Origin of the sequence: Pseudomonas sp. NFR16, assembly GCF_900108875.1 — a bacterium.
Taxonomy (GTDB): Bacteria; Pseudomonadota; Gammaproteobacteria; order Pseudomonadales; family Pseudomonadaceae; genus Aquipseudomonas.
Genome location: NZ_FNYJ01000007.1, coordinates 226,206 through 341,548, shown reverse-complemented (window position 1 = coordinate 341,548; position 115,343 = coordinate 226,206). Strand labels below are relative to the sequence as shown.

General features: G+C 59.6%; 100 protein-coding genes, 1 tRNA gene and 3 pseudogenes (1 of these 104 only partly in view). 66 read left to right on the top strand and 38 right to left on the bottom strand.

Annotation, left to right across the window (positions count from 1 at the left end; all coding sequences use genetic code 11):
- On the bottom strand, positions 1-687 hold the start of the coding sequence (locus tag BMZ10_RS24875; RefSeq protein WP_093468704.1) for a PAS domain-containing sensor histidine kinase. Its footprint begins 1,329 nt before the window's first position; 687 of the gene's 2,016 nt are visible here — the first part of the coding sequence; its start codon is at positions 685-687; its stop codon lies beyond the left edge, outside the window.
- Positions 688-880: 193 nt separating this feature from the next.
- Here BMZ10_RS24875 and BMZ10_RS24870 point away from each other — a divergent pair, with 193 nt between their 5' ends.
- Entirely contained in the window at positions 881-1,861 is a 981-nt protein-coding gene (locus BMZ10_RS24870; protein WP_093468701.1) for an alpha/beta hydrolase family protein, read from the top strand.
- Between the two features lie 14 nt (positions 1,862-1,875).
- Here the strand turns inward: BMZ10_RS24870 and BMZ10_RS24865 are convergent, their stop codons facing one another.
- Genes BMZ10_RS24865 through BMZ10_RS24855 form a run of 3 tightly spaced genes read right to left on the bottom strand, consistent with a single transcriptional unit; the run spans position 1,876 to position 4,404 of the window.
- The gene (locus BMZ10_RS24865) at positions 1,876-2,646 is read right to left on the bottom strand and encodes a DnaJ domain-containing protein (protein WP_093468698.1); all 771 of its coding nucleotides are present in this window, start codon (positions 2,644-2,646) and stop codon (positions 1,876-1,878) included.
- On the bottom strand, positions 2,647-3,330 hold the full coding sequence (murU, locus tag BMZ10_RS24860) for an N-acetylmuramate alpha-1-phosphate uridylyltransferase MurU (protein WP_093468695.1): 684 nt from the start codon (positions 3,328-3,330) through the stop codon (positions 2,647-2,649). It abuts the gene before it with no gap.
- 45 nt (positions 3,331-3,375) lie between these two features.
- Positions 3,376-4,404, bottom strand: a complete 1,029-nt coding sequence (locus tag BMZ10_RS24855; RefSeq protein WP_093468692.1) for an aminoglycoside phosphotransferase family protein — start codon at positions 4,402-4,404, stop codon at positions 3,376-3,378.
- Positions 4,405-4,533: 129 nt separating this feature from the next.
- Here BMZ10_RS24855 and BMZ10_RS24850 point away from each other — a divergent pair, with 129 nt between their 5' ends.
- The 11 genes from BMZ10_RS24850 (at position 4,534) to BMZ10_RS24800 (ending at position 18,649) form a co-directional block, all read left to right on the top strand.
- Positions 4,534-7,341, top strand: a complete 2,808-nt coding sequence (locus BMZ10_RS24850; protein ID WP_093468689.1) for an LPS-assembly protein LptD — start codon at positions 4,534-4,536, stop codon at positions 7,339-7,341.
- Entirely contained in the window at positions 7,322-8,644 is a 1,323-nt protein-coding gene (locus BMZ10_RS24845; RefSeq protein WP_177182218.1) for a peptidylprolyl isomerase, read from the top strand. The genes BMZ10_RS24850 and BMZ10_RS24845 overlap by 20 nt, the downstream gene beginning before the upstream one ends.
- Positions 8,641-9,630: a 4-hydroxythreonine-4-phosphate dehydrogenase PdxA gene (gene pdxA / locus BMZ10_RS24840; protein WP_093468686.1), complete on the top strand. Its 990-nt coding sequence runs from the start codon at positions 8,641-8,643 to the stop codon at positions 9,628-9,630. Before BMZ10_RS24845 ends, pdxA begins: the two co-directional genes overlap by 4 nt.
- The gene (rsmA, locus tag BMZ10_RS24835) at positions 9,627-10,433 is read left to right on the top strand and encodes a 16S rRNA (adenine(1518)-N(6)/adenine(1519)-N(6))-dimethyltransferase RsmA (protein WP_093468683.1); all 807 of its coding nucleotides are present in this window, start codon (positions 9,627-9,629) and stop codon (positions 10,431-10,433) included. Before pdxA ends, rsmA begins: the two co-directional genes overlap by 4 nt.
- Positions 10,434-10,551: 118 nt before the next feature.
- Positions 10,552-10,932, top strand: a complete 381-nt coding sequence (gene apaG / locus BMZ10_RS24830; RefSeq protein ID WP_093468680.1) for a Co2+/Mg2+ efflux protein ApaG — start codon at positions 10,552-10,554, stop codon at positions 10,930-10,932.
- A complete protein-coding gene (locus BMZ10_RS24825; RefSeq protein WP_093468677.1) occupies positions 10,932-11,813 on the top strand; it encodes a symmetrical bis(5'-nucleosyl)-tetraphosphatase in 882 nt (293 codons plus the stop codon). Before apaG ends, BMZ10_RS24825 begins: the two co-directional genes overlap by 1 nt.
- A gap of 56 nt (positions 11,814-11,869) precedes the next feature.
- The gene (gene glpE / locus BMZ10_RS24820) at positions 11,870-12,190 is read left to right on the top strand and encodes a thiosulfate sulfurtransferase GlpE (protein ID WP_093468674.1); all 321 of its coding nucleotides are present in this window, start codon (positions 11,870-11,872) and stop codon (positions 12,188-12,190) included.
- Positions 12,191-12,478: 288 nt separating this feature from the next.
- The gene (locus tag BMZ10_RS24815) at positions 12,479-14,401 is read left to right on the top strand and encodes a PrkA family serine protein kinase (RefSeq protein ID WP_062385212.1); all 1,923 of its coding nucleotides are present in this window, start codon (positions 12,479-12,481) and stop codon (positions 14,399-14,401) included.
- 117 nt (positions 14,402-14,518) lie between these two features.
- Positions 14,519-15,790, top strand: a complete 1,272-nt coding sequence (locus BMZ10_RS24810) for a YeaH/YhbH family protein (protein WP_093468671.1) — start codon at positions 14,519-14,521, stop codon at positions 15,788-15,790.
- A complete protein-coding gene (locus tag BMZ10_RS24805) occupies positions 15,787-17,349 on the top strand; it encodes a SpoVR family protein (RefSeq protein WP_093468669.1) in 1,563 nt (520 codons plus the stop codon). The genes BMZ10_RS24810 and BMZ10_RS24805 overlap by 4 nt, the downstream gene beginning before the upstream one ends.
- 70 nt (positions 17,350-17,419) lie before the next feature.
- On the top strand, positions 17,420-18,649 hold the full coding sequence (locus BMZ10_RS24800) for a multifunctional CCA addition/repair protein (protein ID WP_093468667.1): 1,230 nt from the start codon (positions 17,420-17,422) through the stop codon (positions 18,647-18,649).
- A 90-nt stretch (positions 18,650-18,739) separates the two neighbouring features.
- On the opposite strand, the gene folK is transcribed toward BMZ10_RS24800, so the two are convergent.
- Positions 18,740-19,273 carry a 2-amino-4-hydroxy-6-hydroxymethyldihydropteridine diphosphokinase gene (gene folK / locus BMZ10_RS24795; protein WP_093468664.1) on the bottom strand — a complete coding sequence of 178 codons (534 nt, stop codon included), beginning with the start codon at positions 19,271-19,273 and terminating at the stop codon, positions 18,740-18,742.
- Positions 19,264-19,617, bottom strand: coding sequence for a dihydroneopterin aldolase (gene folB, locus BMZ10_RS24790; RefSeq protein ID WP_093468661.1), 354 nt, complete (start codon positions 19,615-19,617; stop codon positions 19,264-19,266). The genes folK and folB overlap by 10 nt, the downstream gene beginning before the upstream one ends.
- Positions 19,618-19,691: 74 nt before the next feature.
- Between folB and plsY the strand changes: the two genes are divergently transcribed.
- Positions 19,692-20,261, top strand: a complete 570-nt coding sequence (gene plsY, locus BMZ10_RS24785; protein WP_177182217.1) for a glycerol-3-phosphate 1-O-acyltransferase PlsY — start codon at positions 19,692-19,694, stop codon at positions 20,259-20,261.
- A 55-nt stretch (positions 20,262-20,316) separates the two neighbouring features.
- Here the strand turns inward: plsY and tsaD are convergent, their stop codons facing one another.
- Complete coding sequence (tsaD, locus tag BMZ10_RS24780; RefSeq protein WP_093468830.1) at positions 20,317-21,342, bottom strand: tRNA (adenosine(37)-N6)-threonylcarbamoyltransferase complex transferase subunit TsaD; 1,026 nt, start codon at positions 21,340-21,342, stop codon at positions 20,317-20,319.
- Between the two features lie 196 nt (positions 21,343-21,538).
- Between tsaD and rpsU the strand changes: the two genes are divergently transcribed.
- From rpsU to BMZ10_RS24745, 7 genes and pseudogenes are all read left to right on the top strand, one after another.
- Positions 21,539-21,754 carry a 30S ribosomal protein S21 gene (gene rpsU, locus BMZ10_RS24775; RefSeq protein ID WP_002551877.1) on the top strand — a complete coding sequence of 72 codons (216 nt, stop codon included), beginning with the start codon at positions 21,539-21,541 and terminating at the stop codon, positions 21,752-21,754.
- A 246-nt stretch (positions 21,755-22,000) separates the two neighbouring features.
- Positions 22,001-23,974, top strand: a complete 1,974-nt coding sequence (gene dnaG / locus BMZ10_RS24770; protein WP_093468656.1) for a DNA primase — start codon at positions 22,001-22,003, stop codon at positions 23,972-23,974.
- Between the two features lie 67 nt (positions 23,975-24,041).
- A complete protein-coding gene (gene rpoD / locus BMZ10_RS24765; protein WP_093468653.1) occupies positions 24,042-25,889 on the top strand; it encodes an RNA polymerase sigma factor RpoD in 1,848 nt (615 codons plus the stop codon).
- 438 nt (positions 25,890-26,327) lie between these two features.
- Positions 26,328-29,270: pseudogene (locus tag BMZ10_RS24760) on the top strand (EAL domain-containing protein); the annotation flags it as partial.
- A gap of 16 nt (positions 29,271-29,286) precedes the next feature.
- A tRNA-Ile gene (locus tag BMZ10_RS24755) sits at positions 29,287-29,363 on the top strand.
- A gap of 108 nt (positions 29,364-29,471) precedes the next feature.
- Positions 29,472-30,047: a YniB family protein gene (locus tag BMZ10_RS24750; protein WP_177182216.1), complete on the top strand. Its 576-nt coding sequence runs from the start codon at positions 29,472-29,474 to the stop codon at positions 30,045-30,047.
- A gap of 34 nt (positions 30,048-30,081) precedes the next feature.
- Positions 30,082-31,128: an FUSC family protein gene (locus BMZ10_RS24745; RefSeq protein ID WP_093468645.1), complete on the top strand. Its 1,047-nt coding sequence runs from the start codon at positions 30,082-30,084 to the stop codon at positions 31,126-31,128.
- 18 nt (positions 31,129-31,146) lie between these two features.
- Here the strand turns inward: BMZ10_RS24745 and ppk2 are convergent, their stop codons facing one another.
- The gene (ppk2, locus tag BMZ10_RS24740) at positions 31,147-32,058 is read right to left on the bottom strand and encodes a polyphosphate kinase 2 (RefSeq protein WP_093468642.1); all 912 of its coding nucleotides are present in this window, start codon (positions 32,056-32,058) and stop codon (positions 31,147-31,149) included.
- A gap of 150 nt (positions 32,059-32,208) precedes the next feature.
- Positions 32,209-32,829 (bottom strand): helix-turn-helix domain-containing protein, encoded by a 621-nt coding sequence (locus BMZ10_RS24735; RefSeq protein ID WP_093468639.1) that lies wholly within the window; start codon positions 32,827-32,829, stop codon positions 32,209-32,211.
- A 374-nt stretch (positions 32,830-33,203) separates the two neighbouring features.
- Here BMZ10_RS24735 and BMZ10_RS24730 point away from each other — a divergent pair, with 374 nt between their 5' ends.
- From BMZ10_RS24730 to BMZ10_RS24675, 12 genes are all read left to right on the top strand, one after another.
- Positions 33,204-34,247, top strand: coding sequence for an ABC transporter substrate-binding protein (locus tag BMZ10_RS24730; RefSeq protein WP_093468636.1), 1,044 nt, complete (start codon positions 33,204-33,206; stop codon positions 34,245-34,247).
- Between the two features lie 32 nt (positions 34,248-34,279).
- Positions 34,280-35,047 carry a class II aldolase/adducin family protein gene (locus BMZ10_RS24725; RefSeq protein ID WP_093468633.1) on the top strand — a complete coding sequence of 256 codons (768 nt, stop codon included), beginning with the start codon at positions 34,280-34,282 and terminating at the stop codon, positions 35,045-35,047.
- Between the two features lie 47 nt (positions 35,048-35,094).
- The gene (locus tag BMZ10_RS24720; protein ID WP_093468630.1) at positions 35,095-35,556 is read left to right on the top strand and encodes an Lrp/AsnC family transcriptional regulator; all 462 of its coding nucleotides are present in this window, start codon (positions 35,095-35,097) and stop codon (positions 35,554-35,556) included.
- A 138-nt stretch (positions 35,557-35,694) separates the two neighbouring features.
- Positions 35,695-37,389, top strand: coding sequence for a flavin monoamine oxidase family protein (locus tag BMZ10_RS24715; RefSeq protein ID WP_093468628.1), 1,695 nt, complete (start codon positions 35,695-35,697; stop codon positions 37,387-37,389).
- 10 nt (positions 37,390-37,399) lie between these two features.
- On the top strand, positions 37,400-38,200 hold the full coding sequence (locus BMZ10_RS24710; RefSeq protein ID WP_093468625.1) for a carbon-nitrogen hydrolase family protein: 801 nt from the start codon (positions 37,400-37,402) through the stop codon (positions 38,198-38,200).
- A gap of 134 nt (positions 38,201-38,334) precedes the next feature.
- Positions 38,335-40,746 (top strand): pyrroloquinoline quinone biosynthesis protein PqqF, encoded by a 2,412-nt coding sequence (gene pqqF, locus BMZ10_RS24705; protein ID WP_093468622.1) that lies wholly within the window; start codon positions 38,335-38,337, stop codon positions 40,744-40,746.
- A gap of 173 nt (positions 40,747-40,919) precedes the next feature.
- A complete protein-coding gene (pqqA, locus tag BMZ10_RS24700) occupies positions 40,920-40,991 on the top strand; it encodes a pyrroloquinoline quinone precursor peptide PqqA (RefSeq protein WP_008365141.1) in 72 nt (23 codons plus the stop codon).
- Between the two features lie 94 nt (positions 40,992-41,085).
- Positions 41,086-41,997: a pyrroloquinoline quinone biosynthesis protein PqqB gene (gene pqqB, locus BMZ10_RS24695; protein ID WP_093468619.1), complete on the top strand. Its 912-nt coding sequence runs from the start codon at positions 41,086-41,088 to the stop codon at positions 41,995-41,997.
- Between the two features lie 189 nt (positions 41,998-42,186).
- Positions 42,187-42,942, top strand: coding sequence for a pyrroloquinoline-quinone synthase PqqC (gene pqqC / locus BMZ10_RS24690; protein WP_093468616.1), 756 nt, complete (start codon positions 42,187-42,189; stop codon positions 42,940-42,942).
- Positions 42,939-43,214, top strand: coding sequence for a pyrroloquinoline quinone biosynthesis peptide chaperone PqqD (gene pqqD, locus BMZ10_RS24685; RefSeq protein WP_093468613.1), 276 nt, complete (start codon positions 42,939-42,941; stop codon positions 43,212-43,214). The genes pqqC and pqqD overlap by 4 nt, the downstream gene beginning before the upstream one ends.
- Complete coding sequence (gene pqqE, locus BMZ10_RS24680) at positions 43,186-44,373, top strand: pyrroloquinoline quinone biosynthesis protein PqqE (RefSeq protein ID WP_177182215.1); 1,188 nt, start codon at positions 43,186-43,188, stop codon at positions 44,371-44,373. The genes pqqD and pqqE overlap by 29 nt, the downstream gene beginning before the upstream one ends.
- On the top strand, positions 44,339-46,165 hold the full coding sequence (locus BMZ10_RS24675; RefSeq protein ID WP_093468608.1) for a S9 family peptidase: 1,827 nt from the start codon (positions 44,339-44,341) through the stop codon (positions 46,163-46,165). Before pqqE ends, BMZ10_RS24675 begins: the two co-directional genes overlap by 35 nt.
- A 98-nt stretch (positions 46,166-46,263) precedes the next feature.
- Here BMZ10_RS24675 and BMZ10_RS24670 read toward each other — a convergent pair.
- From BMZ10_RS24670 to BMZ10_RS24660, 3 genes and pseudogenes are all read right to left on the bottom strand, one after another.
- Positions 46,264-46,419 (bottom strand): annotated as a pseudogene (locus tag BMZ10_RS24670) (YqaE/Pmp3 family membrane protein); the annotation flags it as partial.
- Between the two features lie 189 nt (positions 46,420-46,608).
- Complete coding sequence (locus BMZ10_RS24665) at positions 46,609-47,310, bottom strand: aminotransferase class III-fold pyridoxal phosphate-dependent enzyme (protein ID WP_177182214.1); 702 nt, start codon at positions 47,308-47,310, stop codon at positions 46,609-46,611.
- Complete coding sequence (locus BMZ10_RS24660; RefSeq protein ID WP_093468600.1) at positions 47,307-48,005, bottom strand: MOSC domain-containing protein; 699 nt, start codon at positions 48,003-48,005, stop codon at positions 47,307-47,309. The genes BMZ10_RS24665 and BMZ10_RS24660 overlap by 4 nt, the downstream gene beginning before the upstream one ends.
- Before the next feature lie 102 nt (positions 48,006-48,107).
- Here BMZ10_RS24660 and BMZ10_RS24655 point away from each other — a divergent pair, with 102 nt between their 5' ends.
- Positions 48,108-49,016, top strand: coding sequence for a LysR family transcriptional regulator (locus BMZ10_RS24655; protein WP_093468597.1), 909 nt, complete (start codon positions 48,108-48,110; stop codon positions 49,014-49,016).
- 252 nt (positions 49,017-49,268) lie between these two features.
- Here the strand turns inward: BMZ10_RS24655 and BMZ10_RS24650 are convergent, their stop codons facing one another.
- The 4 genes from BMZ10_RS24650 to BMZ10_RS24635 all read right to left on the bottom strand — a co-directional run bounded on the left by BMZ10_RS24650 (position 49,269) and on the right by BMZ10_RS24635 (position 55,351).
- On the bottom strand, positions 49,269-51,047 hold the full coding sequence (locus tag BMZ10_RS24650) for an acyl-CoA dehydrogenase C-terminal domain-containing protein (RefSeq protein ID WP_093468594.1): 1,779 nt from the start codon (positions 51,045-51,047) through the stop codon (positions 49,269-49,271).
- A gap of 223 nt (positions 51,048-51,270) precedes the next feature.
- A complete protein-coding gene (locus BMZ10_RS24645; protein WP_093468592.1) occupies positions 51,271-52,566 on the bottom strand; it encodes a GGDEF domain-containing protein in 1,296 nt (431 codons plus the stop codon).
- A 329-nt stretch (positions 52,567-52,895) separates the two neighbouring features.
- On the bottom strand, positions 52,896-54,701 hold the full coding sequence (locus BMZ10_RS24640) for a phenylacyl-CoA dehydrogenase (RefSeq protein ID WP_093468589.1): 1,806 nt from the start codon (positions 54,699-54,701) through the stop codon (positions 52,896-52,898).
- 353 nt (positions 54,702-55,054) lie between these two features.
- Positions 55,055-55,351: a pyrroloquinoline quinone biosynthesis protein PqqE gene (locus BMZ10_RS24635; protein WP_093468587.1), complete on the bottom strand. Its 297-nt coding sequence runs from the start codon at positions 55,349-55,351 to the stop codon at positions 55,055-55,057.
- A 303-nt stretch (positions 55,352-55,654) separates the two neighbouring features.
- Between BMZ10_RS24635 and BMZ10_RS24630 the strand changes: the two genes are divergently transcribed.
- The 6 genes from BMZ10_RS24630 (at position 55,655) to BMZ10_RS24605 (ending at position 62,194) form a co-directional block, all read left to right on the top strand.
- Positions 55,655-56,464 carry a helix-turn-helix transcriptional regulator gene (locus tag BMZ10_RS24630; RefSeq protein ID WP_093468584.1) on the top strand — a complete coding sequence of 270 codons (810 nt, stop codon included), beginning with the start codon at positions 55,655-55,657 and terminating at the stop codon, positions 56,462-56,464.
- 118 nt (positions 56,465-56,582) lie between these two features.
- Positions 56,583-57,719, top strand: coding sequence for an ABC transporter ATP-binding protein (locus tag BMZ10_RS24625; protein ID WP_093468582.1), 1,137 nt, complete (start codon positions 56,583-56,585; stop codon positions 57,717-57,719).
- A 63-nt stretch (positions 57,720-57,782) separates the two neighbouring features.
- Positions 57,783-58,934: an ABC transporter substrate-binding protein gene (locus BMZ10_RS24620; RefSeq protein WP_093468579.1), complete on the top strand. Its 1,152-nt coding sequence runs from the start codon at positions 57,783-57,785 to the stop codon at positions 58,932-58,934.
- 42 nt (positions 58,935-58,976) lie between these two features.
- Positions 58,977-59,906 carry an ABC transporter permease gene (locus BMZ10_RS24615; RefSeq protein WP_256214580.1) on the top strand — a complete coding sequence of 310 codons (930 nt, stop codon included), beginning with the start codon at positions 58,977-58,979 and terminating at the stop codon, positions 59,904-59,906.
- A 1-nt stretch (position 59,907) separates the two neighbouring features.
- Positions 59,908-60,726 (top strand): ABC transporter permease, encoded by an 819-nt coding sequence (locus BMZ10_RS24610; protein WP_093468577.1) that lies wholly within the window; start codon positions 59,908-59,910, stop codon positions 60,724-60,726.
- On the top strand, positions 60,719-62,194 hold the full coding sequence (locus BMZ10_RS24605) for an aldehyde dehydrogenase family protein (protein ID WP_093468574.1): 1,476 nt from the start codon (positions 60,719-60,721) through the stop codon (positions 62,192-62,194). The genes BMZ10_RS24610 and BMZ10_RS24605 overlap by 8 nt, the downstream gene beginning before the upstream one ends.
- Before the next feature lie 297 nt (positions 62,195-62,491).
- Here BMZ10_RS24605 and bioD read toward each other — a convergent pair whose 3' ends face one another.
- The 5 genes from bioD to bioB form a co-directional block, all read right to left on the bottom strand.
- A complete protein-coding gene (gene bioD / locus BMZ10_RS24600) occupies positions 62,492-63,172 on the bottom strand; it encodes a dethiobiotin synthase (RefSeq protein WP_093468824.1) in 681 nt (226 codons plus the stop codon).
- Positions 63,173-63,259: 87 nt separating this feature from the next.
- Entirely contained in the window at positions 63,260-64,108 is an 849-nt protein-coding gene (gene bioC, locus BMZ10_RS24595) for a malonyl-ACP O-methyltransferase BioC (protein ID WP_093468571.1), read from the bottom strand.
- Complete coding sequence (locus tag BMZ10_RS24590; RefSeq protein WP_093468568.1) at positions 64,101-64,832, bottom strand: alpha/beta fold hydrolase; 732 nt, start codon at positions 64,830-64,832, stop codon at positions 64,101-64,103. Before BMZ10_RS24590 ends, bioC begins: the two co-directional genes overlap by 8 nt.
- A complete protein-coding gene (bioF, locus tag BMZ10_RS24585) occupies positions 64,825-66,015 on the bottom strand; it encodes an 8-amino-7-oxononanoate synthase (protein ID WP_093468565.1) in 1,191 nt (396 codons plus the stop codon). The genes BMZ10_RS24590 and bioF overlap by 8 nt, the downstream gene beginning before the upstream one ends.
- Positions 66,016-66,153: 138 nt before the next feature.
- Positions 66,154-67,209: a biotin synthase BioB gene (bioB, locus tag BMZ10_RS24580; protein WP_093468562.1), complete on the bottom strand. Its 1,056-nt coding sequence runs from the start codon at positions 67,207-67,209 to the stop codon at positions 66,154-66,156.
- Positions 67,210-67,318: 109 nt separating this feature from the next.
- Here bioB and BMZ10_RS24575 point away from each other — a divergent pair, with 109 nt between their 5' ends.
- From BMZ10_RS24575 to rarD, 7 genes are all read left to right on the top strand, one after another.
- Positions 67,319-68,053, top strand: a complete 735-nt coding sequence (locus BMZ10_RS24575) for a ComF family protein (RefSeq protein ID WP_093468559.1) — start codon at positions 67,319-67,321, stop codon at positions 68,051-68,053.
- Positions 68,054-68,863: 810 nt separating this feature from the next.
- Entirely contained in the window at positions 68,864-69,358 is a 495-nt protein-coding gene (locus BMZ10_RS24570) for a glycine-rich domain-containing protein (protein ID WP_093468556.1), read from the top strand.
- Complete coding sequence (locus BMZ10_RS24565; protein ID WP_093468554.1) at positions 69,342-70,631, top strand: hypothetical protein; 1,290 nt, start codon at positions 69,342-69,344, stop codon at positions 70,629-70,631. Before BMZ10_RS24570 ends, BMZ10_RS24565 begins: the two co-directional genes overlap by 17 nt.
- 63 nt (positions 70,632-70,694) lie before the next feature.
- Positions 70,695-71,459 carry a TOBE domain-containing protein gene (locus tag BMZ10_RS24560; RefSeq protein WP_093468552.1) on the top strand — a complete coding sequence of 255 codons (765 nt, stop codon included), beginning with the start codon at positions 70,695-70,697 and terminating at the stop codon, positions 71,457-71,459.
- Between the two features lie 105 nt (positions 71,460-71,564).
- A complete protein-coding gene (locus tag BMZ10_RS24555) occupies positions 71,565-73,493 on the top strand; it encodes a PhoX family protein (RefSeq protein ID WP_093468551.1) in 1,929 nt (642 codons plus the stop codon).
- Positions 73,494-73,702: 209 nt separating this feature from the next.
- The gene (locus BMZ10_RS24550; protein ID WP_093468550.1) at positions 73,703-74,677 is read left to right on the top strand and encodes a serine/threonine protein kinase; all 975 of its coding nucleotides are present in this window, start codon (positions 73,703-73,705) and stop codon (positions 74,675-74,677) included.
- Between the two features lie 204 nt (positions 74,678-74,881).
- On the top strand, positions 74,882-75,775 hold the full coding sequence (gene rarD, locus BMZ10_RS24545) for an EamA family transporter RarD (protein WP_093468549.1): 894 nt from the start codon (positions 74,882-74,884) through the stop codon (positions 75,773-75,775).
- A gap of 255 nt (positions 75,776-76,030) precedes the next feature.
- Here rarD and BMZ10_RS24540 read toward each other — a convergent pair whose 3' ends face one another.
- A complete protein-coding gene (locus BMZ10_RS24540) occupies positions 76,031-76,555 on the bottom strand; it encodes a glycine cleavage system transcriptional repressor (protein WP_093468821.1) in 525 nt (174 codons plus the stop codon).
- A 448-nt stretch (positions 76,556-77,003) separates the two neighbouring features.
- Between BMZ10_RS24540 and BMZ10_RS24535 the strand changes: the two genes are divergently transcribed.
- Positions 77,004-79,181: a malate synthase G gene (locus tag BMZ10_RS24535; RefSeq protein WP_093468548.1), complete on the top strand. Its 2,178-nt coding sequence runs from the start codon at positions 77,004-77,006 to the stop codon at positions 79,179-79,181.
- A 243-nt stretch (positions 79,182-79,424) separates the two neighbouring features.
- Here BMZ10_RS24535 and BMZ10_RS24530 read toward each other — a convergent pair whose 3' ends face one another.
- The gene (locus BMZ10_RS24530; RefSeq protein WP_093468547.1) at positions 79,425-79,871 is read right to left on the bottom strand and encodes a response regulator; all 447 of its coding nucleotides are present in this window, start codon (positions 79,869-79,871) and stop codon (positions 79,425-79,427) included.
- 238 nt (positions 79,872-80,109) lie between these two features.
- On the opposite strand from BMZ10_RS24530, the gene BMZ10_RS24525 reads away from it, so the two are divergent.
- From BMZ10_RS24525 to BMZ10_RS24480, 10 genes and pseudogenes are all read left to right on the top strand, one after another.
- On the top strand, positions 80,110-82,044 hold the full coding sequence (locus BMZ10_RS24525; RefSeq protein ID WP_093468545.1) for a putative nucleotidyltransferase substrate binding domain-containing protein: 1,935 nt from the start codon (positions 80,110-80,112) through the stop codon (positions 82,042-82,044).
- 20 nt (positions 82,045-82,064) lie between these two features.
- Positions 82,065-82,784 carry a 3'-5' exonuclease gene (locus BMZ10_RS24520; RefSeq protein ID WP_093468542.1) on the top strand — a complete coding sequence of 240 codons (720 nt, stop codon included), beginning with the start codon at positions 82,065-82,067 and terminating at the stop codon, positions 82,782-82,784.
- A 177-nt stretch (positions 82,785-82,961) separates the two neighbouring features.
- Positions 82,962-83,480, top strand: a complete 519-nt coding sequence (locus tag BMZ10_RS24515; protein WP_093468540.1) for an RNA polymerase sigma factor — start codon at positions 82,962-82,964, stop codon at positions 83,478-83,480.
- Positions 83,477-84,469 (top strand): FecR family protein, encoded by a 993-nt coding sequence (locus tag BMZ10_RS24510; protein WP_093468537.1) that lies wholly within the window; start codon positions 83,477-83,479, stop codon positions 84,467-84,469. Before BMZ10_RS24515 ends, BMZ10_RS24510 begins: the two co-directional genes overlap by 4 nt.
- Positions 84,470-84,686: 217 nt before the next feature.
- Positions 84,687-87,119, top strand: a complete 2,433-nt coding sequence (locus BMZ10_RS24505) for a TonB-dependent siderophore receptor (RefSeq protein WP_093468535.1) — start codon at positions 84,687-84,689, stop codon at positions 87,117-87,119.
- Positions 87,120-87,201: 82 nt separating this feature from the next.
- Positions 87,202-88,338 carry a PepSY-associated TM helix domain-containing protein gene (locus tag BMZ10_RS24500; RefSeq protein WP_093468532.1) on the top strand — a complete coding sequence of 379 codons (1,137 nt, stop codon included), beginning with the start codon at positions 87,202-87,204 and terminating at the stop codon, positions 88,336-88,338.
- Positions 88,335-88,526, top strand: a complete 192-nt coding sequence (locus BMZ10_RS24495; RefSeq protein WP_093468529.1) for a hypothetical protein — start codon at positions 88,335-88,337, stop codon at positions 88,524-88,526. The genes BMZ10_RS24500 and BMZ10_RS24495 overlap by 4 nt, the downstream gene beginning before the upstream one ends.
- 209 nt (positions 88,527-88,735) lie before the next feature.
- Positions 88,736-88,894, top strand: a pseudogene (locus BMZ10_RS24490) (type VI secretion system tube protein Hcp); the annotation flags it as partial.
- 83 nt (positions 88,895-88,977) lie between these two features.
- Positions 88,978-89,220: a hypothetical protein gene (locus tag BMZ10_RS24485; RefSeq protein WP_143070331.1), complete on the top strand. Its 243-nt coding sequence runs from the start codon at positions 88,978-88,980 to the stop codon at positions 89,218-89,220.
- A gap of 82 nt (positions 89,221-89,302) precedes the next feature.
- Positions 89,303-89,932: a glutathione S-transferase family protein gene (locus BMZ10_RS24480; protein ID WP_177182213.1), complete on the top strand. Its 630-nt coding sequence runs from the start codon at positions 89,303-89,305 to the stop codon at positions 89,930-89,932.
- Positions 89,933-89,970: 38 nt separating this feature from the next.
- Here BMZ10_RS24480 and BMZ10_RS24475 read toward each other — a convergent pair whose 3' ends face one another.
- The gene (locus tag BMZ10_RS24475; protein ID WP_093468517.1) at positions 89,971-90,471 is read right to left on the bottom strand and encodes a retropepsin-like aspartic peptidase RloA2; all 501 of its coding nucleotides are present in this window, start codon (positions 90,469-90,471) and stop codon (positions 89,971-89,973) included.
- A gap of 194 nt (positions 90,472-90,665) precedes the next feature.
- On the opposite strand from BMZ10_RS24475, the gene BMZ10_RS24470 reads away from it, so the two are divergent.
- Positions 90,666-91,559, top strand: coding sequence for an acyltransferase (locus tag BMZ10_RS24470; protein ID WP_093468514.1), 894 nt, complete (start codon positions 90,666-90,668; stop codon positions 91,557-91,559).
- 48 nt (positions 91,560-91,607) lie between these two features.
- Here BMZ10_RS24470 and BMZ10_RS24465 read toward each other — a convergent pair whose 3' ends face one another.
- Positions 91,608-92,156 (bottom strand): DUF2780 domain-containing protein, encoded by a 549-nt coding sequence (locus BMZ10_RS24465; RefSeq protein WP_177182212.1) that lies wholly within the window; start codon positions 92,154-92,156, stop codon positions 91,608-91,610.
- A 195-nt stretch (positions 92,157-92,351) separates the two neighbouring features.
- Between BMZ10_RS24465 and BMZ10_RS24460 the strand changes: the two genes are divergently transcribed.
- Positions 92,352-92,990, top strand: coding sequence for a sigma-70 family RNA polymerase sigma factor (locus tag BMZ10_RS24460; protein ID WP_093468510.1), 639 nt, complete (start codon positions 92,352-92,354; stop codon positions 92,988-92,990).
- The gene (locus tag BMZ10_RS24455) at positions 92,987-93,661 is read left to right on the top strand and encodes an anti-sigma factor (RefSeq protein WP_093468508.1); all 675 of its coding nucleotides are present in this window, start codon (positions 92,987-92,989) and stop codon (positions 93,659-93,661) included. Before BMZ10_RS24460 ends, BMZ10_RS24455 begins: the two co-directional genes overlap by 4 nt.
- Positions 93,662-93,667: 6 nt before the next feature.
- On the opposite strand, the gene BMZ10_RS24450 is transcribed toward BMZ10_RS24455, so the two are convergent.
- From BMZ10_RS24450 to glyA, 8 genes are all read right to left on the bottom strand, one after another.
- The gene (locus BMZ10_RS24450) at positions 93,668-94,312 is read right to left on the bottom strand and encodes a DUF1190 domain-containing protein (RefSeq protein WP_093468506.1); all 645 of its coding nucleotides are present in this window, start codon (positions 94,310-94,312) and stop codon (positions 93,668-93,670) included.
- 192 nt (positions 94,313-94,504) lie between these two features.
- Entirely contained in the window at positions 94,505-95,704 is a 1,200-nt protein-coding gene (gene fdhA, locus BMZ10_RS24445) for a formaldehyde dehydrogenase, glutathione-independent (RefSeq protein WP_093468503.1), read from the bottom strand.
- Positions 95,705-95,945: 241 nt separating this feature from the next.
- On the bottom strand, positions 95,946-96,803 hold the full coding sequence (gene purU / locus BMZ10_RS24440) for a formyltetrahydrofolate deformylase (protein ID WP_093468500.1): 858 nt from the start codon (positions 96,801-96,803) through the stop codon (positions 95,946-95,948).
- Positions 96,804-96,933: 130 nt separating this feature from the next.
- The gene (locus BMZ10_RS24435; RefSeq protein ID WP_093468497.1) at positions 96,934-97,566 is read right to left on the bottom strand and encodes a sarcosine oxidase subunit gamma; all 633 of its coding nucleotides are present in this window, start codon (positions 97,564-97,566) and stop codon (positions 96,934-96,936) included.
- A gap of 161 nt (positions 97,567-97,727) precedes the next feature.
- A complete protein-coding gene (locus BMZ10_RS24430) occupies positions 97,728-100,748 on the bottom strand; it encodes a sarcosine oxidase subunit alpha (protein WP_093468495.1) in 3,021 nt (1,006 codons plus the stop codon).
- Positions 100,745-101,068 (bottom strand): sarcosine oxidase subunit delta, encoded by a 324-nt coding sequence (locus tag BMZ10_RS24425; protein ID WP_093468492.1) that lies wholly within the window; start codon positions 101,066-101,068, stop codon positions 100,745-100,747. The genes BMZ10_RS24430 and BMZ10_RS24425 overlap by 4 nt, the downstream gene beginning before the upstream one ends.
- 13 nt (positions 101,069-101,081) lie before the next feature.
- Complete coding sequence (locus BMZ10_RS24420; protein WP_062385335.1) at positions 101,082-102,332, bottom strand: sarcosine oxidase subunit beta family protein; 1,251 nt, start codon at positions 102,330-102,332, stop codon at positions 101,082-101,084.
- A 15-nt stretch (positions 102,333-102,347) separates the two neighbouring features.
- On the bottom strand, positions 102,348-103,601 hold the full coding sequence (glyA, locus tag BMZ10_RS24415; RefSeq protein ID WP_093468489.1) for a serine hydroxymethyltransferase: 1,254 nt from the start codon (positions 103,599-103,601) through the stop codon (positions 102,348-102,350).
- Positions 103,602-103,733: 132 nt separating this feature from the next.
- On the opposite strand from glyA, the gene BMZ10_RS27800 reads away from it, so the two are divergent.
- The 3 genes from BMZ10_RS27800 to BMZ10_RS24400 all read left to right on the top strand — a co-directional run bounded on the left by BMZ10_RS27800 (position 103,734) and on the right by BMZ10_RS24400 (position 105,665).
- Positions 103,734-103,895 (top strand): hypothetical protein, encoded by a 162-nt coding sequence (locus tag BMZ10_RS27800; protein WP_177182211.1) that lies wholly within the window; start codon positions 103,734-103,736, stop codon positions 103,893-103,895.
- A 345-nt stretch (positions 103,896-104,240) separates the two neighbouring features.
- Positions 104,241-104,975: a hypothetical protein gene (locus BMZ10_RS24405; RefSeq protein WP_093468484.1), complete on the top strand. Its 735-nt coding sequence runs from the start codon at positions 104,241-104,243 to the stop codon at positions 104,973-104,975.
- A gap of 276 nt (positions 104,976-105,251) precedes the next feature.
- A complete protein-coding gene (locus BMZ10_RS24400; protein WP_093468481.1) occupies positions 105,252-105,665 on the top strand; it encodes a hypothetical protein in 414 nt (137 codons plus the stop codon).
- Positions 105,666-105,772: 107 nt separating this feature from the next.
- Here the strand turns inward: BMZ10_RS24400 and alaC are convergent, their stop codons facing one another.
- Positions 105,773-106,990 (bottom strand): alanine transaminase, encoded by a 1,218-nt coding sequence (gene alaC, locus BMZ10_RS24395; protein ID WP_093468478.1) that lies wholly within the window; start codon positions 106,988-106,990, stop codon positions 105,773-105,775.
- A gap of 245 nt (positions 106,991-107,235) precedes the next feature.
- Positions 107,236-107,979, bottom strand: a complete 744-nt coding sequence (locus tag BMZ10_RS24390; RefSeq protein ID WP_093468476.1) for a TraX family protein — start codon at positions 107,977-107,979, stop codon at positions 107,236-107,238.
- A gap of 99 nt (positions 107,980-108,078) precedes the next feature.
- Here BMZ10_RS24390 and BMZ10_RS24385 point away from each other — a divergent pair, with 99 nt between their 5' ends.
- A complete protein-coding gene (locus BMZ10_RS24385; protein ID WP_093468473.1) occupies positions 108,079-109,119 on the top strand; it encodes a threonine aldolase family protein in 1,041 nt (346 codons plus the stop codon).
- Between the two features lie 122 nt (positions 109,120-109,241).
- Here the strand turns inward: BMZ10_RS24385 and BMZ10_RS24380 are convergent, their stop codons facing one another.
- Positions 109,242-109,544, bottom strand: coding sequence for a cell division protein ZapA (locus BMZ10_RS24380; protein ID WP_093468470.1), 303 nt, complete (start codon positions 109,542-109,544; stop codon positions 109,242-109,244).
- Complete coding sequence (locus BMZ10_RS24375; RefSeq protein ID WP_093468467.1) at positions 109,541-109,774, bottom strand: hypothetical protein; 234 nt, start codon at positions 109,772-109,774, stop codon at positions 109,541-109,543. Before BMZ10_RS24375 ends, BMZ10_RS24380 begins: the two co-directional genes overlap by 4 nt.
- 321 nt (positions 109,775-110,095) lie before the next feature.
- Here BMZ10_RS24375 and BMZ10_RS24370 point away from each other — a divergent pair, with 321 nt between their 5' ends.
- Complete coding sequence (locus tag BMZ10_RS24370; RefSeq protein WP_093468464.1) at positions 110,096-111,721, top strand: methyl-accepting chemotaxis protein; 1,626 nt, start codon at positions 110,096-110,098, stop codon at positions 111,719-111,721.
- Between the two features lie 121 nt (positions 111,722-111,842).
- Here BMZ10_RS24370 and gbcB read toward each other — a convergent pair whose 3' ends face one another.
- The gene (gbcB, locus tag BMZ10_RS24365; RefSeq protein WP_093468461.1) at positions 111,843-112,943 is read right to left on the bottom strand and encodes a glycine-betaine demethylase subunit GbcB; all 1,101 of its coding nucleotides are present in this window, start codon (positions 112,941-112,943) and stop codon (positions 111,843-111,845) included.
- A 329-nt stretch (positions 112,944-113,272) separates the two neighbouring features.
- On the opposite strand from gbcB, the gene gbcA reads away from it, so the two are divergent.
- Positions 113,273-114,571, top strand: a complete 1,299-nt coding sequence (gbcA, locus tag BMZ10_RS24355) for a glycine-betaine demethylase subunit GbcA (protein WP_093468458.1) — start codon at positions 113,273-113,275, stop codon at positions 114,569-114,571.
- The last annotated feature ends 772 nt before the right edge of the window (positions 114,572-115,343 follow it).

The following is a 115,343-nucleotide window of genomic DNA, read 5'->3' as shown; positions in this document are numbered from 1 at the left end:
CGGCGTGTCGCGCCGGGAGGCCACGCGCAACAGCTGCGGGAACCCGATATCGCCGACCACTGCCAGCCCGGCGAACTCGGTCTCGCGCGACAGTCGACCCAACTGCGCCTCATCGATGACCGCGTAGCGTGCCTGCTGGGTGAGGAGTAATTGCAACGCCTGCCGCTCCAGCGGCACGCCCTGCAGATTGAGATGGCTGTAGTTGGCGCGCAAATAATCGGCGGTCACGCTGGGCATGCGCACGGCAATCCGCACTTGGCTGTCCAGCTTCTCGAGATCCACCACGCCCGAGCCGTCACGCTCACCCACCACCAACTGCGGCACGCGCATGTAGGGATCGGAGTAGAGCCACATGCGCAGCCCCGTCGGGGTCTGCGTCAGCCCGGGCGCGAAGTCGACCTGACCCTCGGCGAAGGCTTTTTCGAGCTCGGCCTGATCGGCGTAATTGCGCCACAACAGATCGACCTGCAGCGTCCTGGCCATCAGGTTGACCAGATCAACGTTCGCGCCGGACAACTGCTGCGCCCGGCGATCGAGCTGGGCATACGGCGCTTGCAACACCAGTCCGACGCGCAATTGCCCGCGCTTGAGCAGCCAGTCCCGCTGGGCAGCTGTCAGCGGATCGACCGGCGTGGCGGCGTCATCGGCTTGAACCCAGGCAGGCGCGGCGATCAGCATCATTGCCATCAAGAGCACCCTGCCACAGCCGATAACCAGGAGGCGCGGGCTGCGGATGCTCAAACTGTTGTCCCCATTTCACTGAATCCCTTGCCGGTCATGCTGTGAGCGTGGCGCTCGAAGACGAGGTCGTATGGCGGCCTGACAAACAGCCGTCAACCCATTAGTCTGCCGGAATTGTTTCCGGCCTTTGGAATATTCGATGTCCTACACCATTCGCGCAATGTTTCCCGCGCTTTGTCTGACGCTGATACTACCTTGCTCGCCTTTAGCGATGGCGGCCGACCCGGCCCCGGAGAAAGACGCCAAACCGGCAGAGACGCCTGTCGAGCGTGCGGCCCTGCCTTCGCGCAGTCAGGAAGACACGCTGGCGCTCGAGCGTCGCGTGCCGCAGGCTGAACAGCAGCAGTTACAGGCAGGTGAAGAGTCGTTTCTGGCACTCTGGAAACCGGCCAACACCGATGACCCCAAAGGTGCGGTGGTGATCGTGCCCGGCGCCGATGAGTCAGCCGACTGGCCGAATGCAGTAGGACCGTTACGCCGCAAGCTGCCAGACACGGGATGGTCAAGCCTCAGCCTGAGCATGCCGGATGCGTTCAACGACGGTGTTTTCGCCCGCAGCCCTGACGCACCGCCTGCCGGTGAGGCCGCCGCCGATAAGGACAAAGCCAAAGACGCAACGAAGGCGCCCGACCCCGCAGCCGCCGCTGAAGCCGACGCAGCGGCCGCAGCCGAACAGGCCGCTGCGCAGGCAGAAGCGGCCAAGGCAAACGCTGAGAAGATATTCGCGCGTATCGACAGCGCAGTGGCGTTCGCCCAGCAAAACAAGTCCCGCTCCATCGTCCTGCTGGGTCACGGCACAGGCGCCTACTGGGCCGCACGCTACATGAGCGAACGTCCTTCGCCGGCCGTGCAGCGCCTGGTCATGGTCACCGCAGTGGACACTGGCAAGGACACACCCGCATTGCTGGACGTGCTGCCGACGCTGAAAGTCGCCACGGCGGACTTCGTCAATAAAGACCGTCCGATCCCGCGCCAACAAGCGCAGGATCGCCTGGATGCCAGCAAGCGCGTGAAGAACGCGCGGTTCGTCCAAGTGACGCTCAATGCAATTCCAGGCAACTCGGCGATGGAGCAGGATCAACTGTTCCGACGGGTCCGCGGCTGGCTTGATGGCCAGTAGGCAGCGTCGGCACCTTAGCGGAACCCGCGCCGGTCTTTGATCACTGCATAGGCATTGTGCAGCTCGCGGGTCCTTTCTGTAGCGTCGCGCACTTGCATCTGGCTGGCGCCGGTACCCGCCACTTTGTCAGGATGGTGCCGGCTTAACAGTCGGCGGTAGGCACGCTTGATCTGCGCCGGTTCAGCGTCGGCCTTGACGCCCAACAGGCGCAACGCTTCCTGATACTCGCCGCCGCTGCTGGCGGGTGCGCGTTCTCTCTGCTCGTCTTCGGTGGACGACAATGCCTGAACCTTCTCGGCCGTCCAACCGAGCCATTTGCCCCACTGCACAATCAATTCACGCTCAGCGCGCGAGGCCTTGCCATCGGCCCAAGCCATACGCCAGCAAGCGCGCAGCAGCCCTTCGGCGGCATGAGGCTGGGTCTTGAGCCGCGTCAGGTGAACGCGCAGGTTGTCACGACCGTCCTTGCCGCGATTGAACGCCTGGATCGCGCGGCGCTTGGCCGGTTCGCTCAGATCCAGCCGACGCATTTCCACGCGGGCCTGTTGAATGTGCCCATCGACGACCCGCCCGTCACTCTTGGCCAGGCGCCCCAGCAGAATGAAGATCAGCTCATCGTCCCGCGGCACGGCGCGGCCGCTGACACGCTCACGCAATTCGGCCCAACTCTGAAAATGCAGGCGTCGATCCAGCGCCTGCCCCAGCAGCGCCCCCAGCATTGCGCCGGGAATGCTTGCAATCGCGTACCCGGCGCCACCGCCGATCACTGTAAATGGCCAGAGCATCTAGGGTTGCACCGCAAGGATCTGTTCGACTTCCGCCAGCCGTTCGTGAGTGCCGACATCCACCCAGCGACCGGTGAAATGCTCGCCGGTCACCTGCCCGTTGGCCATCGCCTCGCGCAGCAGCGGCGCCAGTTTGAAGGCCCCGTGCGCGCAGCCTGCGAACAGCCGAGGATGCAACACCGCGATGCCGCTGTAGGTCAGACGCGGCAGCGTGGCGTCGTCACGCACCTCGCCGCCCACCAGCGCGAAGTCGCCGTCGGGGTGATGCAGCGGGTTGTCCACCAGCACCAGATGCGCCAGCCCTTTGATCGGCGCGCCGTTGAGTGAAGCATTCAACGCCGTGAAATCGCAGTCCGTCCAGATGTCGCCGTTAACCACCAGAAAAGGCTCGTCGTCCAGCCGTGGCAGCGCGCGGAATATACCGCCCCCGGTTTCAAGAGGTTCACCTTCGGGCGAATACTGGATGTTCAGCCCCAGGCGCTGGCCGTCGCCCAGATAATCCTCGATCTGCTGCCCCAGCCAGGCGTGGTTGATGACCACCTCACGAAAGCCGGCCATTTTCAGGGCACGCAGGTGATACTCGATCAGCGGGACGCCGCCGGCTCGCACCAACGGCTTGGGCGTGTGCAACGTCAGCGGGCGCAGGCGTTCGCCCTTGCCTGCCGCCAGAATCATCGCTTTCATGCGTCCCTCTTCCAAACAGTCCTGACCTTTGTCACGGCGCTACCTTCATGATGTGGCGTCTTGTTTTGGCTGACTCAGACTCGTCAGCAAGTTGCTCAATTCGATCAGTTCGGGGCGGCGCGCCAGAACCGCTTCTATATAAGAGAAGAAGCGCGGCACATCGGCGACATAGCGCGGCTTGCCATCGCGATGACAGATGCGCGCGAAAATCCCGATGACCTTGAGGTGGCGCTGCACGCCCATCAGATCACTGGCGCGGCAAAACTCATTGAAATCATCCTGCACCGCAATGCCCAGCGCCGACGCCTTTTCCCAATACTGCTTCAGCCAGCCTGCCACCCGCGCCTCAGGCCAGCTCAGGAAGGCATCCTTGAACAGGCAGGTGATGTCGTAAGTGATCGGCCCGTACACCGCGTCCTGAAAATCCAGCACGCCAGGGTTTGGCTCACTGAGCATCAGGTTGCGCGGCATATAGTCGCGATGCACCAGCACTTTCGGCTGCGCCAGCGCACTCTCGATCAACAGATCGCTGACCCGTTGCCAGCTCGCCTGCTGCGCCTGATCGAACTCGATGCCCAGATGGCGCTTCACGTACCACTCCGGGAACAGCTCCAGCTCGCGACGCAGCAGCGCCACATCATAGCTGGGCAGCGGCGCGTCCATCGGCAATTGCTGATACGCCAGCAACGCCTCGATCGCATCGGCGAAAAGCTGATCGGCATTTTGCTCGTCTATGACGTCGAGATAGGTTTTGCGACCCAGATCGTTCAGCAGAAGAAAGCCTTGATTGAGGTCTTCGGCATAAATTTTCGGAACATTAATTCCCGACTCGCTCAACAAATGGGCGATATCGACGAAGGGTTTGCAGTTTTCCTGAGGGGGCGGCGCATCCATCACGATAAAAGTGCGGCCCTCTCCCTCCCAGCGAAAATAACGGCGAAAACTGGCGTCACTGCTGGCCGCAGTCAACGTGGCCGGGGGTATTGCGCCCCAGCCTTGAGCCGCGAACAACTTCGGCAACTGCTCATCGAGCCAAACTTTCAGGTGTTGCAGGCGTACATCTTGATCTGGCATTGCAAGGGTCTCCGACGGCGCTAGCCGTCAAGCGGGTCATGCTTTATTATCCGACATCTTTTTCAGCCCATCGAGAGGCGTGCGGCCCCCCCGCGGGCAGATGGCGCGCAGGAAGCCCGGACTAATAAGATGGCATTGAAATCCCCCGCGTTTCGTAAAAAATTTCCGTTGCTCGTAACCGGCAGTTTGCTGGCGATGCAACCTCTGGCCACCCAGTACGTGGTTGCAGCTGAACAGTATGACTGTTCGGTGTCGGCAACAGGTTCCTGGGATTGCTCTCCGAAAACCACTGCAGCCCAGTTGCCTCCGCGCCCTGTGCACGACGCCAACAGCGTGTCGTCCAACAGCAGCACGGCGACCGAATCGACAATCACCACCGCAAGCGGTGAAGTCGTGCCCAAAACGATGCTGGTCACCGAGGCCAAGGGCCGTGGCCTGAAATCGCGTAGCGAAGACTACAGCCATCTCGACTGGGTTCCCCGCGAGAAGCTGACCGCCGCTCAACTGGCAGAGACTGGCCCCTACTGCTCCGGTGCCTACATCGAGCCGATTCGCCCGGGCATGGACGACAAGACGCCGAAAAGCGACGCGCCGACCTTCATCGGCGCCAAGGCTTCGCGTTATCAGCAGGATGAACAGATCGCGACCCTGGCCGGTGACGTCGTCATGCGCCAGGGCAGCATGCAGGTTCAGGCCGACGAGGCCAGCCTGCATCAGGCAGAAAACCGTGGTGAGCTGAACGGCGATGTCCGTCTGCGCGACAACGGCGCCCTGATCGTGGGTGACCATGCCGAAGTGCAGCTGGACACAGGCGAGGCGAAAGTCGACAACGCCGAATACGTGCTCCACAAATCCAACGTGCGTGGTAACGCGCTGTACGCCCGCCGTGCAGAAAACGCGATCATCCGCCTCAAGGACGGTACGTACACCACGTGCGAACCGAACAGCAACGCCTGGACGGTGAAGGGCAACAACATCACCCTGAACCCGGCCACCGGCTTCGGTACGGCGACCAACGCCACGCTGCGTGTGAAGGACATCCCGATCCTCTATACGCCGTACATCTATTTCCCGATCGACGACCGTCGTCAGTCCGGCTTCCTGCCACCGACCATCGGTGCCAGCAGCGACACTGGCTTCTCGTTGCTCACGCCTTACTACTTCAACCTGGCGCCGAACTACGACGCCACGTTGTACCCGACGTACATGGCCAAACGGGGTCTGTTGCTCGAAGGTGAGTTCCGCTACCTGACCAAAAGCAGCGAAGGTCAGTTCGGTGCTGCGTACCTGAACGACGATAACGATGATCGCAAGCAGGAGACCGATTACAAGGACACCCGCTGGATGATCAACTGGCAGAACCGAAGCGGTCTGGATGATCGTCTGCTGGCGACCGTCGATTACACCAAGGTCAGCGACCCTTACTACTTCAACGACCTGAAAAGCGGACAGGAAGGCGTCAACACCAACGATTATCTGAACCAGCAGGGCATGCTGACCTATCGTGGCGAGGGCTACACCGGTCGCCTGAACGTCCAGCAGTACCAGCTGACCAGCGTTTCACGCATCACGCCTTACGGCCGACTGCCGCAGCTGAAACTGGACGGCACCCTGCCGTTCCGTCCCGAAGGTCTGAAGTTCGACTACAGCACCGAGCTGGTCCGCTTCGATCGTGATCTGCACGACGGCAACTTCAGCGATGAAGACGGCAACGTCGAGCCACGTCTGGATAACAACGTTGCAGGTCTGGCGCGCGCCAATGGCGACCGTCTGAATCTGGCGCCGTCCATCAGCCTGCCGCTGACGTCCTCGTACGGCTTCCTGACGCCCAAGCTGAAATACGTCTACACCCAGTATGATCTGGACCTGGACAGCCAGGGCAAACAGGACCTGCTGACCAACCGTAACAACGCCTCGGTTCTGGGCGAGAGCTACGACAGCAACGTCAATCGCAGCGTGCCGATCTTCAGCGTCGACAGCGGCCTGTACTTCGACCGCAATACACAGTGGTTCGGCAAAGACTACCGCCAGACCCTCGAACCGCGCCTGTTCTATCTGTATGTGCCTTACAAGGATCAGAAGGACATCCCGGTATTCGACACTGCCGAGACCACCTTCAACTACAGCTCTCTGTTCCGCGACAACCGCTTCAGGGGCTCGGACCGTATCGGCGACGAGAACAAACTCTCGCTGGGTCTGACCAACCGCTGGATCGAAGACAATGGTTTCGAGCGCCAGCGCATCAGCGTGGGCCAGGCCCTGTACTTCAAGGACCGCAAGGTTCAGATGCCGGGCATCGCTTACCAGGATCGCAACGACGCGCAGGCCGATGTGTCGCCGTACGCGCTGGAATACGAATACCGCTTCAACCGCGACTGGCGTGCAACCTCGGATTTCAACTGGGATCCGGACAGCCACAGCACCCGTTCCGGCAGCGCGATGGTTCACTACCAGCCTGAAGACAACCCCGGCAAAATCATCAACGCCGGTTACCGCTACCGCAACGACCTGGTCCGTTACGACCAGAGCACCGGTCGCTGGCAAGTGGGCGGCGGCGATTACGGCACACCGGGTACTCCTGGCTACATCAAGGACTACTACAAGATCGAGCAGCACGACTTCTCGGTCATCTGGCCTGTCGTGCCGCAGTGGAGCGCAATCGGTCGCTGGCAGTATGACTACAACCGCAACCGTACCCTCGAAGCCTTTGGTGGTTTTGAATATGACAACTGCTGCTGGAAGCTGCGTCTGATCAACCGGTACTGGGTCGACTATGACGAGTCCACCCAAGAGATACCGCAGAACGAAAAAGGCGACCGCGGCATTTTCCTACAAATCGTGTTGAAGGGACTTGGCGGCGTAGTTGGCCAAAAAGTTGAAGGCTTCCTCGACAAAGGCATCCAAGGTTATCGTGAACGTGAAGAGCAAGCTTTCTGATTGTCTGCGCCCGCTGATGCTGGGCGCGTTACTCATCGGTTCCGTAGCGCACGCTGAAGTGCGCTCCATCGACAAGGTAGTTGCCATCGTCGACAACGACGTGGTCATGCAAAGCCAGCTCGACCAGCGCACCCGTGAAGTACAGCAAACCATCGCCAAGCGCGGCCAGGGCGTTCCGCCTGCCAGCGCGCTCGAGTCTCAGGTACTGGATCGTCTGATCCTTGAAAACCTGCAGCTTCAGATCGGTGAACGCTCCGGCATTCGCATTACCGATGAAGAGCTCAACCAGGCGGTAGGCACCATTGCCCAGCGCAACAACATGAGCATCGAGCAGTTCAAGGCAGCGCTGGCGCATGACGGTCTGTCGTACAACAGCGCGCGCGAGCAGATTCGCCGGGAAATGATCATCAGCCGGGTGCGTCAGCGCCGGGTTGCCGAGCGCATCCAGGTTTCGGAGCAGGAAGTGAAGAACTTTCTCGCGTCGGACCTTGGCAAGGCGCAGTTTTCCGAAGAATTCCACTTGGCGAACATCCTGATTCCTACACCTGACAGCGCGACTTCGGATCAAATCCAGGCCGCAGCCGTCAAGGCCAAGGACGTGTACGGCAAGCTGCAGCAAGGTGCGAACTTCGAGCAACTCGCCATTTCCACCTCGGCAAGCGAAAGCGCGCTGGACGGCGGTGACATGGGCTGGCGCAAGGCGGCACAGCTGCCGCCACCCTTCGGCGACATGCTGTCGTCGATGCGTCCGGGCGAAGTAACACCTCCTGCGCGCACGCCGGGCGGTTTCATCATCCTCAAGTTGCTGGAGAAACGCGGCGGCGAAAATCAGACCCAGATGCGCGATGAAGTCCACGTGCGTCACATCCTGATCAAGCCAAGCGAAATCCGCAGCGAGGCCGAAACTAAGTTGCTGGCACAGCGCATTTACGATCGCATTCAAAACGGCGAAGACTTCGGCGAACTGGCGAAGAGCTTTTCTGAAGATCCGGGCTCTGCGCTCAACGGTGGCGACATGAACTGGGTCGACCCGCGTTCGCTGGTTCCCGAGTTCCGTGACGTGATGAACGAGACCGCGCAGGGCGTGGTATCCAAGCCGTTCCAGACTCAGTTTGGCTGGCACGTACTGGAAGTCCTGGGCCGTCGTTCCACCGACAGCACCAATCAGGCGCGTGAGCAACAGGCGATGACGGTGTTGCGTAACCGTAAGTACGATGAAGAGCTGCAAACCTGGCTGCGTCAGATTCGCGACGAAGCCTACGTTGAAATCAAGCTGCCTGGCGCCGACCAGGCTGCCAAGTGAAACCCAAGCGTTTCGCCCTGACACCCGGCGAGCCTGCCGGCATCGGTCCTGACCTTTGCCTGCTGCTCGCCGCGCAGTCCCAGCCTTACCCCCTGATTGCCATCACCAGTTGCGACCTGCTCAATGAGCGGGCCGCGCAGCTGGGTGTGGCTGTCAGCCTGATTCCTGTCACGCCGGACGCCTGGCCTGACACCGCCGCGCCTGCGGGCAGCCTCTATGTGTGGGACACCCCGCTGCAGGCTCCCGTCATGACCGGGCAATTGAACAAAGCCAACGGCAGCTTCGTCCTCGAAACACTGACGCGTGCGGGCAATGGCTGCATGGCCGGGCACTTCGCAGGCATGATCACTGCGCCTGTCCACAAAGGCGTGATCAACGAAAGCGGCATCGCGTTTTCGGGCCACACCGAGTTTCTCGCCGAGCTTACCCAGACCGAACAAGTCGTGATGATGCTCGCCACCGGCGATCTGCGCGTGGCACTGGTGACCACTCACCTGCCCTTGCGCGACATCGCAGACGCCATCACCGAGGAACGTCTGGAGCGCGTCACCCGCATTCTGCATGCCGATCTGGTCAACAAGTTCGGCATCGCCCGCCCGCGTATTCTGGTCTGCGGACTCAATCCCCACGCGGGCGAAAGCGGTCATCTTGGCCGCGAAGAAATCGACATCATCGAACCTACTCTGGAGCGTCTGCGCAGCGAAGGCCTTGACTTGCGTGGCCCGCTGCCTGCCGACACTCTTTTCACCCCCAAATATCTGGAGCACTGCGATGCAGTGCTGGCGATGTACCACGACCAGGGTCTGCCCGTGCTGAAGTACAAAGGCTTCGGCGCCGCTGTCAATGTCACACTCGGCCTGCCGATCATCCGCACCTCTGTGGATCACGGCACTGCGCTGGATCTGGCAGGCACCGGCAAGATCGACACCGGCAGCCTCAAGGTCGCACTGGAAACCGCCTATCAGATGGCCGAGACCCGTACATGACTGAGCAATACCAACACAAGGCGCGCAAGCGCTTTGGCCAGAACTTCCTGCACGATGCCGGCGTGATCGACAAAATCCTGCGCTCCATTCGCGCCAAGGCAGAGGACCGCATGCTGGAAATCGGCCCGGGCCAGGGCGCCTTGACCGAAGGCCTGCTGAGCAGCGGTGCACAGCTGGACGTCGTTGAGCTGGACAAAGACCTGGTGCCGATTCTCATGCAGCAGTTCAGTGCCAAGCCGAACTTCAACCTTCATCAGGGCGACGCACTGAAGTTCGACTTCACCAGCCTCAATGCTGCGCCAAACAGTCTGCGGGTGGTGGGCAACCTGCCGTACAACATCTCCACTCCGCTGATTTTTCACCTGCTGCAGAATGCTCACCTGATCCGCGACATGCATTTCATGCTGCAGAAGGAAGTGGTCGAGCGTCTGGCCGCAGGCCCTGGCGGCGGTGACTGGGGTCGCCTGTCGATCATGGTTCAGTACCATTGCCGCGTTGAGCACCTGTTCAACGTCGGGCCCGGGGCGTTCAATCCGCCGCCGAAAGTCGACTCGGCGATCGTGCGCCTGGTGCCCCATGAGTCCCTGCCACACCCGGCCAAGGATCATCGCGTACTTGAACGCCTCGTCCGCGAAGCGTTCAACCAGCGCCGCAAAACCTTGCGCAATACCTTGAAGGCGCTGCTCACCAGTGAAGAAATCGCCGAAGCAGGCGTCGATGGCAGCTTGCGTCCCGAGCAGCTGGATCTGGCGGCGTTCGTGCGTCTGGCCGACAAACTGACCGACAAGCCTGTCGTCGGCTGATCGCGCAGGGCATGTACGGGCAGAGCACCAATTGGTTTTTTACCCGTCACATGTCCTAGACTGATTGTCTACCGGGCTCCTTCCGGCTTTTTCCGCTTTCGCTTTTAAGGCCTCTTGCATGTCTGATCCCCGTTATCAGGTCGACGTCAGCGTCGTCACCCGCTTCCTTGCCGAACAATCGCAGCCTGAGCAAAACCGCTTCGCTTTCGCCTACACCGTTACCGTGCACAATAGCGGCGAGATCGCGGCCAAGTTGCTGTCGCGTCACTGGGTCATCACCGACGGTGACGGCCATGTCGAAGAAGTTCGCGGCGAGGGCGTAGTCGGTCAACAGCCGCTGATTCAGGCCGGACAGAGCCATACCTACAGCAGCGGAACCGTCATGACCACGCAGGTGGGCAACATGCAGGGCAGCTACCAGATGCTGGCAGAAGACGGTAAACGCTTCGACGCCATCATTGCCCCGTTCCGGCTGGCGGTGCCGGGGGCCCTTCACTGATGGCGGTATACGCTGTTGGCGACTTGCAGGGTTGCCTGGATCCTCTGAAGTGCCTGCTTGAGCAAGTAAAGTTTGATCCGGCCAAAGACAAGCTGTGGCTGGTCGGCGATCTGGTCAACCGCGGCCCACAGTCGCTGGAAACCCTGCGTTTTCTCTACGCCATGCGTCAGTCGATCGTCTGCGTGCTCGGCAATCATGACCTGCACTTGCTGGCTGCCGGACGCAACATCGAGCGGCTCAAGAAAGCCGATACCCTGCGGGAGATCCTCGAGGCCCCGGATGCCAATGAACTGCTCGACTGGCTGCGTCAGCAGAAGCTCATGCACTACGACGCCGAACGGGATATCGCCTTGGTCCACGCAGGCATTCCGCCGCAATGGACGTTGAAGAAAGCGCTGCGTTGCGCCGAAGAAGTCGAAGAAGCCCTGCGCGACGACAATCTCTTCGAACCGTTTCTTGACGGCATGTACGGCAACGAGCCGGCCAAGTGGGACAAAGACCTGCACGGCGTGACGCGGTTGCGCGTCATCACCAACTACTTCACGCGAATGCGCTTCTGCACCAGCGACGGCAAGCTCGACCTCAAGAGCAAGGAAGGCCTGGACAGCGCGCCGACGGGTTACGCGCCATGGTTCAGCCACAAAGACCGCAAAACCAAGGGTTTGAATATCATTTTCGGTCACTGGGCGGCGCTTGAGGGACGATGTGACGAGCCGGGCGTTTACGCGTTGGACACCGGATGCGTATGGGGCGGTGCGATGACCCTGCTCAATGTCGATACCCGGACACTGATTCGTTGCGAATGCGACGACAGCGGTCATGTCGAGAAGCCATCGACCAGAGCGCCTTCCAGTGGCGACGAACAGCCGGCTCGGCAGTAGAATTCCCTTTTCGTTCTCAACCGGTTGAGAACCCGACGGCCCAGGAGCCCTATGCCATGACCGACTTCAAACGCATTCCGCCGGAGCAGGCCCAGGCCCTGCGCGAGCAAGGCGCTGTACTGGTCGATGTGCGCGACGCGCAGACATTCGCCAGCAACCACATTCCGGATTCGCACCATCTGGACAACCACTCCATCGCGGATTTCATCCGCGGCGCCGACCTGGACAAACCGTTGGTCGTCGTCTGCTATCACGGCAACTCCAGCCAGAGCGCAGCGGCCTATCTTGTAGGTCAGGGCTTCTCCGAGGTCTACAGCATGGATGGTGGTTTCGAGCTGTGGAAAAACACTTTTCCGACTGAAACCGCGCAAGGCTGATCGAAAAATATTTTTTCGAGGCGCTATCCCGCGTGCTACGCGGGCTCGCGCCCCCATCTGACGAACGGTCCGCCTCTGTTCACACGCATTCCTTCTTTCTGTGTGCGAATCCGAACTATCCTTAGCCTCAGGCCATCCGAATCAGGGGAGAGCCGGTACACCGGCGCGTGGGTCATCGGTAGCTACTTTTATGGTGTTTGGGGGGTAAATGGCCGCTGAGTAATCAGTTGCCAGCCAGCATCGACTGACGATCCGCCGCCGGCTCCACGTATCGAGCGAGGTGACGTCATGAGTATTTTTAGCCACTTCCAACAACGCTTTGAATCGACACGCCAGGAAGAGCTCTCGCTACAGGAGTACTTGGAGCTCTGCAAAACCGATCGCAGTGCATACGCCTCAGCCGCAGAACGTCTTCTGATGGCCATCGGCGAGCCTGAGTTGTTCGACACATCGACCAACTCCAGGCTGTCCAGAATCTTCTCCAACAAGGTCATTCGGCGCTATCCGGCGTTCGAGGATTTCCATGGCATGGAGGACTGCATCGAGCAAATCGTCTCGTACTTCCGCCACGCTGCCCAAGGCCTGGAAGAGAAGAAACAGATCCTTTACCTGCTCGGCCCTGTAGGCGGCGGCAAGTCGTCCCTGGCTGAAAAACTCAAACAGCTTGTTGAAAAAATACCTTTCTACGCCATCAAGGGCTCCCCGGTTTTCGAATCGCCTTTGGGCCTGTTCAAACCCACCGAAGACGGGACGATCCTCGAAGAGGACTACGGCATCCCGCGCAGATACCTCAACACCATCATGTCGCCATGGGCGACTAAACGTCTGGCCGAGTTCGGCGGCGACATCAGCCAGTTCAAGGTAGTGAAACTCTATCCATCGATCCTCAATCAGATCGCCGTTGCCAAGACCGAGCCGGGCGACGAGAACAACCAGGACATCTCTGCACTGGTCGGTAAAGTCGACATTCGCAAACTCGAGGAATACCCACAGAACGACGCCGACGCTTACAGCTACTCTGGCGCGCTGTGCCGGGCCAACCAGGGCCTGATGGAATTCGTGGAGATGTTCAAGGCGCCGATCAAAGTCTTGCACCCTCTGCTCACCGCTACTCAGGAAGGTAACTACAACAGTACCGAAGGCCTGGGCGCGATTCCTTTCACCGGTATTTTGCTGGCCCACTCCAACGAATCGGAATGGCACAGCTTCCGCAACAACAAGAACAACGAAGCCTTCATCGACCGGATCTACATCGTGAAGGTGCCTTACTGCCTGCGGGTCAGCGACGAGATCAAGATTTACGACAAATTGCTGTTCAACAGCTCCCTGGCCAAAGCGCACTGCGCGCCCGACACGTTGAAAATGCTGGCGCAGTTCACCGTGTTGTCACGACTCAAAGAGCCCGAAAACTCGAATATCTATTCGAAGATGAGGGTCTACGACGGCGAAAACCTGAAGGACACCGATCCGAAAGCCAAGTCGATTCAGGAGTACCGCGACAGCGCGGGTGTGGACGAAGGCATGAATGGCCTGTCGACGCGTTTCGCTTTCAAGATTCTGTCGAAGGTCTTCAACTTCGATCCGCATGAAGTCGCCGCGAACCCGGTCCATCTGCTTTATGTGCTGGAGCAGCAGATCGAGCAGGAACAATTCCAGGCTGAAACCCGCGAGCGCTACCTGCGGTTCATCAAGGAATACCTCGCGCCGCGTTACATCGAGTTCATCGGCAAAGAGATCCAAACCGCTTACCTGGAATCGTATAGCGAATACGGTCAGAACATCTTCGATCGCTACGTGCTGTACGCGGACTTCTGGATTCAGGATCAGGAATACCGGGATCCCGAAACGGGCGAAATCCTCAACCGCGTTGCCCTCAACGAGGAGCTGGAGAAGATCGAGAAACCGGCTGGCATCAGCAATCCGAAGGATTTCCGAAACGAGATCGTCAACTTCGTGTTGCGTGCCCGCGCCAATAACAATGGCAAGAATCCGACCTGGCTCAGCTACGAGAAGCTGCGCGTGGTGATCGAGAAGAAAATGTTCTCCAACACCGAGGACCTGCTGCCGGTTATCAGCTTCAACGCCAAAGCAAGTAAAGAGGACCAACAGAAACACAACGACTTTGTTACCCGCATGGTCGAGCGCGGTTACACCGACAAACAGGTACGACTGCTGTCCGAGTGGTATCTGCGTGTCCGGAAGTCCCAGTAACGCAGCGGTAAGCTACAAGCTTCAAGCGGCAAGCTGAACGGGGCAGCCCTCGAGTTCGACCCGTTTAGCTTGCGGCTTGCAGCTGTTTTCTACTTGCAGCTGCCCGGAGGGCTCCAGATGAGCTATGTGATCGACCGACGTCTCAATGGCAAGAACAAGAGCACGGTAAATCGGCAGCGCTTTCTGCGTCGTTACCGTGACCACATCAAAAAAGCAGTAGAAGAAGCAGTCAGCCGCCGCTCGATAACCGATATGGAGCATGGCGAGCAGATCAGTATTCCGGGGCGCGATATCGACGAACCGGTGCTTCACCATGGCCGCGGCGGCAAGCAGACCGTCGTCCATCCCGGCAACAAGGAATTCACCACTGGCGAGCATATTGCCCGGCCGCAGGGCGGTGGCGGTGGCAAAGGGCCTGGCAAGGCGAGCAACTCCGGCGAAGGCATGGATGAGTTCGTGTTTCAGATCACCCAGGAAGAATTCCTCGAGTTCATGTTCGAAGACCTCGAACTTCCCAACCTGGTCAAACGCAACCTGACCGGAACCGACACGTTCAAGACAGTGCGTGCCGGCATCAGCAACGAGGGCAATCCCTCTCGTATCAACATCATTCGTACCTTGCGTTCGGCTCATGCCCGCCGCATCGCGCTGTCAGGCAGCAGCCGCGCCAAGCTCCGGGAAGTGCTGGCCGAACTCGAGCGTCTCAAGCGCGAAGAACCAGACAACTTCGGCGACATTCAGGAATTGGAAGTCGAAGCCCAGCGCTTGCAGGCGCGCATCAAGCGTGTGCCTTATCTGGACACCTTCGACCTCAAATACAACCTGCTGGTCAAGCAGCCCAACCCGAGCTCCAAGGCGGTCATGTTTTGCCTGATGGACGTCTCGGGGTCGATGACTCAAGCCACCAAAGATATCGCCAAGCGTTTCTTCATCCTGCTGTACCTGTTTCTCAAACGGAATTACGACAAGATCGAAGTGGTGTTTATCCGCCATCACACCAGCGCCCGCGAGGTCGACGAGGAAGAGTTTTTCTATTCGCGTGAAACCGGCGGCACCATCGTGTCCAGCGCATTGAAGTTGATGCAGGAGATCATGGCCGAGCGCTACCCGACCAACGAGTGGAACATCTACGCCGCCCAGGCTTCTGACGGAGACAACTGGAACGATGACTCCCCCATCTGCCGCGATATTCTGATCAAGCAGATCATGCCGTTCGTGCAGTACTACACTTACGTCGAAATTACCCCGCGCGAGCATCAGGCGCTGTGGTTCGAATACGAGCGCATCGGCGAAGCGTTTGCCGACACGTTCGCCCAGCAACAGCTGGTCTCTGCCGGTGATATCTATCCGGTATTCCGTGAACTCTTCCAGCGCAGGTTAGTGACATGACCGCTAGAGAGCAGAAGCGCCAACCCCTTTCCACGGGTTCCGAGTGGACATTCGAACTGATCCAGGCGTACGACCGGGAAATCAGCCGCATCGCCGAGCGTTACGCCCTGGATACCTATCCCAACCAGATCGAGGTGATCACCGCCGAGCAGATGATGGACGCCTATGCGTCGGTCGGCATGCCGCTGGGCTATCACCATTGGTCCTACGGCAAACACTTCCTGAGCACGGAGAAATCCTACTCGCGCGGCCAGATGGGTCTGGCGTACGAGATCGTCATTAACTCCGATCCTTGCATCGCATATCTGATGGAAGAAAACACCATCTGCATGCAGGCATTGGTCGTCGCGCACGCATGCTACGGCCATAACAGCTTCTTCAAGGGCAACTATCTGTTCCGGACCTGGACAGATGCCAGCTCCATCATCGATTACCTGGTGTTCGCCAAGCAGTACATCATGCAATGCGAGGAGCGCCACGGTATCGATGCCGTGGAGGATCTGCTCGACTCCTGTCACGCCCTGATGAACTACGGCGTCGATCGCTACAAGCGCCCCTATCCGATTTCGGCTGAAGAGGAACGTCGCCGACAAAAAGACCGCGAAGAGCACCTGCAAAAGCAGATCAATGATCTGTGGCGCACCATTCCCAAGAGCGCCAGCAAGAACGACAAGGAAGACAACGCGCGCTTCCCTGCAGAACCCCAGGAAAACATCCTTTACTTCATCGAAAAACATGCGCCACTGCTGGAGCCATGGCAGCGTGAAGTTGTGCGAATCGTGCGCAAGATCGCCCAGTATTTTTACCCGCAGCGTCAGACTCAAGTGATGAATGAAGGCTGGGCGACGTTCTGGCACTACACCTTGATGAATGATCTGTACGACGAAGGCCTGGTGACTGACGGATTCATGCTCGAGTTTCTGCAATCCCACACCAGCGTCGTGTTTCAGCCAGGCTTCGACAGTCCTTACTACAGCGGCATAAATCCCTACACTCTCGGGTTTGCCATGTATCAGGACATTCGGCGGATGTGCGAGCACCCTACCGAGGAGGACCGTCGCTGGTTCCCGGAACTGGCAGGTACCGACTGGCTGACTGCGGTGAAGTTTGCGATGAGCAGCTTCAAGGATGAGAGCTTCATCCTGCAGTACTTGTCGCCCAAGGTGATCCGGGATTTGAAACTGTTCAGCATTCTGGACGACGATCAGAAGGACGATTTACTTGTCCCGGCCATTCACGACGAGACCGGCTACCGAATCATTCGAGAAACCCTGGCCGCTCAGTACAACTTGGGCAACCGCGAACCCAACGTGCAGATCTACAGCATCGACCGTCGCGGTGATCGCTCACTGACCCTGCGCCATCAGCAACATGACCGTAAACCGCTGGGCGACTCCACCGACGAAGTGCTCAAGCATCTGCATCGCTTGTGGGGCTTTGATATTCATCTGGAAACGCTGCAGGGCGATCAGATCATGAAGACTCATCACGTACCGCCCAGAAGCGAACACGCTGACGGTGAATATCCCAGGCTCGACCTGGCCGTCGTACACCTTTAGGCGATAACGCTTTTTCCACCTCCGCAGGCGCAACTTAAGGTTTATCCTGTCGCGCTTACGGAGGTTTTTTATGCAGATCTATAAAGTCGGCGGCGCGGTTCGTGATCGCCTGCTTGGTAAACCGGTTGCCGACACCGATTGGGTAGTGGTGGGCGCGACCGCAGATGAAATGCTGATCAAGGGTTATCGTCCGATCGGTACAGACTTTCCGGTCTTCCTGCACCCGCTGACCGGCGAGGAATACGCACTGGCCCGTACCGAACGCAAGACCGGGCGCGGCTATGGCGGCTTTGTTTTTCATGCCGATCCCGAGGTCACGCTTGAAGAAGACCTTATCCGCCGCGACCTCACCATCAACGCCATTGCCGAAGACAAAGAGGGTCATCTCACCGACCCCTATCACGGCCAGCGGGACCTTGAAGCGCGGATATTGCGCCACGTATCGCCGGCGTTCGCCGAAGATCCTCTCCGAGTGCTTCGTGTGGCGCGTTTTGCTGCCCGCTATGCTCCCGATGGCTTCACCATAGCGCCGGAAACCCTTGAACTGATGCGACAGCTGAGCGCATCCGGAGAACTTGAGTCTCTGACACCCGAGCGCAGCTGGAAGGAAATTTCCCGGGCGCTGATGGAGCGCGAGCCGCAGGTGTTCATCGAGGTGCTGCGTGAATGCGGAGCATTGAAAGTGCTGATGCCAGAGGTCGATGCACTGTTTGGCGTGCCTCAGCCGGAAGCTCATCACCCCGAAGTCGACACAGGGTTGCATGTGCTCAGCGTGCTGCATCAGGCATCGCTGTATCACCAGCCGCTCAGTGTCCGCTGGGCTTGCCTGCTCCATGACGTGGGCAAAGCGCTGACGCCGGAGGAAGAATGGCCTCGCCACATCGCCCATGAACAGAAAGGCCTGAAGTCGATCAAAGCCGTGAATCTGCGCTTCAAGGTGCCGAAGGAGTGTCAGGAACTGGCATTGCTGGTCGGCCAGTATCACACCCACGGGCACCGCGCGCTGGAGCTCAAACCCTCGACATTGCTGGATCTGTTGCAGAGCTTCGACGTGTATCGCCGGCCTCAGCGCTTTGAAGAGTTTGTTGTCGCCTGCGAGATGGACGCACGCGGTCGCAAAGGGTTTGAGGATCGCAGTTATCCACAGGCCGAATATTTGCGCGGAGCTGCCGAAGCCGCCCGCCAGGTGGCGGTCCAGCCGTTGCTGGATAAAGGATACCAAGGGCAGGAACTGGGCGAGGCGCTCAAGCGCGAGCGGCTGGATACGCTGAAGGTGTACAAGGCGTCGTATCAGGCTTGAAGCGAATGCGATTCCTGTAGGAGCCATCCAGATTTGCAAGGGTCGCGATGCGGTGTGTCAGTTACACCGCAATCGCGAGCACGCTCACTTCTACAGGTCGTCAGTCCGCAAAAGAGAATCCGGCGTCAGCTGCTGACCCCGCCACTCAAAGCCCACCGGCCAGAGCTTCTGATCAATCTGCGCGTCCTGCCAGAGTTGAGAAAACGCGATGCCGACACCCGGGTGCAGACGCTCAGGGGCGATCAGCGAAAGAGGCCATAGCACGAACGCATTCTTCAGAATTTCGGCACGGGGCAAGACCAGGCCATCGAAATTGCCAACGTGTTCGTCATAGAGCAGCACATCGATGTCCAGCGGCAGCCCTTTACGATCCGGGGCATAACGGCCGTTATCGGCTTCGATGAATTTCAGCCGGCGATCCAGCTCGATCACGGGCAGATCGGTCAGCGCCGACACCACAAGATTGAAAAAAGGGCCGCTCTTGATGCCGACCGGATGGCTTTCGAACACTGGCGAGCAGCTCATATCGGTCAGAAATCCCGCAAGCGCGTCAAGCCCTGCGCACAGATGTTGCTCGCGGTCGATATTGCTGCCCAGGCCCAGGAAAATCCGTGTCAGCGACATCCGCGCTCGATCTCCACACCCACGCCTTTGGCCGCTGGCACGGCTCCCGGCTTGGTCAGTTTGAGGTGCAACCAGGGAATATTGAACTCGCCCATCAACACCTCGGCCAGGCGTTCGGCAAACGTTTCGACCAGCTCAAAGCTGGACGCTTCGGCAAAGGCCTGAATGCGTGCGGACACGCTGGCGTAGTCGAGCGCTTTGCTCAGGTCATCATCCGCCGCGGCAGGCCGATTGTCCCAGGCAAAACTCAGGTCCAGACGCAGGACCTGGCGAATGCCACGTTCCCAATCGTAGGCGCCGATCACCGTATCGACCTCCAGACCCTCAATGAAAACTCTGTCCAAGCCTCTCTCTCCGTTGCACGACAAGGGCGCGATGCGCCGTTAGAATCAAGGCATCCCCGCCCGGAATGGTTAGCATGTTTTGGTCATTGGCGATCCTCGCCTACCTGCTCGGCTCACTGTCCTTTGCCATCCTGCTTAGCCGCATGACCGGCAAACCAGACCCGCGTGCCAGCGGCTCGGGCAACGCCGGCGCGACCAACATGCTGCGCCTGGCAGGCAAGAAGCTCGCTATCCTGACCCTGATCGGCGACGTCTGCAAAGGACTGATTCCGGTGCTGATCGCCAACTGGGCAGGGCTCGACCCTCGCCTGCAGGCCTGGATCGGCGTGTGCGCGGTGCTGGGCCACCTGTTCCCGCTCTATTTCCGCTTCCGGGGCGGCAAAGGCGTTGCCACTGCCGCCGGGATGTTGCTCGGCCTGTATCCGCCCGCTGCGTTACTGGCAATCGTTGCATGGCTGCTGACGTTCTACCTGACTCGCACCAGTTCCCTCGCATCGCTCATCGCAACGCCCCTGACCTTGCCGCTTCTGGCCTGGCAGGAACCCCACGCGCTGGTGCCGATGAGCGTTCTGACGCTGTTGATCATCTGGCGCCACCGGGGCAATTTACGCGACCTGTTTGCCGGGCGCGAACGGCATTTCTGAATCCCCAACATAAAAGAGGCTCATGCGAGCCTCTTTGCAGACCAGGATTGCCGTATTACAGCCCCGGCAATTGCTCCATCGGCCACCGCGCCTGCACGCTGATCGCCAGGCCTTCCTTCTGCCCGGCCTGCAAACGCTGGCAACCTGCGAACGCGATCATCGCGCCATTATCGGTACAGAACTCAGGCCGTGCGTAGTAAACATTGCCGCCCAAACCGCTCAACATCTGCTCAAGCGAATGCCGCAGCGCCTTGTTGGCACTCACGCCACCGGCGATCACCAGACGCTTGAGGCCAGTCTGTTTCAGCGCGCGTTTGCACTTGATCGTCAAAGTCTCCACCACCGCCTGTTGGAAGGCCAGCGAGATGTCGCAACGGGTTTGTTCGCCGTCGTCTCCAGCGCTCTGACACTGCTGCCAGGTATTGAGCGCGAAGGTTTTCAGGCCGCTGAAGCTGAAATCCAGGCCTGGACGATCGGTCATCGGGCGTGGAAAGACGAAGCGACCTTCGACGCCGCTTTGCGCCAGCCGGGAAATCTCAGGCCCGCCGGGATAATTGAGCCCCATCATTTTGGCGGTCTTGTCGAACGCCTCGCCGGCAGCATCGTCCAGCGTTTCGCCAAGCAGCTCGTAAAGACCGATTCCGTCGACACGCACCAGCTGCGTATGACCGCCGGAAACCAACAAAGCGACGAACGGAAACTCGGGCGGATGTTCTTCCAGCATCGGCGCCAGCAGATGGCCTTCCATGTGGTGCACGCCCAGCGCCGGAATGTCCCAGGCAAACGCCAGCGCCTGGGCACAGGAAGCCCCGACCAGCAGCGCGCCGACAAGCCCCGGGCCTGCCGTGTAGGCAATGGCATCGATCTCGGTCACGGCGCAGTCGGCCTCCGCCAGCACCTGACGAATCAAGGGCAGCATGCGTTTGACGTGATCGCGAGAAGCAAGCTCCGGCACCACGCCGCCATAGACGCGGTGCAGGTCGATCTGACTGAACAGTGCATCGGCGAGAAGCCCGCGCTCGCTGTCGTACAGCGCCACGCCGGTTTCATCGCAGGAGGTTTCCAATCCCAGTACTAACATGGGGTACGCCTTGTAGAGGCCAAATTCGAAGGCGCGCATAATAGTCGCCGCTCATGCCTGCGACCAGTGGTTTTCGATCAGAGGCTTTGCATTCCGCGCGGCGAGGGGTTAACATCCGCAACCCTTAAAAACCGACGTACTTAGTGCAAGCGTTGCACGAGGCGTTGACCCCGGTAATGAATGAAGGTAGCTCTGGATGCCAGCCGTCAAAGTTAAAGAGAACGAACCCTTCGACGTAGCTCTGCGTCGTTTCAAGCGCTCCTGCGAAAAAGCCGGTGTTCTGGCTGAAGTTCGTAGCCGCGAATTTTACGAGAAGCCGACTTCCGAGCGTAAGCGTAAAGCAGCTGCTGCTGTTAAGCGTCACGCCAAGAAAGTTCAGCGCGAACAGCGCCGCGCCGTTCGTCTGTATTAATACAGACGTCCGTCGCAAGCTTCTGCCTCGCCCGGCCCCAAAGCCGGGCTGCCGGCAGTTGCAGTTTTAGCCTCACGCTGTACAGACAGAGGCTGTCGAAGCCGCAGATGCGACCCAGACAAACCCCGTCGAACTCTTCCAGCCTGAACCAGGCCGCGTTGACCCGTCTACACTGACCACGCAACCGTCGTTACGCTTTGGATTCGCCACGATCTTTCTGGCGGGGCGCCTGATGATGAGAACGCCATGGCCGGACTGATTCCCCAAGGTTTTATTGACGACCTCCTGAACCGCACCGACATTGTCGATGTTGTCAGCTCGCGCGTTCAATTAAAGAAGACCGGCAAGAATTTCAGTGCCTGCTGTCCTTTCCACAAGGAAAAGACACCGTCGTTCAGTGTCAGCCCTGACAAACAGTTCTACTACTGCTTTGGCTGCGGCGCGGGCGGCAATGCCCTCGGCTTCATCATGGACCACGACAACCTGGAATTCCCTCAGGCGGTCGAGGACCTGGCGAAAGCGGCAGGCATGGAAGTGCCTCGCGAACAGGGCGTCAAAGGGCAAAAGCCCAGACAACCTACCGATTCGCCGCTTTACCCATTACTCACAGCCGCGGCCGAGTTTTACCGGGCTGCACTGAAAAGCCACCCGACGCGCAAGTCAGCGGTGGACTACCTGAAAGGCCGCGGCCTGTCAGGCGAGATTGCCCGCGATTTCGGTCTGGGTTTCGCACCGCCGGGCTGGGACAACCTCTACAAGCACCTGAGCAGCGACACCCTTCAGCAAAAGGCGATGATCGATGCCGGGCTGCTGATCGAAAACGCCGAAACCGGCAAACGGTATGACCGCTTCCGCGATCGGGTGATGTTCCCTATTCGCGATAGCCGTGGTCGGGTCATTGCCTTTGGCGGACGCGTGCTCGGCGACGACAAGCCAAAATACCTGAACTCTCCCGAAACACCGGTGTTTCATAAAGGACAGGAACTGTACGGCCTGTTCGAAGCCCGTAAACATAATCGGAATCTGGACGAGATCATCGTCGTCGAAGGCTACATGGATGTCATTGCCCTGGCCCAACAAGGCCTGCGCAATGCCGTGGCAACGCTGGGTACGGCGACCAGTGAAGAACATTTGAAGCGCCTGTTTCGTGTCGTGCCGAGTGTGCTGTTCTGCTTCGACGGCGACCAGGCCGGCCGCAATGCTGCATGGCGCGCGCTGGAAGCAACGTTGTCCAGCCTGCAAGACGGACGCCGGGCCCGATTTCTGTTTCTGCCGGAAGGCGAGGACCCGGACACACTGGTGCGGTCAGAAGGCACCGATGCGTTCAAGGCCAGGATCAACCAGCACGCGCAGCCACTGGCCGATTATTTTTTCGAGCAACTGACCAAGGAAGCCGACCCGCGCTCCCTGGAAGGCAAGGCGCACATGGTGACACTGGCCGCGCCGCTGATCGAAAAAGTGCCGGGCGCCAATCTGCGCGAACTGATGCGCCGTCGCCTGAAAGAAATTACAGGCCTGGACACTGCGGCCGTTAATCAGTTGGTGCAGAACGCACCGGCAGAAGCGCCGCCGGCGTACGACCCGGGTTTCGATTACGACTCGGTTCCCGATTACAGCGATTACCAGCCGCACGATGCGTACGAGCCACAACAGCAGGAATGGACGCCCAAATCACCGGGCGGCCAGCAGAAAAAATGGGACAAGAAGCCGTGGGACAAAGGCAAGAAGTGGGACAAGAACGGCAAGCGTCCCGATTTCGAGCCCCGCACCCCGCGCACGCCCGCAACCGTTGAGCCGCCGACACTGACAGCGCTCCGGACACTGCTTCATCACCCGGAACTGTCGGCCCGGGTGGCGAATGCGAGTAATTTTGCGGACGAAGAGAATGTGTACTCGCAGCTTCTGGTCGCTCTGATCGATGCGACACAGAAAAATCCGAAGCTGCGGTCCATGCAATTGATCGCGCGCTGGCATGGCACCGATCAAGGGCGATTATTACGACAACTGGCGGAAAAGGAATGGTTGATCTCGGCCGATAACCTTGAACAACAGTTTTTCGACACTATAACTAGTTTGTCCGCACGCCAACGCGAGCGACACCTGGACCAATTGATCAGAAAGGAACGGCAGTCAGGGCTCAGTGCTGAAGAAAAAGTTCAGCTGCTCAACCTGTTAAATCGCAATGTTCCTGCACAAACCCCGACCTCAACTGGCGCGTGAGGTCCTAGCTCGGGTATAATCCTCGGCTTGTTTTTTGCCCGCCAAGACCTTCAGTGGATAGGGTGTTATGTCCGGAAAAGCGCAACAGCAGTCTCGCCTCAAAGAGTTGATCAGCCGCGGTCGTGAGCAGGGTTACCTGACTTACGCGGAGGTCAACGACCACCTGCCGGAGGATATTTCAGATCCGGAACAGGTGGAAGACATCATCCGCATGATCAACGACATGGGGATCAACGTATTCGAGAGTGCTCCGGATGCGGACGCCCTTCTGTTGGCCGAAGCCGACACCGACGAAGCGGCCGCTGAAGAAGCAGCCGCAGCGTTGGCGGCAGTCGAAACCGATATCGGTCGCACAACCGACCCGGTGCGCATGTACATGCGTGAAATGGGTACGGTCGAGCTTCTGACGCGTGAAGGCGAAATCGAAATCGCCAAGCGTATCGAGGAAGGCATCCGTGAAGTGATGGGCGCCATCGCGCACTTCCCTGGCACGGTCGAGCATATTCTCTCTGAATACACTCGCGTTACCACCGAAGGTGGCCGCCTGTCTGACGTCCTGAGCGGTTACATCGACCCGGACGACGGCATTGCGCCGCCTGCCGAAGTGCCGCCGCCGCTCGACCAGAAAGCCGACAAGGCCGCCGACGTCGCGGACGACGATGAAGAAGAATCTGATGGTGACGACGAGGAAGAGGCCGAAAGCGGTCCCGATCCAGTCGTTGCAGCGCAGCGCTTCGGTGCCGTGTCGGATCAGATGGCGATCACGCTCAAGGCTCTGAAAAAGCATGGTCGTGGCAGCAAGCAGGCCAATGAAGAACTGTTGGCCCTCGCCGACCTGTTCATGCCGATCAAACTGGTTCCTAAACAGTTTGAAGGTCTGGTCGAGCGTGTCCGCAGCGCCCTGGAGCGTCTGCGTGCACAGGAACGCGCCATCATGCAGCTGTGTGTGCGTGATGCACGCATGCCGCGCGCCGACTTCCTTCGCCAGTTCCCAGGCAATGAAGTCGACCAGAGCTGGACCGACGCACTGGCCAAGGGCAAGAGCAAATATGCCGAAGCCATCGGTCGCCTGCAGGCCGACATTCAGCGTTGCCAGCAGAAGCTGACCGCGCTGGAAGAAGAAACCGGCCTGACCGTCCTCGAAATCAAGGACATCAACCGTCGCATGTCGATCGGCGAGGCCAAGGCCCGTCGTGCGAAGAAAGAGATGGTTGAGGCGAACCTGCGTCTGGTGATCTCGATCGCCAAAAAGTACACCAACCGGGGTCTGCAGTTCCTCGATCTGATTCAGGAAGGCAACATCGGCCTGATGAAGGCGGTGGACAAGTTCGAATACCGTCGTGGTTACAAGTTCTCGACTTATGCCACCTGGTGGATCCGTCAGGCGATCACTCGCTCGATCGCCGACCAGGCCCGCACCATCCGTATTCCGGTGCACATGATCGAGACGATCAACAAGCTCAACCGCATTTCCCGCCAGATGTTGCAGGAAATGGGTCGTGAACCGACGCCGGAAGAGCTGGGCGAGCGCATGGAAATGCCTGAGGACAAGATCCGCAAGGTATTGAAGATCGCGAAAGAGCCGATCTCCATGGAAACCCCGATCGGCGACGACGAAGACTCGCATCTGGGTGACTTCATCGAAGACTCGACCATGCAGTCGCCTATCGATGTCGCCACGGTTGAGAGCCTCAAGGAAGCCACTCGCGAAGTATTGTCGGGCCTCACCGCCCGCGAAGCGAAGGTCCTGCGCATGCGTTTCGGCATCGACATGAATACTGACCACACCCTTGAGGAAGTCGGTAAGCAGTTCGATGTAACCCGTGAGCGTATTCGTCAGATCGAAGCGAAAGCGCTGCGCAAGCTGCGTCACCCGACCCGAAGCGAACACCTGCGTTCGTTCCTGGACGAGTAAGCCTCGCGTCATAACAAGACCCCCGGCACTGCCGGGGGTTTTGCGTTTTAAGGAATAACATTCCGGCAGTGTGCCACCTTCGTTCGGCGCAGCTACACTCGTCCCATTCTCAACGGGATTACTGAGGCTGCCATGTTTTGGATGCCGGCCATTGTTTTCGTGTGTTTGGTGGGGACCACGTCAGCTGATGCCCAAGCTCTTTCCGCAGAGCAGGGTGCCTGGCAAGACACACGGGAAGCGCCAGGAAGGGCGGTAGAAGTCACGTCGCCAGCTTTTGAACATGTCTTGAGTGATGGAGCACTGCAGGAGCCGGCAATCGGTCATCTCTTTGCGGTAGAAGACAGTGCGCGCCTGGACGCCACGGGCTTGCAGCAGACAGACGCAACTGCATTGACGCCACCCTCCCCTTCGGAACCCGCCGAGCTTTGGCGTGAATTCCTCCTATTCGGTCTACCGGGGTTACTGCTGTTATCGACGGTGCTGGCCGTGGTCGTGCGCATCAACCGGCGCCTCAGTTCGGAAATTTCCAGACGCATTGCGCTCGAGCAAGAGCTCCGCAGCAGCGAGTATCACTACCGCGGCATGATCGAAAGTCTTTCAGCTATCGCGTGGGAGGCCAACACCCACGACTATTCCTACAACTACGTTTCGCCACACGCCGAGAATTTGCTGGGCTACCCACTGCATCAGTGGCTCAAGCCCGGTTTCTGGCGCAGCATCGTGCATCCTGATGACATCGACTACGCCCAGGCCTACTGCGAGCGCGCGATCACTCAGGGGAATGATCACAGCATCGATTACCGCGTCATGAGCGCCGAGGGCCGTGTGGTCTGGGTTCGTGACATCGTCAGCATGATCGCTTACGGCCGCGAGCCGGTGATGCGCGGGTTGATGATCGACATCAGCGAAGCCAAACAGACCGAAGAAGCGTTACGCCTGTCTGAAGGAAAATTCGCATCGGTGTTCGCGCAGTGCCCGGACATTCTGGTCATCGCACGTCTGTCCGACGGTTGTTTCCTTGAAGCCAACCGGGCATTCGTCGAGCAAATGGGGCTGTCGCCCGATCAGGTCGTCGGGCGCACACCGTCGGAGCTGGATATCTGGGGCATTCCCGACATCGGTCCGAGCCTGTTGCAGCGCTTGCAGAAAGGCAGCATTCGCAACCTGGAGATGCCCTTTCGTCGTCACGATGGCCGAACCTTCACAGGGCTGTTGTCCGCCGAACCGTTCGATCTGGATTCCACGCCCGCCGTCGTCCTCGTGGTGCGTGACATCACGCCGCTCAAGGAGGCGCAGCAACAGCTGCAGATGTCCGAGGAGAAATTTGCCAAGGCTTTCCATTCCTCGCCGGATGGCTTGCTGATCTCTCGACAAAGCGATGGCCTGCTCGTGGAAATCAACGACGGCTTCAGTCGCATCACCGGGTATCACAGCTCCCTCTCGCTCGACCGCACCACGCTGGACCTCGGCATCTGGGTCGATCTCAACGAGCGTCAGCAACTGCTGGAACAGATCAATCGCGACGGCTTCGTGAAGGATTTCACCAGCCACATCCGGCGCAGGGACGGTCAGATCCGGCTGTGCGAAATATCCTCACGACCGCTGCCCATTGGTGGCGAAGACTGCATGCTGACCATCGCGCGGGACATCACCGAGCGCCATCAGATGCAGGAAAAACTGCAACTGGCGGCCACTGTGTTCGAAAGTACGGCCGAAGGCGTTCTGATCACTGATACGCGCCAGCGCATCAACGCAGTGAACCGGGCTTTCAGCGAAATCACAGGTTACAGCGAGGGTGAAGCCATTGGCGAAACGCCTCGCTTGCTGGCTTCCGGCCTGCATGACAGCGCGTTCTACGCGGCCATGTGGTATCAGCTTACGGCCGAAGGCCACTGGCAGGGCGAGATCAGCAACCGCCGCAAGAACGGTGAAATCTATCCGAGCTGGCTGACCATCAGCGCCGTGCGCAATCGCGACAAATTCATCACGCACTTCGTCGCGGTGTTCGCCGATATCTCCAGCCTCAAACAAGCTCAGGCGCGGCTGGACTATCAGGCGCATCACGACCCTTTGACCGGCCTGCCCAACCGCACGCTGTTCGAAAGCCGCCTGCACGCGGCGCTCACTCACTGCAAGGAAGCCGGCAGCCTTGGCGCCGTGCTGTTTCTCGACCTTGACCGGTTCAAGCACATCAACGACAGCCTCGGACACCCGGTCGGCGACTTGCTCCTCAAAGGGATTGCGCAACGCCTGAAGGAAAACCTGCGCGACATCGACACCGTGGCGCGTCTGGGTGGCGACGAATTCATCATCCTGCTGCCAGGCTTGCAAGCCGCCAGCGACGCCGAGGCCATCGCGACGAAACTGCTGAACAGCTTCTCCGCGCCTTTCCAGGCAGGCGAACATGAGTTTTTCATCAGCACCAGTATCGGCACGGCAATGTTCCCGAGCGACGGCGCCGACGTCCCCACGCTGATCAAAAATGCTGACGCGGCGATGTACCGCTCGAAAGCCAAAGGGCGAAACCGTGTCGAGAGCTATACGCGCGACCTGACGGCACAGGCCAGTGAGCGCATCGCACTGGAGCACGAGCTGCGCCGCGCCATAGAACGCGACGAGTTGACCTTGTCCTACCAGCCAAAGATCAGCCTTCTTACGCAGCGGCTGGTCGGCGCAGAAGCGTTGATCCGCTGGAGCCACCCGACATTCGGAGAAGTCCCACCGGAGCGATTCATTCCTCTGGCAGAGGAAAACGGCATGATCCTGCAGATCGGCGAGTGGGTGCTGGAGAAAGCCTGTCAGCAGATGCATCAGTGGAATCAGCTGTACGACGTGTTCGGTCCGCTGTCGGTGAACCTCGCCGGCGCTCAGTTGCGTCAGCCTAATCTGGTCAACCGCATCGAGCAGTTGCTGACCGAATACAGCCTGCAGCCAGGCTGCCTGCAATTGGAGATCACCGAAAACTTCATCATGACCCAGACCGAGGAGGCGCTGTCGGTGCTGCATCGCCTGAAAAAACTCGGCGTTCAGCTGGCGATCGATGACTTTGGGACAGGCTACTCGTCGCTCAGTTACCTCAAACGGCTGCCGCTGGACATCCTCAAAATCGACCAGTCGTTCGTTCGCGGGCTACCTGACGATCAACACGATGCCGCCATCGTGCGGGCCATCATCGCGCTGGGCCGCAGCATGCAGCTGACGGTCATCGCCGAGGGCGTGGAGAACCTCGAACAGCAGCAATTCCTCGCCGACGAAGGCTGCGAACAGATTCAGGGCTACATCGTCAGCCTGCCGCTGCGTCCAGAGGAATTTTGCGCGACGTTTCTTCGTATGACAGTTTCGGACTTTTCGGATAGCACAGCACGGAAACCGTCGTTATAATCCGCCGCCTGACTGAGGGCCTATAGCTCAGTTGGTTAGAGCAGAGGACTCATAATCCTTTGGTCCACGGTTCGAGTCCGTGTGGGCCCACCACCTTCAAAAGCCGCGCTTTGCGCGGCTTTTTTATTGCCGAGGAAGCCATCGACCCTGATCACTCGCAGGATGCGGAAATACCGAATTTTCAAAAGGAAGAGGGACGACATGACGGTTTTAGAAGCGATAAAGAAAGCATCACGCATGAAGTGGTCGGGGCTGGCCGTGATGCTGGTGGGTGTGATTCAACTGGCGATGTTCCTGGTGCTGTTCATCTACGATTTTGGTGAGCAACTCAAGGCCAGCTTCCTCTCCAGACTTGGCTACGCGCTTCAGGATATCTGCCTGATCGCCTACGAAAACACGCGTTTTCTGCAACTGCTCTGGGACGCGACGCCCCGCGTGAATGTCTATCAGCCGTTCAGCGTGGAAACGCTCATGTTTTTCGGAATCATGGTGATCGTGGCGACTGGCAGCTACATCCGCAGGTGTGGGAAACAGCTGTCGGCAGACATTGCCGCTATCCGGAAAAAAGCCCGGGACGAGCTGTGGTTGCGCTCCATGCTCCCGCAGGATCAGGCCACCACGGTCATCAATGAGCCGGCCAGTGTTACAGTGCTGACGCTGCAAATGCCGCCCGGCGAAGTAAAGAACTGGTGGGAGCGTCCCGCCGGCATGCTCCTGATGGGATTGGCGACGACCTACCTGGCGGCCTATCTGACCAAAGTTTCCGGGCTGACCTGAGGATATATTCGCGAGGCGGAGGGTCTGTAACCCCATGAATAAACCTTCCCTTCCCGCCTGGTTGCGCCGTCTCCTGCGTCCACTCCTGGACCCGTACCGCCGTTATCGGCACGCGCGATACATTCACGCGGGCCGTATCGTGGTGGGTCTGCTGGTGTCGATCTTGCTGACAACGGGGATTCATCTGCCTCACGGCGAGTGGGCGTCGGTGACGATGTTGATCGTGATCGGTGGCCTGCAGCACCACGGCAATATCGGCAAGAAATCGGTCGAGCGGGCTTACGGCACACTGATCGGCGCAGCGCTCGGGCTGGCGGTGGTGGCGCAAGAAAGTTATCTGGGCATGCCGCTGCTCACTTACGTGCTGATGTCGCTGATTTGCGGGTTCTTCGCCTATCACGCCATCGGCAAAGGTGGGTACACGGCGCTGCTCTCGGCGATCACGCTGTTCATCGTTGCAGGCCACGGCGACAACCCGATTACCGACGGGCTGTGGCGCACGGTGGATATCCTGATCGGCATCGCGCTTGCGCTGGCCTTCTCCTTCGCGCTGCCGTTGTACGCGGTGTACTCCTGGCGATACAACTTGGCGAGTGGACTGCGCGGCTGTGCCAAGGCCTATGACCGGATCGCCAGCGGGCAATCGATCGCCGCCGACGATCACGTGAAACTGACGGCGCGCCTGAACGCAACGATGCTGCAACTGCGTTCGCTCATGCCGTCGGTTTCCAAGGAAGTGAAGATATCGATGGTGGAGCTGGACGCCATTCAGGGGCATTTCCGCATGTGCCTGAGCACACTGGAGATTCTGTCCAACCTTCGCCCGGCGGATGTGGGCAGTGCGGGCCTGTCCGCTGAACACCGCAGGATCAGGCGTCTGTTGATCGGCATGGCTCGCGCGCTGCAGACCGGCGCGACCGAGCGCCTGGAGCGGCCTACCGAAACCCTGGCCGTCGGTCCGGACATCCCGACCGCATCCCCCGATGTGCTGGGTTATCAATTGATGACACGGCAGTTCACGCTCAATCTCGAAGCCCTGCAGCAACGGCTGGCAAAAACCGCGAAGGCCTGGAAGATCTGACCTTCGCCTGCCACTGCTTCAATAAACCGAGGGCACGACCATTTCACGCGGCACAGGTGCGCGCAGATAGTTGGCGTTGTATTCCCGCTCCGGCAGGACCACTTGCGGCGACTCCACATCGCCGCGCGGGATCTGCTGCAGCAAGTGATGAATGCAATTCAGTCGCGCGCGCTTCTTGTCATCGGCTTCCACGATCCACCAAGGCGCGACGTCGGTGTGCGAACGGGTGAGCATCTCTTCCTTGGCGCGCGTGTAATCCTCCCAGCGACGGCGCGACTCCAGGTCCATCGGCGAGAGCTTCCACTGTTTCAGCGGGTCGTGGATGCGCATCAGGAAGCGACGATATTGCTCGTCGTCGGTGATGGAAAACCAGTACTTGATGAGGATGATGCCCGAGCGCACCAGCATCTTTTCGAACTCGGGAACGGTGCGGAAGAACTCTTCGTATTCTTCGTTGTTGCAGAAACCCATGACCCGCTCGACACCGGCGCGGTTGTACCAGCTGCGATCGAACAGCACCATTTCACCCGCCGCCGGCAGATGCGACACATAGCGCTGAAAGTACCATTGCGTGCGTTCGCGCTCGCTGGGCGCAGTCAACGCAGCGACACGGCACACCCGTGGATTGAGGCGTTGCGTGATGCGCTTGATGGCACCACCCTTTCCGGCCGCGTCACGTCCTTCAAACAGCACCACCACCTTGAGCTTCTGGCTGACGACCCAATCCTGCAGCTTGACCAGTTCGCCCTGCAACCGCAGCAATTCGCGAAAATACACCCGCCGATCAATGCCCTTCGGCACCTCTTCCCCCAGATCGGAAAGCAGGCCGTCCAGACGGGCGTCGTCGTATTCCATCTCCAGCTCTTCGTCGAAACTGTCGAGAATGTCGGCGTGGATGTAGCGGGCTGTTTCGGATAAATCCAGAGTCATGGCAGGCTCCCGGCGTGGATTCAGAGGGTCAGGGGCCGATTTAGACATGCTGGGGGTGACAGCTGAATGACAGGGCGATGACAGCAGAGAAAAGTCCTACGGGCTCGATCTATGCTCTCCGACGATGGACGCCATGTCGACGTGCATGCCTCAGTAAGTCGGCGGCGTGATGACCCAAAGGACCACTGCATCGGTCTCGCCTGGATTTCCATAGCGATGCGGCTCGTGACTGGCAAAGCGGAAGCTGTCGCCCTCACCGAGCAGGAAATGCCGCTCGCCCACCCACAGCTCGAAGGTCCCCGTCAGGACATAGCCGACTTCCTCACCTTCATGGGTGTAACTGGTGCGGTTGTAGGCACCGGGCGGGAAGCGCGAGTGAACCATCTCGATCTGACCGCTCGGACTGGGCGTGAGCAATTGATCATGGATGCCGTCATCGTAGTGGATGTTCTGCCGGCTTTCCCTGCGCACGACATAACCGGCATCGGCCTCGCTGACGTCGGATTTGGTCGAAAAAAACCACTGTATGTTGACGCCCAGACAACGGCCGATTTTCAGCAGCGTATCCACCGAGGGGCGGGACAGGTCCCGCTCGAGCTGGCTGATATAACCCACCGACAACTGGCTGCGCTGCGCCAGCTCTGCCAGGGTCAGGCCCTGACGCTTGCGCAACCCGCGGATCCGCTCGCCCAGAAAACTCTCGCCAGCAGGTGCATCTTGCGCGGACGTGCTCGCCTTCCTGGCGCTGTCGCGGGTAACTCCTTTACTCATCATCTACCTCGGTAACGGTCTGCTGGATGCACGTAGCAGCGTGAAGTGTAAGCGGCTGGCTGGAAAAAGAATCAACGCGTGGCACGTGTTTTTAACCAGTAGTGAAATTCTGTCTGTTTTTTTCACAAAATGATCATTCCTGTCTTCTTTTTTCACCAACGCTGGATTAGTCTCTGGACAAGCCCGCACGTCATGCCGAGGCGACAACGATAAAGAAACTCGCCATCGCACGCCGAAGAACGCGTCATGGCAACCAGCTCCAGCTTCCCCGTATTTCAACCATTGCCTGTTTCTATCCGTTTACCCCTGTGCAGCCAAGGGCGTGCCTGCGTGCCCCTTTGGCTCTCGAAAAAGAGCCCGACGGCCAAAGGAAAATGTTGATGAACAGTAAGAACCTGAAGATTGCATGCGCGTTGTTGATGCTCACACCTCTGTCAGCCATGGCGGCGCAGAACCTGGTCATCGTCGGCTTCGGCGGTGCGGCGCAGAAAATCCAGAATTCGACGATCTTCGAGCCTTTCTCGAAAAAGGCTGGCGTCGGCGTGGTGCAGACCGAATACAACGGGGAAATGGCCAAGATCAAAGTAATGGCCGAAACCGGTCATGCCGACTGGGACGTCGTGCAGGTCGAGGCCCCGGACCTTGAGCGCGGTTGCGCGGAAGGCCTTTTCGAAAAGCTCGAATGGCCCGCGCTTGCGGCCGGCCAGCAACTGATCGAAGGTTCGCAACAGGAGTGCGGTTCGGCTGCGCTGGTGTGGGGCATGCCGCTGGTCTATGCCACCGACAAGGTCAAAACCGTACCGGGCAGTTGGGCGGACTTCTGGGACACCGAGAAGTACCCCGGCAAACGCGGCCTGCGCAAAGGCGCGATGTACACCCTCGAATATGCCCTGCTGGCGGACGGCGTTCCGGCTGCGGACATTTATAAAGTGCTGAACACGCCGGCGGGTGTCGATCGTGCGTTCGCCAAGTTGGATAAACTCAAGCCATACATTCAATGGTGGGAAGCCGGATCGCAGCCGATGCAGTGGCTTGCTTCTGGCGACGTGGTCATGACGACGACCTTCAGCGGTCGCGGCGCCGTTGCCGCGAGCGAAGGCCTGAAAGTCGCGCCTATCTGGAAAGGCTCGCTGTACAGCATGGATTACTGGACCATCGTCAAAGGCTCGAAAAACAAGGCCGCGGCCAACGCGTTCATCACTTATGCCAACGGGCAAGCGCCGCAGCAGGCGTTCTCCCAGGCCATCGCGTATGGCGTGACGAACAAGGCGCTCAGCGACAAGCTTGACCCGGCCAAAGCCCCGTGGATTCCAACGTCGCCACAGAACATGGCCGTCGCAGTGCCGCTGAATATTGAGTTCTGGGTCGATCACGGCGAAGAGCTGGAAGAACGCCTGAACGCCTGGCTGGCCCGCTGAACCGGCCGCCTGAACAACCTTTCGGAGGAATAATGACTCACCCGTACAGCCCGCAGGAATGGCAGCTCAGGCAAGAACTGGCTGCCTGCTATCGACTGGTTGCTCACTACAAAATGACCGACCTGATATCGACGCACATTTCTCTGCGCATTCCAGGCCCCGAACATCACTTCCTGATCAACCCGTATGGGCTGTTCTTCGAGGAAATCACCGCGTCGAACCTGGTGAAAATCGACCTGGACGGCAACAAGGTGCAAGCCTCGGAATTTCCGGTCAACCCGGCCGGGTTCGTTATCCACAGCGCTATCCATAGGGCGCGGGACGATGCGCAGTGCGTGTTGCATACGCACACCAAGGCGGGGTGCGCGGTGGCAGCGCAGGAAAGCGGGCTGTTGCCGGTCAATCAGATTTCGCTGGAGTTCTACGGGCGCGTCGGGTACCACGATTACGAAGGCATCGCGCTGGATTTCAGCGAGCAGCAGCGCCTTGTCGCCGATCTTGGCGACAGCTCGGTCATGATCCTGCGCAATCACGGCTTGCTGACAGTCGGCGACAGCGTCAAACAAGCGTTTTTGCGCATGTATTACCTGGAGAAGGCATGCGAAATCCAGATCGCCGCACAAGCGGGCGGTGCTTTGCGCTATCCGCCCGATGAAGTGTGTCGGCGCACCGAACGGCAATTCAACGAACCCGGGCAGGATGTCGCGCAGGGCGAGTTGAGCGATCCGGACGCGGTCAACTTTGCCTGGGCGGCATTGCTGCGATTACTCGATCGAGTGGCACCGGACTACAAAAACTGAGGAGGGAAGCGGTTAAGATTGCCCGCTTACCTACGGAGACTCGCCCCTTGCCCGACACTCGCCCTCCCGCGCTGGATGAAATCGACCGTCAACTGATCGCTGCGCTGCAGATCAACGCCCGCGAGCCAGTCGCCAATCTGGCCCGTCAATTAGGGATCGCGCGCACGACAGTGACGTCTCGTCTCGCGCGTCTGGAAAAGAGCAAAATCATCACCGGTTACGGCGTGCGTCTGAGTCAGCGCGTGGTTGATGGCGGGCTGCAGGCGTATGTCGGGATCACCGTGCAACCGCGGTCGGGCAAGGAAGTCCTGCGACGGTTGACCGCTCTGGCTCAGGTGCAGCAACTATGTGCGGTCAGTGGCGAATTCGATTACGTGGCATGGCTGCGCACCGACTCGCCGGAGCAACTGGACCAATTGCTGGATCTGATCGGCAGCGTGGACGGTGTGGAGAAGACCACGACATCGATCATTCTCAGCAGCAAGATCGATCGGGGACAGCCGGTCTGATGAAGCCATTGCAAAGTGATGCATGACCTCGTCATATCGACGTGAATCTCTACACAACGACAACACTCTGCGTCTTATTAACGTCTCAACTGTTATCTAGACTTTCCCCTTTCGCGCCACAGTCGAACAAGGTCAGTCATGAAGAACAATCGCCATCCCGCCGACGGAAAGAAGCCGATCACGATTTTCGGCCCCGACTTCCCTTTTGCCTTCGATGACTGGATCGAGCACCCGGCCGGGCTGGGCAGCATTCCAACAGAAAATCTCGGCAAGGAAGTCGCCATCGTCGGCGCCGGGATTGCCGGTCTCGTGGCGGCGTATGAGCTCATGAAGCTGGGCCTCAAGCCCGTCGTCTACGAGGCGTCGAAAATGGGTGGCCGCTTGCGCTCGCAGCAGTTCGAGGGCGCCGAAGGCATCATTGCCGAACTGGGCGGAATGCGCTTTCCGGTCTCATCCACGGCTTTTTATCACTATGTCGACAAACTGGGCCTTGAGTCCAAACCCTTCCCCAACCCGTTGACGGGCGCATCCGGCAGCACCGTGATCGATCTGGAAGGCACCACGTATTACGCACAAAAGCCGTCGGACTTGCCCGCACTGTTTCACGAAGTGGCTGACGCGTGGGCGGACGCCCTGGAAGATGGCGCGCAATTCGCCGACATCCAGCAAGCCATTCGCGACCGCGACGTCCCCCGCCTCAAAACGTTGTGGAACAAGCTCGTGCCGCTGTGGGACGACCGCACGTTCTACGATTTCGTCGCCACCTCCAAGGCGTTCGCCAAACTGTCGTTCTACCACCGCGAAGTGTTTGGTCAGGTCGGGTTTGGCACCGGCGGCTGGGACTCTGATTTCCCGAACTCGATGCTGGAAATCTTCCGCGTGGTCATGACCAACTGCGACGATCATCAACATTTGATCGTCGGCGGCGTAGAGCAGGTGCCGCTGGGGATCTGGCGCCACGTGCCTGAGCGCTGCGTTCACTGGCCGGAAGGCACCAGCCTGTCGTCGTTGCATCGCGGGGCGCCGCGTACAGGCGTCAAGCGTATCGCACGCGCCCCCGATGGCCAGTTCGCGGTCACCGACAACTGGGGCGATACCCGACACTACGATGCCGTTCTGGCCACCTGCCAGAGTTGGCTGCTGACCACTCAGATCGAGTGCGAAGAGTCGCTGTTCTCGCAGAAAATGTGGATGGCGCTGGACCGCACACGCTATATGCAGTCGTCTAAAACCTTTGTCATGGTCGATCGCCCGTTCTGGAAGGATAAGGACCCGGAAACGGGCCGCGATGTGATGAGCATGACGCTGACCGATCGTCTGACCCGCGGCACTTACCTGTTCGAAAACGGCACCTATTCCAACGGCGTCGACAAACCGGGCGTGATTTGTCTGTCCTACTCGTGGATGAGCGATGCGCTGAAGATGCTGCCGCACCCTGTGGAAAAGCGCGTGAGTCTGGCACTCGGCGCGCTGAAAAAGATTTATCCGAAAGTGGACATTGCCGCGCGGATCATCGGAGATCCGATCACGGTGTCGTGGGAAGCAGACCCGCACTTCCTCGGCGCTTTCAAAGGCGCCCTGCCGGGCCACTATCGCTACAACCAGCGGATGTACGCGCACTTCATGCAAAAGGACATGCCTGACGAACATCGCGGCATTTTCATCGCCGGTGACGACGTTTCCTGGACGCCGGCCTGGGTCGAAGGCGCGGTGCAGACCTCGCTCAACGCTGTCTGGGGCATCATGACCCACTTCGGTGGCAAGACCCACGCTGAAAATCCGGGTCCTGGCGATGTATTCCACGAAATCGGCCCGATCGCGTTGCCGGAATAAGGAGTTGTCCATGCGCGTTGCCCTCTATCAATGCCCACCGCTGCCACTGGACATAGACGCCAACCTTCGGCGCCTTGAGGTTCAGGCCGTCGAGGCCGCGAGCAAAGGGGCAGCGTTACTGGTCTGTCCGGAAATGTTTCTGAGCGGCTACAACATCGGTGCTCAGGCGGCGCGCAATCTTGCCCAGCCGAGCGACGGGCCGGCGGCACGGCTTATCGGCGAGATCGCGCGCAAGACCGGTGTGGCCATTCTCTACGGCTATCCGGAAATGAGCGCCGACGATCAGGTCTACAACGCAGTGCAGTTGATCGACGCTCAAGGCGTGCGCGCCTGCAATTACCGTAAGACGCATCTGTATGGCGACCTGGACAAGTCGATGTTCAGTGCAGGCGATGAGCATTTTCCGGTGGTCGACTTCAACGGCTGGAAGCTCGGATTCCTGATCTGCTACGACGTTGAGTTTCCCGAAAACACGCGCCGCCTCGCGCTGGCAGGTGCCGATCTGATCCTGGTGCCGACCGCCAACATGGCGCCTTACGACTTCGTTGCGGAAGTCACCGTTCGGGCGCGGGCTTTCGAAAACCAGTGTTATCTGGTCTACGCCAATTACTGCGGCAGCGAAGGCGACATTCATTACTGCGGGCTGAGCAGCATCTGCGCGCCGGACGGTAAGCAGATCGGCCTGGCCGCTCAAGACGAAGCCCTGGTGGTCGCCGATCTGGACCGCAGCCTGATGAGCGAATCCCAGGCCATCAATACCTATTTCAAGGACCGCCGGCCCGGCTTCTATGCGGGACTCGTCAAGCGCTGAAGGCAATATTGATCATCCACAGTCTGCGTCCCTGTAGGACCCGGACTGTGCTGAAAATGCCTGCGTCTCACACCCTTCGTGTCGTTATCCGCTAGCATGAGCAGTCACTTTCCAGAGCTGCTGCGGAATACGTCATGCCTGCGCCCGAATCATCCAACCATCGCTCCCTGACCTTGCCCAACGGTCTGCGCGTGGTGCTGTGCTCGGCGCCGCGTCTGAAGCGTTGCGCGGCGGCCTTGCGAGTGGCAGCCGGCAGTCACGATGTTCCGTCACAATGGCCCGGCCTCGCGCACTTTCTCGAGCACCTGTTCTTCCTCGGCACCGAACGATTTCCGTCCGGCGACAACCTCATGGCGTTCGTGCAACGCCACGGCGGACAGGTCAATGCGAGCACGCGCGAGCGCACCACCGATTTCTTTTTCGAGCTGCCACCCGCCGTTTTTGCCGATGCCCTGGATCGATTGTGCGAGATGCTGACCCACCCGCGCATGACCATGGCCGATCAGTTGCGTGAGCGTGAGGTGTTGCATGCCGAGTTCATTGCCTGGTCCCGGGACGGGGCGTCGCGCGATCAGATACAGCGGCTGCAGGCTTTATCGGCCCTGCATCCGTTGCGCGGGTTCCACGCCGGCAATCGTTTCAGCCTTCCCGTTCCGCGCCCGACGTTTCAACAAGCATTGCAGGACTTCTACCGGACGTTCTACCAAGCGGCGCAGATGACCCTGAGCCTCGCAGGGCCCCAAACGCTGGATGAGTTGCAGGCGTTGGCGACTCGCTATGGCGGATATTTCGCCCAGGGCCGTCGGGTCGCTCAATCAAGCGCCCCGGCGCTCGTGGATTCAAGAACTTCGCACCCCGATTCCGACTCGCGCGACACGCACCTGATGTTTGCGTGTGAAGGCTTGCCGCAAGGACATGAGCAGGCCGCTGCGTTTCTATGCAGCTGGATGAACAACGCGCAGCCGGGTGGTCTGGTGGCCAGCCTGCGAGATCAGGGTTTGATCGGGTCACTCACTGCAGAGGTTGTGTACGCGTTCGACGGGCAGCTTTTGCTCGACATCGACATTGCCCTCGCCGAGGTCGCGGCGGACCAAGCGCCTTCAAGCGAAACGGCTTACGTGATTTCGAGACGGCTCTTCGATTGGCTGGCCTTTTTCAAATCGCGCTTTGCTGAGCTCATCGACGAATACGCCCTGCTCGCTCAACGTCGCCTCGCAGTCAGCAACGCGTTGTCTCTGGCCCGGCATTTTTGCGCAGAGCCAGACGAACCAGGCCTGTCGAGCCAAGCCGTCACCGCCCTTAATGCCCTGATCGCCCAACTCACGCCGGAAACCCAGTTACCGCCACAGCCGAAACCGCTGAAAAACGACACCTTTAACGTTGATTGGCGCCTGCCCGAGCCCAACCCGTTCTTGCGTCCGATTGCCAAGGTCACCACGCTGACCCGCCCACTTCCCGCGTTAACATTCAGCGACCATTTGCCTGGACACCGTCCAGGCGAGGGCGAAGCGGCGGTGTATCTGCGCTGGATGCTGAGCGCTCCTCAGCCGCAGCTCGCGCGGATGCTGAACGAAGGCCTGAAGCGTCTGATCGCCGACGCACAGGAAGCCGGCATCACTCTGGCGTTCACGTCCTACGGTAACTTCTGGCAATTGAAACTGACCGGAATGGCCGAGCCCATTCCGGCCGTCCTCGAACAGGCATTGCGCGCGTTAGCTCAGCCCACTGAGGAAACCCTGGCGCGTTATGGGCAGCCGAATGAGGAACCTGCGCCGATGCTGATTCGGCAGTTGCTGAGAACACTGCCCGATCATTATTTGAACAGCGGCGTCATGTCCCAGACGCAGGATTTACAGCGTGTCTGGGCGGATGCTCGCTGGGCAGGCCTGGCCGTCGGGCTTGATCCCGTCGCGCAGGACGCGCTCAAGCACGCTGCACAATTTGCGCCCGGCAAGCCCGACGCCTCGGCACCAGAGATCACAGGGAGGCAAGAAGGCCAGTTCTGGCAAACCGAGCCGTCGGACTCTTCTGAAAACGCTGTGCTTTTGTTCTATCCAACGCCTTCTTCGTCTGTGCACGACGAAGCGATCTGGCGACTGCTTGCACAACTGATACAGGCGCCGTTTTATCAGCGCCTGCGGGTCGAGTTGCAATTGGGCTACGCCGTTTTCAGCGGTTTCCGACAAATCGCCGGAAACGGTGGCCTGTTGTTTGGGGTCCAGTCACCTTCCGCCAGTGCGGGTGTGCTGGTCGATCAGATTGAATCCTTCCTCCGCACACTGCCGACACAGGTCGAGAACGCGGACCTGACCGTTCAGATCAGAGCCCTGCGCGATCAGCTCGACCCCGCGACCATGGACAGTCAGCAGGCCTCCGAGCTGATCTGGCAGGCACACATGGCAGGCCATCGGGACGATTACCTCGTACGGCTGCAACATTCGCTTGCACATCTTCAGCCCATAGAACTGCTGGACGCCGCTCGTCGCCTGGGCGAGGGTTCGGCCAATCGTCTTTGCTTGTCGAACCGCTCAAGCCCCAGCGAGTGAGCCGTTTGGCAGGTCAATCATTGCCAGGATTGCAAAAATCTTTATCGGATATTTCATCATTGAAGTCCCGAGATTTTTAGTAACATAGCTCCCTAAGCATTTGAACGTCTCCTCTCGCAGGTGTACTAAAGATGTACTCACCCACCGTTGCATTAACCCAGAAGGAGTCTTTTATGTGGACTAAACCTGCTTACACTGATCTGCGTATCGGCTTTGAAGTCACCATGTACTTCGCGAGCCGTTGATTTTTGCGCGGTGAGAAGCCTCGGTTCGCCGGGGCTTTTTTGTTACAGCGTTCAGGATTTTCAGGCCTCGTGAGGCCATCGGTACGGAGCACACATGCACATCCAGATTCTCGGTTCGGCGGCGGGCGGCGGTTTTCCACAATGGAACTGCAACTGCGTTAACTGCGCAGGTTTTCGCGACGGCAGCCTGCGGGCTCACGCGCGCACCCAGTCGTCCATTGCCTTGTCCGACGACGGCGTGAATTGGGTCTTGTGCAACGCTTCACCCGATATCCGCGCTCAACTCCAGAGCTTCGCGCCCATGCAGCCTAACCGCGGCCTGCGGGATACGGGGATCAGCGCAATCATCCTGATGGACAGCCAGATCGACCACACGACCGGTTTGCTCAGCCTGCGTGAAGGTTGCCCGCATCAGGTCTGGTGCACGGACATGGTCCACGAAGACCTGACGACCGGCTTCCCGCTGTTCAACATGCTCAAGCACTGGAACGGCGGGCTGGCGTGGAATCGCATCGAGCTTGAGGGCAGCTTCGTAATTCCGGCCTGTCCGAATCTTCGCTTTACGCCATTTCCACTGCGTAGCGCGGCACCGCCCTACTCGCCGCACCGCTTCGACCCACACCCGGGCGATAACATTGGCTTGATGGTGGAAGACCTCAGGACCGGCGGAAAGCTGTTCTACGCGCCAGGCCTCGGCAAAGTCGATGATGCCCTCATGGAAAAAATGAGCGGCGCCGACTGCCTGCTGGTGGACGGCACGATGTGGGACGACGATGAGATGAAGCGTCGCGGCGTCGGCACACGAACAGGCACCGAGATGGGCCACCTAGCGCAGAATGGCCCCGGCGGCATGCTCGAAGTGCTGGAAAAACTGCCTGAACAACGCAAGGTGCTCATTCACATCAACAACACGAACCCGATTCTCGACGAGGATTCGCCCGAGCGCGCAGAACTCGCACGCCGTCATGTTGAAGTGGCATTCGATGGCATGAGCATCGAGCTGTAATGGGCGCCACTGGCGTTTTAACAGTGGGACTGAGCTTGCGCAGGACGCCGGTGCATTCGGTTGAAAATCAAGTTGCCCGGCAGTCAGCATTCGCGAGCAAGCTCGCTCCCGCAGGGGTAGCGCGAATGCGTTCGCGACCACCGCTTCAAGCCACAGAATCCGAGACAAATGGGTAAGGAACATGCCGACATGAGTGAGCCAACACCACTGTCCCCCGCTGAGTTCGAACAGGCCTTGCGTGCCAAGGGCGCGTATTACCACATCTACCATCCGTTTCACGTGGCGATGTATGAAGGCCGCGCGACGCGCGAGCAGATTCAGGGCTGGGTCGCCAACCGTTTTTACTACCAAGTGAACATCCCGCTCAAGGATGCTGCGATTCTGGCCAACTGCCCGGACCGCGAGATCCGCCGCGAGTGGATTCAGCGCCTGCTCGACCACGACGGCGCACCGGGCGAAGACGGCGGCATTGAAGCCTGGTTGCGGCTGGGCCAGGCGGTAGGACTGGATCCGGATCAACTTCGCTCGCAGGAATTGGTCCTGCCCGGCGTACGATTTGCCGTCGATGCGTATGTGAACTTCGCCCGTCGAGCCAACTGGCAGGAAGCCGCCAGCAGCTCACTGACTGAACTGTTCGCTCCGCAGATCCACCAGTCGCGACTGGACAGTTGGCCGCAGCATTACCCGTGGATCGACCCGGCCGGTTACGAGTATTTCCGCGCACGCCTGGGTCAGGCGCGTCGGGATGTCGAACACGGGCTCGCAATCACGTTGCAGCACTACACGACGTGGGAAGGCCAGCAGCGCATGCTGGAAATTCTGCAGTTCAAACTCGACATTTTGTGGAGCATGCTGGACGCCATGAGCATGGCTTATGAGCTGAACCGCCCGCCCTATCACAGCGTGACCGACCAACGCGTCTGGCACAAAGGAATCGCCCTATGAGCTTCAACCGCGAACAAGTGCCGAGCTGGCGCCGTGGCTATCGCTTTCAGTTTGAACCGGCGCAGAACGGTCACGTATTGCTTTACCCCGAAGGCATGATCAAGCTCAACGAGAGCGCCAGCGCCATTGGCGGCCTGATCGATGGTCAGCGCAGCGTGGGTGCGATCATCGCCGTGCTCGATGAGCAATTCCCCGGCGTTCCCGAGCTCGGCACCGACGTCGAGCAATTCATGGAGGTCGCTCGTGCTGAACACTGGATCGAACTTGCCTGAAGCGCCGGTGACCGAGTCCAAGGTGCACATACCACCGACACCGCCTGTCGGGCTGCCGCTGTGGCTGCTCGCCGAGCTGACCTACCGCTGTCCTCTGCAGTGTCCGTATTGTTCCAACCCGCTGGACTTCGCACGTCAGGGTCAGGAGCTGACCACCGAACAATGGTTCAAAGTGATGGCCGAAGCCAGGCAGATGGGCGCCGCGCAAATCGGGTTTTCCGGCGGTGAGCCCCTGGTGCGGCAAGACCTCGCCCAACTGATCGCAGAGGCCCGGCGCCTGGGCTTCTACACCAACCTGATCACGTCCGGCATCGGCCTGACCGAACAGAAGATCATCGACTTCAAGGAAGCCGGTCTGGACCACATTCAGATCAGTTTTCAAGCCAGCGACGAGCAAGTGAACAACATGCTCGCAGGCTCGAAAAAGGCATTTGCCCAGAAGCTGGAAATGGCCCGCGCGGTGAAGAAGCACGGCTATCCGATGGTGCTCAACTTCGTCACCCACCGGCACAATATCGACAAGATCGACAAGATCATCGAGCTCTGCGTGGCGCTGGAGGCGGACTTCGTCGAATTGGCCACCTGCCAGTTCTACGGTTGGGCGCACCTGAATCGAGTGGGCTTGCTGCCGACCAAGGAACAGTTGGTCCGCGCTGAACGCATCACCAATGAATACCGCGAGAAGCTCGCGGCAGAGAATCATCCGGTCAAGCTGATCTTCGTCACACCCGACTACTACGAAGAGCGCCCCAAAGCCTGCATGAACGGCTGGGGTAATTTGTTTCTGACCGTGACGCCGGATGGCACCGCCCTGCCTTGCCACGGCGCGCGACAGATGCCGATCCAGTTTCCCAATGTGCGCGATCACAGCATGCAACATATCTGGTACGAGTCGTTTGGCTTCAACCGCTTCCGTGGTTACGAGTGGATGCCCGAGCCGTGCCGCTCTTGCGACGAGAAAGAAAAGGATTTCGGCGGCTGTCGCTGTCAGGCCTTCATGTTGACCGGTGATGCAAGCAACGCCGACCCGGTGTGCAGCAAGTCGCCACAGCATCACCTGATCACCCAGGCCCGCGACGAAGCCGAGTATGCTAGCCAGACCATCGAGCAACTGGCCTTTCGCAATGAACGAAACTCACGCCTCATCGCAAAATCCTGATTTGTTCTCTGCCGCCCAAGCTGTGGCGGCAGGCGTCGATTTCGCCGAACTGTGCGTCGGTCCCGCGGGTCTCTTCTGGAACGAATTTCGCCCGCAGGACGCCGCTTCGCGTATCTGGCGCTGGAGCGACGGCGTCACCACGTGCCTGACGCCGGATGGCTTCAGCGCGCGCAGCAGGGTTTATGAATATGGCGGAGGCTCGTTCTGCCTGAGCGACGAAGCCGTGGTGTTCGTCAACGAAGCCGATCAACAGATTTATCTCCAGCCCTTCGACACCAAAGTCCCCCACGCACTGACCCACGGCGACAAGCGCTACGGCGATGTCCGGTTCGGGTTCGGGCAGATTCTGGCAGTCGAGGAAGACAATGACGTTCATCGCCTGGTGGCGTTCGACCTTATCGACGGCAGACGCCACGTTCTGGCTGAAGGGGCGGACTTCTACGCAGCGCCGACATTGAGCCCCGAGGGTGATCGTCTGGTGTGGATCGAGTGGTGGCGCCCGCACCAACCGTGGACGTCGACGCGTCTGCTCAGCACCGAGCGTCAGCCGGACGGGTCATGGGGGCTGCCGCACTGTCTGGCAGGCGGACTCGGGCTGGAAGCGCTGCAACAACCGCGCTTCGATGATCAGGGGCGCCTGTATTGCCTGACTGATCGCGGCGGTTTCTGGCAACCGTGGGTCGAGACGCTGGAAGGCCTCGAAGCGCTCCCCGCAGCCGCCGCCGACCATGCATCTGCGCCATGGCAATTGGGCAGTTCGAGCTGGTTGCCGCTCACCGATGGGGCCTATCTGGCCAGTTGGTTCCAGGACGGCTCTGGTCGTCTGGGCCTGTGTTCGGCTGATGGCTCAGTGCAGGATTTCAGCGGCGAATACAGCCGGTTCCGCAACCTGGCGATGGACGATCAACACTTTTATTGCATCGCGGCGTCAGCGACCCGCCCTTCGGCTGTCGTGGCGATCAGTCGTTCCGACCAGCGCGTGCAGGTGCTGGCCGGGGGTGTTGCGCCGCTGCCCGCCGAGCACATCAGTCGTCCGCAGACGCTGCGCTATCCGAGTGGTGACAGCGAGGCGCATGGCTATTTCTACCCCGCGATGAATGGCGCAGAAAAGCCGCCGCTGGTGGTGTTCATCCATGGCGGACCCACGTCGGCATGCTATCCGGTGCTCGATCCGCGCATCCAGTACTGGACGCAAAGGGGCTTCGCCGTCGCGGACCTGAATTATCGGGGCAGCACCGGCTATGGCCGCGCCTATCGCCAGGCGCTGTTTCTGGAATGGGGCGTCGTCGATGTGGAAGATGCCTGCGCCGTGGTCGAGTACCTGGGCAATCAGGGGCTCGTCGATCCGGCCAACGCGTTCATTCGAGGCGGCAGTGCCGGCGGATATACGACGCTGTGCGCGTTGGCGTTCAAGGATGTGTTCCGCGCTGGCGCGAGCCTGTATGGCGTCAGCGATCCTCTCGCACTGGCCGAGGCGACGCACAAGTTCGAAACGGATTATCTCGACTGGCTGATCGGCGACCCGGACATCGACATGGCGCGCTACCGCGAGCGCACCCCGCTGCTGCATGCCGACCAGATCAAAGTGCCGGTGATTTTCTTCCAGGGCGAACTCGATGCCGTGGTCGTGCCCGCCCAGACCCGCGACATGCTCAACGCCTTGACCGAAAAAGGCATCCCCGCCGAAGGCCATTTCTATCCCGAGGAACGCCATGGCTTCCGCAAAGCTAGCAATCTGGCTCACGCACTGGAGACCGAATGGGCGTTCTATCGAAAAGTAATGGACAGCTGAGGGCGTGACTGCGGTCTCTGTGGGCGGCATCAGCCGGTTCAGCCAGCTGGCGCCCACAGGGATTCAGATCGAAGTGCGTTAACCGGGCGCGATAACTTGCGGCTGGCGATGATGTACACCGCGTGGATGATGCCTGGGAAGTAACCGAGCAGGGTCAGCAGGATGTTGAGCCAGAAAGCGCCAGCGAATCCGACTTGCAGGAACACGCCCAGGGGTGGCAGCAGGATAGCGATGATGATGCGAATGATGTCCATGGGTGAAGCTCCTGAATGGTAATTGGCCCGTTGCGGCCACACAGCTAATCGACCCTGAGCGAATGCAGGGGTTCAACCGTGAATATCATTGCGCCACCCAATTCCCTTGCAAAAAAACGCCCCGCACCAAGACCCCGGCGCGAGGCGAAGCGTACAAAACGCAAGACGGTTCGAGAGACAATAGAATCGCTACGCCATGAGTCCGCTTGACATTGCCTGACGCTGCGCTTGGACGCTCGCGGTCGGGCGCGTCTGGCGAGCCGAGGCGATTTCGGGCACAGAGCCCGGCAGGTCGTCGATCCGGGCAGTGCACGCCTGACCACGAGCAAGCAGCGCCGAGCTTCGGGGACTGCGGTTGGAGTAATCGCCGAGCACGACGATATCGGCGCTGACGGCGTAGGTGTCTTCCGAAAGCAACCCACCGTTCTGCCCGACGCTACCTCGCGCCTCGTTGAGAATGAGCAGGATATTCAGCGCCTTGCACAATGTGGCAACACCCTGCACGTAAGCCGTCGTGGCTGGCGTGATGACCGTCTCGCCCTGAATGGGCTCAAGCACGATGGCGACGGTTCGTGAATCCACGGCGGCCTCGATCGCGGCCAGATCGTTGAATGGCACACGGCAGCAATCGTCGGTCAGTGCTTCGATCAGCGCGTCGAAACGACCTCCACTGCCAACCACGACGCCGCATTCCCCGCGCCGATGCAGCTCGCCCCATTTGCGCGCCAGTGTCATCGCCCCTGCGTACGCTGCCTGCTCGTCGATGAAGAAACCGGCCTGATCGCTGCCCGTGCGCTGACGCAGACGTTGCAGCGGCGAAAGCAATACAGGTTGCCCGGCGGAATGGCTGTCTTCAGCGACAGCGTTGCGCAACAGTTTGAAGAGGTTCATGCGCGCAATCCTTCCAGTGGCAGCCCCAGCAACCGGTCGCTCCAGTCCTCGACGCGGCCGGTGCGCAGACGCTTGAGGGCGATGTCGCGCCATCGGGACGACAGCGCCGGGCAGTCGGCGAGCTTTCTGAGCCCGCCATGCTCAAGCGGCTCGAGGTAGAACGTGCGCAAGGCCCAAGCGATCGTTAGGCCCGGATAGCTGCGCTGTACCAGCTCGAATGCGTCGTCGGGACTGACGAAACCCGGTTTGAGCACGCGATAGAACCAGCCACAGCGCCCGTTATCCTGGGCACGCTGGGGCAGTTCTTCGATGCCCCAGGTGTGGCTGAGCCGGTAGCAAGGCGAACGTGGCTGGCTGACCTGCAGCAGCGCGCCGCCCCAGCGAAACATGTCGCCCAGGCAGACATCTTCCTCGGTGAGGCCACGGGAGGAGAGATTTTCGCCGAAAGAAGGCGCGCACCAGTCGATGTGCGGATAAATGTTGCGCCAATAATCGTAATGCTCGGCGGGATAGTGATGCAGGGCGCGTTCCGGGCCGGTATGAAAACGCGGATCGCCGTGTTCGTCGCTGCCCAGCCCTTGCGGCCAGAGCCAAAGGCGTCGGTCCAGCCTGTGCTTATCGATATCGCTGATCAATCCATGACCCAGATTTTTCGCTTTACCTATAAAAACACCATCGACCTGGACACTGTTCATTGCGCTTTATGGCCCTGTAACCCCTGTGAGTTGGGCGTAGACTATGCCCCGGCAAGACAAACGACCATTTCGATTTTCCAGCTATTTCGATAAGAACTGCTTATGGATTTCCGCCAACTGCGTTATTTCGTCGCGGTGTACGAAGAAGGCCACGTCGGACGCGCCGCCGAGCGACTTTCCTTGTCGCAGCCTGCGCTCTCACAGCAGATTCGTCTGCTGGAGCACAGCCTCGATGTCAGCCTGTTCGAGCGCAGCAGCAAGCGCCTGTTGCCGACGCTGGCCGCGCACACCTTGTACAACCACGCAGTGCCATTGCTCGAAGGCATGCAACGGGCGCGCGAGGCGTTGCGCAACTTCAAGGGACAATCCCAGCGCACCCTCGCCATCGGCGTTCTACAGACCGTGCATTCGAGCCTGGTGCCGCAGATGCTCGAGCGCGTGCGCCAGGCGCAGCCGCATCTGGTCGTGCAGATTTACGAGTTGAGCGGGATGGAGATCGAACGTCGATTGCTCAACGGATCGCTGGACATCGGCATCAGCTACTTGCCGCCGCGCCAGCCTGGCCTGCACGGCCTGTTGCTGTATGAAGACGAACTCAAGCTGGTGGTGCCAGCCAATCATCCGTTGCGGGAATTCAAAAAGGTCTCGATGAGCCAGGCCGCTGAACTGCCGATGTTACTGCTCGGTGAGGAGTTTCAGGTGCGGCAGATCTGGCAGGCGCAGTTGAGCAATCTCGGCCGACGGCCTCACGTACAGGCTGAACTGAACAACATGGCGGGGATCCTCGACAGCCTTGCACACACCCGACTTGCGACCGTGCTGCCGGGGCGCGCGCAGGATATTCAGGACAACGATGACTTGCTGTGGAAACCCATCAGCGAACCCAGGGTGCCGTTGCAGGTAGGCCTTGTTTACCGTGATGCTCAGCGCCAGCAGGCGACGTTGGAACTGCTGCAGTCGGTGCTCGACGAGGTGGTGAATGCCGGCCCGGGCGATGCAAAAGGGAGGTAGCCAACCTGACGGAAAACTTTCTGGAATGCAGATAAAAGAAAACCCCGCCTAGGCGAGGTTTTCCAGACTGTTTCCCTTTGACTTCCCTTTCTTCCCGCCGTCCTGGCAGGCATTCCCTACGTGTCCGTGTTATCTGTTTGCGCATCCTGCGCTACGTCCATGTGAAGTAGATTATCTTTGGATCCATAAGCCGTATAGAGGCGAAATGTCGGCACGTCATGTAAGCAAAAGCTTACATGCCGTCTACAGGAGTCAGAACTGCGAAGCGTCCAGCAGATACAACGATTCGCTACCCGCGCGCACCGACGCGGCCAGCGACTGGATCCTAGGTAGCAGACGCGCGAAATAGAACCGCGCCGTGCCAAGTTTGCTGACGTAAAAGTCTTCCTGCGCCTCCTTACCGAGGGCGGCCTTGGCCGACATCGCCCACATGTAGGCATAAGCCGTGTATCCGAACACATGCAGATACTCGACAGACGCGGCGCCGATTTCATTCGGATTGCTGCGCGCGCGATCCAGCACCCAGTCGGTCAATTCATCCAGCGTCGTCAGCGCAGCACTCAGCGGCTTGGTGAATTCAGCAAGCGAGCTGTCGGAAGCAGCGATGAACTGGCGTACTTCTTCGGAAAACAGCTTGTAGTACGCGCCACCGCTGGCGACGACCTTGCGACCCAGCAGGTCCAGCGCCTGAATGCCGTTGGTGCCTTCGTAAATTTGGGTGATGCGCACGTCGCGAACCAGTTGCTCCTGGCCCCACTCGCGGATGTAGCCATGACCACCGAACACCTGCTGGCCGTGCACCGTGGTGTCCAGCCCCATGTCAGTGAGGAAAGCCTTGGCTACCGGTGTCAACAGCGCCACCAGCGCATCGGCACGCTGGCGGACCTCGGCGTCTTCGCTGTACTTGGCGGTGTCCAGTTGCAGCGCCACGTACGTCGAAAAAGCACGACCGCCTTCGTTCAGCGCCTTCATTGTCAACAGCATGCGACGCACGTCGGGGTGCACGATGATCGGGTCGGCGATGGTGTCTTTCGACTGCGCTCCAGTCGGTGCCCGGCTCTGCAAACGATCGCGCGCGTACTCGATGGCATTCTGGTAAGAGCGCTCGCCTGATGCCAGGCCTTGAATACCCACGCCCAGGCGCTCGTAGTTCATCATCGTGAACATCGCGGCAAGCCCCTTGTTCGGCTCGCCAATGAGATAGCCTTCAGCCTGGTCGAAATTCATCACACAGGTCGCCGACGCCTGGATGCCCATCTTGTGCTCGATCGAGCCGCAGGAAACGGTGTTGCGCTCGCCCAGACTGCCATCGTCGTTGACCAGGAACTTGGGGACGAGAAACAGCGAAATTCCCTTCGGCCCCGCCGGAGCATCAGGAAGTTTGGCCAGCACCAGGTGAATGATGTTTTCGGTGAGGTCGTGTTCGCCGCCGGTGATGAATATCTTCGTGCCACTGATCTTGTAGGCACCATCGGCCTGAGGTTCGGCCTTGGTGCGGATGATGCCCAGATCGGTACCGGCATGAGCTTCGGTCAGACACATGGAGCCGGCCCAGATTCCGGCGTACATGTTCGGCAGGAACTTGTTCTTTAGCGCTTCGCTGGCGTGGGTGTTAATCGACACGCACGCCCCGGAGGTGAGCATCGGATAGAGACCGAAGGCAAGGCTTGCGGAGTTGACCATCTCCTCGACCTGCGCCGAGACCGCCTTGGGCATGCCCATGCCGCCAAATTCCGGATTGCCGCCCACGCCGACCCAGCCACCTTCGGCATACGTGCCGTAAGCCTGAACGAAGCCTGCAGGCGTCGTCACGACTGTGTCGTTCCAGTGACAGCCTTCTTCATCGGCTGCGCGGCTCAACGGCGCGATGGATTTGCCAGTGACCTTGCCGGCCTCTTCGAGGATGGCTTCAACGGTTTGTGCATCTACCGCTTCGGACAACTCGGGCAGTTGCGCCCAGAGTCTGGAGACTTCGAACACTTCATTCAGAACGAAGCACATATCGCGCAAGGGCGCTTTGTAGTCAGCCATGGCAAACCTCGTTAACGGCAGCAGAACCTGGGAAAAAGCAACGCCGCAATGCTTTTGCGGCGTCCATGTGTCAGTGAATCCAGTGTACAGGAACACCATTTGAGACACATAGGGTCAAGTAGTGACTATTAACTCATATACGGTCACGCAATTCGTGCAGAAAAAAAGAAGGCCTTCACCCCTCGGTGAAAGCCTTTGATTGCTAACAGAATTGCAGCGGAAATCAGCTCGCTGCCGCCATCCGGACTGCGCCACGCTTGTTCGTCTGACCGTGCGCAACGACGCAATTTCGACCCGCTCCCTTGGCGGCATAAAGCGCCTGGTCGGCCGCCTTAAGCACTTCTTCCGGGTTGCGATGCTCCGGCAGGCGCTCAGCCACACCCATGCTCACCGTGACCGAAACAGTCGACGCCTGGGAACCGGCCCGACGCTGACGACCCTGCTGATCGTCATTGGGTCGGTTTTCCTGGTTACGCAGGTGAATCTGATAGCCGGCAATGGTTTCGCGGATGACCTCAAGGTGCGGCATGCACTCTTCCAGGGTCTTGCCGGCGAACACGATGGCAAACTCTTCGCCTCCGTATCGGTAGGCTCGCCCGCCGCCGTTGGTGATTCTCGACAGCTTGCTGGCGACCAGGCGCAACACCTGGTCACCGACGTCATGGCCGTGGGTGTCGTTGAATTTCTTGAAGTGATCGACGTCGCTCATCGCCAACACATAGTTGCGTCCCAGCCTCTGCATGCGCTCGTTAAGCGCGCGTCGTCCCGGCAATCCGGTCAGCTCATCGCGAAACGCCATCTGGTAAGCCTCGTGCGCGACCGCCGAGGCGATCATGAGCATCACCTGGCTGCACATGATGTTCAGCGTGAACGGCAGAATGAACGTCTTCGGCAATGCCCAGAACAGTCCCAGCAAACCAACCAGTTGAGCGGCGTGCAGCGGGCGGGGCTTGCGCAGGTACTGGGTGATCAGCACGGCAAAGGCGATGAGAAACGTCGCATACGACAACTGGATCAAGCTCATCCATTCGCCATGCAACGCAGGCCAGCGGATGTCCGCCAGCCAGGCCAGGAGACTCTCCGGAAAGCTTTGCTCAAGCCCCAGCGCCACGCTGCCGACCGCCACCAGGACAGCCAATCGGGCGACCAGATCCTGAAACAGATGCGTGCGTTCTTCCCAGGCGGCGAAAAGTCCGAACATCACAGGCAATAGCAGGCAGCAAAGATGAAACACGACCGCGGCGTCCTCGCGGACTTTGCCGTTGTCGCGGTAGTAATCCGTCTGGGTATCGAGCAGGAAATAGGCGATGTACACCGTGTTCATCAGAAACAGCTCACGCTGGCGCTTGTACACGCCGCAGTAAGCGCCGCCGAGCAAGAGCACCAGGGTGGGAAGTACGTTGAAAAGAGAGGTGAAGAACACATTGAGGTCCTTCACGTACGCAGCCGCGAGTCCGGCGAACAGCAGGGCCAGAGACGGTAAAAAGTGGCTGAGACGAGCGGCGGAAGGGCGCAGCAAGAGGACTATCTCCTACCCGTATGAAGCGAGTGCAAATCAAATGGCATTGTGCCTGTATCGGCCATGTTACCTATTTGATGAGAAGAAAATGAGAAATTGATCACTTTTCTGACGCCTGTAAACCGGCGCACGTTGATGCGGTTGCCCGCCCGGTTTCGCGCTCGACGTAGAAGTCGTCGTCGACACAACACAGACGCGATTTAACCGGAGGACCTGAACCACGACCGCAGGCCAGGCCACGCGCCTGCAGAGTCAAGGTGAAGCGCTAGACGCAAAAAAGCCGCTTGCTTCGAAGAACAAGCGGCTTTGAGGGAAAACCAGCCGGTGAATCAGTAAGCCAGGCCGAAATGCTCTTCGTTCATGTCCATCAGGTTGTTGGCACCCGACAGCATGGCCGCCACGTGAGTGCGGGTACGCGGCAGGATGCGCTGGAAGTAGAAGCGCGCAGTCTGGAGCTTGGCGGTGTAGAACGCTTCTTCGGTAGTGCCGGCTGCCAGTTTCTCGGCAGCGACGCGCGCCATGTCTGCCCAGAAATAGGCCAGACATACGTAACCGGAGAACATCAGGTAATCCACCGAGGCGGCGCCGACTTCTTCACGGTCTTTCATGGCCGCCATGCCGACCTTCATGGTCAGTTCGCCCCACTCTTTGTTCAGCGCAGCCAGCGGCGTGACGAATTCGTTCACCGCTTCGTTGCCTTCCTGCGACTGGCAGAACTTGTGCACGATCTTGGTGAAGCCCTTCAGCGCTTCGCCTTGGGTCATCAGCACTTTACGACCCAGCAGGTCCAGTGCCTGAACACCAGTGGTGCCTTCGTACAGCATCGAAATACGGCTGTCGCGGACGTTCTGCTCCATGCCCCATTCGGCGATGAAACCGTGGCCACCATAGATCTGCACGCCATGGTTGGCGGACTCGAAACCGACTTCGGTCATGAAGGCCTTGGCAATCGGCGTCATGAATGCCAGCAAGCCATCGGCCTGCTTCTTGGCGTCGGCGTCTTCGCTGTATTTGACGATGTCGACCTGCTTGGCAGTGAAGTAAACCATCGCGCGAGTGCCCTCGGCGAATGCCTTCATGGTCAGCAGCATACGACGCACATCAGGGTGAACGATGATCGGGTCAGCGGCCTTGTCCGGAGCTTTCGGGCCGGTCAGCGAACGCATCTGCAGGCGTTCACGCGCGTATTTCAGGCCGCCCTGAAAGCCGATCTCGGCGTGGGCCAGACCCTGCAACGCGGTCCCCAGACGTGCAGTGTTCATGAACGTGAACATGCAGTTCAGACCTTTGTTCGGCGGGCCGATCAAGAAGCCGGTCGCACCGTCGAAGTTCATCACGCAGGTGGCGTTGCCGTGAATGCCCATCTTGTGTTCCAGCGAGCCGCAGGCAACAGCGTTGCGCTCGCCGACACTGCCATCGGCAGCCGGCAGGAACTTGGGAACGATGAACAGCGAGATGCCTTTGGTGCCGGCAGGCGCGTCGGGCAGGCGGGCCAGCACGATGTGGACGATGTTATCGGCCATGTCGTGTTCACCGGCGGAGATGAAAATCTTGGTGCCGGACACTTTGTAAGAACCATCAGCCTGTGGCTCGGCCTTGGTGCGCAGCATGCCAAGGTCAGTGCCGCAGTGAGGTTCGGTCAGGCACATGGTGCCGGTCCACTCGCCCGACACCAGTTTGGTCAGGTAAGCCTCTTGCTGCTCAGGGGTGCCGTGCTCGGAGATGGTGTTCATCGCGCCATGGGACAGGCCTGGGTACATGCCCCACGACCAGTTGGCTTCACCGACCATTTCGCTGACCGCAAGGCCCAGCGACTCGGGCAGACCCTGACCACCATGGGCAACGTCGTGCGCCAGACTCGGCCAGCCGCCTTCGACGAACTGCTTGTACGCTTCTTTGAAACCGGTCGGCGTCTTCACGCCGGACTCGCTCCAGGTGCATCCTTCGGTGTCGCCGACCCGGTTCAGCGGGGCCAATACCTGCTCACAAAACTTGGCGCCTTCCTCGAGAATGGCGTCAACCATGTCAGGCGTGGCGTCCTGGCATGCTGGCAGACTCTGATAGTGCGCTTCGTAGCCGAGCAGCTCGTCACGAACGAAGCGAATATCACGCAAGGGGGCCTTGTAGTCAGGCATAGCGATAAACCTCTGCTGATGAATTCTGGATTTATATGACCGTTCGGTCACTGCGGGGCATGGCCCCTGCCACCGGAATTCTTGTTTGTCCGGCGGTCAAACAGGTGTTTGAAACATACGTTTACGCCTAAACCTTGTCAAGGGTGCGTCACGAACCTTTCATCGTCGGCGCGCGCAGAGGCGCCCGCGGCACCACGTAGCGCTGAAGGGGTGTGGATTGAGTCTAGTTGAGCAGGCGTTGAAGACGGCCGTCAGACGACCGCGATTCGGACGGCTGATAGGGTGTTATTCAGAAGGGAAGCGCAACGCAAACGTGCGCCGAAGCGCACGTCAGGAATCAGAGGGTGAACCGGTCAGGCGTAGGTATCGATCAGCGTGCCGAGCATTTCATCGCTGGCTTTTTCGACTTTGACGCCCGCCTGAACCTGAATCCGGCCTTGGGTCAGCTCGACGATATTGGTGGCCATGTCCGAAGCGGGCGGACGATCGACAGCGCGCAGGCGTTCGAGCTGGAAGTCCGAGGACTGGGTGCGGCCAGACACTTCCGTGCCAGGGTTTGCCAGTTGGGTGGCAGCCTGATCGACACGGTCCTGACCGACCTGAATTGCGCTCAGGCCTGGGTACAGGGTGTTGTTCAGTGAGATTTGCATGACCACGATCCTCTGTTCATAAAGCGAACAGTCAGCATTGAACCAGACGAACCAGCAAAACGCCCGTCAAAAACCATAATGGCAACAGGCCTTCTAATAGAGCGTGCTCGCCATTTCCACGACGTTACCGCGTAGCAACCGGTGACAGGTTGTGCCTGAAGATGGTGCATCGCGACACATTCGCTCATACAACCATAACCGCTCCATGCCCCGCCTGCCTTCGCCATCCGCGTGAACTGTGCTGTGGCGCACATCCTGCATCTTTTGCCGAACCGATCCCCATGGAACAGCTGTCGATCGCCCATGCGCCCAAAGGAACTGAAACACTGGACCACCGCAATCGCCCACCTTCTCGACCTTCCGGCCGGCGGTGCGCGACTGGCCGGGTTGAGCCAGTGGTTGAGGCAGATCGCGCCTGTCGACCATTTCGTTCTGTTCGTCTACGAGGGCAACCATCGGCCACTTGCCCTGTTTGACACCTTTGCGCCGGACAAGCGCAGGGTTTACGTCGACGACTATCAGGTCGGACCCTACCTGCTCGACCCGTTCTACCTCGCGTGTACGCGCAAGCAGGCGCCCGGTCTATGGCGCCTGCGGCAATTCGCGCCCGATCACTTCTACCTCAGCGAGTATTACCTGGCGTACTACCAGCAGACCGGACTTGCGGAAGAAGTGGCGTTTTTCGTCGACCTGGGTGGCGACGCGATGGCCGTGCTGTCGCTGATGCGCGCGACCGCCAGTTCGGCGTTCAGCCGCGATGAGTTGCAGCTGATGGAATGCGCGCAGGCAATCGTCGAACACGTCATCATCGACACCTGGCGGCTGCACCGCGCCGAGCAGCCTCGCTCACCGCAAGATCTGGACTACAAGGTGCACGCAGCTTTCGATCATTTCGGTGATCACATTCTCACTGGCCGCGAGCAGGAAATCGTCCGCCTGTTGCTGCGCGGCCACTCCAGTGCGTCGGTAGCAGAACAACTGGTCATCAGCCCGGGCACCGTCAAAATCCATCGCAAAAACATTTACGCCAAACTGGGCATCGGCAGTCAGGCCGAACTGCTGGGGCTGTTCATTCGCGAACTGACAGGCCCGGACATTGCTGTCTCAGCCTGACCCGGCACCCGCACCCGATACGACCTCTATCCCCGAAGGGATATATACAGCGCAAAACAGCGATTGTTAGTTTGGCTTCCATTGCAGCGACCCATGCACTGGAATGCGAGAGCCAACAATGAGTGACAATCGCCACGAAAACGATATCGAGTTCTGCAACGTAGAGAAGCACTACGGGAACCTGAAAGCCGTCAACAACTTGAGTTTCCAGGTTCGGCGCGGCACCTTCCATTCCTTCCTCGGCGGCTCGGGCTGCGGCAAGACCACCACCCTGCGCATGATTGCAGGCTTCGATCAGCCCACCCTTGGCGAAGTGCGTCTGGCAGGCAAGAACGTCGCGGGCGTGCCGGCCTATCAACGCCCGGTCAACATGGTGTTTCAGCATTACGCGCTGTTCCCGCACATGACGGTGTCGCAGAACATCGCCTACGGTTTGCGCTACCTCACACCTCGTCCGGACAAGAAAGAACAGCAGCGCCGCGCCGATGAAGCGTTGGAAATGGTGCGGCTTTCAGGACTCGGGCATCGCAAGCCCAGCGAGCTGTCCGGCGGCCAGCAACAGCGCGTGGCCCTCGCCCGCGCGCTGGTCAATAAACCGACCGTTCTGCTGTTGGACGAACCGCTCGCGGCGCTGGATCGCAAGCTGCGCAAGGAGATGCAATCCGAACTGCTGCGCCTGCAACGTGAAGTCGGCATCACGTTCGTGCTGGTCACCCACGATCAGGAAGAGGCGCTGTCCATGAGCGACAGCATCAGCGTCATGCACAGCGGCTCGATCATCCAGACCGCGTCCCCCGAACAACTCTACGAAGCCCCGGCCACGCGCTACGTGGCTGACTTCATCGGCGAATCCAACCTGTTCAGCGGCACCGTGCGCCACGTGCAGGGCAACTCGGCGCTGTTGCGCACCGCTCAGGGCATTGAACTGAGCAGCCCGCTGACACCCAACGGCTTGCCATTGAGCGCCAATAGCGAAGGCTGCATCGCGGTGCGTCCGGAGCTGATCGACATCGCCGCCCAAGGCAGCCTGCAGGGCCGGGACGTGACGCTCGACGGCTGCGTCGAAGACCGTATCTATCTGGGCAACATCACCGAATACCGCGTGCGCACACAGCCCTTCGGCATCGTTTGCGTGCGGGTGGCACGTCAGCAAGGCGCGAGTGGTCAGGGCAGTTTCGATCACGCCGGGTTTGAACACGGCGCAGCCGTGCAGGTGGGCTGGAACAACGCCAGCGGCCTGGCCATGGCGCTGTAGCGACTTGAGCAACGAGCAAAGCCACTCTAACGATTGAATCACTTATCAGACGGGGAGAATGCCATGGACCAGAAGACCTTTATCAAGACGATGCGCAGCTGGCAGAACGGCTCTATCACGCGCCGCGACTTCCTGGGACGCACCGGTCTTGGCATTGCCGCCGCGGTGGTGGCCACCAACATGCCCGGCCTGCTGGCCGGCAGTCCGGACGCCAGCGCACTGGGTGCCGAGAAGAACATCGGCGACCGCCTTGGCCTGGCGACCTGGCCGAATTATCACAGCCAGGAAAACCTCGATAACTTCGCCAAGACCACCGGCGCGCGCGTGGCGATGAGCGTGTTCGGCTCCAACGAAGAGATGCTCGCCAAACTGCAGGCAGGTGGCAGCGGCTGGGACGTACTGGTGCCGACCAACTACACCATCAGCACCTACGTGAAGCTGGGCCTGATCGAGCCGTTGGACCTGGCACGCATTCCCAACTTCGACGCCTCGGCTTTTCAAGAGAAGTTCATGGCCCAGGGCACAGTCGATGGCAAGGTTTACGCGGTGCCGAAAAACTGGGGCACTACCGGCATGGCTTACGACAGCGCCAAGCTCAAGGCCAAACCGACGTCGTGGAAAGAGTTCTGGGCGATCGCCAAGGATCAGGCTGACGGCCGCACGATGGTTCACGATTACCAGCTGACCGCCATCGGCAACGCCCTCAAATCCTTTGGCTACAGCTTCAACTCCCTTGACCCGAAAGAACTGGCCGACGCGGAGAAACTGCTGATCGAGGTCAAGCCTCACCTGTTCGCGATCAACTCCGACATTCAGCCGTCCATGCGCAGCGGCGACGCCATTCTGGCGATGTCCTGGACCGGCGATGCCTCGCAACTGCATCGGGACATTCCGTCGATGGTTTATGCCCTGGGCAAGGAAGGCGGCGAGCTGTGGAGCGACTTCTTCGCGATCCCCAAAAGCGCCGAACACAAGGATGCCGCCTACGCGTTCATCAATTACCTGCTCGACCCGCAGCACAACAAGCTGGAAGTGCTGAGCCACGGATACCCCAGCGGTGACAAGCGCGTCGATGCCCTGCTGCCCAAAGAGATGCTCAATGACCCGATCATGTACCCGGCCGCCGAGCAATTGAGCCCGCTGGAATTCGGTGCCGCCGCGACCCTGACAAGTCCGTTGCGCGCCGAGTTGATGGCTCGCTTCAAGTCCGCCTGATCGATCGCCCGAGCAACCGTCTTGAGCCATGAGGAACCGTCCATGGATGCCGCCATCAATTCGGCCCGGCACGCCGAGAGCAGCGCCGCAGACGCTGAAAGCCAACTCGCGCAGAACAAGCGGCGCAGTCTCGCGCGACGCATCACGTTGCTGATGCTGCTGCCATCGACCTTGTGGTTCCTGCTGCTTCTGGTGATGCCGCTGGTGATCATTCTGGTCTTCAGCTTTGGCGAGCGCAGCGCCGTCGGCGGCTATGCCGGCGGCCTGACGCTGGCCAACTACTTCAATCTGGGCTCACGCGCGGCAGCGTTCAGCAATACGCTGGTGCTGGCGCCGCTGGGTACGCTGATGTGCCTGCTGGCAGCGTATCCGCTGGCCTATTTTCTCGCGGTCAAGGCAGGGAAGAACCGGTCGTTACTGCTGACGCTGGTGATCGTGCCGTTCTGGACCAGTTTCCTGATTCGCACCTACGCGTGGATTTTCATCCTCAGCGGCAAGGGCATTCCTGCCTTGCTGGCGAGCGTCGGTCTGGATGACGTTCGCCTGATCAACACGCCGTACGCGGTGCTGATCGGCATCGTCTACGGCTATCTGCCGCTGATGGTTTTCCCGATTTACGTGAGCCTGGAAAAACTCGACAAGCGCCTGCTTGAAGCTTCAGCGGATCTGGGCGCCAGCGCCTTCGAGAGCTTCCGGCGGATCACACTGCCGCTGTCAGCGCCGGGAATCATCACTGGAGTCATGCTGGTGTTCATCCTGCTGATGGGGGAGTTTCTGATCCCGGCCGTGCTCGGTGGCGGCAAGGTGTTCTTCGTCGGCAACGCACTGGTGGACCTGTTCCTGCAATCGCGCAACTGGCCGTTCGGCAGCGCACTGGCGATGACGCTGGTGGCGATCATGCTGGTGATCATCGGCGTCTATCTCAAACTGGTCGCCCGCTTCGGCGGAAAACCTGGCGAAGGAGCGCTCTGACATGTGGCTGCGCACGTACTCCACCTCGCTGTACCTGTTTCTGTATTTGCCCATCGCGCTGATCATGCTGTTCAGCTTCAACGCCGGACGCAGCGGTCTGGCCTTCGAATGCTGTTCGGTGCAGTGGTTCGGCCGGGCGTTCAGCAACCCGTTCATCATGGAAGCACTGGGCAACAGCGCATTGATCGCCACGTGCTCGGCGGTATTGGCGACACTGTTCGGCACACTCGCGGTCTTCGGCCTGCAACGGGCCGGCAGCAAGGCGCGTCTGGTGTTCGATGCATTGACCTACTGCGCGATCATCATTCCCGGCATCGTCATCGGCATCTCCACGCTGATCGCCTTCATCAGCGTGTTCGACGTGCTGAACCCGCTGCTGGCGCAGTTGATGCCGAGCATGCCCAGGCTGAACATGGGCTTCTTCACAGTGGTCGCCGCACACTCGCTGTTCACCATGGCGTTGGTGATGGTGATCGTGCGCAGTCGCGTTGACTCACTCGACAAAGCGCTGCAGGAGGCGTCCGCCGACCTGTACGCGCCACCGCTGGAAACCTTCTGGCGCGTGACGCTGCCGCAGATCACCCCGGCGATCATGGCGGGCTTTCTCCTGGCGTTCACCTTCAGCTTCGACGATTTCATCATCGCCTTCTTCGTGGCAGGGCCTGAAACCACGCTGCCGATTTACATCTTCTCGTCCATCCGGCGCGGCGTCACGCCGGAGATCAACGCCGTTTCGACCGTGATCATCTGCGCTTCGCTGGCGCTGCTGTTCACCTCCCGTCATCTGCAGAATCGCCGCACAGGAGCCTCACATGCGTGATCAGTTGTACATCAACGGCGAGTGGGTCAGCCCCGACCTTGGCGGCTATCTGGACGTCATCGATCCGGCGACCGAACAGACGCTGCAACGGGTCTCGGCCGGCACGGAGGAAGACATCGATCATGCCGTGCGCGCCGCACGCCGCGCGTTCGACAGCGATTGGGGGAAGTCCACCGGCGCCGAGCGCGCGACCTGGCTGGAAGCCCTGGCCGATGAGCTGCAAAGCTCGCAGGATGCGCTGGCGACGCTGGAAGTGCGCGATAACGGCAAGCCGCTGCCCGAAGCGCAATGGGACATTGGCGATGCGATTGCGTGCTTCCGCTATTACGCCGGTCTGGCCCGCGAGCTGGATGACCGACAGGATCAGCCACTGGCGCTGCCCGATGAGCGTTTTCGTTGCCGCGTTCGTCTGGAGCCCATCGGCGTGGCCGGCCAGATCATTCCGTGGAATTACCCGCTGCTGATGGCCGCGTGGAAAGTCGCGCCGGCACTGGCGGCGGGCGCCACGGTGGTACTCAAACCCTCTGAACTGACGCCGCTGACTGCTCTGGAACTGGCAGGCGCGGCAGATCGCATCGGCCTGCCCGCCGGAGTGCTCAATGTCGTGACCGGACTGGGCGCCGAGGCGGGAAGTCCGCTGACGCTGCATCCGGGCGTCGATAAGCTGGCCTTCACCGGCAGCGTGCCCACCGGGTCGAAAATCATGTCGGCTGCGGCGGGCGACATCAAAAACATCAGTCTTGAACTGGGCGGTAAATCGGCATTCATCGTGTTCGATGACGCTGACGTCGAGGCGGCGGTCGAGTGGATTCTGTTCGGGATTTTCTGGAATCAGGGGCAAGTGTGCAGCGCGACCTCCCGGCTGCTGGTGCAGGAGAACATTGCCCCACGCCTGATTGAACGGCTGGTGGACGAGACACGCAAAATCTCCATCGGCCAAGGCCTCGAACCCGGCGTATTGCTGGGCCCACTGGTGAGTCGGGGGCAGTACGAAAAGGTGCTGGGTTTCGTTGATCAGGGCAAAGCCAGCGGCGCCCGGTTGTTGACCGGCGGCAAGCGGCCAGCGCACCTGACCGAGGGCTACTTCATGGAACCGGCGATTTTCGATGAGCCCGCTGACAACAGCATTGTCTGGCGTGAAGAAATCTTCGGGCCGGTGCTCTGCGTGAAGCGCTTCAAGGACGAACAGCAAGCGGTGCAGATGGCCAACGCCAGTCGCTTCGGCCTCGCCGCAGCGGTCATGAGCGCCGACCCGGAAAGAGCGACGCGAGTCGCCAACCACCTGCGCGCCGGCATCGTCTGGGTCAACTGCTCACAACCCACGTTCGTCGAAGCGCCGTGGGGCGGGATGAAACACAGCGGCATCGGCAGGGAATTGGGTCAGTGGGGCCTGGACAATTATCTGGAGGTCAAGCAGGTGACCGAGTACATCAGCGACCAGCCTTGGGGCTGGTATTTGCAGCAGTGAGCTTACCCCCGATCTCGCTCCTGCCCCTAAATGCAGGAGCGTGGCTCGTCCCGCAGTTTCGCTTCTGTCTGTGAGCGTAGGAGCGTGGCTAGTCCCGCGGTTTCGCTTCTGTCTGTGAGTGCAGGAGCGTGGCTCATCCCGCGGTTTCGCTCCTGTCGGTGAGTGTAGGAGCGTGGCTTGTCCCGCGAACTGGCGCGAAGCGGCAGCAGAACCGGCGCACTGGCTGTGTCTGACACGCCGAGCTGCCTGGATTCGCTGCAAAGGCCCCGGCAGTTCGCGGAACATCCCCCAAGCGCGTTAATCCAGCAACTCCAGGTGCAGATGCTCGGCGATCATCTCCGCAGTGGCCTTCTTCATGTGCGGCACCCGGCCCAGGCAAGGGGCGGGCAGCCGCTCGGCCAGCGTGGCAAGGTTCTCCTCCAGACGTGAAGTCTTCGGATCGATAATGTTCGCCACCCAGCCCGCCAGTTGCAGCCCATCGTTGGCAATCGCTTCGGCCGATAACAGCGCGTGGCTGATACACCCCAGGCGCACGCCCACCACCAGAATCACCGGCAGCTTCAATGCGATGGCAAGGTCCGAGAGATTGGCCTGATCGGCCAGCGGCACGCGCCAGCCGCCCGCGCCTTCGATCAAGGTGAAATCGGCCTTTTTGCCGAGGATGTGTCGCATCGGGCCCAGCAATGACTGCACCGTCAATGCAACGCCTGCCTCGCGGGCGGCCAGGTGTGGAGCGATGGCCGGTTCGAAAGCGACCGGGTTGACCTCGTTATAGGTCAGTGGAATCGAGCATTCGGCCCGCAATGCGACGGCATCGGAATTGCGCAGCCCTTTTGGCTTCACGTCGCAGCCCGACGCGACGGGCTTGCCCGCCGCCGTGCTCAGTCCGGACTGTCGCGCCGCGTAAAGGAGTCCCGTCGCAATGGTGGTCTTGCCAACATCGGTATCGGTTCCCGTGATGAAATAAGCAACGCTCATCGTGGCGACCATCCGTTCAGATATTTCAAACTATTGCCTTATCACTATAGCGCCCACACGAACAGCGCTCGCTAACTCGGTCACTTTTTAAACAATCGATGGTTTTTCCAGCACGCCGTAGACGACCTGATAGGTCGCGGGCAGGCCTTCTTCCTGACGAAACGCCTCATAGGCCTGAATCAGCGCCTGAATCCTCGCCCTGCCGGTCAGCCCACCGGGACGACCAGGGTTAATGTTGTGAGCGCCCAACGCTTTTAACTCGTGGGTCAGGCTGCGAACGTCTGGATAATGCAGCACATGCGGTAACACATCGAGGCTGCGCACGTGCATTCCACTGGCGGCGCAGAGACGCTGGTAATCGTCGAAACCGCGGAAACGGTTGACGTGAACCATGCCGTCGACGGCCTGCCAACTGTCGCGCAACTCATACAAAGTCCCGAGACACAGGCTCGCGAAAGCGAAGACGCCGCCCGGCTGAAGCACGCGTTCGGCCTGCGCCAGTACCGCTGAAAAATCCGAACACCATTGCACCGCCAGGCTGGAGAACATCAGCCCGACACAGCCATCGCGCAAAGGGAGGTTTTCGGCATCGCCCGCCACGTAGTGTTGAGCGCCGCCCGATGGACGTGCATGTCGCAGCATGCCTTCGGCGATATCCAGTGCAACGCCTTCACCCTGAGCGAATCGCTCGGCCAGCACGCGGCTGAAGTAACCAGTGCCGCTGCCCAGATCCAGCCAGCGCGAGGGCGAAAGGTCCGGCAAACGCGACAGCAGTTCTGTGCCCACCGCACGCTGCAGGTCCGCCACGCTGTCATAGCTGGCCGCGGCTTTGGAGAAGGAGGCCGCCACCTGACGCTTGTCAGGGAGGTGGCTCTGGAGGGTCGCCTGTTGCTGTTTCACGGCTTTGAGCACCGCACAATGGGAAAGATCAGTCATCACCGGACTCATGTAGGAACGCCTGGACGGCCGCCGCCACGCCATGTGGATTTTCCAGAATGAACGCGTGGCTGGCCTGCTCGATGACACCGACCTCAATGTCGGGCAAAAGTGTCAGCAAATCTGCCGATGCTTCGGCCGGCACCAAGGCATCGAGCCCGCCGAACAGATGCAATTGCGGGCCACGAAACGCCTGCAACGCCGCACGCGTGTCCATCTGCTCGAGCAGTTTGAGGCCCTCGATCAAGCCACTGCTCGATCCATGCGGTGCGCCCGCCTTGAGTTGACGCGACAGGGCGCGCGGCTCTTCAGCGCCCTGCACGCACAGCAGACTGAAGCGTTTGAGGGTCGCTTCCGGATCGGACTTGCAGCCCGCAATGAATGCGTCGAAATCGGTCTGTGCCATCGCATTGGGCCACTGACTTCTGGCGACGAAACACACGTTGCTGGCGAACGTCGCCAGACCACAACACCGCTCGCCCCGCCGCGCGGCCAGCTCGGCCGCCAGCATGCCGCCCAGCGACCAGCCGCCGAGCCAGACGTTGTCGGCCAGCGTGGCGTCGAGTTCGTCGAGCCAGTCATAGAGGTCATCGTTGTCCAGGTCGGGCAACGGTTCTATTTCGACATGCAGATGTTCGTCCAGGCCTCGCAACGCCGCAGCCAGCGGCTCCAGCGGCGAAACGCCAAGGCCCCAGCCCGGCAACAGAATCAAACGGTCACGCATGATGTGGCTCCATCGACGCACTTTCCCCCAGCAGCGGGTAGCACTGCTCCAGTGCTTCCAACAATAGCTGCACCTGCGCGTGGCTGTGGGCGGCAGATAGCGTCACGCGCAAGCGTGCACTTCCGGAAGGAACAGTGGGCGGCCGAATGGCCGTCACCATAAGGCCGCGATCACGCAGCATCTGCGACAGGCGCAGGGCCCGGTCGCTGTCGCCGATAAGAATGGGCTGGATGGGCGTGAAACTGTCCATCAACTGGAGGCCAATCGCCTGCGCGCCTTCGCGGAACTGCTTGATCAGCGCTTGCAGATGCTCGCGGCGCCAGTGCTCGGTTCGCAGCAGTTCCAGGCTTTTCAAAGTGGCGCAGGCCAGCGCGGGTGGTTGGCTGGTGGTGTAAATGTATGGCCGGGCGAACTGGATCAGCGTCTCGATCAGCTCGTCGCTGCCCGCGACGAACGCCCCCGCGGTGCCGAACGATTTGCCCAGCGTACCGATCAGCACGGGCACGTCCTCCATGCTCAAGCCGAAATGTTCGACGATACCGGCACCGTGAGCGCCCAGCGGACCAAACCCGTGGGCGTCATCGACCATCAGCCAGGCGTTGCGCGCTTTGGCGACCTTCGCCAGCGCCGGCAGGTCGGCGATGTCGCCGTCCATGCTGAAGACGCCGTCCGTTACCACCAAGGTGTCGCCGACAGACTTTTGCAGCCGCGTGTTGAGGCTTTGCGGGTCGTTGTGCAGATAACGGGAAAACCGAGCGCCGCTCAGCAGACCGGCATCCAGGAGGGACGCGTGATTGAGCCGGTCCTCGAGCACCGTGTCGCCCTGCCCCACCAGCGCGGTGACCGTACCAAGGTTAGCCATATAACCGTTGGAGAACAGCAAAGCGCGCGGTCGGCCGGTGAATTCGGCCAGCGCTTCTTCGAGTTCGTAATGCGGGATGCTGTGGCCGATGACCAGATGCGACGCGCCGCCGCCTACACCCCAGCGCTGCGCCCCGGCTTTCCAGGCGGCGACCACCTCGGGATGGCTGGCAAGCCCCATGTAATCGTTGTTGCAAAACGCGAGCAGCGGTTTGCCATCGACCACGACTTCAGGGCCCTGCGGACTCTCCAGCAGCGGGCGATGGCGATAAAGGTGTTCGGCACGGCGGGCAGCGAGACGTGCGCTCAGATCGAAAGACATGCAGGCCTCGTGGTTAAGCAGAAAATGTGGGCCTGTAGGAGCGCGCTTGCTCGCGATACAGGTCTGTCTGCGCCATCTTGACCGACCGACACACCGCCATCGCCGGCAAGCGCGCTCCTACAAGGGATCCGCGTGCTGTCACACCGCCGCGTCGTAAAACATCTCGCTGCTCTTCTGTTCGATGAGCGCCTGTTCGATGGCCGCCTGGTGCACTTCATCCGAGTGCTCTTCGCGCGCTTCAGGCTGGATGCCCAGTCGCGAGAACAGCAGCATGTCCTTGTCGGCCTGCGGGTTGGCGGTGGTCAGCAGTTTGTCGCCGTAGAAGATCGAGTTGGCGCCGGCGAAGAACGCCAGGGCCTGCATCTGATCATTCATCGCCTCGCGACCTGCCGACAGGCGCACGTGGGACTGCGGCATCAGGATGCGCGCAACGGCCAGCATGCGAATGAAGTCGAACGGGTCGACGTCTTCGGCGTTGGCCAGCGGCGTCCCCGCGACCTTGACCAGCATGTTGATCGGCACCGACTCAGGATGCTCTGGCAGGTTGGCCAGTTGAATCAGCAGGTTGGCGCGGTCGTCCAGCGATTCACCCATGCCCAGAATGCCGCCCGAGCAGATTTTCATGCCCGCGTCGCGAACGTACGCCAGGGTCTGCAGGCGCTCGCTGTACGTGCGCGTGGTGATGATGCTGGTGTAGAAGTCCGGCGAGGTGTCGAGGTTGTGGTTGTAGTAATCAAGACCTGCCTCGGCCAGTGCCTTGGTCTGATCCTGATCCAGTTTGCCGAGGGTCATGCACGTCTCAAGCCCCATGGCCTTCACGCCTTTGACCATTTCCAGCACGTAGGGCATGTCCTTGGCCGACGGGTGTTTCCAGGCAGCGCCCATGCAGAAACGGGTCGAACCGATGGCCTTGGCGCGAGCAGCTTCTTCCAGCACTTGCTGGACTTGCATCAGTTTTTCTTTCTCAAGGCCGGTGTTGTAGTGCCCGGATTGCGGGCAGTACTTGCAGTCTTCAGGGCAGGCACCGGTCTTGATGGACAACAGGGTGGAGACTTGCACGCGGTTAGCGTCGAAATGAGCGCGATGCACGGTTTGCGCCTGAAACAGCAGGTCATTGAAGGGCTGTGTAAACAGAGCCCTGACCTCGGCTAAGGTCCAGTCGTGACGCAAAGTGGCATTGATGCTGGCGCTCATGGGCGGCTCCTTGATGTTTTTGAAGATGACCCGGGCGGTTTCGCACAAGCGGCAAAACCGTAAAGCCCACAGGCGCAACACGGATGTTCGGCATATTTAAGGAAGAGCCATGCGCTGTCAACCGCATGACAACTATCAGGTTTACATCTGGTTAAAAAGTGAACAGATGTGTTTATTGTGCGATGAACAAACGGACTCACCCCACGCCATCTGTATTGCCTGCGAGAGCGATCTGCCGTGGCTGATCGACCAGTGCGAACGCTGTGCCCTGCCGCTGCCGATGTCCGGCCTGATCTGCGCGCAATGCACCCGCCACTCGCCAGCATTCAACGAAGTGATCGTGCCGTGGCTTTACGACTTCCCCATCGACGCGCTGGTCACACGCTTCAAGCATCAGGGCAAATGGCCGCTGGGCCGATTGCTGGCGCAATTGCTTGCCCAGACGCTGCAACACCGTTTCGATGAAGGCCTTGGCCAACCCGACGTCATGATTCCCGTCCCCCTGGCCAACAAAAGATTGCGCCAGCGCGGTTACAACCAGGCGGCAATGATTGCTCACTGGCTTGGCGACGCGCTAAAACTTGCGGTCAGTGAAAAGCTGATCAAGCGCACGAAAGACACGCCAGCACAGCAAGGACTGGACGCCCGCGCCCGCAAACGTAACCTGCGCGATGCCTTTGTCCTGAGCGAACCTGCTGGAGTAACGGATCTGCATATAGCCCTGATCGACGATGTGCTGACCACAGGCTCGACGGCAGATGCCCTCGCCCGGTTGTTGATACAGGCGGGGGCGAGGAAGGTGGATGTGTATTGCCTGGCGAGAACGCCGAAGCCTGGTGATTGAATATTTCACGACGCGGTCAGCGGCGCAGCAATGTCCGCCTCTACTCCCTGAAAGTTTTCGTTGGACGAAGCTATTTGGCTATCAAGTACTCATGATCCGAAACACAAGAGATCGATATAACCAGAAGCAGAAAACCCCAGTGCTTTCGCATCTGGGGCTTCGGCAAACGCTGAAATCGGCCTATTCTTTCGGTTTCACCACCTTATCCTGCGCACGGGCTAGGGGAGCTTTCACACCGAAATCGATACCCCGTAGTCAAGGTTCCGGTCTGCATCGATGGCCGGAACTGTACCCATAAATCATGCTCGCGACCAATGCACCAATCGGCGAATGCATTCGGAATCAATGATGGGTCCCCGCTGCACCTACGCCTGTCGGCCGGCGGCAACATCTCGAAATTGGCAAACCAATTCTTTAGATAACACCGGAACTTTCCTGCCCCTAAAAAACAAGCCAAAACGTTTAAACCTCGATTTTAGCTATAGGAACTATCTGCCGTTGCCATCGGAAAAGCCTCCGGCATTGCGTGGACGTCTGTGAGTGCACCGACACTGTCGTCACGGAGTACTTAATAGCGAAACGTCACTCGTCGTTTCCAAATCCAAGTCTTAAAAGGATGCTGATATGACAATTACAACCGCTAAAGCTGTCCAACCCACCCAGACACTGTCGGCACAAGCACAGAAATTGCTGAGCAGCAAGAACAACGGCGGCGGTGGCCATTGCCAAGGTGGTGGTAGCTGGTAACACCGCTTCACAGCTGTCAGCAGCAATGCTGACAGCTTTAAAGAATGCGACTGCGAGGCCTTAATGAATAGATATGAAGACATTTCAGCAACGCTAACCCACAGCTTAAAAGCTCCCGAAACCGCAGTGAAAACACCCACACTGGAGAGTGCCGTTGAGTACATCAACAGCATGGATTTATCTCTGATACAGAAGAAAATATGCTCACATGATCGACTCCTTTGCAGAAAATGGTCTGCCGTGGAGGCTGAAATAGGCATCCAGTACTACCGAAATTTCTTGTTCATAAACAAAAAATACCAGGCACAATTTCCAGTCCTCCCCCCTATGCTGGAAGTCGATGAAATATGGCACCATCACATCCTCGACACGCGTCAATACATGAAAGACTGCTTAGGTATTTTCGGATATTACTTTCACCACTATCCCTACTTCGGTACTCGAAGCCAAGGGGACAAATCTAACCTTGGCACCGCATTCGAAGTAACACAACGACTTCATGAAATTGAATTCGGCAGCAAAATGCTGGATATCTGGGGCCATGAAATTGAACCATAGCAGCATCATAAAAAAATCACTGCCTGCTTTTTTTGGCGCCCGGCTGGCACCTATGCTCGGCGCATCTGCAGCTTTCTTGCTGGTGGCACACAAAAGTCCTGACGATCTGAGCCTGTTCGCCTACGTTCTGGCGGTGATGTCTGTCGTCTCGACCTGCTGTTCTCTTTTGTTTGCGACAACCGGAAACAAGGCCGCAGAACTGAGAGGAGACAAGCCCGCGCTTGAGAACTTTTTCTCGGGTGGTTTCACGTTAGCGTCGCTCGTTGCGTTCCTTGCATTTCTCGTATGCACAGCCGCCGCCTATCTGCTTGATGAAACTGAAAGCATAAAAAATCTGAACACCAACGCGTTCTGGAATCTTTCTCTCATCTACAGCTTTTCTATTCCTTTGTTGATCGTCAATTTTTTTTTACAATTATTCTTGGAAGCGACAGGTAAAGCCGCCATTTGCGCAAACCGAAAAATCGTTATAACTGCTGCAGGTTTCAGCGGATTGATCATCGGCTCTCTGTACGTCGACAGCGCCGCCTTCACCTACTACGCCATGTCGTATTTCTTCGTAGCTGAATTGCTGGCAACCCTGGCCTTCACAAACCTCATCAGGCACCAACGCTATCTTTGCTTCAGCCACGCCAAGCGGTTAATCAGTTATTTTGTACGATTTGGCACACCTATAGCCGTGGGCATGACCGGACAAAAATTATATTTTTACCTCTTATCAGAAAGGCTTCTAGGAATCGATATTCAACTGGTCGCTCAATTGTCTATCTGCATGACGCTTATCGGGCTTTTGATGATACCGTCATTAGCGCTTTCTCAAATTCACAGTCTTCAGATCAGCCAGCACCCGGAAAACTCGCGTGATTATTTCCTACGGAGTTTGTGGTGGGTTATCGGCCTGATGGCACTAAGCGCTGCTCTGCTTGCACCTTCAGCAAAGTATTTATTTATTCTGTTTGGAGGATCTCTCATCAGCTATAACGAGAATCTGCTTCATACGCTGATCGCTTTTCTGACGTGCAGCTCATTGCTCTCACTGGCCGTAGCCCATCTGCGGGCGAGAAACGAAACACTCGGCCCTCAACTATTAATTAGCTTTCTGATGCTCGCACTTCTCATCCCGGGACTTTACCTTTTTCCCTTCCTCAACCCCGGAATTGAAATTTTTCTGGGCTTGCAAAGCGCCACAGCGTTCACAGGGTTTCTGCTGCTGTGCTCAAGGATTTATCTGATTCACAGACGAGACCAAAATGGGCGGATTGACGCCGCGTAGCCGTACCACCGACAAGCGAATGCCTTACACTCGCGTCATCTGCCATCACCTGTACACACCTTCATGTCCCTACCACGCTCCCTCACCCAACAAATGGTCCGCCGCCCGCATCGCATTGCGCTGTTGCAGCACATCGCCGAGCAGGGGTCGATCACCCGCGCGGCGAAGAGCGCGGGGTTGAGTTACAAGGCAGCGTGGGATGCCATCGATGAGCTGAACAATCTGGCGCACAAACCCCTGGTCGAGCGTAGCGTTGGCGGGCGCGGTGGCGGCGGCGCGAAGTTGTCGGAAGAAGGCGAGCGGGTGTTGCGGCTGTATCAGCGTTTGCAGGCATTGCAGACGCAGTTGCTGGAAACGCCGGAAGAATCCAGCGATTTGGCGCTGCTCAGCCGTCTGATGCTGCGCACCAGCGCCCGCAATCAGTTGCACGGTCAGGTTTCGAGCATCACCCGGTTTGGCCGTAATGACATGATCGACCTGCAACTGGCGGGAGGACTGTCGGTCCAGGCCCAGATCACTCACGACAGCACCGTGCGCCTGGAGCTGGAAATCGGAACCGATGTCGTTGCGCTGATCAAAGCCAGTTGGCTGGAATTGTTGCCGCCGGACTCGACGGTAACAACTGGACACAATTGCCTGAATGGAAAGATCGAGGAAACTTTGCACGCCGAAGACGGCCCCTGCGAAGTCAGGATTGTGCTGTCGAGCGGTCAGACACTCTGCGCACTGGCTGAGAAAGACTCGCTCCACGCCCAGAAACTCGGCGCGGGCAGCGAGGTGAAGGTGCAATTCGCGCCCTCCTACGTGCTGATCGGCACCCCGCTTTGAGAGCTGCTGAAACGTCCTGTTACGCCATGACTGCCTTCATGCGGCTGACACAATAGCGTCATCCGGACTGCCTATGGTTTTGCAGAAAACCGCAGGAAGCCCGTGATGACGCTTTTAGAAGAACACCAGTCGACCGACCTCGAAAATCTTGTGCAACACCAGGCCACAGGGATTAGCCGCCGAGGCTTCATCAGCGCGGGCGCCCTGTGCGGCGCGGCGATGTTTCTGGGCGGCAATCTGCTCAGCCGCAGCGTCATGGCGTCGAGCGTCAGCGCAGGCAACAGCGCCCTGCTGGGCTTCGACAGCATTCCCGCAGCCACTGCCGACAGCATCAGCCTGCCGCCGGGTTACACCTCGTCCGTCCTGATCAGTTGGGGCCAGCCGCTGCACAATGGCGGGCCAGCCTTCGACCCCAGCGGCAAGGGCACGGCGAAGGCCCAGGAGCTGCAATTCGGTGACAACAACGACGGCATGAGCCTGTTCACCTTCCCGGGTGACAACCCCGACAACGCCCGGCGCGCGCTGATGGCGATCAACAACGAATACACCAACTACCGCTACCTGTTCGATCATGGCAAGGACCCTCAGTCCGCGGAAGATGTGCACAAGGCACAGGCCAGCGAGGGCGTATCGGTCATCGAAGTGAAGCGCGAAGGCGGGCAATGGCAATTCGTCCAAGGCTCGCGCTACAACCGACGTATTCACGGCAACACGCCGATTGCACTGGGCGGCCCGGCCGCAGGCCACGACTGGCTGAAAACCGCTGCCGACAAAACCGGCAAGACGGTGCTCGGCACCTTCCAGAATTGCGCCAACGGCAAAACGCCGTGGGGGACGTATCTGACGTGCGAAGAGAATTTCACCGACTGCTTCGGCAGCAGCGATCCCGCACAGCAATTCGACCCGGCAACCAAGCGCTACGGCATCGTCGCCGCCAGCAAGGAAGTCAACTGGCACCTGCACGATCCGCGCTTCGACATCGCGAAAAACCCTAATGAGCCGCATCGTCATGGCTGGGTGGTCGAAATCGATCCGTTCGATCCCGAATCCACGCCAGTCAAACGCACGGCGCTGGGTCGCTTCAAGCACGAAAATGCCGCGCTGACCGAAACCCGGGACGGCCGTGTGGTCGTGTACATGGGCGACGACGAGCGCGGCGAGTTCATCTACAAATTCGTCAGTCGTGACAAGGTCGATCACAAGAATCCCAAGGCCAATCGCAACATTCTCGATCACGGCACCCTTTATGTGGCGCAATTCGATGAAGGGGACAGCAACCCGGACCGCCCGAAAGGTCAGGGCAGGTGGATCGAGCTGACCCACGGCAAAAACGGCATCGATGCTTCGAGCGGCTTTGCCAGTCAGGCCGAAGTGCTCATTCACGCTCGTCTGGCCGCAAGCCAGGTGAAGGCTACACGCATGGACCGGCCGGAGTGGATCGTGGTCAGCCCCAAGGATGGCCAGGTTTACTGCACGCTGACCAACAACATCAAACGCGGCGACGAAGGGCAGCCGGTGGGCGGACCGAATCCGCGTGCGAAAAACCAGTACGGGCAGATTCTGCGCTGGCAGGAAGCCGGCTCGGACGCTGCCGCCATGTCCTTCGCCTGGGATTTGTTCGTCGTGGCTGGAAACCCGGGCGTGCACGGCGGCACGCCCCAAGGCGGCTCGGCAAACATCAACCCGCAGAACATGTTCAACAGCCCCGATGGCCTGGGTTTCGACAACGCCGGTCGTCTGTGGATTCTCACCGACGGCGACTCCAGCAATACCGGAGACTTCGCCGGCATGGGCAACAATCAGATGCTGTGCGCCGACCCGCAAAATGGTGAAATTCGCCGTTTCATGGTCGGCCCTGTGGGCTGCGAAGTCACGGGGATCAGTTTCGCGCCGGACCAGAAGGCGCTGTTCGTCGGCATTCAGCATCCCGGTGAGAACGGCGGCTCGACCTTTCCCGAGCATCTGCCCAACGGCAAGCCACGATCGTCGGTAATGGTGATCACCCGGGAGGACGGTGGGGTGATCGGCGCGTGACAGGCCGCCGATTGTAGCCGCCGCACCTGCAGGAGCGCGCTTGCCCGTCGTGCTGAGTGACATCCCACGGAAAGCGTGTGGATGCACGGGCCTCGTCATTCAGATGCGCCCGGCGCAAGCGCGCCGTTGCAGGATATGTGCAAGTTTTGTCCCGCTCTGCGTTACCATGACTGGCCCGACGCGGCAGCCTGCTGCGCGCAGGAGTTAGCATGGCCCACCCGTTTGCAACACTTACACCAGACCTCGTGCTGGATGCCGTCGAAAGCATCGGCTTCGTCAGCGATGCCCGTATTCTGGCCCTCAACAGCTATGAAAACCGGGTGTATCAGGTCGGCATCGACGAAGGCCAGCCGTTGATCGCCAAGTTCTATCGCCCCAACCGCTGGACCGACGACGCCATCCTCGAAGAGCACAGCTTCACCGCTGAACTGGCGGATGTGGAGATTCCGGTGGTCGCCCCGCTTGTCCATAACGGCCAGACATTGTTCGAGCACGCCGGCTTTCGCTTCACGCTGTTCCCACGCCGTGGCGGCCGCGCGCCGGAGCCGGGCAACCTGGACCAGCTTTATCGTCTGGGCCAACTGTTGGGACGTATTCACGCGGTCGGCGCCACTCGCCCCTTCCAGCATCGTGAAGCGCTTGGCGTGAAGAATTTCGGGCATGACTCGCTCAATTACCTGCTGGAAAACGACGTCATCCCTCGCAGCCTGCTGCCCGCTTACGAGTCGGTCGCCAAGGACCTGCTCAAGCGCGTCGAAGATGCCTACGCGGCCACTCCCCATACGAACATTCGCATGCATGGCGATTGTCATCCCGGCAACATGATGACCCGCGATGAGATCTTCCACATCGTCGACCTCGATGACTGCCGCATGGGCCCGGCGGTTCAGGATGTGTGGATGATGCTGGCGGGCGACCGTCACGATTGCCTGAGTCAGTTATCGGAGCTGATGGACGGCTACAACGAATTCCACGATTTCGACCCGCGCGAACTGGCGCTGATCGAGCCGTTGCGCGCCCTGCGTCTGTTGCACTACAGCGCATGGCTGGCCCGTCGCTGGGACGACCCAGCGTTCCCGCACAGTTTTTCCTGGTTCGGCACCGAACGCTATTGGGGCGATCAGGTACTGGCGTTGCGCGAGCAAGCTGCCGCACTGAACGAGGAGCCATTGAAGCTGTTTTGAACCCGCTGGTGCAGGTACTAAGTTGACCGCGATAGGCGGGACAGGCTCTTTCCCGGCTAAAGCCGGTCCTACGGACGCCGCATGTTCTGCGTGCTTTCCGTGGGAAGGGATTGGTCGAGAGACCGACCTTTAATCGCGAGCAAGCTCTAGCCTGCGCATCTCCAGCCTTTAACCTTATAAAAACGACTTGCCGAAGGACCTTACATGCAAGCTGCCAACCCGCGTCGCGGGTACATTCTTGGCCTGAGTGCCTACATCATCTGGGGATTGTTTCCCATCTACTTCAAGTTGCTTTCAGCAGTGCCTGCGGTGGAAATCATCGTCAATCGCGCGATCTGGTCGGCGATCTCCGGGTCCTTGTTGCTGCTGGTCTGGAAGCATCCCGGCTGGTGGCGCGAGCTGCGTGATAACCCCCGACGCCTCGCCATTCTGGCGTGCAGCGGCTCGCTCATCGCCGCCAACTGGTTGATCTACGTGTGGGCGGTGAACAACGACCACATGGTCGAAGCGAGCCTGGGGTACTTTATCAACCCGCTGGTGAATGTGATGCTGGGTCTGGTCTTACTGCGCGAAAGGCTGCGCCCGCTGCAATGGGTCGCCGTTTTGCTCGCACTTGTCGGCGTGGCCCAGCAAGTATGGCAAGTGGGCAGCCTGCCGTGGATCTCTCTCGCGCTGGCGTTCACGTTCGGTTTCTACGGCCTGATCCGGAAAAAGGCGCCCGTTGCGGCGTTACCGGGACTGGTCGTGGAGACCTGGATCCTCGTGCCGCTGGCGATTGGCTGGCTGGTGTTCAACCCGCTGGCGCATAGCGCCCAACCTGAGTTCTGGACGACCTCGCAAGCAATCTGGCTTGCCGCCGCAGGCCCGGTCACGCTGGTGCCGTTGGTCTGTTTCAACGCCGCCGCCCGACATCTGCCCTACGCCACATTGGGCTTCTTGCAATACATCGCGCCGACGTTAGTCCTGGCTTTGGCAGTGCTCATGTTCGGCGAGCACATGAACCCGGCGACAATGGTCACGTTCACGTTCATCTGGACCGGGCTGATCATCTACAGCGTTGACGCCTGGCTTGCGATGCGACGTCGGGCCGAGCGCTGATCATTTAATAAACAGCGCGCTGCAGGCCACGGTGCACGTGGCCTGCAGCAAACAACGCGCAGGTTATCCACAACCTCATTCAACCTATTTGTGCACAAGCCGTTGAATTTGAACGTTTTTTGATCAACCTGCGCAAAGCCTTAATCTACGTGGTCTGCAGCTCAGTATCCGCAGGTTATCCACAGCCAGACGCATGAAAATACTGGATAACCTTGGCTGGCTGCATCTCGGCAGAACGCGCCCTCGGAAAGCCGCCTAGACCTGCTCGTCCGCTTTGAGTGTCAACTCAACCATCAGGTCGTCGGCCAACGTTTCCAGGCAGCGTTGCAAAACATCCAGAGACAGAGTCAGCGGCAGCCCCAACAAGGCGTGCGCGCGGAATAACGGTTCGCTGCTCATGGGCGCCGGCTCCACGTTAGTCACCAGCCGCTCAACGTTCACCCCCTGCTCAGTCAACAAGCGCGTGACATCGCGCACGATGCCGGGACGGTCCGCGCCAACCAGTTCCATGTTGATGGGCTTCCAGGCGGCGGACGTTTCAACGCCCCCTTCGGCGAACTGCACGCGGATGCCATCTGCCGACAGCGCTTGCAGTGCACTGCGCAATCCATCCTGGGATTCGGCAGGCACCCCGATTTTCAGAATGCCGGCGAACTGCCCGGCCATGTGGGTCATGCGGCTTTCCAGCCAATTTCCACCATGATCGGCAACGCACGCGGCAATTTGCTCGACCTGACCTGGCTTGTCCGGGGCGAAAACGGTGACGATGAGATGATCCACGGTCGACTCCTCTTTGTGCCCATCCGCGGGCAGATTCATCTGCCTGCAAGGCTGTCGGGCAAGTATAGGCAAGGGCTGCGACTACGCCCGACGACATCAGCAAGCGATATTATGTGTACGATCCTGATAATTATCTGGAACAATCCCCAACGTTTTTGAGAACATCCGTAACCGCGATATGACCACAGCCGAAATTCCGGTCGCTCGGTGACATATTTTGTGTGATTTTCACACCGCGACTCATCATGTAGTATCCCCACGCGTTCACTACATACCGTTACCCAGACGTAAAACGATGCCTGACCCAGCGTCACTGCATTCAACAGGGCGCGAGTCCCAGCCGCCAAAAATGGCATGTTCTGGCGTGCGCCATGCAGCGATGTCGATGGCTTTAACAAGAGAGCGCTCAAGATTGAAGCGCAGATAGCTGAGTAGAGTGAGGCAAGCAATGACTGAGCACGTTCAAGTCGGTGGCCTTAAGGTCGCCAAAGTCCTGCTGGATTTCGTGAACAACGAAGCCATCCCCGGAACCGGCATTGACGCCGCTGCATTCTGGGCCGGTGCCGACAAGCTGATTCATGAGCTGGCGCCGAAAAACAAAGCCCTGCTCGCCAAACGTGATGATTTCCAGGCGCGCATCGACGCCTGGCATCAGTCCAATGCTGGCAAGGCCCATGACGCCGCCGCATACAAAGCCTTCCTGCAGGAAATCGGTTATCTGCTGCCAGAAGCGGCGGACTTCCAGGCCACGACGCAAAACGTCGATGAAGAAATCGCCCACATGGCCGGTCCGCAACTGGTCGTCCCGGTCATGAACGCCCGCTTCGCCCTCAACGCCTCGAACGCCCGCTGGGGTTCGTTGTACGACGCCTTGTACGGCACCGATGCCATCAGCGAAGAAAACGGCGCGGAAAAAGGCAAGGGCTACAACAAGGTACGCGGCGACAAGGTCATCGCGTTCGCCCGCGCCTTTCTGGACGAAGCCGCGCCATTGGCCGCCGGCTCTCACGTCGACTCCACCGGCTACAAGTTGGTCGACGGCGTACTGATCGTCAGCCTGAAAGGCGGCACCAACACGGGCCTGCGTGACGACGCGCAACTGATCGGTTTCCAGGGCGATGCGTCAGCGCCCACTGCGCTTCTGCTCAAGCACAACGGCTTGCATTTCGAAATCCAGATCGACGCCACCAGCCCTGTCGGCCAGACCGATGCAGCAGGCGTTAAGGACGTGCTGATGGAAGCAGCCCTGACGACCATCATGGATTGCGAAGACTCCATCGCCGCAGTCGACGCCGACGACAAGGTCGTGGTGTATCGCAACTGGTTGGGCTTGATGAAAGGCGACCTCGCGGAAGAAGTCGCCAAGGGCGGCACTACGTTCACCCGCACCATGAACCCCGACCGTGTCTACACCTCACCCGAAGGAACACCGATCACGCTGCACGGCCGCTCGCTGCTGTTCGTGCGCAACGTGGGTCACCTGATGACCATCGATGCGATTCTCGACAATCAGGGCGACGAGGTGCCGGAAGGTATCCTCGACGGTCTGCTGACCAGCCTGGCGGCGATTCACAACCTCAAGGGCAGTACCTCGCGGGCCAATAGCCGTGCGGGTTCGGTGTACATCGTCAAACCCAAAATGCATGGCCCCGAAGAAGTCGCGTTCACCAACGAGTTGTTCGGCCGCATTGAGGACGTACTGAATCTGCCGCGCAACACCCTGAAGGTCGGGATCATGGACGAGGAGCGTCGGACCACGATCAACCTCAAGGCTTGCATCAAGGCTGCAAGCGAGCGTGTGGTGTTCATCAACACTGGTTTCCTGGACCGCACCGGCGACGAAATTCACACCTCGATGGAGGCCGGGCCGGTCGTGCGCAAAGCGCAGATGAAGGCTGAAAAGTGGATTGGCGCGTACGAAAATTCCAACGTCGATATCGGCCTCAAGTGTGGCCTGCAAGGCCGCGCGCAGATCGGTAAAGGCATGTGGGCGATGCCGGACCTGATGGCCGCAATGCTGGAGCAGAAAATCGCTCATCCGCTGGCGGGCGCCAATACCGCGTGGGTACCGTCGCCGACCGCCGCCGCCCTGCACGCGCTGCATTACCACAAGGTCGACGTGTTCGCCCGCCAGGCCGAACTGGCTCAGCGCGCACCGGCGTCGGTCGACGATATTCTGACCATTCCGCTGTCGCCGAACACTGACTGGTCGGCAGAGGAGATCCAGAACGAACTGGACAATAACGCCCAGGGCATCCTCGGTTACGTCGTGCGCTGGATCGATCAGGGCGTCGGCTGCTCGAAGGTGCCGGACATCAACGACATCGGTCTGATGGAAGACCGCGCCACGCTGCGTATTTCCAGCCAGCACATCGCCAACTGGCTGCGTCATGGCGTGGTCACCGAGCAGCAAGTGATGGAAAGCCTCAAGCGCATGGCGCCGGTTGTTGACCGTCAGAACGCAGGCGATTCCTTGTATCGCCCCCTGGCTGGGGACTTCGACAGCAACATCGCGTTTCAGGCGGCTGTCGAGCTGGTGATTGAAGGCGCCCGGCAGCCGAACGGCTACACCGAGCCGGTGCTGCATCGCCGCCGTCGGGAGTTCAAGGCGAAGAACGGTCAGTAAATGCCCCGGTGAACAAAAAGGCGGCGTGTCTCACGACACACCGCCTTTTTCATTGTTGAGGGATTCAGCAGCACAACAGTTCTGCCCGCTGTGGCAATTTTGGGAAAATCACTGCCAATGAGCCGAACGGCTGGGGTGACGATGACTCCTGCAGGAGCGCCTTTGCCTGCCAAAAGCCGGTACATCCGACACATTACGGCCGAATGCACCGATGCATCGCGGGCACAGTGGACTGCGGGGGCACTACGCCATTCCCAATTCCCGCTTCACCAGCCGAAGCAGCTGCTTGGTATTGATGGGTTTAAGCAGAAAGTCCACGACGCTCAGATGCATCGCATCAATGGCATCGCGCACGTGCGCATCGCCCGACACGATAATGATCGGCAACGCGGCACGATCCGAGTCACGCACTTGTCGTATCAGGTCCAGACCATCGCATGGCGCCATGCGCAGATCAGTGATCAGCAGCGCGATCGAGGGTCGGGTTTCCAGCAGGTGCATGGCACTGGTGCCGCCCGCGGCGGTAATACAGCTGATGTCGTTGAGACTGAGAATTTCGGCCAGAACTTCCCGAGCATCCTTGTCGTCATCGACGATCAACACCCGTTGTGGCGATTGCGATGCAGGCGCAAGCATCACCTCATTAAGGGCCTCGCGCTCTTCATCACTCAAAATATCGTGATCGAACATACCCGTCTCATCTTCCCGTCGACTTCTCATTCTGACAGCGCATAAAGACAGAATACGCTGCGTACTTTGTCGGCTTCCTGCCAGGCTCTTCACGCCTTTGCGCGGTACACACCGAGAGGTTTTAGCACCACTGTTCGATGTCATCCAGCGCCATTTCCGTCACCTAAGACTTACGTCCAATGGGCACTGTCCGATAAGCGGTCGACCATGGAGCGTATAAAAACAAGCGGTATCGGTCATGAGCAAAGCGGACGCTTTCACCCAGGCAGGCAAGACAGCCGTGTTGCAGAACATTCACGGCACGATGCAATTCCTGCAAAAATTCCCGCCATTCAATCAGATGGAAAATGCCCACCTGGCGTATCTGGTCGAGCAGTGCCAGCTGCGTTTCTACGCTACGGATGAGAGCATCATCAAGCCTGGCGATGGGCCAGTAGAGCACTTTTACATCGTTAAACAAGGTCGGGTGGTCGGTGAACGCCCACATTCGGCGAAAGGCGGCACTGAGACGACATTTGAAATCACCACCGGCGAATGCTTTCCGCTCGCCGCGCTGCTGGGCGAGCGCGCTACCCGGACTGAGCATCTGGCCGCCGAAGACACCTTCTGCCTGCAATTGAACAAGCAGGCGTTCATCAAGCTGTTTGCCCTCTCCGGCACCTTCCGCGATTTTGCTTTGCGCGGCGTCAGCAGCCTGCTCGAACAGGTCAATCAACAAGTAAAGCAGAAGGCCGTTGAAACGCTGGGCACGCAGTATTCGCTCAACACCCGCCTGGGCGAACTGGCGATGCGTCATCCGGTGACGTGTCCCCCGCACACGCCGTTGCGCGAAGCGGTCAAGCTGATGGACGAGCAACAGGTCGGCAGCATTGTGATCGTCGATGAGAGCAAGGCGCCTCTGGGGATCTTCACGCTGCGCGATCTGCGCCAGGTCGTGGCCGACGTTACGGCTGACTTCGGCGCCCCTGTCGAACGCAGCATGATTCAGTCGCCGTTCTACCTCAGCCCCGATGCCAGCGCGTTCGATGCCGCCATCGCCATGACTGAGCGACACATCGCCCACGTGTGCCTGGTGAAGGATCAGCGCTTGTGCGGCGTGGTGTCGGAGCGTGATCTGTTTTCCTTGCAGCGAGTAGACCTGGTGCATCTGGCGCGTACGATCCGCAACGCCCCGCGCATCGAGTCGTTAAGCAACCTGCGTGGCGATATCGTCCAGCTGGTCGACCGGATGCTGGCCCACGGCGCGTCGTCGACGCAGATCACCCAGATCATCACGCTGCTCAACGATCACATGGTTTGCCGGGTCATCGAGCTGGTGCTGGAGGAGAAAGGTGATCCGGGCATTACGTTCAGTTGGCTGTGCTTCGGCAGCGAAGGCCGCCGCGAACAGACCCTGTACACCGATCAGGACAACGGCATTCTGTTCGAAGCCAAAGACGCCGCAGAAGCCGCCGAGATCCGGGGACGTCTGCTGCCAATCGCCGAGCGGATCAATCAGGGCCTGGCGCAATGCGGCTTTTCGCTGTGCAAGGGCGGCATCATGGCGAGCAACCCTGAACTGTGCCTGTCGCGCATCGAGTGGGCGCGACGCTTTGCTGCATTCATACGTGAAGCCACACCGGAAAACCTGCTGTCGTCGAGCATCTATTTCGATCTGCGTGTGGTCTGGGGTGACGAAAGCGGCGGCGAGCAGTTGCGCCAGAGCATCCTTGCGCAGGTCGCGGACAACAAATTGTTCCAGCGCATGATGGCCGACAACGCTTTGCGCCAGCGCCCGCCAGTCGGGCGCTTCAAGGACTTCGTGGTGGCGCGCAAGGGCAACGAAAAAGACACGCTGGATCTGAAGACCCAGGGCCTCACGCCATTCGTGGACGGCGCGCGCCTGCTCGCGCTGGCCAACGGAATCGCTGCCAACAATACCCTTGAACGCCTGCGCCAGCTGGTGGCCAAAGAAGTCATCGATCCGCTGGACGGCGCCGCTTACGAGGAGGCGTACCACTTCATCCAACAGACTCGCATGCAGCAACACCAGCAACAAAGCCGGCAGAATCTGCCGTACTCGAACCGTATCGACCCCGATGTCCTCAACCATCTGGATCGCCGGATCCTGCGCGAGGCCTTCCGCCAGGCGCAGCGGCTGCAAACCAGCCTGACCGTGCGCTATCAACTGTAAGCCATGTGAATGCCCGACCCATGAACCTGTTTCAGTGGCTAAAGCCACCCAAGCGCGCAAAAGCGCCTGACCTGACTCCTGACCAGCGCCTGCGGCTGAGCGAGCTGCCACGCCCCGCTGCCCTGAACGCCAAGTCGCTGCGTCAGCAGCGTTGGGTCGTGCTCGATCTGGAAACCAGCGGCCTGAACATGAGCCGCGACGAAGTGCTGTCGATTGGCGCGGTGGTCATCGAAGACGGTGCGATCGATCTGGGTCAGCAGTTCGAGCGAACGTTGCTGCGCCCCGATCACAAGTTGAATCCGAGCGTGCTGATTCATGGCCTGGGGCCCAGCGCGATTGCCGCAGGCAGCGAGCCGGTGGACGCACTGCTGGATTTCATGGCGTTCGTGGGTGACTCACCCTTGTTGGCGTTTCATGCACCTTTCGACCAGCACATGATCGGTCGTGCATTAAAGGAAAGCCTGGGTTATCGCCTGCAGCATCCTTTTCTGGACGTGGCCGAACTGGCGCCGCTGCTGTTTCCCAAGGCGTGTCTGCGTCAGGCCGGGCTGGACGACTGGACGGCGTTCTTCGGCCTGCACGCCGAAGAGCGGCATCACGCCAGCGCCGACGCCATGGTCACGGCGGAGCTGGCGCTGATCCTGTTCAGTCACGCCCGGCGTCAGGAGATGGACAGCCCGATCCAGCTGGCGCAAGGCCTGGCGAAATGGCGACGCAGGCAGCAGTCGCATTCGTTCTGACCGGATGACTGTTGCGTCAACGACCTATCTCCAGATGACAGCGATCCATTTCCCCACACCGACCTGCTGTCGCAAACCGTTTGGCTCCTTGTCGTGAAGACCAATTGCCAGCATCCATTGGCTCTGCCACAATCGCGAATAGTTCTCGTTAGTCACTTCGTTCTCCCCGGTGCGCTCGTGTCGTTAATTCAAAGTCCCCAGAATCAGCTTGTCGGAACGCTCTACCGCGATCATCGCAGCTGGTTGCTGGCATGGCTGAAGCGAAACGTCGCCTGCCCGCATCGCGCCGAGGACCTCAGTCAGGACACTTTCACTCGCCTGCTGGGCCGCGAGCAATTACCCGAGCCACGCGAGCCCCGGGCCTTTCTGGTGTCGGTCGCCAAGGGCCTGTTGTTCGATTACTTCCGACGCGCCGCGCTGGAGCAGGCCTACCTGCAAGAGCTGATGCTGATTCCCGAAGCAGAGCAGCCTTCCCTCGAGGAACAGCAACTCATTCTCGAAGACCTCAAAGCGATTGACCGCATGCTCGGCAAACTGTCGACCAAAGCGCGCGCTGCCTTTCTGTACAGCCGTCTTGACGGTATGACTCATCCGGAAATCGCTGAAAAAATCGGTGTTTCGGTGCCGCGCGTGCGTCAGTACCTCACTCAGGGCATGCGCCAGTGCTACGTCGCGCTGTATGGCGAGCCGACGTGAGCCGCATTCCCGTTCGCCCGGTTTCGGCTAAGGTGCTTGACGCGGCAATCGCCTGGCAACTGTGTCTGGATTGTGGCCAGGGCAGCGATGCCGAGCGCGAGGAGTTTGCCAAGTGGTATGCCGCCAGCGACGAACATGCCCGCGCGTGGATACAACTGGGCATGCTCGATCAGCGTTTCAAAGGCGCGACCGGCCCTGCGCGGGCAGCCTTGATGCGCTCGCGTGATGGCGTCGGGCAGCGGATGCGTAAGCTTGGACGAGGCGTTGCCGGCATTGTGGTGGCGCTGGGCCTTGCGCTTTTCCTGTCGGATCACTACCTGCCGCTCAACTACTGGCTGGCCGATCAGCGCACGAACACTGGGGAGCAGCGTACGATTCGGCTATCGGACAACACCCTGATTCGGCTGAACACCCACAGCGCACTGGACGTGAAGTTCGACGACAAAATGCGCCGCGTCGTCCTCCAGGAAGGGGAAATCTTTGTCGAGACCGGCAGTCACGATGATCCGCGCCCCTTCATCGTCGAGACCCGCGAAGGACAAATGCGCGCGCTGGGTACGAAGTTTCTCGTGAAGCGACAAGAAGACGGCACGCTGCTCGGCGTGTTGCAGTCAGCCGTTGCCGCACATCCACAAGCGAACAATCATGAGCTGGTCATTCACGAAGGCCAGCAGATGCTCATTCAGCGCAGTACGTTAGGACCGATGGTCGCACTGTCGCCGGGGGCGGATGCCTGGATGCGCGGCATGCTGGTGGTGGACAACGCCCGTCTGGAGGACGTGATCACCGAGCTGGGCCGTTACCGTCGTGGCCATCTGAGCGTAGCGCCCAGTGTGGCCGACCTTCGCATCACCGGCAGCTTCCCGCTGAACAATACCGACCTGGCGCTCAAGGCCTTGACGCCGACATTGCCGGTAGCCATCGAAGAACGCACCCAATGGTGGGTCACCGTCGTGCCGGGCGATGCGCAGCAGGCGCGCAAGCTGTAACCCCTCCATTCTTTAGAGCAGGCGAACATTTCGCGACCAGGTCCATCAAGACCTCGCGGCGCAGCACCTGGGTACCGCAGCTGAGTCCGCAGGATCACCTACGCCGGGAATGAGCCCGCAAAAACGCAAATCGAAATAATTTTCGATCAGCCCTATCACTTTTCAGATCTCGTTCGGCACATAGGCATTGAGAACCATTTAGCCTCAGGAGCCGCCCATGTCCCGCACGCTTCAAACCTACCTGCGCCCCAGTCTTCTGGCTGTCGCCGTCGCTCTCGCCGCACCATTGGCGAGTACGCAACTCATGGCGGCCTCTCAGGCGTCCAGCGTGCGGGCCTATAATCTGCCGTCTGCACCGCTTTCTACCACGCTGACCCAGATCGCAAGCCAGGCAGGCCTGGCGCTGTCGCTGGATCCGTCGCTGGCGGCCGGCCGGACTTCGGCACCGGTCCAGGGCCAGTTCGACGCACCGGGCGCCATGGCCCAGGCACTGCGCGGGACAGGCTTGCAACTGAGCCAGACGTCAGCGGGCACGTACAGCCTCATCGCAGCACCTGAGGGTGTGATGGCGCTGCCAGAGACGAGCATTCAGGGACGTCAGGACGGTTACGAGTCGGCGTGGGGTCCGGTTGAAGGTTACGTGGCGACCCGGACGGCGGCAGGTACCAAAACCGACACGGCACTGGTTGAAGCCCCCCGCTCGATTTCTGTCGCGACTCGTCAGCAGATGCAGGATCGCGGCGTCCAGAACCTCGATGATGCCGTGAAATACATGCCCGGCATCGTCTCCAGCAGCTACGGCAGTGATACACGCGCCGATTGGCTCCGAGTCCGAGGATTCGAGCCGACCCAGTTCCTGGACGGCCTGCCACTTGCAAAAGGTATCTACGCCAACCCGAAAATGGAGACGTGGGATCTGGACCGCGTCGCCTTGCTGCGTGGTCCGGCCTCGTCCGTGTATGGTCAAACCCCTCCGGGCGGCCTACTTGACATGGTCAGTCGCCGTCCTCAGGCCGAGGCAAGCCACGAGGTTGAAATTCAATACGGCAGCGACAACCATCGACAGATCGATTTCGCCAGCACCGGCAAGATCGACGATGAGGGTCAGTTCCTGTACAGCCTCAGCGGCGTGGTGCGCGACAGCGGCACTCAGATCGACCATATCGACAACAAGCGCTACAACATCGCGCCGAGCCTGACCTGGAATATCGATCCCGACACCAAGCTGACGTTTCTGAGCCAGTTCACCCGCGACGATACAGGTATTACTAGCCAGTTCCGCCCTGTACAGGGCACCAAAATAAGCATGCCCTTCGGTGATATTTCTCACCACAAGAATCTGGGCGATCCGGACTGGGAATACTACGACCGTACTTACTACTCGCTCGGCTATTCGTTCGAGCATCGTTTCAACGATACCTGGCAGTTCCGCCAGAACCTGCGCTACAGCAAGTCGGATCTGTCGTTCCAGAGCATTACTCCAGGCTCGTATCCTTTCGTTCAAGTCGACGATGAGGGCAACCTGCCGTCTCGTACCACCACGAGCACCGATGAAGACATTTCTCAGTTCGCTGTAGATAACAACTTGCAAGGCAACTTCAACACCGGCGACATCGCACACACGTTGCTCATCGGCCTGGATCAGCAGCGCAGCAATACGAACTACACCTCGATCTTCGGCAGCGCTCCGGGCATCAATGTGAACAACCCGGTTTATGGCCTGCCGATCACACGACCACCTCGCTCGTCTGCGTTCTACGACTACGATCAGAAACTGGTCCAGACCGGCGTCTACTTGCAGGACCAGATGGCGCTTGATCAATGGCGTCTGACGCTAGGCGGTCGCGAAGACTGGATTCATTCCGGCACTAAATTTTTTAACCGCGCCGGCGCAACCGATACCCAGCGAGACAAAGCGTTCAGCGGAAATGCGGCGATCAGCTATGTATTCGATTCGGGCTTCGTCCCCTATCTGTCGTACGCTGAGTCATTCCAGCCGACCAGCAGCGCAACATCGACTGGTGACTCGTTCAAGCCGACCGAAGGCGAGCAGTGGGAGCTGGGGATCAAGTACCAACCGCCTGGCAGCAATACACTGCTCAGCGCTGCGGTCTACGACCTGACCCAGAAAAACGTTTCCGTGACGACGACCAACAGCAGCGGCGTGACAATCACGAGTCAGACCGGTGAAGTCAAAGTCAAAGGGCTGGAGCTCGAAGCAGTTTCCGAAGTCACCGATAATCTGAAGGTTATCGCTTCGTACACGCTGGCCAAATCCGAAGTACAGAAAGGAACGTTCAAAGGAAATCGTCTGCAACTGATGCCTAATCAACAAGCCTCCCTGTGGACCGACTACACGTGGCACGAAGGCGTGCTGAACGGCTTTGGTATTGGCGCGGGTGCGCGTTACACCGGCAATACTTATGGTGATCAGGCCAATACCTGGCTGGGCAAGGCCAACGCCTACACTGTCTTTGACGCAGCAGTGCATTATGACCTCGGCAGCGTGAACAACTCCCTCAAGGGCACCACCGTCGCGGTTAAAGCGACCAACGCGTTCGACAAGGACTACATTTCGACTTGCGACAGTTTCTACTGCTATTACGGCGACCAACGCAGCGTCGTAGCAAGCGTGAACTACAAATGGTAATCGTTTAAACTCTCATCGCTGAAAACCAGGGCCGCTCGTAACAGCGGCCCTTTTTGCTTGCGTTCAATTCGGTATTCGCACGATGAAAAGCCAAACCATTCGCCGCTGGTCGTTCATCCACACGTGGAGCAGCCTGATCTGCACGCTGTTTCTGCTGATGCTGTCCATCACCGGCCTGCCGCTGGTATTCCACCACGAGATCGAGCATTTGCTGGGGGATGCGCCGGAATTCAAGGAAATGCCCGCAGATACCCCACGCAAGGATCTGCAGCAACTGGTCGCCGCCGCCGAGGCGCACCGACCGGGTGAAGTCGTGCAATATTTTGGCTGGGACGAAGATGAAGCCAACGGCCTTTACGCCTTCATGGGGAAAACCGCCGGGGGCGATCCCAACGAGACCCACACCTTCATGCTCGATGCCCGGACCGGCGAAGCGGTGGAAACGCCGTCTGCCAACGGCGGATTCATGATGGTCATGCTGCGTCTGCACGTCGACATGTACGCCGGCCTGCCCGGCAAGCTGCTGCTGGCTTTCATGGGTCTGCTGTTTGCGCTGGCGATCATTTCCGGTGTCATACTGTACGCGCCGTTCATGCGCCGCCTCGATTTCGCCACCGTGCGACCGAACAAATCGACCCGCGTGCGCTGGCTCGATCTGCACAACCTGATCGGCGTGGTAACCCTGACATGGGCGTTCGTGGTTGGCCTGACGGGCGTGCTCAACGCCTGCGCGGATCTGGTCATCGAGCAATGGCGCAACGACGCGCTCATGACGATGGTTGCGCCTTACCGCGACGCCCCGCCACTGACAGACCGCGCGCCGGCCACACGCCTGCTCGAGATCGCACAAACCACCGTGCCGGGCGCAGAACCTTCGTTCATCGCATTTCCGGGTTCGCGGTTTTCAAGCGAGCATCACTACACCGTCTTCATGAAAGGCGATACTCACCTGACCTCGCACCTGCTGACGCCAGTGCTGATCGATGCGCAGACGCTGAAAGTGACAGCAATCGTCAGCAGCCCGTGGTACATGGACGCACTGATGCTCTCGCAACCGCTGCACTTCGGCGACTACGGCGGCATGCCGATGAAGATCCTCTGGGGCATTCTCGACGTGCTGACCATTATCGTCCTCGGCAGCGGCGTCTACCTGTGGTGGGTGCGCCGACGCGCCGCAGCAGCGGTCAATGTGTCTCACGCGACAGCGGAGGTCGCATGACCCGGCACAAGAAACATCCGGCCTTCTGGAAAACCTTCGGCAAACCCGTCTGGATCGCCCTGCTGACCGCCGCCGGGCTCTTCGCCGCACTGCTCGGCGACGGCGCCTGGGACGTACTCGCCTGGGTCGGCATGGGTATCCCCGCCTGGCTGAGCGTCAAAGGCCTGATGGTAAGGCGCAGGGCTTGAGTCGAAAGTGAATCCTTATCAAAGGGCTGACTGCGCACGTTTGAGCCAGTGCTATGCACTGGCGATAACTCTGTAAGAACACTCCTGCAACAAGACAGAACACATCTGACACTCCCTGAGCCAGATGCGTCCCGCAATGGGACTCGCTCGCCCGGACAATCCATATCCAGCCATATCGGCTTTCACAATATTGATCCGGAGATACCCACATGACGCTCGACGCCTTTCTCAAGATTGATGGAATTCCCGGTGAATCACTGGATGAACAGTGCAAAGACTGGATCGAAATCACTGGATATTCGTTCGGGACTTATCAGAGCGCATCCGTAACAGCCAGTACGGCGGGCGGAGCAACCAACGGGCGGACACCTCAAGGGGCACAGTCCTCAGCATCCTTGATGCTGAAGGTTAATGCCGGCCGCTGATGGGGAGTCTTTTATCCGTTGCGATCATGGCGCTGACGGTTTTGGGGATATCTCGGATCACCAGAAACTGGCGTTTTCAGTGGATAGCGGGCCTTGCGCTCATTGCCGTTTATTTTAAATACCTGACGCCTTGGGTCGTATTGGCTGAGGAGGCAAGAGATAACCACTTTCTGGATTACGAAATATTGCTTTTTGGACTGTGTTATCTGGGACTGGAACTCGTGACAAACAGTGTGCGCCGCTGGTGGCGGGATGATGAGGTGAAATAGAGCGCAGTACAGGTGAAACAGGATATTGCGCAGCGTTCTGCCCCTGACTAGTCTAAGGACCGGTCCGATCAGGGGAATGTCCATGTCTGCGCCTAGCATGACGCTGTATTACAACGCCGCTTCGCCGTTTGTGCGCAAGGTGCTGATTCTGCTTCACGAAACCGGGCAGACCGGAAGGGTTGGCCTAAGGCCTGTGACGGTCACGCCGGTTACGCCGGACAGCGACCTGTGCCACAACAACCCCAGCGGAAAGATCCCGGCGCTGTGCCTGGCCGACGATAACGTGATTCACGACAGCCGGGTCATCCTCGACTATCTGGACCACCAGCATGTCGGTAGTCCGCTGATTCCCCGAGACGGCTCGGCACGCTGGAGACGTCTGACACTGGCGTCGCTGGCCGATGCCGTTCTCGATGCGGCGGTGCTGATTCGTTACGAGACGTTTCTGCGCCCGGAGGAGAAACGCTGGGACCAGTGGGTCGACAATCAGAGCGAGAAGATTTCCCGCTCGCTCGCGTATTTCGAAACGGAGGCGGTGACCGAGCTGAGTGCCAACTTCGACATTGCCTCGATCAGCCTCGCCTGCGCGCTCGCGTATCTGGACTTTCGCCAACCTGATCTGGGCTGGCGCAGCAGTTATCCGCGTCTGGCCAACTGGTACTACGGAGTCAGCCAGCGGCCATCGATGCTGGAGACCACGCCTACGGTTTGACGCGCCTGCCATGGCAGGCGCCGGATCAGTTCACGCGATCAGCATTCAGGCTTGTCGGCCGTGTAGCGGCGCGCCGGGTTCACGGCTGCGCCAAATTCGCGGAGGGCTTTGGCACCAATCAGCAACGGGTAGTTGAAGTGGCTGCGATCGACGAGGTTGACCTCGACGGTGCGCTTGACGTTGCCCAGACACAACTCCAGGTCTACGACTGGACGTTTGGTCGGATCGACCGGCTCATCCTCATCTTCGCCATCGGAGCGGCCCTTGATCCGGCTGATGCGCGATACCTTGTGCTCGTACACCTTGTTGTCGGCGTCTTTGGTGGCGAGGCGGAAACGAACCCAGTCATCGCCGTCACGCTTGAACAGCTCGATATCCTTGGCCGACAGCGATGCAGTGAGCGCACCGGTGTCCATCTTGGCCTTGAAAGTCTCTCCGAATTCGGAGACCTGAATGTATTCGTAACGACCGTACAGCGTCGGTTCGGCAGCCATTACAGGCAACGCCAGCAGGGACAGAAGCGCCAGAAGGGATTTCACGTTACGGGTTCCTCGCAGTAGGTGGGCGTTGCACGGGCCCGATTTTAGACCGCAACTTTGTCGTTGGTTCGCTCACTAAACAAGACCTTCAGCCTACCGGGAAAGCGGTGAAACTTTTGTCAGCGACGGCCGGATTTGGCGTCATCGGCATTGCTGCTTATCATTGCCCGCCCTTTCGCCACCACGAGTGATTTATGCGTCACCTGCTCACCGGTCTTGTCGTCACGCTGCTGCTTCTACTCAACACGCTGGTGCTGTTCGGCCCGCTGATGGTGTTTGCGCTGCTCAAACTGGTGTTCCAGGGCGAAATGCGGGATCGCTGCTCGTGGGCGGTGATGTGGATTGCCGAGACCTGGATCGAGATAAACAAGCTGATCTTCAGACTGTGCATTCCGACGCGCTGGGAAATCAGCGGACATGAGGGGCTGCGCGGCGATACGTCTTATCTGGTGATCAGCAATCATCAGTCGTGGGTCGATATCCCGGCGCTGGTGCAGGCGCTGAACCGGCGTACGCCGTTTTTCAAATTCTTCCTGAAAAAAGAGCTGATCTGGGTACCGTTTTTGGGACTGGCCTGGTGGGCGCTCGATTACCCCTTCATGAAGCGTTACACCAAGGCGTTTCTGGCAAAGAACCCGGAGCTCAAGGGCAAGGATCTGGAAATCACTAAAGAGGCCTGCGAGCTGTTAAAGCGCCAGCCGGTGACGGTGGTGAATTATCTGGAAGGGACGCGGTTCACCCCGGCCAAACAGGCGCAGCAGACGTCGCCCTATCGTTACCTGCTCAAGCCCAAGGCAGGCGGCGTCGCATTTGTGCTGGCGGCAATGGGCGAGCAACTGGACGCGGTGCTCGACGTTACCGTGGTCTACCCCGGCGAGCGGATTCCAGGATTCTGGGATTTGATTTCAGGTCAGGTACCGCGCGTCATCATCGACATCCGGACCCGCGAGCTCGACCCCGCGCTGTGGCAGGGCGATTACGAAAACGACCCGGCGTTTCGCGAGTATGTACAGGGATGGGTGAACCGGCTGTGGGAGGAAAAGAACGCGAGAATCGAAGCGCTGCGCGGTAGCTCCGCAAGCGCTTGACCCTCGCAGGATCGGATGCCGCTCAAAAGCGGTGTTCAGTCAGTGGAATCACTTCGCGCCCCAGACCCCGCTCAAGGCCGACAGTGCCGAGCCGCTCGCGCCTTGCGCGCCCAGGTATTGCAGGATGACCGGCACAAACTGACTGACCATGCCGCTGTCCATGCCCAGCGCGCTGAACGCGTTATTCACATCGCCCATGCTCTGGACGTTGCCCAAGGCGTTATTGACCGCCGAATTGCTGCCGGAGTTACCCAGCATGCCGCCTAGCCCACCGAGGCTGCCCAATGCGGAGCTGCCGGAAAGCTGGTCCAGGCCCGGAACCGATTTGCTCAGATTCGAATAGTCGTTGCCGGACAGCTTGTTCTTCGCCAGACCCAGCAATGCGCCGGTCCCGCCTACCGCTTGCTGCGGCGTGACATTCAATTGAGTGCCCAGCGTGTTCAACAGGCCCGCTGCTTCGGGCGCAGCCGTCGCCTTCTGCTGACCGCCAGTGGCGTTGGAAACAGCATTTGCCGCGTCATTCAGGTTGAACGCGAAGATTGGGGTGGTCACCAGGGCCATCACCGTTGCCAGTGCAGCACCGCGCGCGTTTTTCATTGAAACCTTCATCGAAACAACCTCATTTTCCAAGAGACCGGCAAGGCCGGGTAAACACGCGTTGGACCGTGCGCCCAAAAGAAGTTCCGCCTCTTGAGACGGCCCGACGCGACCGCATCCAGTCACCTTCGGGGCGCGTATACATCAGCACGGGCTCTGCAACGGGCCCGTCCTCTACAATGGAGCGCTGGCAACATGAATGGAACTGCAGCTCAACCTGGTCTACCCTCCCAATATTCCGATGAGCCGCGTGCGCGTCGTCGTTTCTTTGTGTGGAGCGTCTTTATTTCCTCTGTCGATGCCGATGAACTCAGACACCTTTTGGCGCAGTGTGCACTGGGCGACCGTCGCGCGTTTGAGACCCTCTATCGCAAAGCGTCGGCGCGGCTTTTCGCGGTGGCGCTGCGCTGCATGGGGCATCGTGATCACGCTGAAGACGTGCTTCAGGAAGCATTCGTACGAATATGGAACAGCGCCTCGCAATACGACGCAGGGCTCTCTGCACCGATGACCTGGATGGTCAGCATCACGCGCAACAAGGCCATCGATCAGCTGCGCAAACACCGCGAAGAGCCATTGAGCGATAAACAGGCGATGGCGCTTTTCGACCCGACGCCCTCCGCCCACGAGCAACTTGAAACCCATCGCGATGCCACCGCCCTGCAGCGCTGCCTCGACACGCTGGAGGGCATGCAGCGTCAGTCGATCGTCACCGCCTACTTCCAGGGCGCGTCTCACAGTGAACTGGTGACCCGGTTGGCCGCGCCCCTGGGCACTGTGAAATCCTGGATACGCCGGGGCATGGAGCGACTGCGCAGGTGCCTGGAATCATGAATTATCTTGAGCCCAAAAGGCGCCGAGCCCTCGCTGCCGATTACGCCATCGGCCTGATGCCGTCGACCGCCCGCAGGCGTTTTGAAGGGTTGCTGCTGGACGACCCCGGCCTGCGCGCCGAAGTCGCCAAGTGGCAGGAAAGCCTGGTGGAGCTGACGTCTTCGCTGGCACCCGAAGCGGTCCCCGAGCGCGTGTGGCTGAACATCGTTGCGCGCATCGAACCGCAACGGCTGCACGTGCCGCCAAGGCGTCCGTTCTGGAGCGGGACGCGCGTTGCCGCCCTCGCCTGCACATTGCTCGTGGCCATCATCGTCGGCGTGATCTACAACCGCGACACCCCTGCTTTCAACGCCGTTCTGGTGGCGGATAACGCTCAGCCGGCGCTCACGCTGCAGGCGTTCGAACGCTACCTGAAGGTCGAGCCTCTCGCGCTGGTGTCGGTGCAAGCAGGCCGCAGCCTGGAACTGTGGGCGATTCCCGCCGACGGCATTCCGGTCTCGCTCGGCGTGCTGCCCGACAGCGGCAGAGGCCGCGTCGAATTGAGCGCAAGACAACGCGAATTGCTTGGCGCGAAGACCACGATCGCGGTCAGCCTCGAGCCCAGAGGCGGCTCGCCGAGCGGCAAGCCGACCGGACCGATTCTGTATAAAGGTCAGCTCGCCTCCCTCTGACGCCGATCAAGGCGCCGCCACATGAAACAGCCTTTGCGGCTCGAACATCCGGGCGAGTCGCCGGTCCGACGCTGGGGATCCAGCCTGCAGCAACGCATGGCGAGTGAACGCTTTATCGAAATGCTCGCCGTCGCGGAGTTTTTCTCGAAGGCTCGTCAACTGGCTTCCGCCTTGATGATCGGACTCCCAATACAACGGCTCGCTGAAATAACGCACCTGCGCCTTTGAATCGGAACCATCATCGCGACTGCCAGCGGGCTGCGGTCTTGCGCCTGGCGAGGTGTCGTCAACGGCAAGTATCAATTGCGCGCGGGTAATCAGGGCGAACCCCGATAACCACGGCGACCACAGCCGTGTCGCCTCCACCGCGAAGCACTCGCCGGGGAAGAAATCGGCTTCGCAATCCGCCAGTTCCCGATAGACCGGCGCAGCCCTGAGGTGTTGACGAAACGCCGAGCGATGAGCCGCCTGGCAGATATGGGGTGCAATACCCGCCCACATGCAGGCGTTGGCGCTTTCGAAAAACACCGTCGAGGACGTCCAGTGCGGCGTGATCCGCTCCAGCTGGGCGCTCACCAAGCTCGCCGGAGCGCCCGCCATAATCACCCCGATGGCCAGACGCACCGACGCTTTTACCAACCAGATAAACATGTATTGCCCACAGCCAGAAAAAATCGGGCCGGACAAATAACATGTGAAACCAGCGGCAGAAACAAGCCGGAAAGGAATTCAAATTTTCCGCTTTGAATTACAGAATTGCCCTACGCATCAGGGTCATAATCCCTACATCAGCCGCAAAAAAAACGACCCGGAGGTCGTTTTTTTCCACCGTTCCTGATCGACTTATGCCGCGCTGAACAGCTTGTGCGGATCGATCACGAATTTCTTCGGCACGCCTGCATCGAACTCGCCGTAGCCGCGTGGGGCGTCGTCGAGGCTGATGACTTCCACGCCCACAACATCGGCGATGTTGATGCGGTCCCACATGATGGCCTGCATCAGTTGACGGTTGTACTTCATGACCGGCGTCTGCCCGGTATGGAAGCTGTGGGATTTCGCCCAGCCCAGGCCGAAGCGGATGCTCAGGCTGCCCATTTTTGCAGCGGCGTCGACGGCGCCCGGATCTTCGGTGACATACAAGCCGGGGATACCGATCTTGCCTGCCACGCGCACGACGCCCATCAGCGAGTTGAGTACTGTGGCCGGCGCTTCGGCCTTGGCGCCTGCGTGACCGTGGCCACGCGCTTCGAAGCCCACGGCGTCAACCGCACAATCCACTTCCGGCTCGCCGAGCAGTGCAGCGATCTGCTCATGCAGCGGCGTGTCTTTGGACAGGTCGGCGATCTCGAAGCCCTGAGCTTTGGCGTGCGCCAGACGCACGGGGTTGACGTCGCCGACGATCACCACCGCAGCGCCCAACAAACGCGCCGACGCCGCTGCAGCCAGACCGACGGGACCTGCGCCCGCGATGTACACCGAGCTGCCGGGGCCGACGCCAGCGGTGACGGCGCCGTGATAGCCGGTCGGCAGGATGTCGGAGAGACAGGTCAGGTCGCGGATCTTGGACATGGCCTTATCGCGATCTGGCAGCTTGAGCAGGTTGAAATCGGCGTATGGCACCAGTACGTATTCGGCCTGGCCACCGGTCCAGTCGCCCATATCGACGTAGCCGTACGCACCACCGGCGCGGGCCGGGTTGACGGTCAGGCACACGCCGGTGTGTTGCTCTTTGCAGGACCGGCAGCGGCCGCAGGCAACGTTGAACGGAACGGACACCAGATCGCCGATCTTCAGGTTTTCGACGTCGCTGCCCTTCTCAACCACTTCACCTGTGATCTCGTGGCCAAGCACCAGGCCGACCTGGGCGGTTGTGCGGCCGCGAACCATGTGTTGGTCCGAGCCGCAGATGTTGGTGGATACCACGCGCAGAATGACCCCGTGCTCGATCTTCTTGCCACGCGGGTCCTGCATTTTGGGGTAGTCGATTTTCTGTACTTCGACCTTGCCTGCGCCGAGATACACGACGCCACGATTACCAGACATGCTTTCACCTCGCTGTTTGTTGTTATGGATACAGCTGTGTAGCGGAGTTATGCGTCGCCAGTGTGTTGCAGCAACGCACTGATTGCTCTGGGTGTTTCATTTGTTGCTGATGACTGACCTGTAATGACAGTCGCTTCCTGTGGGAGCGCGCTTGCCCGCGAATCCGGCGCCGCGGTGGGCATGTCGACCGCGTCATCGCTTATCGTCCGATGCGGCCCCGACCAAGCGCGCTCTTACAAAATCACAAAACCACTGTGCGATTGGCGTTGAGGAACACACGCCGTTCAATGTGATAGCCCACCGCCCGCGCCAGGGTCAGGCCTTCGATGTCGCGGCCCTTGGCAATGAGGTCTTCGGGATAGTGACTGTGATCCACCACCTCGACGCCTTGCGCGATGATCGGGCCTTCGTCCAGATCGTTGTTGATGTAGTGCGCCGTAGCGCCCACCAGCTTCACGCCCTTGTTGTACGCCTGATGATAGGGTTTAGCGCCTTTGAAGCCCGGCAGCAGCGAGTGATGGATGTTGATCGCCTTGCCGTCGAGCTTGCGACACAGCTCTGGCGACAGCACTTGCATGTAGCGGGCGAGCACGACCAGTTCGGCGCCGGACTCCTCGATCACCTGCCAGACCTTCGCTTCCTGCGCCGGCTTGTCATTAGGGTCCAGGGGAAAATGGTAGTAAGGAATGTCGTGCCAGCGCGCCAGCGGTTCGAGATCCGGGTGGTTAGAGACGACCGCGACGACGTCCATCGACAGCTGATTGATGCGCTGACGGTAGAGCAGATCGTTCAGGCAGTGATCGGCTTTCGAAACCATGATCACGACTTTGGGCCGGTAGTTCGGCGCTGTCAGCTCGAAGATCATGCCGAAGGCTTCACCTCGCTCGGCAAGACCTGCACGAAACGAGGCTTCATCGAAGCCGTCGGGCTGACGAAATTCAACGCGAATGTAAAAACGACTCGACAGCCGGTCATCGAATGAATGGTGCTCGGTGACGTAGCAGCCCTGCTCGAACAAAAAGCGGGTCACCGCGTCCACCGTGCCCAGCACGCTGGGGCAATCGGCAGTCAGAATCCAGGTATCCGGGGCGCGGCTCATGGGGTATTCCTCTGATCGGATCGTTCCCACGCTCTACGTGGGAATGCAGTTCAGGACGCTCCGCGTCCTTCACATGGGACGCGGAGCGTCCCGGGATGCGTTCCCACGCGAGCGTGGGAACGATCAGTGCTTATGCCGCGACGCCAAGGCCGTATTCAGCGCTCGCGTCCTGCAGCCACAGCCACCAGTAGTCGGCGAAGCTGCGGCGGATCACCAGTTCCCAGGTCTCTTCACCCGTGCGGCGGATCACCAGCTGCGATTTGGCGAACACAGTGCCAACGGCCTTGCCCACCGGGAAGTTGCTCGGGTGCACGTCGTAGCTGGTGGATTTCATCAGCACATCGCGCACGTTCGGGCCGGTCAGCTCCAGCAGCGATTGACCGCCACTGACGTTGACCACCTGGATGTGCAGGCCGGATAGCGCTTCACGCAGTTTCTGTTCGGCGGCGAACTCTTCGCCAGTCGGCACGATCAGCAGCCACTCATCCGGGCCCATCCACTGGATCGAACTGTCGCCACTGGTCACCAGCGCCAGGGCGCCCGGCAGTTCCATGCCCAGCGCCTTGTGCACGCCAGCGGCGAACGCCGGATCGTGGGCATCACCACGCAGGGTCAGATGGCCCAGCAGTTTTTTCTCGCGCAGCACCACACCCGGATTGGTGCGGCCTTTGCCGACCAGGCTTTTGAGGTCGGCATGGAACAGCGGCGACTCGACTTTGACGTCGGTCGTTGGCCGCTGCTGGTAAACGTTGGCTGTGGTCATAGAGCACCTGTTTTGAATTCTGTTATTTCAGTGAACGCGAACCTTGTAGGAGCGTGGCTTGTCCCGCGATAGCAGTCTGCAGGTCACCGCGATGGCGACGTGTTAATCGCATCGCGGGACAAGCCACGCTCCTACACAGGAAGCAGCGCAATACAGGGAAATTACTCCACGTTCTGCCGGTCACCCTTCGGATCGAAGAACACCGAGGAAACGATCTCCGCCTCGATCACGGAGCCATCCGCCTGCGGCGAGAATACGCGCTCACCCATGCGCTTCAGGCCGCCTTTGACCACGCCCATGGCGAACGAATAACCCAGCGAATTCGCGGCGTAGCTGGACGTCACGTGGCCAACCATCGTCATCGGGATCGATTGCTTCGGATCGAACACCAGTTGCGCCCCTTCCGGCAGCCACTTGTTCGGATCGACAGGCTTGAGGCCCACCAACTGCTTGCGGTCTTCGCGCACGCAATCTTCGCGACTCATGCCACGCTGGCCGATCCACGAAAACGGTTTGGTACGACCGACGCACCAGCCCATGTTCAGGTCGTCCGGGGTCATCGAGCCGTCGGTGTCCTGACCGACGATAATGAAGCCCTTCTCGGCCCGCAGGACGTGCATGGTTTCAGTGCCGTAAGGGGTCAGGTTGTACTTCTTGCCCGCTTCGGCGATCTTTTCCAGAACACCCATCGCGTAGTCAGCCTGGATGTTCACTTCGTAGGAAAGCTCACCGGTAAACGAAATCCGGAACACACGGGCCGGGACACCGCCCACCAGCCCCTCTTTCCAGGTCATGAACGGGAATGCTTCACGGCCCAGGTCAATGTCGGTCACTTCGCTGAGCAGCTTGCGACTGTTGGGACCGGACAGCGTCAGGGTCGCGTAGTGATCGGTCACGGAGGTGAAATACACCTTCAGGTCCGGCCATTCGGTCTGCTGATAGATTTCCAGCCATTGCAGGACGCGTGCAGCACCGCCCGTCGTGGTGGTCATGATGAAGTGATTGTCGGCGACGCAGGCAGTCACGCCATCGTCGAAGACCATGCCATCTTCCTTGCACATCAGGCCGTAACGGGCCTTGCCCACGTCGAGCTTGGTCCAGGCGTTGGTGTAGATGCGGTTAAGGAACTCGCGTGCATCCGGGCCCTGAATGTCGATCTTGCCCAACGTCGAGGCGTCCAGCAGGCCAACACTGTCGCGCACGGCTTTGCATTCGCGACGTACGGCCGCGTGGATATCTTCACCGGCTTTCGGGAAATACCAAGGGCGTTTCCATTGACCGACGTCTTCGAATTCGGCGCCGTTCTTGACGTGCCAGGCGTGCAGCGCGGTGAAGCGCACAGGCTCGAAAATGTGCCCACAGTGACGTCCGGCTACCGCACCGAAGGTGACCGGCGTGTAGTTGGGACGGAACATGGTGGTGCCCATCTCAGGGATCGAGACGTTCAGCGAGCGGGCCGCAATGGCCAGACCGTTGACGTTGCCCAGCTTGCCTTGATCGGTGCCGAAGCCCAGTGCGGTGTAGCGTTTGACGTGCTCGACCGACTCGAAGCCTTCACGGGTTGCCAGCTCGATGGCCGCAGCGGTCACATCGTTCTGCAGATCGACGAATTGCTTCGGCGCCCGCGAGGTGCCTTTCTCGTGGGGCACCTGGAACATCGCCAGGGTTGGTTCTTCAACGCGGCTCAAGGCTTTGGGAATCACGCCTTCCACAGGCTGGAAGCCCGCTTCGCTGGCTGCGCGCACGCCGCCTTCGAAACCGTCGGCCAGCGCGTCGCCCAGTGCGTAAACGCCGTTGACGCCGCCTACGCAGACGCGTTTCTGAGGCGCTTCGCCCGGCACGAAACCGAGAATGTCCTCACGCCAGACTGGCTTGCCGCCCAAGTGGGATGCCAAGTGGACGACCGGGCTGTAACCGCCGGAGCTGCCAATCAGGTCGCAGTCCAGCCATTCGCCGGGACTAGTGACTTTGTGCGCCTTGACGTCGATAGCCGCAACGCGGGCACCGCTGACGCGCTTGCTGCCGCGCGCTTCGATCACGGCGCTGCCGGTCAGGATGCGGATGCCTTTGGCGCGCGCCTCTTCAACCAGTGCGCCGCGAGGGTTGTGGCGCACATCGGCAACGGCGACGACCTGCAGACCGGCGTCGAGCCAGTCCAGCGCGACGCGGTAGGCGTAATCGTTGTTGGTCGACAGCACGAGCTTCTTGCCAGGTGCCACGCCATAACGACGAACATAGGTGGAAATCGCGCCGGCGAGCATGTTGCCCGGCACATCGTTATTGCCGTAGACCAGCGGACGTTCGTGCGTACCGGTCGCCAACACGACGCGCTTGGCGCGAACGCGGTGCATGCGCTGACGCACCTGGCCGATGGGCGCGCGGTCGCCGAGATGATCGGTCAGACGCTCGTGAATCGTCAGGAAGTTGTGATCGTGATAGCCGTTCACGGTCGCGCGTGGCAGCAGCGTCACGTTGGCCAGGCTTTTGAGTTCGGCAACGACCGTGGCAATCCACTCCGCCGCAGGCTTGCCGTCCAGACTCTCGCGGGAATCGAGCAGGCTGCCGCCGAATTCTTCCTGTTCGTCTGCGACGATAACGCGAGCACCGCTGCGCGCAGCCGCCAGAGCAGCCGCCAGGCCTGCCGGGCCTGCACCGACCACGAGCACATCGCAGTGCCGGTTCATGGCGTCATAAGTGTCCGGATCGTTTTCAGTCGGCGAGCGACCCAGACCGGCAGCCTTGCGAATGTACTTCTCGTACGTCATCCAGAAGGACTGCGGATACATGAAGGTTTTGTAGTAGAAGCCCGGCGGCATCAGCTTGCCGCCGACCTTGCCGAGAATCCCCATCATGTCGGTGTTCACGCTCGGCCAGCCATTGGTGCTGGTGGCGACGAGGCCGGAGTACAGCGCCTGTTGCGTGGCACGCACGTTCGGGATCTGAGTGGCTTCGGTGGCGCCGATCTGCAGGACGGCGTTCGGCTCTTCGGAACCGGCGGCGAAGATGCCGCGAGGACGCGAGTACTTGAAACTGCGGCCGATGATGTCGACGCCGTTGGCAAGCAACGCAGCAGCCAGGGTGTCGCCTTCAAAGCCTTGATAGGTCTGGCCGTTGAAGTTGAAGTTCAGGACTTTGCTGCGGTCGATGCGGCCGCCGTTAGGCAGGCGATTGGACTGGCTCATACCTGATCTCCCTGCGTGTTCTTGATTGCAGACGCCGGCGTTTCTTTGAACTGAGGCTGGGTGCCAATCGGATAGGTTTCGACAATTTCGTACGTCATGGTGTTACGCGTAGCGTTGAAGTACTGGCGGCAACCCGCGGCATGAATCCACAGTTCGTGGTGCAGTCCGCGCGAGTTATCGCGGAAGAACATGTAATCGCCCCACTGCTCGTCCGTGCAGGCAGCCGGGTCCAGTGGACGCGGGATGTGAGCCTGGCCGGACGCGTGGAATTCCTCTTCGGAGCGCAGTTCGCCACAGTGAGGACAGAAGATGTGCAACATGGGATTTCTCCTGTTAGTGGGCGACAGCGGCAGCGCCGTGTTCGTCAATGAGTGCACCGTTGTGGAAACGGTCGATGGAAAACGGTTTGGCCAGCGGGTGCATTTCGCCCTTGGCCAGACTGGCAGCGAACACGTTGCCCGAACCCGGAGTGGCCTTGAAGCCACCGGTGCCCCAACCGCAGTTGAAGAACATGTTCGGCACAGGCGTTTTGGAAATGATCGGGCAAGCGTCCGGCGTGGTGTCGACGATGCCGCCCCACTGACGGTTCATGCGCACGCGCGACAGCACCGGGAACATCTCCACGATGGCCTGGATGGTGTGCTCGATGACCGGGTACGAGCCGCGCTGACCGTAGCCAACCCAGCCGTCGATACCGGCGCCGATCACCAGGTCGCCCTTGTCGGACTGGCTGATGTAGCCGTGAACGGCGTTGGACATGATCACGCTGTCGATAATCGGCTTGATCGGCTCGGACACCAGCGCCTGCAACGGGTGAGATTCGACCGGCAGACGGAAGCCTGCGAGCTTGGCCATGTGACCGGAGTTACCGGCAGTCACCACGCCGACGCGCTTGGCGCCGATGAAACCTTTATTGGTTTCCACGCCGATGCACACGCCGTTCTCTTTACGGAAACCAGTCACTTCAGTCTGTTGAATCAGGTCTACGCCCAACGCGTCGGCGGCGCGGGCAAAGCCCCAGGCCACGGCGTCGTGACGCGCGACACCGCCGCGACGTTGAACGGTCGCGCCGATGATCGGGTAGCGGGTGTTCTTCGAGCAGTCCAGGTACGGAATTTCTTCGGCCACCTGTTTGCCGTTGAGCAGCTCGCCGTCGACACCGTTCAAGCGGTTGGCGCTGACACGACGCTCGGAATCGCGCATGTCTTGAAGGGTGTGGCACAGGTTGTACACGCCGCGCTGGGAGAACATCACGTTGTAGTTCAGGTCCTGGGACAGGCCTTCCCACAGTTTCATAGCGTGTTCGTACAGATGCGCGGACTCATCCCACAGGTAGTTGGATCGTACGATTGTCGTGTTTCGGGCAGTGTTGCCGCCGCCCAGCCAGCCTTTCTCGACCACAGCGACATTGGTGATGCCGTGCTCCTTGGCCAGGTAGTACGCGGTCGCCAGACCGTGGCCGCCGCCGCCAACGATGACCACGTCGTAGACCTTTTTCGGGGTCGGCGTGCGCCACATGCGCTGCCAGTTTTCGTGGTGGCTGAGGGAGTGTTTGAAGAGGCCGAAGCCTGAGTAATGTTGCATGGTGCTACTCCTGACTCAGCGGTAAACCGGGAAATCGGCGCACAGCGCGGCGACCTGACCGGCAACATTGGCCTCGACATCGGCATCGCCGAGGTTGTCGAGAATGTCGCAGATCCAGCCAGCCAGCGTGATGCATTGGGTCACTTTGAAGCCGCGGGTGGTGACTGCCGGGGTGCCGATGCGCAGGCCCGAGGTCACGAACGGCGACTGTGGATCGTTCGGAACGGCGTTCTTGTTCACCGTGATGTGAGCGCGGCCGAGCGCAGCGTCCGCGTCTTTACCGGTGAGGCCCTGACGGATCAGGCTGACCAGGAACAAGTGGTTGTCGGTACCGCCGGAAACCACGTCGTAACCGCGATCGATGAACACTTGCGCCATCGCCTGAGCGTTGTCGATCACCTGCTGCTGATAAGCCTTGAAGCCAGGCTCCATGGCTTCTTTGAAGCACACCGCCTTGCCGGCGATGACGTGCATCAGCGGGCCGCCTTGAGCGCCCGGGAACACGGCAGAGTTGAGCTTTTTCTCGATCTCTTCGTTGGACTTCGCCAGGATCAGGCCGCCGCGAGGGCCGCGCAGAGTTTTGTGCGTGGTGGTGGTGACAACGTCAGCGTACGGCAGCGGGTTCGGGTAAAGGCCAGCGGCGACCAGACCGGCCACGTGAGCCATGTCCACGAACAGCAGCGCGCCCACCTTGTCGGCGATCTGACGGAAGCGCGGAAAATCCAGAGTCTTGGAATACGCCGAGAAGCCGGCAACGATCATCTTCGGCTTGTGCTCGTCGGCCAGGCGCTCGACTTCGTCGTAGTCGATCAGGCCGGTGGTGGTGTCGATGCCGTATTGAACGGCGTTGTAGAGCTTGCCCGAAGACGACACTTTCGCGCCGTGGGTCAGGTGACCGCCGTGGGCCAGACTCATGCCCAGAATGGTGTCGCCGGCTTGCAGCAAGGCCAGGTAAACGGCGCTGTTGGCCGACGAACCGGAGTGCGGCTGCACGTTGGCGTAATCAGCGCCGAACAGTTGCTTGGCACGGTCGATGGCCAGTTGCTCGACCTTGTCGACGTGCTCGCAGCCGCCGTAGTAGCGCTTGCCCGGATAGCCTTCGGCGTATTTGTTGGTCAGGCCGCTGCCCTGAGCTTGCATGACGCGCTTGCTGGTGTAGTTCTCCGAGGCGATCAGCTCGATGTGATCTTCTTGACGCTGTTCTTCGGCATTCATCGCCGCCAACAGTGCATCGTCATAACCCTGGATCTGGTCTTGCTTGCTGAACATCGCGGTTCTCCCAGCGGCGGCGCGGCGCCTGAATTATCGATAGGGCGTGTGGACTGCCCTTTGGAAGCGATGGTAGGGCTGACGCAGGGAGGCTAGATGCCTACGCACGCCACGCAAAGGCGCGTTTACGACATGGATTCGAACCCGTACTTCAAGACAGGTGCGGCCGACGTAGTTACGGCCTTGATTCTGGCCGACGCCATGGGAGTCGGGCTTGTCGGCGATCTGCCGGGAATCGGCGGCAAGCTGCTGCGACGCGGGGTGTCAGGGAGATCACGCTGTCTGATTTTGTGACTGCTTCGCCGCCAATCGTCGGCAGGCCGGACTGCTACGCCCTCCGGGCAGGGCGGATCGCGCACAGAAAAATCCCCGGTCAATGCCGGGGATGCTTGGTGAATCAGTGTCGCATTCAGACCTGTCTGGCTGGCAACAGTCCTTCAGCGCTGAATAGGCCCTGATACCTCGCACGGCCTGCGCGACGGGCCTGGTTCACTCCCGGAGATTGCCTTTTGGCACTGCATCGACGTTTCCAACCAAGGACGTGAGCACTGTCAAAACTGACAGTATTCGCGCAAACACCTTGGTGATACTTTCAGCACTGAAGGACCGCGTACACATCAATCCTGGAAGGAGTCTGATATGAATATCGTGGCAAAATCTCGTGTGCTTACACCCGAACGCTGGAGATCTTTGAACGCTCGCCGCTCTGCTCAGGTAGCCGCTGTCGATCCACTGCTCTTTCTCGCTCAGGGCGTGTTCCATGATCTGGATATTCAGGGTTTCGTCAAACTGAGAACAGTGCAGGAACTCCCCACCTCGGATGCTTATATTACAGTGCACTTCGAAGACACCGAAGAAACGTTATCGGGAACAGTGACAGCGGTCGACGCCAGGCTCTATGCAGGTCCACACGACATCATCTATCAGAACAATGCCTTTCACTCCTTGATCTTCAAAATCCTGTCCTATGAAGAGGGAGCGGCGGTGGCCGAAATATATCTTTGGGAAATACCGACTGTCACAGCGCCGGATGCCGTTGATTCGGATATTGCGCTGTCACTGCCCAAAGGTTCGACGTTATATCTGGGTCAGACTGAAGAAGACATCGTCATGGATCGGACTTTAAGGGTGTCTGACGATCGGAAAGTAGCCGTCAACATTCGTACTGTAGAAGGGCGAAGTTATTCAACGACGGTGTCGGAAATTGAAGCAATACGGTGTGCAGTACCGGGTGACTATTATGTGGAGAACGGCTCTGATGAGCTGTCGATTGTGTATGGCATCAAAACCCGATCACAACCACCCTACAACCCGATAATCAGGCATATCGCACTGCCTGCAGCGCCAGGGTCGAGTCGCGACCCTGGCTGCTGACTGGGCGGTCAGGCTCTCAGGGCGATCACGCAATGTTGCAATCAGACCAGGTGTGTTGCTGTCCCTCTGGCTGGAAGGCAAAGCGATACATGATTAAACCGACCAGCGGTACGAAAACCTGTCATTTATGACAGTAGTCGAAGTTCACTGAGGGCCTTAGAGTTAAAGCGCACTTCATCAAAAGCAGATTTTCAACACTGCTTACAGGAGTGATGGAGAAACGAAGTTCTGTATGGCTTCCGAAAATTAAGCCGTCATAAATCAAGGAGTGACGTCATGACCAGCGACTCTCAAACTGCGAACGAATATGAAACACGGACTAGCGAACCTATCCCAATCATGGACGCTTATTACTATTTCTATCCCGGGGACCAGTACGTTTATGAGGAGCCCTCTGACGGCGGCACCGGCACTGTCGTCCGCCGCATTTTCCATTATGACCCTTCATCTGAAACCTCAGGTATTGGTTACGAGATTGAGCGCGGGGTTGAAAAACGTACTTCAAGTACGAAGTCTGTCGGCAAAAATTCCCTGCCACCCAATGCCAGACAGCTTGTTTACTTCAGTGCTCACAAAAATGAGACGATTCAATACCCTGGCGGAGAAGAATATAAAGTCATCGCAAGAGAAATATCGTTTAGAGTCAGTACTGATGACGCTATTATTACCCTAACCGTGACCAAAGTCTGAAACAGCAGCCGTGACCGTCGGAGGTTCAGATATAGACAATCGCGAAATGGCACGTCGCAATTTGCGAACTCTCCCCTGCCAGGGCAGAGGGAGAGTTTCAAATTCAATCAGACGGTTCTGGCAGGCAGCAGCCCGTCGGCTCTAAACATCCCGCGAATCCCACGCACCGCCTGGCGAATGCGGTCCTGGTTTTCGATCAGCGCGAAACGTACGTGATCGTCGCCGTACTCGCCAAAACCGACGCCCGGCGACACGCAGACCTTGGCCTCGAGCAGCATCTTCTTGGCGAATTCCAGCGAACCCAGGTGGGCGTACGCCTCGGGAATCTTGGCCCAGACGTACATCGACGCTTTCGGGTTCTCGACCATCCAGCCCAGCTCATGCAGGCCTTTCACCAGCACGTTGCGGCGCTGGCGATAGTGCTCGGCGATGTCCAGCACGCATTGCTGGTCGCCTTCCAGCGCAGCGATAGCAGCCACTTGCAGCGGGGTGAAGGTGCCGTAGTCGTGGTAGCTCTTGATCCGCGCCAAGGCGTTGACCAGCTCGGGATTACCGACCATGAAACCGATGCGCCAGCCCGCCATGTTGTAGCTCTTGGACAGGGTGAAAAATTCCACCGCGATGTCCTTGGCGCCTGGCACCTGCATGATCGACGGAGCTTTCCAGCCGTCGTAGACGATGTCGGCGTAGGCCAGATCGTGCACCACCAGCACGTCGTACTGCTTGGCCAGCGCCACCACGCGCTCGAAGAAATCCAGCTCCACGCACTGCGCGGTCGGATTGGACGGGAAGCCTAAAATCATCATCTTCGGCTTGGGGATTGAGCCACGAATGGCCTTTTCCAGCTCGGCGAAAAAGTCCACGCCCGGAATCAGCGGTACCGAACGCACTTGAGCACCGGCGATGACCGCGCCATAGATATGAATCGGGTAGCTGGGATTGGGCACCAGCACCGTATCGCCCTGATCCAGCGTGGCGAGCATCAGATGCGCCAGGCCTTCCTTGGAACCGATGGTGACGATGGCTTCGGATTCCGGGTCGATGTCGACCTGGTAACGCGTTTTGTACCAGCTGGAGATCGCCCGACGCAGACGCGGAATGCCACGCGAAGTCGAGTAGCCGTGAGTGTCTTCACGTTGGGCGACGGTGACCAGTTTTTCGACGATGTGCGGCGGCGTTGCCCCATCGGGGTTGCCCATGCTCAGGTCGATGATGTCCTCACCACGACGTCGAGCGGCCATTTTCAGCTCGGCGGTGATATTGAACACGTAAGGAGGGAGTCGATCGATGCGCGCAAAGCGGCGCGGCGAACCTTGGTCTGCCATGGAGGCCTCTAGAAGACGTAAGCGCCCGGAACCGTCCGAGCGACGCTGGCCACTGCGGTGGCCTGGTGCGGAAGATAAATGCGCTGATGGCGGTTTGTCTACAGGGATTTCGGCGCCCTGCAACAAACGGTGAATCGCTGCCCGACCTGTACGAGCGCGCTTGCCCGCGATGCGCAGGATCAAATAATCAACAGTGACTGACACACCGCATTCGCCAGCAAGCGCGCTCCTGCAGTGGTCGTGCCTCAGGCGAAAATCTGGCGCAAACCGAACAAGAGCAAAAAATGCCCCGGATAAATCAGATACGCCCAACGCCGCATCGGCCAGACAGTGAACCCAGGGCGCGAGCGCAACAGCGCCAGTCCGGCCAATGGCGCGAGCAGGCAGGCGATCAAGGCGCCGATTGAAATCGGATCGCCCCACAGCATCCCGTCGATGATTTTCGGCCATTCGTTGCTCAGCAGGCAGACAACGCCCGGCACGATCGCCAGCCACAACGAACGTCGCAACACTAGCGCAAATGCCGCGGGCAACAACACGCCGTACGCGCCGAACATCAGTTGCGAACCACACGCGACGCCGATACCCAGCGCCGCGATACCCAGCGCGCGCGCCGACCATGAGCGACTCAGCCCGCTCTGCGCGACCACAAGGCCCAACGCCAGAGTCGGAAGGACGTTCAGCGTGCTGACCTCGTCCGCCATGTAGAGCCGGTACGGCAATTCGGCCAGCAGTGAAAACACTGCCAGCCACGCCAGATATTTCCAGCGAGCCGCTGGCGCAACGTCCCGGACGGCGTTGCGCGTGACATTGACCGCGATTGCCAGGCAAAACCACGGAAAGGCCAGACGCCCCGGCACATACAGCCCGTCTACGTGCCAGCCGACGTACCTCAGGTGATCCATCACCATGCTCAGCATCGCCAGCCACTTGAGCAAGTCCAGCGCGCGGTCACGCACCGGTCTGATCGTCGAGTTCGTTTCGCTCATCTCACTTCGCTGTCTGACTGAATTTTCTGACGCAACAATGCATGACCAAACCGATGATTCTTGGTTACAGTCGCAGCCTTCGATTACAGGGAACCGGCCATGTCAGACCAAAGCCAGCAGTTTGCCAGCGACAACTATTCGGGAATCTGCCCGGAAGCCTGGGCGGCCATGGAGCAAGCGAACCACGGTCATCAGCGCGCCTACGGTGACGACCAATGGACAGCGCGCGCGGCCGATCAATTCCGTCAGTTGTTCGAGACCGACTGCGAAGTCTTCTTCGCTTTCAACGGCACCGCTGCCAACTCGCTGGCGTTGTCGTCACTGTGCCAGAGTTATCACAGCGTCATCTGTTCGGAAACCGCTCACGTCGAAACCGATGAGTGCGGCGCGCCAGAGTTCTTCTCCAATGGCTCGAAACTGCTGACCGCACGCAGCGAGAACGGCAAGCTGACGCCCGACTCCATTCGTGAAGTCGCCCTCAAACGTGCCGACATCCACTATCCCAAGCCTCGCGTCGTGACACTGACGCAAGCGACGGAAGTCGGCAGCGTCTACCTGCCCGAGGAGCTGAAAGCCATCAGCGAAACGTGCAAGGAACTGGGCCTGAACCTGCACATGGATGGCGCCCGCTTCGCCAATGCGTGCGCTTATCTGGGCTGCACGCCTGCCGAGTTGACATGGAAAGCCGGCATCGACGTCTTGTGCTTCGGCGGCACCAAGAACGGCATGGCGGTGGGTGAGGCGATTCTGTTCTTCAACCACAAACTGGCGGAAGACTTCGATTATCGCTGCAAGCAGGCCGGGCAACTGGCGTCGAAAATGCGCTTCTTATCAGCGCCGTGGGTCGGGCTGCTGGAAAACGACGCCTGGCTCAAGCACGCGCGGCACGCCAACCGCTGCGCGCAATTGCTGGCGGAGCTGGTCAAGGACATTCCGGGTGTGGAGTTGATGTTCCCGGTCCAGGCCAACGGCGTGTTCCTGCAACTCTCGCAACCGGCCATCGCCGCTTTGACGGCCAGAGGCTGGCGGTTTTACACCTTCATTGGCAGCGGCGGTGCGCGATTCATGTGCTCGTGGGACACTGAAGAAGCACGCGTGCGCGAGCTCGCAGCGGATATCCGGTTGGTGATGGGAGCCTGATCAGGACGATACCGTTGCAGGAGCGCGCTTGCCCGCGATGAACGATGACGCGGTACATTTGAAATCGCGTCGTGCCCATCGCGGGTAAGCGCGCTCCTACCGTTCGCAGAGCGCCTGAGACATCACCCTTGCGCGATGGTCTTCTCGATTACCTCGACCGTCGCACTGACCTGCTCTTCATACCGGCTCAGCTCTTCGGCGTGTTGGCGCTGCAGTTCGACCTGCTTGGAACACAGGTTCAGTGCGGCCAACACCAACAGGCGATCACCGATCAGGGTCGGGTAGCTGCGCTTGGTTTCCGACAGCGCCGACTTGAGCATCGTCACCGCGTCCATCAAGGCCTGTTCCTGGCCTTCTGGCGCTTTGATCGTGTAGTCGTTGCCGAGGATGGAGATGACCTTGGTGGTGTCGCTGTCCAGGATCATGCGTTGACCGCGCTGACGCTGGTCGCACGATCAACCAGCGCCTGAATACGGGCTGCCGTGGCGCCCTGCTTCTCTTCCTGCTCCAGCAGACTCAGTTGCAGGCTGTCGTTGTCATCCCTGGCCTGTTTCAACGCTTCGGCAAGCTGCGCGTTCGTGTTCTGCAGGTCGTGATTCTGCTGTACCAGGTCACCGACGAGCTTTTCCAACTGGCTTAGGGATGCTTCCAACATTTTGATTTCTCAGGCAAATTTCAAAGGGCGCGTACGATAAAGAAAAGTCACTTCAGCTACCAGTGAAATCAGGGCATTTACGCCGCAACACCGACCAAAAAAGCACTTGTTTCGCTTCAATCCCGCAAACGCATCAGGGCCCTGATTGACTGCGTTTTGCTCATCTTGTTCCTGCTGTTCGTCAGATTGGCCTGGCTGCGACATAAGCGCACAGTAATGGACCAAAGGGTTCAAGTCTCCGACGGTCCGACCGATAAGCCGTGCATCCACGTCATTTATCCCCCTCGCCTCGCACGGAACGCGGCTTTACCAGGAACCGTAATGTCCCTACGTAATATGAATATCGCGCCCCGCGCGTTTCTCGGCTTCTCCATCATCGGCGTGTTGATGATCATTCTGGGTGTCTTCGCCCTGATGCAAATGAGCAAGATCAACGACGCGACCGAAGTCATGGCCACCAACAGCATGCCGAGCATCAAGGCGCTCGACAGGCTGACCGAAGGCAGCATTCGCCTGCGCGTGCTGTCGTACCGCCTGATGCTCAATCGCGACGCTGACACCCAGCAGAAAACCATCGAATTGCTGGCAATGCGCAACCGTCAGATCGACGAAGCGCGCGCGGTCTACATCAAACTCATTTCCGCTCCCGACGAGCAGGCGACTTACGATCAGTACGTCAAACTGCTTAACGACTATCGCCAGCTTGAAGAGCGCATGAAGTCGCTGAGCAGCGCCAACAAGCTTGACGAGTTGACGGCGCTGCTGAGTGCCGATTTGCAGACCAACTCGGATCAGATGAACGTGGTGCTGGGCAAACTGATCGAAATCAACACGCAGCAGCTCAACAATACCAACACCCTGGCATCGCAGCAGTACTCCACCGCCTTCACCATGGTCGTCACGCTGCTGATCATTGCTACTGCGTTGACGTTACTGTTCGCCTGGCTGTTGACCAACAGCATCACCCGCCCGATCGCTGCGGCGCTGAATGCAGCTGAAGAAATCGCCGAAGGCGATCTGACGCGCACCATTGAGGTCGACGGCACCGACGAAGCCGGTCGTCTGCTGGCGGCCATGTTGAAGATGCAGTCCAAACTGCGCGACACGCTGCAACGCATTTCCGGCTCGGCGACTCAACTGGCTTCGGCGGCTGAAGAGCTGAACGCTGTCACCGACGAGAGCGCCCGCGGATTGTCGCAGCAGAACAACGAAATCGAGCAGGCCGCAACAGCTGTCAACGAGATGACCAGCGCCGTGGAAGAAGTCGCACGCAATGCCGTAAGCACGTCGGAAGCGTCGAAAAACGCCACAACGTCTGCCAGCGATGGTCGCGATCTGGTGCAGGAAACCGTCAGCGCCATCGAGCGCATGAGTGGCGATGTGCAGGGCACGGCGACGCTGATCGGCAATCTGGCTGAAGAGTCCCGCGACATCGGCAAGGTGCTGGACGTGATTCGCGGCCTGGCGGATCAGACCAACCTGCTGGCGCTCAACGCTGCCATCGAAGCCGCGCGCGCGGGCGAAGCGGGCCGTGGGTTTGCGGTCGTGGCCGACGAAGTTCGCGCGCTGGCTCATCGCACTCAGCAATCGACCAGCGAAATCGAACGCATGATCGGCAGCATTCAGGGCGGCACAGAGCAAGCGGTGAACTCGATGCGCAGCAGCACCGAGCGCGCCGAATCGACGCTGAGCATCGCCAAAGGCGCAGGCCTTGCGCTGGACACCATTAACAGCGCCGTGGTGGAAATCAACGAGCGCAACCTGGTCATCGCCAGCGCTGCCGAAGAGCAGGCACAGGTTGCTCGGGAAGTTGATCGCAATCTGGTGAACATCCGCGATTTGTCGACTCAGTCGGCAACCGGCGCCAACCAGACCAGCGCCGCCAGCAACGAGCTGTCGCGCCTGGCGGTGGATTTGAACGGAATGGTCGCTCGGTTCAGGTTGTAAGCAAACCGGTGATCACCCTGTAGGAGCGCGCTTGCCCGCAAAAAAACGCGGCCTCTCAGAGAGACCGCGTCATCGTTCATCGCGGGCAAGCGCGCGCCTACTGGGGGCGTGGCGAATCCGATCAATATTCGATTCGCACGTCGCCCTTCGGCACGCTGCAGCACGACAGGATGTAGCCTTCTTCCACGTCGTCGTCGGTGATGCCGCCGTTGTGCTCCATCTCCACTTCACCGCTCAGCTTCATCACTTTGCAGGTGCCGCAGATCCCCATACCGCAGGCTTTCGGAATCATCAGTCCGAGCTTGGCGGCAGCGGCGTGGACGGTTTCGCCCGGCGCCACGCGAATACTCTTGCCCGTGTCGGTGAATTCGACCTGATGCAGCTCGGCAACGTCGATGTCGGGCGCTTCGGCTGCCTGCTCGGCATGTTCCACTGCATCGGCGCGAGCCTCGGGCGGTGTCGCGCCGAAGGACTCTTCGTGGTACTGCGCCATGTTGAAGCCGTTGGCTTCGAGCAGACGCTTGACCGCATTCATGTACGGCGTCGGGCCGCAGCAGAACACTTCGCGCTCCATGAAATCCGGCGCCATCAGCTCCAGCATCTTCTGATTCAGATACCCGCGATAACCCGCCCACGGCTCGCCCAGCCCGTGCTTTTCACAGACGATGTGCAGCGCAAAATTGTTGATCCGCGACGCCATCTGCTCCAGCTCGCGGTGGTAAATGATGTCCTTGGGCGAGCGTGAACTGTGCACGAACACCATGTCGACATTGGCGTTGGTGTCGTAATACCAGCGTGCCATGGACATGACCGGGGTAATCCCGACGCCGCCGCTCAGATAGAGAATTTTCGGATTCGGGAAGTCGATGGCGTTGAACAGACCCACCGGACCGTGGACGGCCAGTTCCTGACCTTCGTGCAGCGTGTCGTGCAGCCAGTTGGACACCTTGCCGCCCGGCACGCGCTTGATGGTGATCGAGAAGCTGTACGGCACCGATGGCGAACTGGAGATGGTGTAGGAACGCATGATCGGCACGCCTTCGATCTCCAGCTCCAGCGTGACGAACTGCCCAGGCTTGAAAAAGAACAGGATCGGCTGGTCGGCCATGAAGCAGAAGGTGCGAACGTCCCAGGTTTCCTGGATCACTTTGACAACCCGCACCAGATGGCGGCCATTGGCCCAGGTCTGTGTGTTGACCGGGCTGAGGAAACTCTGGGACATACTCACTCTCCACGGCCGACTGTCGGCCTCTTATGGTGGCGATTCTGCGTAACGCACGGGCCACCTGTTTACCTATCAGCGACATTCACATACTTATGGCGACCAGGCCCGATCTATAGGGGCTGCGTAGTCGGAAACGGATTCGGCCATGTCGCCCATGGATAAGGTTCGCGTCGCGCCCGGCTCCACACTCGCCGTCAATCGTTATTCATTTTTTACACATAAACATGAGCGACAGAAAACACCGTCGCCTCGCGTGCCAGACACACAACACAACCGTATTGGCCACATTCGTAGGTCGTTGAAAACGCGACCTGAGGACTTGAAAGATGGACGTCACCGCAACTCTGAGCTTGGGCGATCCGCTGGAACCCGCACGCAAGGCAACCGCCGAGATGCTGCAGAACCGCGAGCGCACTTACTCGCTGCCGCAGCCTTTCTACAATGATGACCGGCTGTTTGAAATCGACATGCAGGAAATCTTTCAAAAAGAGTGGCTGATCGCCGGCATGACCAGTGAGATTCCGGCCAAGGGCAACTTCCTGACGCTGGAAATCGGCAAGAACCCGATTCTCGTCGTGCGTGCGCCGGACGGTTCGATCAATGCGTTTCACAACGTCTGCCGCCATCGCGGGTCGCGTCTGTGCACCAAAGAAAAAGGCAAAGTCGCCAAGCTGGTGTGCCCATACCACCAGTGGACCTACGAGCTCGACGGCCGCCTGCTGTACGCAGGCACCGAAATGGGCGCCGATTTTGACATGAACCAATTCGGCCTCAAGCCTGTGCATTGCAAAGTGTCGGGCGGCTACATCTTCATCAGCCTGGCGGCCAATCCGCCGGCCATCGACGAGTTCCTGCAGACGCTCAATCACTACATGGAACCCTACGACATGGAAAACACCAAGGTGGCGGTGCAAACCACCTTGATGGAGAAAGCCAACTGGAAGCTGGTGCTGGAAAACAACCGTGAGTGCTATCACTGCAACGGCTCGCACCCTGAGCTGCTAAACACGTTGCTGGAGTGGGACGACGTCACCGACCCGCGCGCCGATCAGGCCTTCAAGGATCACGTCGCGGCGTCGGCAGCCTCCTGGGAAGCCGAGAAGATCCCGTTCGCACACAAGAGCTTCGGTCTGCGCAACCGCATCGTGCGCATGCCGCTGCTTAAAGGCACGGTGTCCATGACCATGGACGGCAAGCAGGGCAGCAAAAAACTCATGGGACGCATCCAGAACCCGGATCTGGGTTCGATGCGCATCCTGCACCTGCCGCACTCCTGGAACCATTGCATGGGCGACCATGTGATCGTGTTCACCGTGTGGCCGATCAGCGCTCAGGAAACCATGGTCACCACCAAATGGCTGGTGCACAAAGATGCTGTCGAAGGCGTGGACTACGACGTCGCGCGTCTGCGTGAAGTCTGGGATGCGACCAACGATCAGGACCGTCGTCTGGCCGAAGAAAACCAGCGCGGCATCAACTCCATCGCTTACCAGCCTGGCCCGTACTCGAAGACTTACGAGTTCGGCGTGGTCAACTTCATTGACTGGTACAGCGCCAAGCTGCTCGAAAACATGGGCGCCGAGCCTGCGCCGTACTTGAAGGGTGTGGCAGTCAATCACGAATAACCTGGTTACCGCTTGATCTGACGCATCGGCCGAATTCGGCCGATGCGTTTTACTCCACTGCCAACACTGATCAAATTATAACCAATCCTCGCCCGCTCCAATCCCACCGCGCCTCGCCAGCATCCACGAACAACTTATCCACAACAACGCCCACAGTAATTGTGGGGAAGTGAATTTCTCGTTGTGCAAAAAGTGAAGAAAAACCGTGACTTATTGGAGAGTCATAAACCTCTGTCAACTGTTTAAATTTTGACCAATCCTTTAGGAGCCGCTATCCACGTGGGCTATAGAGGATCGCGAACACCTTATCCACAGATAAGCCAACAGACATTGTGTGCAAGTCGGGAAACTAGGTCATGGCCTGTGGAAAAACAGTTGTGTCGCTGGCGACGCTCTGCATAAGACACAGGTCTGTCAGGAAATCGTCGAATTGATCAAAATTTGATCATACTCTCGAAAGCCCCGAAACACGTGGTCTTCAGCCGATCTCGAACATCTTATCCACATAAGCGCTAACAGAGATTGTGGGCAATAATCTTGCTCAGTGACCTGGAGCTGTGGAGAAAAAGTTTTAGAAATCCGTTAGATGGAGCGATCAATTTTTGATCAGACGCTTGTAAGCCTCGGCTTGCAAGGGTTTCAGGCATGGGCGAACAGTTTATCCACAGGTGGATTAACAGGGATTGTGGGTATGTGGATGGCGTTTATGAGGGGAGGAATCGGAAGCGTCTGACATCCGCATAAGAAAGGCGCCACATGGGCGCCTTTCCTG

Bases quoted from the DNA above. Each gene is read 5' to 3' on its own strand.
- BMZ10_RS24870 (WP_093468701.1), top strand. From the start codon at position 881: ATGTCCTACACCATTCGCGCAATGTTTCCCGCGCTTTGTCTGACGCTG.
- BMZ10_RS24865 (WP_093468698.1), bottom strand. From the start codon at position 2,646: ATGCTCTGGCCATTTACAGTGATCGGCGGTGGCGCCGGGTACGCGATT.
- murU (WP_093468695.1), bottom strand. From the start codon at position 3,330: ATGAAAGCGATGATTCTGGCGGCAGGCAAGGGCGAACGCCTGCGCCCG.
- BMZ10_RS24855 (WP_093468692.1), bottom strand. From the start codon at position 4,404: ATGCCAGATCAAGATGTACGCCTGCAACACCTGAAAGTTTGGCTCGAT.
- BMZ10_RS24850 (WP_093468689.1), top strand. From the start codon at position 4,534: ATGGCATTGAAATCCCCCGCGTTTCGTAAAAAATTTCCGTTGCTCGTA.
- rsmA (WP_093468683.1), top strand. From the start codon at position 9,627: ATGACTGAGCAATACCAACACAAGGCGCGCAAGCGCTTTGGCCAGAAC.
- apaG (WP_093468680.1), top strand. From the start codon at position 10,552: ATGTCTGATCCCCGTTATCAGGTCGACGTCAGCGTCGTCACCCGCTTC.
- BMZ10_RS24825 (WP_093468677.1), top strand. From the start codon at position 10,932: ATGGCGGTATACGCTGTTGGCGACTTGCAGGGTTGCCTGGATCCTCTG.
- glpE (WP_093468674.1), top strand. From the start codon at position 11,870: ATGACCGACTTCAAACGCATTCCGCCGGAGCAGGCCCAGGCCCTGCGC.
- BMZ10_RS24815 (WP_062385212.1), top strand. From the start codon at position 12,479: ATGAGTATTTTTAGCCACTTCCAACAACGCTTTGAATCGACACGCCAG.
- BMZ10_RS24810 (WP_093468671.1), top strand. From the start codon at position 14,519: ATGAGCTATGTGATCGACCGACGTCTCAATGGCAAGAACAAGAGCACG.
- BMZ10_RS24805 (WP_093468669.1), top strand. From the start codon at position 15,787: ATGACCGCTAGAGAGCAGAAGCGCCAACCCCTTTCCACGGGTTCCGAG.
- BMZ10_RS24800 (WP_093468667.1), top strand. From the start codon at position 17,420: ATGCAGATCTATAAAGTCGGCGGCGCGGTTCGTGATCGCCTGCTTGGT.
- folK (WP_093468664.1), bottom strand. From the start codon at position 19,273: ATGTCGCTGACACGGATTTTCCTGGGCCTGGGCAGCAATATCGACCGC.
- plsY (WP_177182217.1), top strand. From the start codon at position 19,692: ATGTTTTGGTCATTGGCGATCCTCGCCTACCTGCTCGGCTCACTGTCC.
- tsaD (WP_093468830.1), bottom strand. From the start codon at position 21,342: ATGTTAGTACTGGGATTGGAAACCTCCTGCGATGAAACCGGCGTGGCG.
- rpsU (WP_002551877.1), top strand. From the start codon at position 21,539: ATGCCAGCCGTCAAAGTTAAAGAGAACGAACCCTTCGACGTAGCTCTG.
- dnaG (WP_093468656.1), top strand. From the start codon at position 22,001: ATGGCCGGACTGATTCCCCAAGGTTTTATTGACGACCTCCTGAACCGC.
- rpoD (WP_093468653.1), top strand. From the start codon at position 24,042: ATGTCCGGAAAAGCGCAACAGCAGTCTCGCCTCAAAGAGTTGATCAGC.
- BMZ10_RS24750 (WP_177182216.1), top strand. From the start codon at position 29,472: ATGACGGTTTTAGAAGCGATAAAGAAAGCATCACGCATGAAGTGGTCG.
- BMZ10_RS24745 (WP_093468645.1), top strand. From the start codon at position 30,082: ATGAATAAACCTTCCCTTCCCGCCTGGTTGCGCCGTCTCCTGCGTCCA.
- ppk2 (WP_093468642.1), bottom strand. From the start codon at position 32,058: ATGACTCTGGATTTATCCGAAACAGCCCGCTACATCCACGCCGACATT.
- BMZ10_RS24735 (WP_093468639.1), bottom strand. From the start codon at position 32,829: ATGAGTAAAGGAGTTACCCGCGACAGCGCCAGGAAGGCGAGCACGTCC.
- BMZ10_RS24730 (WP_093468636.1), top strand. From the start codon at position 33,204: ATGTTGATGAACAGTAAGAACCTGAAGATTGCATGCGCGTTGTTGATG.
- BMZ10_RS24725 (WP_093468633.1), top strand. From the start codon at position 34,280: ATGACTCACCCGTACAGCCCGCAGGAATGGCAGCTCAGGCAAGAACTG.
- BMZ10_RS24715 (WP_093468628.1), top strand. From the start codon at position 35,695: ATGAAGAACAATCGCCATCCCGCCGACGGAAAGAAGCCGATCACGATT.
- BMZ10_RS24710 (WP_093468625.1), top strand. From the start codon at position 37,400: ATGCGCGTTGCCCTCTATCAATGCCCACCGCTGCCACTGGACATAGAC.
- pqqF (WP_093468622.1), top strand. From the start codon at position 38,335: ATGCCTGCGCCCGAATCATCCAACCATCGCTCCCTGACCTTGCCCAAC.
- pqqB (WP_093468619.1), top strand. From the start codon at position 41,086: ATGCACATCCAGATTCTCGGTTCGGCGGCGGGCGGCGGTTTTCCACAA.
- pqqC (WP_093468616.1), top strand. From the start codon at position 42,187: ATGAGTGAGCCAACACCACTGTCCCCCGCTGAGTTCGAACAGGCCTTG.
- pqqD (WP_093468613.1), top strand. From the start codon at position 42,939: ATGAGCTTCAACCGCGAACAAGTGCCGAGCTGGCGCCGTGGCTATCGC.
- BMZ10_RS24675 (WP_093468608.1), top strand. From the start codon at position 44,339: ATGAACGAAACTCACGCCTCATCGCAAAATCCTGATTTGTTCTCTGCC.
- BMZ10_RS24665 (WP_177182214.1), bottom strand. From the start codon at position 47,310: ATGAACCTCTTCAAACTGTTGCGCAACGCTGTCGCTGAAGACAGCCAT.
- BMZ10_RS24660 (WP_093468600.1), bottom strand. From the start codon at position 48,005: ATGAACAGTGTCCAGGTCGATGGTGTTTTTATAGGTAAAGCGAAAAAT.
- BMZ10_RS24655 (WP_093468597.1), top strand. From the start codon at position 48,108: ATGGATTTCCGCCAACTGCGTTATTTCGTCGCGGTGTACGAAGAAGGC.
- BMZ10_RS24650 (WP_093468594.1), bottom strand. From the start codon at position 51,047: ATGGCTGACTACAAAGCGCCCTTGCGCGATATGTGCTTCGTTCTGAAT.
- BMZ10_RS24640 (WP_093468589.1), bottom strand. From the start codon at position 54,701: ATGCCTGACTACAAGGCCCCCTTGCGTGATATTCGCTTCGTTCGTGAC.
- BMZ10_RS24635 (WP_093468587.1), bottom strand. From the start codon at position 55,351: ATGCAAATCTCACTGAACAACACCCTGTACCCAGGCCTGAGCGCAATT.
- BMZ10_RS24630 (WP_093468584.1), top strand. From the start codon at position 55,655: ATGCGCCCAAAGGAACTGAAACACTGGACCACCGCAATCGCCCACCTT.
- BMZ10_RS24625 (WP_093468582.1), top strand. From the start codon at position 56,583: ATGAGTGACAATCGCCACGAAAACGATATCGAGTTCTGCAACGTAGAG.
- BMZ10_RS24620 (WP_093468579.1), top strand. From the start codon at position 57,783: ATGGACCAGAAGACCTTTATCAAGACGATGCGCAGCTGGCAGAACGGC.
- BMZ10_RS24615 (WP_256214580.1), top strand. From the start codon at position 58,977: ATGGATGCCGCCATCAATTCGGCCCGGCACGCCGAGAGCAGCGCCGCA.
- BMZ10_RS24610 (WP_093468577.1), top strand. From the start codon at position 59,908: ATGTGGCTGCGCACGTACTCCACCTCGCTGTACCTGTTTCTGTATTTG.
- BMZ10_RS24605 (WP_093468574.1), top strand. From the start codon at position 60,719: ATGCGTGATCAGTTGTACATCAACGGCGAGTGGGTCAGCCCCGACCTT.
- bioD (WP_093468824.1), bottom strand. From the start codon at position 63,172: ATGAGCGTTGCTTATTTCATCACGGGAACCGATACCGATGTTGGCAAG.
- bioC (WP_093468571.1), bottom strand. From the start codon at position 64,108: ATGACTGATCTTTCCCATTGTGCGGTGCTCAAAGCCGTGAAACAGCAA.
- BMZ10_RS24590 (WP_093468568.1), bottom strand. From the start codon at position 64,832: ATGCGTGACCGTTTGATTCTGTTGCCGGGCTGGGGCCTTGGCGTTTCG.
- bioF (WP_093468565.1), bottom strand. From the start codon at position 66,015: ATGTCTTTCGATCTGAGCGCACGTCTCGCTGCCCGCCGTGCCGAACAC.
- bioB (WP_093468562.1), bottom strand. From the start codon at position 67,209: ATGAGCGCCAGCATCAATGCCACTTTGCGTCACGACTGGACCTTAGCC.
- BMZ10_RS24575 (WP_093468559.1), top strand. From the start codon at position 67,319: ATGCGCTGTCAACCGCATGACAACTATCAGGTTTACATCTGGTTAAAA.
- BMZ10_RS24570 (WP_093468556.1), top strand. From the start codon at position 68,864: ATGAATAGATATGAAGACATTTCAGCAACGCTAACCCACAGCTTAAAA.
- BMZ10_RS24565 (WP_093468554.1), top strand. From the start codon at position 69,342: ATGAAATTGAACCATAGCAGCATCATAAAAAAATCACTGCCTGCTTTT.
- BMZ10_RS24560 (WP_093468552.1), top strand. From the start codon at position 70,695: ATGTCCCTACCACGCTCCCTCACCCAACAAATGGTCCGCCGCCCGCAT.
- BMZ10_RS24555 (WP_093468551.1), top strand. From the start codon at position 71,565: ATGACGCTTTTAGAAGAACACCAGTCGACCGACCTCGAAAATCTTGTG.
- BMZ10_RS24550 (WP_093468550.1), top strand. From the start codon at position 73,703: ATGGCCCACCCGTTTGCAACACTTACACCAGACCTCGTGCTGGATGCC.
- rarD (WP_093468549.1), top strand. From the start codon at position 74,882: ATGCAAGCTGCCAACCCGCGTCGCGGGTACATTCTTGGCCTGAGTGCC.
- BMZ10_RS24535 (WP_093468548.1), top strand. From the start codon at position 77,004: ATGACTGAGCACGTTCAAGTCGGTGGCCTTAAGGTCGCCAAAGTCCTG.
- BMZ10_RS24530 (WP_093468547.1), bottom strand. From the start codon at position 79,871: ATGTTCGATCACGATATTTTGAGTGATGAAGAGCGCGAGGCCCTTAAT.
- BMZ10_RS24525 (WP_093468545.1), top strand. From the start codon at position 80,110: ATGAGCAAAGCGGACGCTTTCACCCAGGCAGGCAAGACAGCCGTGTTG.
- BMZ10_RS24520 (WP_093468542.1), top strand. From the start codon at position 82,065: ATGAACCTGTTTCAGTGGCTAAAGCCACCCAAGCGCGCAAAAGCGCCT.
- BMZ10_RS24505 (WP_093468535.1), top strand. From the start codon at position 84,687: ATGTCCCGCACGCTTCAAACCTACCTGCGCCCCAGTCTTCTGGCTGTC.
- BMZ10_RS24500 (WP_093468532.1), top strand. From the start codon at position 87,202: ATGAAAAGCCAAACCATTCGCCGCTGGTCGTTCATCCACACGTGGAGC.
- BMZ10_RS24495 (WP_093468529.1), top strand. From the start codon at position 88,335: ATGACCCGGCACAAGAAACATCCGGCCTTCTGGAAAACCTTCGGCAAA.
- BMZ10_RS24485 (WP_143070331.1), top strand. From the start codon at position 88,978: ATGGCGCTGACGGTTTTGGGGATATCTCGGATCACCAGAAACTGGCGT.
- BMZ10_RS24480 (WP_177182213.1), top strand. From the start codon at position 89,303: ATGTCTGCGCCTAGCATGACGCTGTATTACAACGCCGCTTCGCCGTTT.
- BMZ10_RS24470 (WP_093468514.1), top strand. From the start codon at position 90,666: ATGCGTCACCTGCTCACCGGTCTTGTCGTCACGCTGCTGCTTCTACTC.
- BMZ10_RS24465 (WP_177182212.1), bottom strand. From the start codon at position 92,156: ATGAAAAACGCGCGCGGTGCTGCACTGGCAACGGTGATGGCCCTGGTG.
- BMZ10_RS24460 (WP_093468510.1), top strand. From the start codon at position 92,352: ATGAATGGAACTGCAGCTCAACCTGGTCTACCCTCCCAATATTCCGAT.
- BMZ10_RS24455 (WP_093468508.1), top strand. From the start codon at position 92,987: ATGAATTATCTTGAGCCCAAAAGGCGCCGAGCCCTCGCTGCCGATTAC.
- BMZ10_RS24450 (WP_093468506.1), bottom strand. From the start codon at position 94,312: ATGTTTATCTGGTTGGTAAAAGCGTCGGTGCGTCTGGCCATCGGGGTG.
- fdhA (WP_093468503.1), bottom strand. From the start codon at position 95,704: ATGTCTGGTAATCGTGGCGTCGTGTATCTCGGCGCAGGCAAGGTCGAA.
- purU (WP_093468500.1), bottom strand. From the start codon at position 96,803: ATGAGCCGCGCCCCGGATACCTGGATTCTGACTGCCGATTGCCCCAGC.
- BMZ10_RS24435 (WP_093468497.1), bottom strand. From the start codon at position 97,566: ATGACCACAGCCAACGTTTACCAGCAGCGGCCAACGACCGACGTCAAA.
- BMZ10_RS24430 (WP_093468495.1), bottom strand. From the start codon at position 100,748: ATGAGCCAGTCCAATCGCCTGCCTAACGGCGGCCGCATCGACCGCAGC.
- BMZ10_RS24425 (WP_093468492.1), bottom strand. From the start codon at position 101,068: ATGTTGCACATCTTCTGTCCTCACTGTGGCGAACTGCGCTCCGAAGAG.
- BMZ10_RS24420 (WP_062385335.1), bottom strand. From the start codon at position 102,332: ATGCAACATTACTCAGGCTTCGGCCTCTTCAAACACTCCCTCAGCCAC.
- glyA (WP_093468489.1), bottom strand. From the start codon at position 103,601: ATGTTCAGCAAGCAAGACCAGATCCAGGGTTATGACGATGCACTGTTG.
- BMZ10_RS27800 (WP_177182211.1), top strand. From the start codon at position 103,734: ATGGATTCGAACCCGTACTTCAAGACAGGTGCGGCCGACGTAGTTACG.
- BMZ10_RS24405 (WP_093468484.1), top strand. From the start codon at position 104,241: ATGAATATCGTGGCAAAATCTCGTGTGCTTACACCCGAACGCTGGAGA.
- BMZ10_RS24400 (WP_093468481.1), top strand. From the start codon at position 105,252: ATGACCAGCGACTCTCAAACTGCGAACGAATATGAAACACGGACTAGC.
- alaC (WP_093468478.1), bottom strand. From the start codon at position 106,990: ATGGCAGACCAAGGTTCGCCGCGCCGCTTTGCGCGCATCGATCGACTC.
- BMZ10_RS24390 (WP_093468476.1), bottom strand. From the start codon at position 107,979: ATGAGCGAAACGAACTCGACGATCAGACCGGTGCGTGACCGCGCGCTG.
- BMZ10_RS24385 (WP_093468473.1), top strand. From the start codon at position 108,079: ATGTCAGACCAAAGCCAGCAGTTTGCCAGCGACAACTATTCGGGAATC.
- BMZ10_RS24380 (WP_093468470.1), bottom strand. From the start codon at position 109,544: ATGATCCTGGACAGCGACACCACCAAGGTCATCTCCATCCTCGGCAAC.
- BMZ10_RS24375 (WP_093468467.1), bottom strand. From the start codon at position 109,774: ATGTTGGAAGCATCCCTAAGCCAGTTGGAAAAGCTCGTCGGTGACCTG.
- BMZ10_RS24370 (WP_093468464.1), top strand. From the start codon at position 110,096: ATGTCCCTACGTAATATGAATATCGCGCCCCGCGCGTTTCTCGGCTTC.
- gbcB (WP_093468461.1), bottom strand. From the start codon at position 112,943: ATGTCCCAGAGTTTCCTCAGCCCGGTCAACACACAGACCTGGGCCAAT.
- gbcA (WP_093468458.1), top strand. From the start codon at position 113,273: ATGGACGTCACCGCAACTCTGAGCTTGGGCGATCCGCTGGAACCCGCA.